At 36.4% G+C, this 115,343-nt stretch carries 97 protein-coding genes and 4 pseudogenes (1 of these 101 only partly in view); 50 read left to right on the plus strand and 51 right to left on the minus strand.

The genetic code is table 11. The annotated features are described in order from the left end of the window. The first annotated feature begins 944 nt into the window (after positions 1-944). On the plus strand, positions 945-1,841 hold the full coding sequence (locus IPK35_19105; GenBank protein MBK8055319.1) for a T9SS type A sorting domain-containing protein: 897 nt from the start codon (positions 945-947) through the stop codon (positions 1,839-1,841). A 180-nt stretch (positions 1,842-2,021) separates the two neighbouring features. Here IPK35_19105 and IPK35_19110 read toward each other — a convergent pair whose 3' ends face one another. The 4 genes from IPK35_19110 to IPK35_19125 form a co-directional block, all read right to left on the minus strand. Further along, entirely contained in the window at positions 2,022-2,282 is a 261-nt protein-coding gene (locus IPK35_19110) for a hypothetical protein (GenBank protein ID MBK8055320.1), read from the minus strand. Between the two features lie 118 nt (positions 2,283-2,400). Further along, the gene (locus IPK35_19115; GenBank protein ID MBK8055321.1) at positions 2,401-2,610 is read right to left on the minus strand and encodes a hypothetical protein; all 210 of its coding nucleotides are present in this window, start codon (positions 2,608-2,610) and stop codon (positions 2,401-2,403) included. A 224-nt stretch (positions 2,611-2,834) separates the two neighbouring features. Then, positions 2,835-3,332, minus strand: coding sequence for a hypothetical protein (locus IPK35_19120; protein ID MBK8055322.1), 498 nt, complete (start codon positions 3,330-3,332; stop codon positions 2,835-2,837). Positions 3,333-5,283: 1,951 nt separating this feature from the next. Further along, positions 5,284-5,883, minus strand: coding sequence for a peptidoglycan-binding protein (locus IPK35_19125; protein MBK8055323.1), 600 nt, complete (start codon positions 5,881-5,883; stop codon positions 5,284-5,286). 152 nt (positions 5,884-6,035) lie between these two features. Between IPK35_19125 and IPK35_19130 the strand changes: the two genes are divergently transcribed. From IPK35_19130 to IPK35_19145, 4 genes are all read left to right on the plus strand, one after another. Beyond that, positions 6,036-7,409 carry a DUF4403 family protein gene (locus IPK35_19130; GenBank protein ID MBK8055324.1) on the plus strand — a complete coding sequence of 458 codons (1,374 nt, stop codon included), beginning with the start codon at positions 6,036-6,038 and terminating at the stop codon, positions 7,407-7,409. Between the two features lie 344 nt (positions 7,410-7,753). Continuing rightward, a complete protein-coding gene (locus IPK35_19135; protein ID MBK8055325.1) occupies positions 7,754-8,629 on the plus strand; it encodes a tyrosine-type recombinase/integrase in 876 nt (291 codons plus the stop codon). Then, the gene (locus tag IPK35_19140) at positions 8,548-9,900 is read left to right on the plus strand and encodes a transposase (GenBank protein ID MBK8055326.1); all 1,353 of its coding nucleotides are present in this window, start codon (positions 8,548-8,550) and stop codon (positions 9,898-9,900) included. Before IPK35_19135 ends, IPK35_19140 begins: the two co-directional genes overlap by 82 nt. Positions 9,901-10,208: 308 nt before the next feature. Beyond that, positions 10,209-11,459, plus strand: coding sequence for a toll/interleukin-1 receptor domain-containing protein (locus IPK35_19145; protein MBK8055327.1), 1,251 nt, complete (start codon positions 10,209-10,211; stop codon positions 11,457-11,459). A 74-nt stretch (positions 11,460-11,533) separates the two neighbouring features. Here IPK35_19145 and IPK35_19150 read toward each other — a convergent pair whose 3' ends face one another. Both IPK35_19150 and IPK35_19155 read right to left on the minus strand, forming a co-directional pair. Beyond that, positions 11,534-11,917 carry a hypothetical protein gene (locus IPK35_19150; GenBank protein ID MBK8055328.1) on the minus strand — a complete coding sequence of 128 codons (384 nt, stop codon included), beginning with the start codon at positions 11,915-11,917 and terminating at the stop codon, positions 11,534-11,536. A gap of 107 nt (positions 11,918-12,024) precedes the next feature. Continuing rightward, the gene (locus IPK35_19155) at positions 12,025-13,137 is read right to left on the minus strand and encodes an IS110 family transposase (GenBank protein MBK8055329.1); all 1,113 of its coding nucleotides are present in this window, start codon (positions 13,135-13,137) and stop codon (positions 12,025-12,027) included. A gap of 292 nt (positions 13,138-13,429) precedes the next feature. On the opposite strand from IPK35_19155, the gene IPK35_19160 reads away from it, so the two are divergent. From IPK35_19160 to IPK35_19190, 7 genes are all read left to right on the plus strand, one after another. Continuing rightward, complete coding sequence (locus IPK35_19160) at positions 13,430-13,732, plus strand: type II toxin-antitoxin system RelE/ParE family toxin (protein ID MBK8055330.1); 303 nt, start codon at positions 13,430-13,432, stop codon at positions 13,730-13,732. Next, entirely contained in the window at positions 13,729-14,043 is a 315-nt protein-coding gene (locus IPK35_19165; protein MBK8055331.1) for a helix-turn-helix transcriptional regulator, read from the plus strand. The genes IPK35_19160 and IPK35_19165 overlap by 4 nt, the downstream gene beginning before the upstream one ends. Before the next feature lie 115 nt (positions 14,044-14,158). After that, positions 14,159-14,545 carry a hypothetical protein gene (locus tag IPK35_19170; GenBank protein ID MBK8055332.1) on the plus strand — a complete coding sequence of 129 codons (387 nt, stop codon included), beginning with the start codon at positions 14,159-14,161 and terminating at the stop codon, positions 14,543-14,545. Then, positions 14,542-15,264 carry a hypothetical protein gene (locus tag IPK35_19175; GenBank protein MBK8055333.1) on the plus strand — a complete coding sequence of 241 codons (723 nt, stop codon included), beginning with the start codon at positions 14,542-14,544 and terminating at the stop codon, positions 15,262-15,264. The genes IPK35_19170 and IPK35_19175 overlap by 4 nt, the downstream gene beginning before the upstream one ends. 664 nt (positions 15,265-15,928) lie before the next feature. Next, the gene (locus tag IPK35_19180) at positions 15,929-16,123 is read left to right on the plus strand and encodes a hypothetical protein (protein ID MBK8055334.1); all 195 of its coding nucleotides are present in this window, start codon (positions 15,929-15,931) and stop codon (positions 16,121-16,123) included. 265 nt (positions 16,124-16,388) lie between these two features. After that, entirely contained in the window at positions 16,389-18,170 is a 1,782-nt protein-coding gene (locus IPK35_19185; protein ID MBK8055335.1) for a restriction endonuclease, read from the plus strand. Positions 18,171-18,270: 100 nt separating this feature from the next. Then, positions 18,271-19,614: a hypothetical protein gene (locus tag IPK35_19190; protein ID MBK8055336.1), complete on the plus strand. Its 1,344-nt coding sequence runs from the start codon at positions 18,271-18,273 to the stop codon at positions 19,612-19,614. A gap of 57 nt (positions 19,615-19,671) precedes the next feature. Here the strand turns inward: IPK35_19190 and IPK35_19195 are convergent, their stop codons facing one another. Together IPK35_19195 and IPK35_19200 are read right to left on the minus strand one after the other, a co-directional pair. After that, on the minus strand, positions 19,672-20,127 hold the full coding sequence (locus tag IPK35_19195) for a hypothetical protein (GenBank protein MBK8055337.1): 456 nt from the start codon (positions 20,125-20,127) through the stop codon (positions 19,672-19,674). A 122-nt stretch (positions 20,128-20,249) separates the two neighbouring features. Continuing rightward, positions 20,250-21,292: pseudogene (locus tag IPK35_19200) on the minus strand (IS110 family transposase). 266 nt (positions 21,293-21,558) lie between these two features. Between IPK35_19200 and IPK35_19205 the strand changes: the two are divergent. The 21 genes and pseudogenes from IPK35_19205 to IPK35_19305 all read left to right on the plus strand — a co-directional run bounded on the left by IPK35_19205 (position 21,559) and on the right by IPK35_19305 (position 40,933). Beyond that, positions 21,559-22,434, plus strand: coding sequence for a tyrosine-type recombinase/integrase (locus IPK35_19205; GenBank protein MBK8055338.1), 876 nt, complete (start codon positions 21,559-21,561; stop codon positions 22,432-22,434). After that, positions 22,353-22,631, plus strand: coding sequence for a transposase zinc-binding domain-containing protein (locus IPK35_19210; GenBank protein ID MBK8055339.1), 279 nt, complete (start codon positions 22,353-22,355; stop codon positions 22,629-22,631). Before IPK35_19205 ends, IPK35_19210 begins: the two co-directional genes overlap by 82 nt. 77 nt (positions 22,632-22,708) lie before the next feature. Continuing rightward, positions 22,709-23,461, plus strand: a complete 753-nt coding sequence (locus IPK35_19215) for a transposase (GenBank protein MBK8055340.1) — start codon at positions 22,709-22,711, stop codon at positions 23,459-23,461. Between the two features lie 618 nt (positions 23,462-24,079). Beyond that, positions 24,080-25,528 (plus strand): caspase family protein, encoded by a 1,449-nt coding sequence (locus tag IPK35_19220; GenBank protein MBK8055341.1) that lies wholly within the window; start codon positions 24,080-24,082, stop codon positions 25,526-25,528. Positions 25,529-25,630: 102 nt separating this feature from the next. Then, positions 25,631-26,449, plus strand: a complete 819-nt coding sequence (locus IPK35_19225) for a hypothetical protein (GenBank protein MBK8055342.1) — start codon at positions 25,631-25,633, stop codon at positions 26,447-26,449. Positions 26,450-26,550: 101 nt separating this feature from the next. Continuing rightward, on the plus strand, positions 26,551-27,744 hold the full coding sequence (locus IPK35_19230; GenBank protein MBK8055343.1) for a DUF4062 domain-containing protein: 1,194 nt from the start codon (positions 26,551-26,553) through the stop codon (positions 27,742-27,744). After that, positions 27,728-28,666: an RES domain-containing protein gene (locus IPK35_19235; protein ID MBK8055344.1), complete on the plus strand. Its 939-nt coding sequence runs from the start codon at positions 27,728-27,730 to the stop codon at positions 28,664-28,666. Before IPK35_19230 ends, IPK35_19235 begins: the two co-directional genes overlap by 17 nt. 96 nt (positions 28,667-28,762) lie before the next feature. Continuing rightward, the gene (locus IPK35_19240) at positions 28,763-29,530 is read left to right on the plus strand and encodes a DUF1963 domain-containing protein (protein ID MBK8055345.1); all 768 of its coding nucleotides are present in this window, start codon (positions 28,763-28,765) and stop codon (positions 29,528-29,530) included. A 112-nt stretch (positions 29,531-29,642) separates the two neighbouring features. Continuing rightward, on the plus strand, positions 29,643-30,617 hold the full coding sequence (locus tag IPK35_19245; GenBank protein MBK8055346.1) for a hypothetical protein: 975 nt from the start codon (positions 29,643-29,645) through the stop codon (positions 30,615-30,617). A 106-nt stretch (positions 30,618-30,723) separates the two neighbouring features. Continuing rightward, a complete protein-coding gene (locus IPK35_19250; GenBank protein ID MBK8055347.1) occupies positions 30,724-32,079 on the plus strand; it encodes an AAA family ATPase in 1,356 nt (451 codons plus the stop codon). A gap of 54 nt (positions 32,080-32,133) precedes the next feature. Beyond that, positions 32,134-32,460: pseudogene (locus tag IPK35_19255) on the plus strand (transposase). A 43-nt stretch (positions 32,461-32,503) separates the two neighbouring features. After that, on the plus strand, positions 32,504-32,668 hold the full coding sequence (locus IPK35_19260; protein ID MBK8055348.1) for a hypothetical protein: 165 nt from the start codon (positions 32,504-32,506) through the stop codon (positions 32,666-32,668). Continuing rightward, positions 32,638-32,811 (plus strand): hypothetical protein, encoded by a 174-nt coding sequence (locus tag IPK35_19265; GenBank protein MBK8055349.1) that lies wholly within the window; start codon positions 32,638-32,640, stop codon positions 32,809-32,811. The genes IPK35_19260 and IPK35_19265 overlap by 31 nt, the downstream gene beginning before the upstream one ends. Before the next feature lie 23 nt (positions 32,812-32,834). After that, positions 32,835-33,365: a DDE-type integrase/transposase/recombinase gene (locus IPK35_19270; GenBank protein MBK8055350.1), complete on the plus strand. Its 531-nt coding sequence runs from the start codon at positions 32,835-32,837 to the stop codon at positions 33,363-33,365. Positions 33,366-33,687: 322 nt separating this feature from the next. Next, positions 33,688-33,870, plus strand: coding sequence for a hypothetical protein (locus tag IPK35_19275; protein ID MBK8055351.1), 183 nt, complete (start codon positions 33,688-33,690; stop codon positions 33,868-33,870). Beyond that, a complete protein-coding gene (locus tag IPK35_19280; protein MBK8055352.1) occupies positions 33,855-34,892 on the plus strand; it encodes an AAA family ATPase in 1,038 nt (345 codons plus the stop codon). Before IPK35_19275 ends, IPK35_19280 begins: the two co-directional genes overlap by 16 nt. Positions 34,893-35,195: 303 nt before the next feature. Then, the gene (locus IPK35_19285) at positions 35,196-35,351 is read left to right on the plus strand and encodes a hypothetical protein (GenBank protein ID MBK8055353.1); all 156 of its coding nucleotides are present in this window, start codon (positions 35,196-35,198) and stop codon (positions 35,349-35,351) included. Positions 35,352-35,614: 263 nt separating this feature from the next. After that, entirely contained in the window at positions 35,615-35,929 is a 315-nt protein-coding gene (locus tag IPK35_19290; protein ID MBK8055354.1) for a helix-turn-helix domain-containing protein, read from the plus strand. A 986-nt stretch (positions 35,930-36,915) separates the two neighbouring features. After that, positions 36,916-37,110, plus strand: coding sequence for a helix-turn-helix transcriptional regulator (locus tag IPK35_19295; GenBank protein ID MBK8055355.1), 195 nt, complete (start codon positions 36,916-36,918; stop codon positions 37,108-37,110). Positions 37,111-37,112: 2 nt separating this feature from the next. Continuing rightward, on the plus strand, positions 37,113-39,758 hold the full coding sequence (locus tag IPK35_19300) for a histidinol-phosphatase (protein MBK8055356.1): 2,646 nt from the start codon (positions 37,113-37,115) through the stop codon (positions 39,756-39,758). After that, positions 39,758-40,933 (plus strand): putative DNA binding domain-containing protein, encoded by a 1,176-nt coding sequence (locus tag IPK35_19305; GenBank protein MBK8055357.1) that lies wholly within the window; start codon positions 39,758-39,760, stop codon positions 40,931-40,933. The genes IPK35_19300 and IPK35_19305 overlap by 1 nt, the downstream gene beginning before the upstream one ends. A gap of 451 nt (positions 40,934-41,384) precedes the next feature. On the opposite strand, the gene IPK35_19310 is transcribed toward IPK35_19305, so the two are convergent. From IPK35_19310 to IPK35_19345, 8 genes are all read right to left on the minus strand, one after another. Beyond that, positions 41,385-42,425 carry a quinone-dependent dihydroorotate dehydrogenase gene (locus tag IPK35_19310; protein MBK8055358.1) on the minus strand — a complete coding sequence of 347 codons (1,041 nt, stop codon included), beginning with the start codon at positions 42,423-42,425 and terminating at the stop codon, positions 41,385-41,387. A gap of 41 nt (positions 42,426-42,466) precedes the next feature. Further along, positions 42,467-43,459, minus strand: coding sequence for a metallophosphoesterase (locus tag IPK35_19315; protein ID MBK8055359.1), 993 nt, complete (start codon positions 43,457-43,459; stop codon positions 42,467-42,469). Then, complete coding sequence (locus IPK35_19320) at positions 43,453-44,460, minus strand: glycoside hydrolase family 130 protein (GenBank protein ID MBK8055360.1); 1,008 nt, start codon at positions 44,458-44,460, stop codon at positions 43,453-43,455. Before IPK35_19320 ends, IPK35_19315 begins: the two co-directional genes overlap by 7 nt. 29 nt (positions 44,461-44,489) lie before the next feature. Continuing rightward, positions 44,490-45,038 carry a hypothetical protein gene (locus tag IPK35_19325; GenBank protein ID MBK8055361.1) on the minus strand — a complete coding sequence of 183 codons (549 nt, stop codon included), beginning with the start codon at positions 45,036-45,038 and terminating at the stop codon, positions 44,490-44,492. A 34-nt stretch (positions 45,039-45,072) separates the two neighbouring features. Then, positions 45,073-45,924, minus strand: coding sequence for an ion transporter (locus IPK35_19330; protein ID MBK8055362.1), 852 nt, complete (start codon positions 45,922-45,924; stop codon positions 45,073-45,075). A gap of 17 nt (positions 45,925-45,941) precedes the next feature. Then, complete coding sequence (locus IPK35_19335; GenBank protein MBK8055363.1) at positions 45,942-46,304, minus strand: hypothetical protein; 363 nt, start codon at positions 46,302-46,304, stop codon at positions 45,942-45,944. Between the two features lie 664 nt (positions 46,305-46,968). Then, positions 46,969-47,715 carry a hypothetical protein gene (locus tag IPK35_19340; protein ID MBK8055364.1) on the minus strand — a complete coding sequence of 249 codons (747 nt, stop codon included), beginning with the start codon at positions 47,713-47,715 and terminating at the stop codon, positions 46,969-46,971. 35 nt (positions 47,716-47,750) lie between these two features. Further along, on the minus strand, positions 47,751-48,104 hold the full coding sequence (locus IPK35_19345; protein MBK8055365.1) for a hypothetical protein: 354 nt from the start codon (positions 48,102-48,104) through the stop codon (positions 47,751-47,753). Positions 48,105-48,537: 433 nt separating this feature from the next. Here IPK35_19345 and IPK35_19350 point away from each other — a divergent pair, with 433 nt between their 5' ends. Further along, positions 48,538-51,072, plus strand: coding sequence for a DNA translocase FtsK (locus tag IPK35_19350; protein MBK8055366.1), 2,535 nt, complete (start codon positions 48,538-48,540; stop codon positions 51,070-51,072). Positions 51,073-51,158: 86 nt separating this feature from the next. Here IPK35_19350 and IPK35_19355 read toward each other — a convergent pair whose 3' ends face one another. The 11 genes from IPK35_19355 to IPK35_19405 all read right to left on the minus strand — a co-directional run bounded on the left by IPK35_19355 (position 51,159) and on the right by IPK35_19405 (position 70,966). Further along, the gene (locus tag IPK35_19355; protein MBK8055367.1) at positions 51,159-51,761 is read right to left on the minus strand and encodes a hypothetical protein; all 603 of its coding nucleotides are present in this window, start codon (positions 51,759-51,761) and stop codon (positions 51,159-51,161) included. A 14-nt stretch (positions 51,762-51,775) separates the two neighbouring features. Further along, entirely contained in the window at positions 51,776-53,533 is a 1,758-nt protein-coding gene (locus IPK35_19360; GenBank protein MBK8055368.1) for an amidohydrolase, read from the minus strand. Between the two features lie 35 nt (positions 53,534-53,568). After that, positions 53,569-54,336: a hypothetical protein gene (locus IPK35_19365; GenBank protein MBK8055369.1), complete on the minus strand. Its 768-nt coding sequence runs from the start codon at positions 54,334-54,336 to the stop codon at positions 53,569-53,571. 50 nt (positions 54,337-54,386) lie between these two features. Continuing rightward, positions 54,387-54,629 carry an MCE family protein gene (locus IPK35_19370; protein MBK8055370.1) on the minus strand — a complete coding sequence of 81 codons (243 nt, stop codon included), beginning with the start codon at positions 54,627-54,629 and terminating at the stop codon, positions 54,387-54,389. Positions 54,630-55,463: 834 nt separating this feature from the next. Then, positions 55,464-56,795 (minus strand): adenylosuccinate lyase, encoded by a 1,332-nt coding sequence (gene purB / locus IPK35_19375; protein MBK8055371.1) that lies wholly within the window; start codon positions 56,793-56,795, stop codon positions 55,464-55,466. A 5-nt stretch (positions 56,796-56,800) separates the two neighbouring features. Next, positions 56,801-58,888 (minus strand): polyphosphate kinase 1, encoded by a 2,088-nt coding sequence (gene ppk1, locus IPK35_19380; protein MBK8055372.1) that lies wholly within the window; start codon positions 58,886-58,888, stop codon positions 56,801-56,803. A 186-nt stretch (positions 58,889-59,074) separates the two neighbouring features. Beyond that, complete coding sequence (locus IPK35_19385; protein MBK8055373.1) at positions 59,075-59,782, minus strand: CoA transferase subunit A; 708 nt, start codon at positions 59,780-59,782, stop codon at positions 59,075-59,077. Positions 59,783-59,841: 59 nt separating this feature from the next. Continuing rightward, positions 59,842-60,879, minus strand: a complete 1,038-nt coding sequence (locus IPK35_19390) for an NADP(H)-dependent aldo-keto reductase (protein ID MBK8055374.1) — start codon at positions 60,877-60,879, stop codon at positions 59,842-59,844. A gap of 164 nt (positions 60,880-61,043) precedes the next feature. Continuing rightward, positions 61,044-66,230 (minus strand): T9SS type A sorting domain-containing protein, encoded by a 5,187-nt coding sequence (locus IPK35_19395; protein MBK8055375.1) that lies wholly within the window; start codon positions 66,228-66,230, stop codon positions 61,044-61,046. Positions 66,231-67,233: 1,003 nt separating this feature from the next. Beyond that, entirely contained in the window at positions 67,234-68,250 is a 1,017-nt protein-coding gene (locus IPK35_19400) for a superoxide dismutase (GenBank protein MBK8055376.1), read from the minus strand. A 253-nt stretch (positions 68,251-68,503) separates the two neighbouring features. After that, positions 68,504-70,966, minus strand: coding sequence for a BamA/TamA family outer membrane protein (locus IPK35_19405; protein MBK8055377.1), 2,463 nt, complete (start codon positions 70,964-70,966; stop codon positions 68,504-68,506). Between the two features lie 40 nt (positions 70,967-71,006). Here IPK35_19405 and IPK35_19410 point away from each other — a divergent pair, with 40 nt between their 5' ends. Then, positions 71,007-71,699: an RNA methyltransferase gene (locus IPK35_19410; GenBank protein ID MBK8055378.1), complete on the plus strand. Its 693-nt coding sequence runs from the start codon at positions 71,007-71,009 to the stop codon at positions 71,697-71,699. 197 nt (positions 71,700-71,896) lie between these two features. Here the strand turns inward: IPK35_19410 and IPK35_19415 are convergent, their stop codons facing one another. The 5 genes from IPK35_19415 to sucC form a co-directional block, all read right to left on the minus strand. Then, on the minus strand, positions 71,897-72,706 hold the full coding sequence (locus IPK35_19415; GenBank protein MBK8055379.1) for an ABC transporter permease: 810 nt from the start codon (positions 72,704-72,706) through the stop codon (positions 71,897-71,899). 277 nt (positions 72,707-72,983) lie between these two features. Further along, the gene (locus tag IPK35_19420; protein MBK8055380.1) at positions 72,984-73,910 is read right to left on the minus strand and encodes a TlpA family protein disulfide reductase; all 927 of its coding nucleotides are present in this window, start codon (positions 73,908-73,910) and stop codon (positions 72,984-72,986) included. Between the two features lie 454 nt (positions 73,911-74,364). After that, positions 74,365-74,559, minus strand: a complete 195-nt coding sequence (gene xseB, locus IPK35_19425; GenBank protein MBK8055381.1) for an exodeoxyribonuclease VII small subunit — start codon at positions 74,557-74,559, stop codon at positions 74,365-74,367. Continuing rightward, on the minus strand, positions 74,556-75,785 hold the full coding sequence (xseA, locus tag IPK35_19430) for an exodeoxyribonuclease VII large subunit (protein ID MBK8055382.1): 1,230 nt from the start codon (positions 75,783-75,785) through the stop codon (positions 74,556-74,558). The genes xseB and xseA overlap by 4 nt, the downstream gene beginning before the upstream one ends. Before the next feature lie 92 nt (positions 75,786-75,877). Further along, a complete protein-coding gene (sucC, locus tag IPK35_19435) occupies positions 75,878-77,080 on the minus strand; it encodes an ADP-forming succinate--CoA ligase subunit beta (GenBank protein MBK8055383.1) in 1,203 nt (400 codons plus the stop codon). 191 nt (positions 77,081-77,271) lie between these two features. Here sucC and IPK35_19440 point away from each other — a divergent pair, with 191 nt between their 5' ends. From IPK35_19440 to IPK35_19465, 6 genes are all read left to right on the plus strand, one after another. After that, positions 77,272-78,477: a WG repeat-containing protein gene (locus IPK35_19440; protein ID MBK8055384.1), complete on the plus strand. Its 1,206-nt coding sequence runs from the start codon at positions 77,272-77,274 to the stop codon at positions 78,475-78,477. Beyond that, the gene (locus IPK35_19445) at positions 78,440-79,228 is read left to right on the plus strand and encodes a hypothetical protein (GenBank protein ID MBK8055385.1); all 789 of its coding nucleotides are present in this window, start codon (positions 78,440-78,442) and stop codon (positions 79,226-79,228) included. The genes IPK35_19440 and IPK35_19445 overlap by 38 nt, the downstream gene beginning before the upstream one ends. Before the next feature lie 208 nt (positions 79,229-79,436). After that, entirely contained in the window at positions 79,437-80,081 is a 645-nt protein-coding gene (locus tag IPK35_19450) for a transposase (protein MBK8055386.1), read from the plus strand. A 38-nt stretch (positions 80,082-80,119) separates the two neighbouring features. Further along, positions 80,120-80,782, plus strand: a complete 663-nt coding sequence (locus tag IPK35_19455; protein MBK8055387.1) for a hypothetical protein — start codon at positions 80,120-80,122, stop codon at positions 80,780-80,782. A gap of 191 nt (positions 80,783-80,973) precedes the next feature. Further along, positions 80,974-81,258, plus strand: coding sequence for a type II toxin-antitoxin system RelE/ParE family toxin (locus tag IPK35_19460; protein MBK8055388.1), 285 nt, complete (start codon positions 80,974-80,976; stop codon positions 81,256-81,258). Next, the gene (locus IPK35_19465) at positions 81,251-81,556 is read left to right on the plus strand and encodes a HigA family addiction module antidote protein (protein MBK8055389.1); all 306 of its coding nucleotides are present in this window, start codon (positions 81,251-81,253) and stop codon (positions 81,554-81,556) included. Before IPK35_19460 ends, IPK35_19465 begins: the two co-directional genes overlap by 8 nt. 124 nt (positions 81,557-81,680) lie before the next feature. Here the strand turns inward: IPK35_19465 and IPK35_19470 are convergent, their stop codons facing one another. Further along, positions 81,681-82,409 carry an ABC transporter ATP-binding protein gene (locus IPK35_19470; GenBank protein MBK8055390.1) on the minus strand — a complete coding sequence of 243 codons (729 nt, stop codon included), beginning with the start codon at positions 82,407-82,409 and terminating at the stop codon, positions 81,681-81,683. A 229-nt stretch (positions 82,410-82,638) separates the two neighbouring features. Between IPK35_19470 and IPK35_19475 the strand changes: the two genes are divergently transcribed. From IPK35_19475 to IPK35_19495, 5 genes are all read left to right on the plus strand, one after another. Then, a complete protein-coding gene (locus tag IPK35_19475; GenBank protein MBK8055391.1) occupies positions 82,639-83,271 on the plus strand; it encodes a deoxynucleoside kinase in 633 nt (210 codons plus the stop codon). Between the two features lie 33 nt (positions 83,272-83,304). After that, positions 83,305-83,958, plus strand: a complete 654-nt coding sequence (locus tag IPK35_19480) for a YggS family pyridoxal phosphate-dependent enzyme (protein ID MBK8055392.1) — start codon at positions 83,305-83,307, stop codon at positions 83,956-83,958. Positions 83,959-84,370: 412 nt separating this feature from the next. After that, complete coding sequence (locus IPK35_19485) at positions 84,371-84,598, plus strand: hypothetical protein (GenBank protein ID MBK8055393.1); 228 nt, start codon at positions 84,371-84,373, stop codon at positions 84,596-84,598. After that, the gene (locus tag IPK35_19490; protein MBK8055394.1) at positions 84,544-85,350 is read left to right on the plus strand and encodes a transposase; all 807 of its coding nucleotides are present in this window, start codon (positions 84,544-84,546) and stop codon (positions 85,348-85,350) included. Before IPK35_19485 ends, IPK35_19490 begins: the two co-directional genes overlap by 55 nt. A 43-nt stretch (positions 85,351-85,393) precedes the next feature. Next, on the plus strand, positions 85,394-85,756 hold the full coding sequence (locus tag IPK35_19495; protein ID MBK8055395.1) for a hypothetical protein: 363 nt from the start codon (positions 85,394-85,396) through the stop codon (positions 85,754-85,756). Between the two features lie 192 nt (positions 85,757-85,948). On the opposite strand, the gene IPK35_19500 is transcribed toward IPK35_19495, so the two are convergent. Then, a complete protein-coding gene (locus tag IPK35_19500) occupies positions 85,949-86,749 on the minus strand; it encodes a patatin-like phospholipase family protein (protein ID MBK8055396.1) in 801 nt (266 codons plus the stop codon). Between the two features lie 233 nt (positions 86,750-86,982). Between IPK35_19500 and IPK35_19505 the strand changes: the two genes are divergently transcribed. After that, on the plus strand, positions 86,983-87,792 hold the full coding sequence (locus IPK35_19505; protein ID MBK8055397.1) for a DUF4349 domain-containing protein: 810 nt from the start codon (positions 86,983-86,985) through the stop codon (positions 87,790-87,792). Between the two features lie 62 nt (positions 87,793-87,854). On the opposite strand, the gene ppk2 is transcribed toward IPK35_19505, so the two are convergent. From ppk2 to IPK35_19590, 17 genes and pseudogenes are all read right to left on the minus strand, one after another. Then, positions 87,855-88,979, minus strand: coding sequence for a polyphosphate kinase 2 (gene ppk2 / locus IPK35_19510; protein MBK8055398.1), 1,125 nt, complete (start codon positions 88,977-88,979; stop codon positions 87,855-87,857). A gap of 423 nt (positions 88,980-89,402) precedes the next feature. After that, on the minus strand, positions 89,403-91,685 hold the full coding sequence (gene bglX, locus IPK35_19515) for a beta-glucosidase BglX (GenBank protein MBK8055399.1): 2,283 nt from the start codon (positions 91,683-91,685) through the stop codon (positions 89,403-89,405). A 59-nt stretch (positions 91,686-91,744) separates the two neighbouring features. Next, the gene (locus tag IPK35_19520; protein ID MBK8055400.1) at positions 91,745-93,112 is read right to left on the minus strand and encodes a beta-glucosidase; all 1,368 of its coding nucleotides are present in this window, start codon (positions 93,110-93,112) and stop codon (positions 91,745-91,747) included. A 19-nt stretch (positions 93,113-93,131) separates the two neighbouring features. Continuing rightward, complete coding sequence (locus IPK35_19525; GenBank protein ID MBK8055401.1) at positions 93,132-95,117, minus strand: Ig-like domain-containing protein; 1,986 nt, start codon at positions 95,115-95,117, stop codon at positions 93,132-93,134. A gap of 196 nt (positions 95,118-95,313) precedes the next feature. Continuing rightward, on the minus strand, positions 95,314-97,122 hold the full coding sequence (locus IPK35_19530) for a LamG domain-containing protein (protein ID MBK8055402.1): 1,809 nt from the start codon (positions 97,120-97,122) through the stop codon (positions 95,314-95,316). A 38-nt stretch (positions 97,123-97,160) separates the two neighbouring features. Continuing rightward, complete coding sequence (locus IPK35_19535) at positions 97,161-98,693, minus strand: RagB/SusD family nutrient uptake outer membrane protein (GenBank protein ID MBK8055403.1); 1,533 nt, start codon at positions 98,691-98,693, stop codon at positions 97,161-97,163. Between the two features lie 161 nt (positions 98,694-98,854). Beyond that, on the minus strand, positions 98,855-101,884 hold the full coding sequence (locus IPK35_19540; GenBank protein ID MBK8055404.1) for a TonB-dependent receptor: 3,030 nt from the start codon (positions 101,882-101,884) through the stop codon (positions 98,855-98,857). Positions 101,885-102,132: 248 nt separating this feature from the next. Beyond that, on the minus strand, positions 102,133-104,907 hold the full coding sequence (locus tag IPK35_19545) for a hypothetical protein (protein ID MBK8055405.1): 2,775 nt from the start codon (positions 104,905-104,907) through the stop codon (positions 102,133-102,135). 279 nt (positions 104,908-105,186) lie between these two features. Continuing rightward, positions 105,187-105,528 (minus strand): hypothetical protein, encoded by a 342-nt coding sequence (locus IPK35_19550; GenBank protein MBK8055406.1) that lies wholly within the window; start codon positions 105,526-105,528, stop codon positions 105,187-105,189. Positions 105,529-105,563: 35 nt separating this feature from the next. Beyond that, positions 105,564-106,490, minus strand: a pseudogene (locus IPK35_19555) (PD-(D/E)XK nuclease family transposase). A 55-nt stretch (positions 106,491-106,545) separates the two neighbouring features. Then, positions 106,546-106,776: pseudogene (locus IPK35_19560) on the minus strand (transposase). After that, positions 106,767-107,213 (minus strand): transposase, encoded by a 447-nt coding sequence (locus IPK35_19565; protein ID MBK8055407.1) that lies wholly within the window; start codon positions 107,211-107,213, stop codon positions 106,767-106,769. Before IPK35_19565 ends, IPK35_19560 begins: the two are co-directional and overlap by 10 nt. Further along, a complete protein-coding gene (locus IPK35_19570; GenBank protein ID MBK8055408.1) occupies positions 107,183-107,458 on the minus strand; it encodes a hypothetical protein in 276 nt (91 codons plus the stop codon). The genes IPK35_19565 and IPK35_19570 overlap by 31 nt, the downstream gene beginning before the upstream one ends. Next, positions 107,428-107,715 (minus strand): IS66 family transposase zinc-finger binding domain-containing protein, encoded by a 288-nt coding sequence (locus IPK35_19575; protein MBK8055409.1) that lies wholly within the window; start codon positions 107,713-107,715, stop codon positions 107,428-107,430. The genes IPK35_19570 and IPK35_19575 overlap by 31 nt, the downstream gene beginning before the upstream one ends. Beyond that, positions 107,634-107,858, minus strand: a complete 225-nt coding sequence (locus tag IPK35_19580; protein ID MBK8055410.1) for a hypothetical protein — start codon at positions 107,856-107,858, stop codon at positions 107,634-107,636. Before IPK35_19580 ends, IPK35_19575 begins: the two co-directional genes overlap by 82 nt. A 405-nt stretch (positions 107,859-108,263) precedes the next feature. Continuing rightward, positions 108,264-108,419 (minus strand): hypothetical protein, encoded by a 156-nt coding sequence (locus IPK35_19585; protein ID MBK8055411.1) that lies wholly within the window; start codon positions 108,417-108,419, stop codon positions 108,264-108,266. Positions 108,420-108,639: 220 nt separating this feature from the next. After that, positions 108,640-110,406 (minus strand): discoidin domain-containing protein, encoded by a 1,767-nt coding sequence (locus IPK35_19590; GenBank protein ID MBK8055412.1) that lies wholly within the window; start codon positions 110,404-110,406, stop codon positions 108,640-108,642. 470 nt (positions 110,407-110,876) lie between these two features. Between IPK35_19590 and IPK35_19595 the strand changes: the two genes are divergently transcribed. The 3 genes in view from IPK35_19595 to IPK35_19605 are tightly spaced (at most 48 nt apart) and all read left to right on the plus strand, a layout consistent with a single transcriptional unit that may run on beyond the window. Continuing rightward, complete coding sequence (locus IPK35_19595; protein ID MBK8055413.1) at positions 110,877-113,132, plus strand: DUF4838 domain-containing protein; 2,256 nt, start codon at positions 110,877-110,879, stop codon at positions 113,130-113,132. A gap of 48 nt (positions 113,133-113,180) precedes the next feature. Beyond that, a complete protein-coding gene (locus IPK35_19600) occupies positions 113,181-114,905 on the plus strand; it encodes a hypothetical protein (protein ID MBK8055414.1) in 1,725 nt (574 codons plus the stop codon). Between the two features lie 13 nt (positions 114,906-114,918). Further along, a protein-coding gene (locus tag IPK35_19605; protein ID MBK8055415.1) for a DUF1343 domain-containing protein crosses the window boundary here: on the plus strand, positions 114,919-115,343 show its 5' end (the start). The gene runs 691 nt beyond the window's last position; the window shows 425 of its 1,116 coding nt (coding positions 1-425); its start codon is at positions 114,919-114,921; the stop codon falls past the right edge of the window.

Below are 115,343 nucleotides of genomic sequence, written 5' to 3' on the forward strand. Positions count from 1 at the left end.
ACCCTAATTTACCAATACTTCTATCTTTAACTAAGAAAAAATATGAGTGTATCCCAAAATTGCACTTTAATATAAAATTTTTAAGTTTCCAATTTAGTGGATTATCCTAGTAATTAAGAGATAAAGGGTGGGATGTCTCAAGCGTAGCTTGACAGGCTCTTCAGAGCCTGCCAAGCTATGCTTGTGAATGAGGGTAGCGAGAAGGTAATTTGGCTTTTCTTACCCCTGCCACTTATAGGGGAATCCTGCGCTTTTATTAGTAGAATTTGGGTGGGTCAGGAATGAGGGTAGCGGGAAGGTAATTTGGCTTTTCTTACCCCTGCCCCTAAAGGGGAATCCTGCGCTTTTATTAGTAGAATTTGGGTGGGTCAGGAATGAGGGTAGCGGGCAGTTTTCTTACCCCTGCCCCTAAAGGCCCCTAAAGGGGAATCCTGCGCTTTTATTAGTAGAATTTGGGTGGGTCAGGAATGAGGGTAGCGGGCAGTTTAAACAATTTTAATGCAAAAAAGGGATACACCCAAAAATCTCAGGTTTCCGTTTAATTACATTTTGTTGAAAGTGTCATTGACTTAGATTTTTGAAGGTGACAAAGCAGAAATAAACCAAAAAAAATTAAATTTGGCAATATAACTGATAACTATCAATTCGTTTTGTGGTCACTTAGTTTGCAGAGTGTCGCAAGAATAATCATATGACAAATCGCCAACAAGAAAAATTAAAACACATACCGATCAAATATAATATATCTTTTTTGCCATTTTTCTTTCCTATTTGCGTAAAAATGTTTTACATTTGCAGAGTGTCAAACTGACATTTACCCCGAATCAATTTTTTCTTTTTTTTCCAATTCATACCATCTGTACGTGGTCTGAAATAGTAGGTGTTATCAACAATCGGAATTTTAGGAATATATTTTATTAAATCATTAAAATCAAATTTAAGTTATGAGAAAGTTATTTACATTTTTTTTATTTGTGCTTATAAACTCTAGTATATTTAGTGCAACTTTTAGAACTTATATCGGCTACACGGTTAGTGGAAACACTTATTTTTTGCATGTTGATAGTGATCCTGTTTCTGGAGAGTATGGATTAATTGGACAATTAAGATACACTCCATCAGGTGGCGGTGGTGACCAAACAACAGGTTGGTCACTTCAGGGAAGTCCGACGCCCAATAATACAACTCAACGATATATTATATCTGTCACAATACCGCCTGGTGCAACAAATCTTCATTATGAAATCGCAAATCGAAATCAATCTGGCAATGATTACGGATGGACAGGATTTCAAGTCCTAAGCGGGCCATTACCAATAATAATTTCAAACTTTTCAATAAATGGAAATAACAGCAAAGCAAATTTATTCTGGTCCACCGCCTCCGAAACCAACAACGACTATTTCGAAGTGCTGCATAGCTCTACAGGCAAAGACTGGCAGATGTTGGGCATGGTCAAAGGTGCCGGCAACAGCAATACTACGCAGGAATACAGTTTTGTGCACAATACTCCAGCCAAAGGAAAATCTTTCTACAGACTAAGACAGGTGGACTATGACGGTAAGTATGAGTACTCTCCTATCCGATCAGTTGTAAGCCAGAGCGTCAGAAAAGAAATCAGCTTGGCACCCAATCCTGCTTCAGATCTCGTCTCCATCATTCATGATGGCAGCAGCACAACCTTTGACATCAGTATCAGAGACATCACCGGAAGGACGATCACTGAATATAAAAACTATAGCGCTGAGACTTTGGACATTTCTCTGTTGTCATCTGGATTATATACTATCACTATCACATCTGACGGAGAGACAACCACACAAAGATTGATCAAGGAGTAAGTTTCCCTTGTCATTATAAAAATCGAGTAAGAGACAAAGGTAATTAAAAAAATAGATTACCTTTGTCGTCTTCTCACCACCTATGTACTTACGTGTACGGCGGTTTCTTTAGGTGGATTTGCAGATGGTTGTAGTTGGAGACTAAATCGTAGTATCCAATCTTTGTAAACCACTCGTTATTCATCCCGATATTGGTGCCTGGAGTGTTTGATAGACGCCACCAGCCTTTGCCCTTAGGGCTGTCAGCCAGCTCAATTTCTCACTTACGCCTTGGCTCCTTAGGAATCTGACAATACCAATCTTGCGTTTGCATTGTTTTATCCTAAAGCATCTTATTCGTCTTTTCAGCCAGCTGTTGATTCTTTCTATCTTCGATTTCATTTCTGATCTCTTGAAGTATTGTAACCAACCACGCAATAAGCTATTTACTTCCTTTATCAACTGATCCAGACTGTCCCACGTCGACGTGATGTCAATCTTTAGCTTCGACTTAAGTCGTAATTCGCTCGGCTTACTTAGATAAAGGCGACCACCACCACCTAGACTATGACCTAAAACGCTACTTCATGTACTTTCCGTACTCCGCTCTTTCTACATTTACTTTCAGACGCATTTTCTTAGTTATGTATTCGCTAATGCTAACATATACCCGTTCGGCACTTTGTTTACTTCTTACAAAGATCAAAACGTCATCTGCGTATCTTACATAACTCAGTCCACGCCTAGCCAGTTCTTGGTCCAGTTCATCTAATACGATGTTGGATAACAGGACTCAGCGGGCTTCCTTGTGGTGTCCCCTTTATCCGTTGATGCGATACGCCACCTAACAGTATGCCACTACGTAGTATCTTTCTGATTAGGTCTAGTAATCGTTTGTCACCCATCCGTAAACTCAGATGCCACATCAATCGGCTATGATTCACTTCATCAAAGAATTTCTAAGTCGATGTCGACTACCGTGTCTTCCCTGTTTTAACGGTGACTGGGCTAACTTTAGTGCGCTCTCTGTTCCACGGCCTGGCCTAAATCCATGGCTGCTTTCCGTAAATGTAACTTCATAATCCTTACCATCACTTGGCTGATTGCTTGCTGTACAACTCGGTCTTTTATCGTCGGTATGCCCAGTAGCCTTTTGCCCCCTTTGGGTTTCGGTATCTCTACTCCACGTACTAATGAAGGGCGATAGTCTCCGTTTAGGATTTCTGTCTTTAGTGCTCCATGGTGCGTTCTAAACCATTTTCCGAACTCCTTGACATCTATTCCATCTACTCCCGGACTACCTGCGTTCGTTTTCACGTGTCGGTAGGCTTTTACTAGATCCTTAGCGACGCTATCTCTTCCAGTACGTTCATGTCTGTCTCTCTCTTGCCAGCATCTGGAAGTCCACTTGGACATACCTTTCCACTCCGTCGTACCATACGGGTAGTTCATCATTGAATAGGCTGCTATTATTTCCTTCTCCCTGTCCAGCAGGTTGCATTGGTTTAGCATTTTCCTTGTCCTTAATCATTGGCCTTTACCATTACTTTCAAAAAAAATTAACATCCTAAAGATTCGATCCTTCGCTCCACATCCATTACAGATGATTCTTCACTACTATGATCTCTGCTGACTTCCTTTAAATAGTCCTTTACTTCCCTTGCGCTTTGTTCCGTCTCAGGTCGCTATTTATAGGATCTCCCAAGGTAAGTTCAATCTCTTTCCGTGTAACTGACATATTTTACTACCATTGTTTACGTCCGACTATTGGGCTTCGCAATCTATTGCTCACTTACCCACAATGTAAGCCTTATAATATGTTTCTGTTCGTTCAATCACACTTTTGCCGCCTGCTTCCTTCAGATTCTCAATTACTCAAGACACCCTTGCTATTGGCTAACGATTCCTATCGGCTGGCTCGTCGAGGACTTTCACCCCTTAGATATTAAACATGCTTGGCGCACAACAAAAGCGGTGTAACACTCAAAAAAGTTTTACACCGCTTTTTTAATTAATGTGGCTCGCTATATAATTTAACATGAATTCGAGGATAAGAGAATTGAAGCTAATGTGGTTTAAGAGTATGTTTAAAATTTTTTTTAGTTGTAAATCAAGAGATTATGGTTCTGGCGATAAAATAATTAACGAATTTAGTGAACTAAATGAGGCGATTATTTTGAAGCCAGGTTCATAATATATTGATTTTAAGGCAATAAAAATTTAAACATACTCTAAGCTCAAGTCGATAGGAGAAAAATTGGGGTATTGATTTAATATATTAGACCATTTTATTAAAAGAAGGAGCGTTAGCTCTGACATCTTAGTAAAATGACTTAAATAATGGACAATAAGGGGCGTAGCCCTGATATCTTAAATGATGCTGAAATTGTTTTGAGATTACAGGGCTAACGCCCTGATTATATGTTTTGAGCCACTGATTACAAAGATTACCGGGCTACGCCCCTATTATCAAAACGGTACTGTAACATACCTTTACCCGAATTCACGTTAAAATACTTTAGGCCGATGAAGAAGGCAAATAAGGAGCGTTAGCTCTGACATCTTAGTAAAATGACATAAATAATGGACAATAAGGGGCGTAGCCCTGATATCTTCAATGATGCTGAAATTGTTTTGAGATTACAGGGCTAACGCCCCTGATTATATGTTTTGAGCCACTGATTACAAAGATTACTGGGCTACGCCCCTATTATCAAAACGGTACTGTAACATACCTTTACCCGAATTCACGTTAAAATACTTGAGGCCGATGAAGAAGGCAAAGAAGGAGCGTTAGCTCTGACATCTTAGTAAAATGACTTAAATAATGGACAATAAGGGGCGTAGCCCTGATATCTTAAATGATGTTGAAATTGTTTTGAGATTACAGGGCTAACGCCCCTGATTATATGTTTTGAGCCACTGATTACAAAGATTACCGGGCTACGCCCCTATTATCAAAACGGTACTATAACATACCTTAACCCGAATTCACGTTAAAATACTTTAGGCCGATGAAAAAGGCAAAGAAGGAGCGTGAACTCCGACATCTTTGTAAAATGACTTAAATAATGGACAATAAGGGGCGTAGCCCTGATATCTTAAATGATGTTGAAATTGTTTTGAGATTACAGGGCTAACGCCCCTGATTATATGTTTTGAGCCACTGATTACAAAGATTACTGGGCTACGCCCCTATTATCAAAACGGTACTGTAACATACCTTTACCCGAATTCAAGTTAATTTATAATTTTTATCTATTTAAAATAGTATTCAACTGATAGCCAATTGAATTGGGTGTATTTCATTTTTTCGCTTCACATTAAAAATCACCATTTTATTATTTCGCGATTCAGGCAAGATGCCTGTCTATATTGCATCGTAGCCGGAAGCTACGACGACAAACGAAACTTGATAAGAAATCGAGCAAAGGGCGAAAAAATGAAATGCACCCATTGAATTTTATCTCACATCAAGCAGCGCCAAAACACCCAATGTCAAATCACCGTATGGAAGTCCTTTTGATTTTTGGTAGTCAGTGACTGAAAGTTGGGTAGCCTGATCATACTGCCCATTGGCTGAAAGCGGATATCCTTGTTTGATCAACGCTTGCTGAAGCAAAGTGATGAGTTTTGGTGTACGGTTACGAGGGCAAACTATCCCTTCAGTTACTGTTGATGCTTCTTTGACAGTTACATTGACTTTTTCTTTTCTTATATCATATTCCTGAGTATTGTCAGGGCTTGGTAAAGTATAGAGATTCATTGTGATGGGTGGAATTTCCTGGATGACCTGAGTCATACAATCTTCAGGATTAGGTTTATCACAATCTTTGATCTTTCTTTTTACCAGTTCTCTTCTTCCTTCAGAAACTACAATTTTGCTAATCTTTACATTCAGACCAGTAGTATCTGACCCTGTAAAAATATAATGAGTTTTCTCAACTGTCTGTATGACCGGGTCCATTTTCAAATCAGCAGTACATCTGGCACTTCTTGATGACTGCGCGTGACAAAATACTGTCATACAAATACTTACAAATACTAAAATTGGGTTTTTCATTTTGTTTACAGGTTAATTACACATATAAAAAACAAAAATACGATTTAATGTCATGTGTACAAGATTTATTCGCAATATTTTATAAAAAATGTATTTATGAAAATGGCACAATCATGCCATGAGCCTTTATCTTTGCCTGATAATTAGCGATCATGAAACACATCCAAATATTTCTGTTTGTTTTTCTTTTTATTTTGTCCATCTTGTCATGTGCCACAAAAAAAGAAGTGGTTTATGTGCCGGTAAAATCACCGGACATTGTCAAAAATTTTTATACCGATATCGTCATCAACTACAAATTAGATAAAACCGGCATTACTGATACTTTCAACAATGCCATTACTGACATTTTTAAAAGTAATTTTGATATACCGGAGTATGATGTAAAAATGACGCTAAGTAAACCAAAGTCTGCTGCTGTGGAGATAGAAGGAAAAAGTATTTTGGTGATGGTACCTGTGACAGTAAATGTGGAGAAAAAAACATTTCTCACCGATCTTAAAGCAAAAGGTAGTCTTGAGATGAGTTTTGTAACAGATCTTGATCTTGATAGTATGTGGAATATGAAAACAAAAACAAGTCTTTCATTTCACAGATGGATAGAAAAACCAAAACTTTCAGTGGCAGGCCTCAACATACCTATCGAAAATATCTCTGATATCATACTGAAGAAAAGTAAACAAAAAATCGAAGAAAGTATAGACCAATCTGTGAATGACAACTTTTCAGTGCGTCAAAAAATGAAAGAAAATATGGCCATGTTTGATCAGCCCATGCTGATGGATTCAGCTGCATGGCTCAATATCAAACCTGAAATGATACATCTCAATAAAGTACGCAATGGCAGAGTGACTTCATCCGGCAAGATTGGCATCAAAGGGTATTCTACTTTTTCAACCTATAAGCCAAAAGCCAATCTGGTAAGTCAAAATCTTCCAAAACTGTTTTGGTCAGAAGAAATCCCGGATAGCTCCGTCTTCAGGATTGTGAGCAACATCCGCATGGCAGATATCAACCCTGTCATAAAAGCCAATCTGGATGGAAAGACATTTACCACAGGAGATAAATCCATCACGCTCAGCAATATCATCACCAATTGCGACTATGAATTCCTTAGGGTGGTGACAGATATCTCAGGTTCTGCCAATGGTACACTCATCATCAAAGGCAAACCCAAATATGATGCTATTGCCAATAGCTTTTATATGGAGAATGTAGATATACAATTCAAAACCAAAAATGTCATCCATAAAGCGGCTGCCTGGATAGCAGAAGGCAAAATCCGCCACGAACTGGAAAGCAAAATGAAGTTTAATATCAATGATGCACTTAAAGATGTACAAAAAAACATAGATGACCAGTTGAAGGAGTTTAATAAAACATACGATATGGAAATGAAGATAGGTATTGGTGGTGCTGATGTAGAAAGTTTCCAGCTGAAGCCCGGAGAGATAGAAACATTGATGAAAACAAAATTCTACCTAGAAATCAGAATCAAGGATTTCAGGTCATTTGGGAAGTTTTGAATTTGAAATTTCTTTATGTAGGGTGCTCTGTCCAATCAATCGATGTGGTAGATAATAAGATTTACCCTAACACTTATCAGCAACATCATGGAACGACCTGCATGGGAATAAAAGAATTCAGGTAATTTTACCCACATAACTCATAAAATGAAAAAGGAAATTAAATCACCCCTTGTTAATTGAGATTTTTGACAAAAAATTGATTACATTTGTATCAGGGATATACGCCATTTGGCGTCAATCCTCTCGTTGAACAAACCTAAAAATAAATATATCTAAATATCAGTAAGACAAGTTATTAGGCATGGTATTTGGCCTACCAGGTATAATTAAATAATAATAAAATGATACCTGTACACAACCACCTGAAGGCTTATGAGGAGCGACTGATATTGCTCAATTCACCAGTTAAAAGCCGGATTTCTTACCTGACAATATTGAGGAAGTATCTCCAATATTGTAACGCTCAACACATTGAAGATGCATTTACAGATCCTGCTGTAAAACAATATCTTTTATATAGATACAGTCAAAAAATGGATTGGAAAACCATCAATATGGATTACTCATCCATTAAAAAATACTTTGTTGAAGTACTTCAAAAAGCGTGGAATACCCCGATGTTCCCACGACCCAAAGTAAATAAAGAACTGCCCAATGTCATATCAAAAGAAGAAGTACAAAAGCTCATTTCGCACGTACGCAATCTTAAATACAAAGCCTTATTCATCTTCCTATACGCTACGGGGATGCGCATAAGTGAGGCCTTGTCGGTCAAGGTAAAAGACATTGATTCTGATAGACTACAGATCAAGATAGATAAAGGCAAGGGTCACAAAGACAGATATGTAGATGTACCGATGGAATTGATAGAAATATTAAGACAATATTACAAAATCTACAGACCTACAGACAGACTTTTTTATGGGGAGACAACACAAGATGTACTGCCCGAACGCAACATACAGCATGCCATGAAACGAGCTAAAGAGAAAGCAGGCATCATCCATGATGTGAGCCCACATACATTGCGTCATTGCTACGCTACCCATCATATGGAACATGGAACGAATATTGTATATATACAGAAGATGTTAGGTCACACCAATCTAAAAACGACCTCGATATACCTTCATTTATGTGTAAACTTTCAGAGTCAAAGCATAATCCATCCGATTACAACGATCCAAATCAGTCTGATGGGCCATTCACAGACATAGGATCACTATTTAGAGCGTACAAAGAAGCATATATCCACCTATACAAACCGCAGAAGCACGAGATCAAATTTATCAAAGATGTAAGTAAATGTAAAACACCCGCGCTCGGAGGGATAGTGATAAGTTGTAGGAGTTGCAAAAAGAAGACCTACTTATATAAGTCATGTGGCAATAATCAGTGTCCAAAATGTCAAAGTATAAAACGTATACAATGGCAAGACAAGCTGGCGAGCAAGATGCTTAAATGTCCCTATCAGCACATCATCTTTACCATACCTCACGAGCTAAATTATATAGGAAAAGGCCATCCAAAACTATTGTATGGCGTGCTATTTAAGGCAGCTTGGCTCACCATAGCTCAACTGGCAAAAGACCCGGAACATGTAGGAGGTACACCCGGAATGACAGCCGTGCTGCATACATTTGGCTCAGATCTCAAACACCATATACACCTGCATACCCTGGTCACCTTCGGAGGTGTAAGCAAGGATGGCAAATGGGTATGGCCCAAACGAAAAAATAAAATCGCACCGTATCGCAAAATATGTAGCACCTTCAAAACCATCTTTATCAAAGAGCTGGAAAGTCAGCTGCAGAAAATCGATCCATCGTATTATCAAACAGTAAAAGGCATAATCAATAGTACCAAAGAAGTGAGGTGGTGTGTACACAACACGCCACCTACTGCTCATACCAAAATCATCGAAGAATACCTAGGTCGATACATATGCAGAATAGGAGTAAGTAATAAAAAAATACAGTATGATGAAAAACAACAGATCGTAAAAATGGAATACAATGACTACACAAATCAAAAACCCAATGAAGCAGCGCCTAAAGCGATCAAGCAACTCGACCCCATAGTAGCCATGCGACAAATCATGATACATGTCTTACCTCCCAACTTTCAAAAAGTAAGAACATATGGCATCATGACCAAATCAAAATCGGAAAAAATAAAAATAACAATCCCAGAACTCATCAAAGAAAATGGTCAAACGATAAGGACATTGTTCCAGATAGTAAAAGCCTTACTACAAATACCAGACGAAGAAGAAATAAAATGCGTTTCATGTCAATCCACAGATAGTGAGATAGAAATTATAAAACCCGATGCTGAATGGTATAATAAACACATCCGAGGAGAAGGTAGAAACAAATCGCCTGCACAAACACCCAAAATAGTACCAATAGACCCCAATGCTTCATCGAGGCCTGAGGTATCTATGGAGACAAAAGTCAAAATCAAGGTCGAACACGCAAAAATCTAATCAAATCTTAGGTTAGGAAGGTAAAACCAAAAGCTATTGCAAAAGATTAATGTCTAAAACTCAAAATTATAGCCCAAAGCCATTAAAAAATAACTACTACAATCAAAGCAAATCCCATATACGGCTCGTTTCAGGCCGTAGGATTAAAAGATTTCATTGTTTGTATAATAAATAAATTGGCTATAATCCAACGGTCTAAACTTAAATATCTACAAATTCGCTTTGAGATTTGTGCAATTAATTTATCTTTGTACAGGCGAATTCGTAGATATTCCTTTGAGTTGTAGGCAATTCTAAAGACACCCAATATGCAAATAGACCAAGAAGACTTATATAGATTACTTTATGAACAAAAATGGGATGAAATAATTCAAGTACTTTATGAAAATAAAGACCTTATAAAAAGTGATGCATTACTTGAAAGAGCAAGCAGTGTGTTTGAAGAGCAATTTACCAAAAACATAGACAATTTAGTTTTACCAAAAGATACTGTACTAGAAATTCTTGAGAAATTATTTCTTTTGCACAATGGAAAATTCTATGTGTTGGATAAAGACAATTATAAAACTATTGTACTTTCAATAATAAAAAGAAAATCATTAAGCGAAGCATTTAATTATGCCAATGAGTTTCCATATGAACCAATTTGCAGAGAGATAATTTCTAACTACAATATACAAAAAATAAAACAAGAAGGTTATAAACTTAATTCACCACACGACTATTCAGAGAATTGGGTAGAAATTTATAATAGACTGTTTGAATTAATAAATGACCCTGACCAAGCAATATATTTTTCAGGACCTAGATTTATAAAAGTAGTTCAAGAAACAATAAAATACTTCCCTGACTATGCACAATTTATTGAACAAAGAAATAATCAAGGGAAAAGTACTAGTAGAAAAGTATTTTTTTATGACATATTACTAGGAATTGAAACTGACGAAAGAAATAAAATACTGACTAGGTTATTAGAAATATTAAAGCCCTTCAAAGAAGACGAAGTAACAACTATTGAAAGTCTTATTCAAGGAAAGAAAATTACAAAAATTAAAAAAGAGAATTTTCTTATTGAAGATAAACCAAATATTTTTATCTCATATTCTTGGGATAGTGAAGAACATAAAGAATGGGTTTTAAAAGTAGCAAACGATTTATGTAACCAAGGAATAAATGTTATTTTGGACAGGTATTATCTTAATTCGGGTAAAAGCATTACTAAATTTGTAGAAAATCATATTGAAAGCGTTAATAAAGTTGTAATAATTTTCACAAAAAATTATAAGTCAAAAGCGGATAAACGACAAGGTGGAGTCGGACACGAATATTCAATTTTAAATCAAGAGTTGTATGATAATCAAGCAGACAGTGAACGAATCATACCAGTTTTAAGAGAAGGGAAACCAAAAGAAAGTATACCAGCGTATATGCGACAATTAATTCGATTAGACATAACAAACGATTCGAATTATGACAATTGGTTTGCAGATTTGGTAAGAGAAATATATGATGAACCAGTTATAAGAAAACCCGAAATAGGAAAAAGAACGATTAAATAAAAAAGAACTGCCTACAACAGGGGTTCCTATGTAAAGCCTCCCAGCCCGGGACAAAGATAATATGTTAATTTTATTTACGGCATAATTTTATTGTTTTTTGACTCTATACTCAGGCTCCTATATGTAGCTGTCATTTCTGACACTACCAGCATCGGTGTGATAATAGAGACGTAAAATATCAGCTTCCTGCTTGGCGATGTAGCAGTTGACTTTTCAGTCTCCTCTACCACGGCTGTTTTAAAGTCTGATATGCTCTTTAATATTTGAGTAATAAAGTGATTAATTGTATTTTTGCGACGACAGTATAAACGGACTGGAGCTCTGCAGAGGTGCAACTTTATAGGGATAATACTGTTGGGTGACGGAATACATTCGTCTGAGCTGATACTTTTTTGTATCAGCTCATTTAGACGAATATTCCAGCGCCCCTTATGCCTTAAAAAACCTATGTCGCTCATGACGTCCTTTTTGTTTGTTTTAAAAAGCCAGCTTCCTGCTTGGCGATGCAGCAGTTACTCTATTGAACAACCCTACCACCCATGTTATGAAGTCTGTCTCACTGTTTTTATATTTCATCTTCCATTACTTCTATATCTTCTGGTAATTTAATCTTATTATCTAAGGTAATGTTCTTATTAATTTGATATGGTTTGCCGCTTTTGATTACTGAAAGTATTCTTTTAGCCATTTTGTGAGCCACTTTGACGATGATACACTTTGGATTTTTGCCAAAATGTGATTTGTAATATGCCTGTATCTCAGGATCTTTTCTGATGGCAATCCATGCACTCTCTATGATGTAAGGCCTCAAGATAGTATTGGCCCGAGGTGTAACACCTAAATTGCTTTCGCTTCCGCCACTATTGAATATACCAGGCACTACTCCTATGTAACTACTGAATTGTTTTTCATTGTCAAATCGACGCAAATCACCACACTCAGAAAGGATAGCTGCAGCGAGAAATCCACCGATGCCAGGTATGCTTGTCAACAAGTAATAATCAGTGCTTATATGTTTACGACAATGTGCTCGCAATAGATTACCGCCATTGAGATATTCAGAGTGAAAGAAATTCAAGGTCCGTAGTTTACTCTCCATAGACTCTTTGCCGCATGTGGATGTCCACTTCAGTTCACTTAGCCATTTTTTAAATTCTATCGTCCAGTTGACATTATCAAATTCAGGTGGTATTTTGATGCCATGAAAGAGTAGCATACCTTTTATATGAGACTTCACCCTTCGAAGCTCCTTGGTAATGTTGGTTCTCTGGCGCAGCAAACTGCGAAACTGCTCTTGCTCCTCAGTAGGGATATGGATGGCCTTGAGATTGTTTTTCTGAAGTTGTTTACATAAATTCCGACTATCGATTTTGTCCGTCTTCTGATAGTTTTGTTTGTCCATCCGCGGCACATCAGCCGGATTGACCACTGTAACTGCCCAACCAAGATTCAAAAAATATCTTGCTGCACTGAAACCACAACACCCGGCTTCATAAGTCATCGCAACTTCGTGAGTCGGAAAATGAGCAGCCACATAATCGTACAATACGTCCGGATCTGGTGGCATGGAGAATGTTTTATGATCAAATGACTCCGTCCTGATAGAAACTGACCAACTTTTCTTGTGAATGTCGATCCCAATAAATAACTTTGTGTCAATAGCATTTTGTAAAGGCATAATCTTGTTTTTAAATCGTCAGAAAATTTTGAGCTAAGATATGCTTTTACATAGATGCTTGCCAAAATGGGGGCAGAAGTGGTAAATTGAACATTTGGAATTCTATTGAACTTTTGTACTAAATTTGAACATTGGTACTTTGAAATCCCCACTTCGGCAAGCCCCAAACCGTTACATCAGATTATCATAAAAATATTTGTTCCATATAAAGAAACTATTGTATATTTGTGAATGAAAAAGTTTTCAAAACCCATAAAAGTTAAATTGCTTGACGAAGCAACTAGTTACTTCGATGAGAGATGAGATTGAAGAAAAAATTAAATCAAAATTCTTCAAATCTTTCGAAAAAGTAGAATCAGGACATAAAGGAAATTGGTTCAAACATTTAGAAGATGAAATCTGGGAATTTAGAGAACGTGATTCATCCAAATTTTATAGAATTTTTGCATTTTGGGACCCAACTCTAGTCAAGCAAACACTAATTGTAGGAACACATGGTTTAGATAAGAAAACTAATAAAACTCCAAGGCATGAAATTGAAAAAGCCAAACGAAGCATGAACAAATATTTTGAACAAAAAAAAGATAAAATATGAAACTCACAAGTGTAGAAGAATTAAAAGAAAGGCATTTAGGCCAAATCGGAACACCTAAGCGTGATAAGTATGAACAAGAGCTTAAAATTGAGTTGCTCGCTGAAGAAATAAAAGCTTTGAGAATTTCGAATAATTTAACCCAAGATCAATTGGGTGAATTAGTTGGTGTGCAAAGAGCTCAAATCTCTAAGTTAGAAAATGGTAAATCAAATATAACTATAGGAACATTATTAAAAGTGATGAATGCTCTAAAAGCAAAAGTTAGTTTTAATGTAGAAAAATTAGGAGAAGTTCAAATGGTGCAAAATTAAAAACCTGATGTAACAACGGCTTTGATGATAGATTCGCTATCGCTTCATCCATCGCATAGCCTTGGACGACGTCATGGGCAATCATATCGAACGACACAAATTAAAATCTTATACCATGTTTAAAAAGACCATTTTACCCATTTTACTTGCGACAATTTGGATTAGCATTTCCGAATTTGTCCGCAATACATTTTTATTGCACAATTATTGGACAGAACACTACCAAAATTTGGGGTTAACATTTCCGGAACAACCAATCAATGGAGCAGTTTGGGGAGTATGGTCTTTGTGTTTTGCAATAGGTATCTACATTATTTCAAGAAAATTCTCACTCATGGAGACCACTTTTCTATCTTGGTTTGTAGGTTTTGTATTTATGTGGTTAGTAGTTGGAAATATGGGTGTACTGCCTTTTGGAATATTACTAATTGCCATTCCTTTGAGTTTATTGGAAGCGTTTTTGGCAACTTTTATCATTTTTAAACTTTCTGACAAGAAATGAATTTAAGCCAAACAGCCTTACGAGCCATCGAAGCTTATGGCGGTGCTGACCTATGGACAAGTCATAAATTTGTTGAAGCAAAAGTTTCGGCAAAGGGACTTGCATTCACCATAAAACAAAGACCATTTTTTGAACACGCTAAAATAAAAATGGAAATTGAAAGGCCTTTTTCAAGAATAACACCAATAGGAAAAGATAAAAGTATAACAGGTATTCTTGACGGCAACGATGTGAGATTGGAAAACGTAAATGGCGATACCATTTCAGAAAGAAAAAATGCAAAAGAAGGTTTCCCCTATGGTCGTAGACTGTTTTATTGGGACGACCTTGATATGGCTTACTTTGCCCATTATGCTTTTTGGAACTATTTTACCTTTCCATATTTATTAATGAATGACCGTATTAAATGGACTGAAAAAGAAGAAGGTGTTCTTTCTGCAATATTCCCAGACAATATTCCTACCCATAGTATGAAAGAACAAGAATATTATTTTGACAAACAAACAGGACAACTATATCAATATAATTATGCAGCCGAAGTAATAAGTGGTCTTGCAAAAGCGGCTAATGTTGTAACAGCGCATAAACAGTTTGAACAAGGAATTTTTCCATCTTCAAGAAAAGTAACACCTCAAAACGGCAAAGGAAAAGCACTAAAAAGACCGACTTTGATAGACATTACTATTCACGACTTTAAACTGACAAATAATGAATGGTAACAGTATGCCTGCCTATGACAACTAAGTTTTCATCGTATCCGGAGCACAAGCGATGACTCGAGTGTAGCAACTGATGAATGCCATTAATATAAAGTGGAATAATATGAATAAAACTCTGTTGAACCCTGCCCTCTCGCTTTCAGTTTGTATAACAAACTGCACAAATTCAATTTTCCTTCCTCGCTACCCTCATTCCCTTAAGAGCCTGTCAAGCTATGCTTGAGACGACCTGCCCAATTCAACCATGTTTTTACCGTTTATTTAAAAGAATTCTAAAAAAGTGCAATTCCATCTATCTCACCATAACACCTTGATTATCAATTATGAAAACCCCCGCTATTGGGGTGTATCTCAAAATTGCACTATATGATATAATTTTTAAGTTTCTAATTTAGTGTATTATCTTAGTAGTTAAGAGTTAAAGGGTGGGTCGTCGCTTTAGGGAATGAGGGTAGCGGGCAGTTTAAACAATTTTAGTGCAAAAATGGGAAACCCCAGCTATTGTAATATACTTTTTTCATAAAGGCTTCTTTCTTACCAAGGACAAGTTAGCATCAAATATCTTTATTAGAGAAAATAACTTCTATTTTGTTATACACACTCGCTTTCAGGTGCTCCTTCGCTAGAATATCAATTTTTTATGAATTTAAGTTAGTCCAGCTAAATGTTGAATCTGATAAATGATGAAAAAACTTGCAGAAGCAGAAACAAACTCAACAAAAATTTGGAAAACAGATTGATTCTCCTTACTTTTGGCAATAGTAAGGTGACGGACAGAAATACAGTGATGATAAAGCTAATCAAAAACGCAGATAAAGTAGGCAAAGCCGTGTACAAACGTATAATAAACGTTAAATAACGGTTTTAAAATTTACATATCATTAACAAACATTCGTATATTTATATATTTAATATGATCTGAAAATCAAGGAGTTATGAGTGGGTTTGGTCAAGGTGAGTTTCGCTTATTAAATAGGGGGGGGGGGGGGGGGGGGGGGGGGGGGGGGGGGGGGGGGGGGGGGGGGGGAAATAGGGAGGGGGGAAGGGGGGAAAGAGGGGGGGCAGGGGCGACGTTCTCAGCAATAAAAAAAAAGAAGAAGTATTAATAAATATAACTAATCACGATGAAGGAAGATTTAATTGACATCTATTACCATTCTGAGGATGTTGGAATAAGAACCTATAAAATTAAGTATACAGCTGAAGTAACGCACAAGGGGCTAAAAGATTACAAGGTATTTACTGCTTACGATGATGACATCCTGGAAAATAAGGTGCAATCTCATGTTGCGAAACTTGAAGAAAAGTGGGATAAAATAGTTTCAAAACAGAATGTTGTAAACCATCAAGTCGCAAGCCAAAAGGAAGCAGAAATCATAACCCAAGCGGCAATAAGGTCTTTGGAAGCGGTTGATAATTTACTCATTCATACTTTGAGTATTGATGATACAATTGATTGGGAAACATTGAAAGATAAGACGAAATTCAAAGAGCCCAACCCTGAAAACGAGTTGAGTAAACGAATTAATGCCATTTCAGAACCAAAGCCACCAGTTATAGAAGGCTACCCAACAAGTCCAAGAGAGTTTGATTATGAGCCAAAATTATCTTTTTTTGACAAACTCATAAAGTCAAATAAAGATAAAAAAATACAGAATTCGAAAGATGCTTTCGACCGAGCGGTTTTGAAATGGAATGATGACTGTTTACAAATTGATAAGCAGAATGAGGCAAGAAAAAAGAACAACGAACAGCAAAAGGCTGAATTTGAGGCAGCAAAAGACACCGTAAGAAAACAACTTACAAATGAAGTCATAGCATGGCAAAAACGGAAGACTGACTTTGAAAACAAACAGGAAAAGATAAATAAAAAAGTTGATGAGTTGCAAGTTAAGTATTTGAGTTGTGACCAAACTGCAGTTTTAGAATATTGTGAATTGGTTTTGAATAATTCGCAGTATCTTGATAGTTTTCCAAAGAGTTTTGAACTCGACTACAATCCTGAAAACAAGATTTTGGTGGTCGAATACTCTTTGCCTACGATTGAAGACTTGCCCACGTTGAACGAGGTAAAGTTCATTAAAAATGAATTGAAAGAATATCATATTTCTGATGCACAAATTCAGAAAATGTTTGATGCAACGATGTATAAAATAACCCTGCGGACTATCCATGAGCTTTTTGAGGCTGATAAAGCCAACACCATTGAATTTGTTAGTTTCAATGGTTGGGTAAATGCGATAAATCGGGCTACTGGAAAAAGAGAAAATAATTGCATATTATCAATTCAAGCAAAGAAAGCAGAATTTATAGAGGTTGATTTGGAACATGTTGACCCCAAGACTTGTTTCAAAAACTTCAAAGGCGTTGGAAGCAGTAAATTGAGTGGACTAACACCAATACAGCCGATTTTGCAGATAAATAGAACTGACAAACGATTTGTAAACCATTACGAAGTGGCGAGCGGAATGGATAGTAGTACAAATTTGGCCTCAATGGATTGGGAAGATTTTGAACACCTAATCCGTGAAGTCTTTGCCAATGAGTTTAACAGTAACGGAGGAGAGGTTAAAGTAACCCAAGCCAGCAAAGACGGCGGAGTTGACGCCATTGCATTTGACCCAGACCCAATAAGAGGAGGTAAAATCGTTATTCAAGCTAAAAGATATACAAATACCGTTGGCGTTGCCGCCGTCCGGGACTTGTACGGAACTGTTATGAATGAAGGAGCAACAAAAGGAATTTTAGTAACGACAGCAGATTACGGTCCCGATGCTTACGAATTTGCAAAAGGGAAACCTTTGACATTGATGAATGGAGCAAACTTGCTTTATTTATTGGATAAGCATGGACATAAAGCAAGAATAGATATAAAAGAAGCAAAAAGACTTCAAAAAGAAGGATGATACTGCTGAGAACAAAGGCTATGATGATAGATTTGCTATCGCTTCATCCATCACATAGCCCAAACCGTTAGGCGTCACTTTAGAGCAAAATGCGTACAAAATGGATGAAAATAGTTTACAGAATAGAGCATACGATTTTGTATCAAAAATAAAAATTTTTGAAGACCAAAAAAAATCTATCAATAAAGATAATTGGAAAGGTTCTTCGTCACATTTGGGTGTAATTGATTTATCGGATAAATTCATAGAAAGTGATGTTATTGTTCGGGAATATATGTCTGATTTGTCTGACTACAAAATTTATATCCTTAAAGAGTCAAAAAAATATGGCTTTTTAGAAAATGATTATATCGAACTTTATAAATTTGTATATGAAATTTCTGAATGGAACAATATTCAAAGAAATGTTTCAATTGAGTATTTAAAAGAGAAAATAATAGCTTGGATTGTTGATGTTTTCATCAATAATGTTTCAAAAATTAACTTATTTGTTTATTTAGAAGAAAAACTAAAAAAAGACATAAATAAATATAGATTTTGTTTTCCAATTTTAAATATTGACATTGAAAATGATTTTAATGTTGGAGATTCAAAAATAATGTTTTTCGCAAAAGAATATTTCGATGAATTTTATAAATTTCAATTAAGTAAAATACAATCATCAGAAGAATATTCTGAAGAAATTTTTAATAAATTATATAGAAAATATCAAGGTCAGGTTTTCGTTGCAATAGAAGTTTTTGCTGAATCAAAAAAAGCGGAGATTATTGCGTATGAAAATGCTTGTTATGTTGTTGATATTTTAAAAATATGTGGACCAACGATTCAATTCCCAACAGAGTTGTGTTATTTAGAGCTTGAAAGTAGAATGCCATTCAGTCACGATTATTTAAGATTTGAAAATGATGATCCATTTGATTTTTCAATAACAACTAAAATAAATCGAAAACAAATGCTTCCGTTTAATTCAAAATTAGTAAAAGATTACAAAGTTTTTTTTGATGATTTTGGAAAATTACTCAATCCAAAATATGATTCTGAAATGGAAAAACTAATTAAAAACTCAATTATCTTTTATTCAAAGTGTATATCTGAAACAGATTTACATTTAAGAATTTCACAATTAATAATGATTGTAGAAAGTATATTTTTACTTGATGATGATAAATACAAAATGGAGAATAAATCAAAAAGAAGATTTACTGACTTTATATTTGAATCAAATACAATAGAAAAAATTAACTTTATCGAAATTCTAACAGAAATGTATCAAGTAAGGCACAAAATGACTCATAAATCAATTCGAATCTTTATTGATTATAAAAAACTAAGAACTTTTCAAATAGAAATAATAAATTTGTTTTATCGTATATTAAAACAATGTAATAAATTTCACAACAAAGAACTGCTAATCAGTTATTTAGATAAAAAAGCGAACGCCTAACAGCCGTTCCTATGTAAAGCCTCCCAGCCCGGGACAAAGATAATATGTTAATTTTATTTACGGCATAATTTTATTGTTTTTTGACTCTATACTCAGGCTCCTATATGTAGCTGTCATTTCTGACACTACCAGCATCGGTGTGATAATAGAGACGTAAAATATCAGCTTCCTGCTTGGCGATGTAGCAGTTGACTTTTCAGTCTCCTCTACCACGGCTGTTTTAAAGTCTGATATGCTCTTTAATATTTGAGTAATAAAGTGATGAATAGTAATTTTGTGGCGACAGTATAAACGGACTGAAGCAATGCAGAGGTGCAACTTCATAGGGATAATACTGTCGGGTGACGGAATATTCGTCTGAGCCGGTACCCCCAACGTACCGGCTCTTTTAAGACGAATAATCTTGAGCCCTGTATGCCTAAGAAAACCTATGCCGCTTTTGATGTCTCGTTTTGTGTCCAAAATTACTTTTACTTTTTTAAATCTTCTGCTTTCTGCTTTGCGTTGCAGCAAAACTTTTGATTGTTTTCTGCTCCCCGTGTTCTAAAGTCAGAAGATAGAATTTTTTATATTTCTTCGTTGCTTATATCAATATCCGTTGGTATCTGAATGTTTTTATCCAATGCAAGTTTGTGATTAATCTGATATGATTTGCCGTTTTTGATCACCGATAGTATCCGTCTTACCATCTTATGGGCAACCTTAACAATGATTGTTTTGGGATTTTTTCCAAAATGAGATTTGTAGTATGCCTGAATCTCAGGGTCTCTGCGGATGGCTATCCAGGCACTCTCAATGATGTAAGGTCTTAGAATGGTATTGGCTCGGGGTGTTACTCCCATATTGCTTTCACTGCCACCACTGCTGAATATACCAGGTACTACACCGATAAAACTGCTGAACTGCTTTTCATTGTCAAACCGGCGCAAATCGCCACATTCAGACAAGATAGCTGCAGCCAGAAATCCACCGATACCCGGGATGCTGGTCAATAAATAATAGTCTTTATTGTGGTATTGACGACAATGAGCCCGAAGTAAATTGCCACCTTTGAGATATTCAGAATGAAAGAAATCCAGTGTCCGTAGTTTACTCTCCATAGACTCTTTGCCGCATGTGGATGTCCACTTCAGTTCACTTAGCCATTTTTTAAATTCTATCGTCCAGTTGACATTATCAAATTCCGGTGGTATTGCGATGCCATGAAAGAGTAACATACCTTTAATGTGTGACTTGACTCTTCGGAGTTCCTTAGTAATGTTGGTTCTCTGACGCAGCAAACTGCGAAACTGCTCTTGCTCCTCAGTAGGGATATGGATGGCCTTGAGATTGTTTTTCTGAAGTTGTTTACATAAATTCCGACTATCGATTTTGTCCGTCTTCTGATAGTTTTGTTTGTCCATCCGCGGCACATCAGCCGGATTGACCACTGTAACTGCCCAACCAAGATTCAAAAATATCTTGCTGCACTGAAACCACAACACCCGGCTTCATAAGTCATCGCAACTTCGTGAGTCGGAAAATGAGCAGCCACATAATCGTACAATACGTCCGGATCTGGTGGCATGGAGAATGTTTTATGATCAAATGACTCCGTCCTGATAGATACCGACCAACTTTTCTTGTGAATGTCGATCCCAATAAATAACTTTGTGTCAATAGCATTTTGTAAAGGCATAATCTTGTTTTTAAATCGTCAGAAAATTTTGAGCTAAGATATGCTTTTACATAGATGCTTGGCAAAAGCGGGGGTTTCGTGCTTCTATGACAGTGAAGTGCTAAATTCAAGTTTTGTGCATCTAATGAAGTTTAGTGCTATAAATCCCCGCCTTCGCAAAGCGGCAAAACGTTGAACAAACCTAAAAATAAATATATCTAAATATCAGTAAGACAAGTTATTAGGCATGATAATTGGCCTATCAGGTATAAATAAATAACAATAAAATGATACCTGTAAACACACATTTGAAGGCCTTTGAGTCACATTTGATCCTTCTTAATTCACCAGTAAAAACCCGGATTTCTTACCTGACAATATTAAAAAAGTATCTTGAATATTGCAACACCCAACTTTTGGATGATGCATTTACAGATACAGTGGTAAAACAATATTTATTGTATCGGTACAGTCAAAAAATGGATTGGAAAACCATCAATATGGATTACTCATCCATTAAAAAATACTTTGTTGAAGTACTTCAAAAAGCGTGGAATACCCCGATGTTCCCACGACCCAAAGTAAATAAAGAACTGCCCAATGTCATATCAAAAGAAGAAGTACAAAAGCTCATTTCGCACGTACGCAATCTCAAATACAAAGCCTTATTCATCTTCCTATATGCTACAGGGATGCGCATAAGTGAGGCCTTGTCGGTCAAGGTAAAAGACATTGATTCTGATAGACTACAGATCAAGATAGATAAAGGCAAGGGTCACAAAGACAGATATGTAGATGTACCGATGGAATTGATAGAAATATTAAGACAATATTACAAAATCTACAGACCTACAGACAGACTTTTTTATGGGGAGACAACACAAGATGCACTGCCTGAACGCAACATACAGCATGCCATGAAACGAGCTAAAGAGAAAGCAGGCATCATCCATGATGTGAGCCCACATACATTGCGTCATTGCTACGCTACCCATCATATGGAACATGGAACGAATATTGTATATATACAGAAGATGTTAGGTCACACCAATCTAAAAACGACCTCGATATACCTTCATTTATGTGTAAACTTTCAGAGTCAAAACATAATCCATCCGATTACAACGATCCAAATCAGTCTGATGGGCCATTCACAGACATAGGATCACTATTTAGAGCGTACAAAGAAGCATATATCCACCTATACAAACCGCAGAAGCACGAGATCAAATTTATCAAAGATGTAAGTAAATGTAAAACACCTGCGCTCGGAGGGATCGTAATAAGTTGTAGGAGTTGCAAAAAGAAGACCTATTTATATAAGTCATGTGGCAATAGCCAATGCCCTAAGTCTGACTGACCGATCTCGAAGAGTGAAGTACGACAGTGCTTCAAGGGAAGGAACCGCGGAAGCGGGTGGGTAGCCGCATAAAACGCATGCAATGGCAAGACAAACTGGCGAGCAAGATGCTTAAATGTCCCTATCAGCACATCATTTTTACCATACCTCACGAGCTAAATTATATAGCCAAAGGCCATCCAAAACTATTATATGGAGTACTTTTTAAAGCAGCTTGGCATACCATAGAGCGACTGGCAAGAGATCCCGAAAATGTAGGAGGTACTCCCGGAATGACAGCCGTACTGCATACATTTGGCTCCGATCTCAAGCACCATATACACCTGCATACCTTGGTCACCTTCGGAGGTGTAAGCAAGGATGGAAAATGGGTATGGCCCAAACGAAAAAATAAAATCGCACCGTATCGCAAAATATGTAGCACCTTCAAAACCATCTTTATCAAGGAGCTAGAAAGTCAGCTGCAGAAAATCGATCCTGTGTATTATCAAACAGTAAAAGGCATAATCAATAGTACCAAAGAAGTGAGGTGGTGTGTACACAACACGCCACCTACTGCTCATACCAAAGTCATAGAAGAATACCTAGGTCGATACATATGCAGAATAGGAGTAAGTAATAAAAAAATACAGTATGATGAAAAACAACAGATCGTAAAAATGGAATACAATGACTACAAAAATCAAAAACCCAATGAAGCAGCGCCTAAAGCGACCAAGCAACTCGATCCCATAGTAGCCATGCGACAAATCATGATACATGTCTTACCGCCCAACTTTCAAAAAGTAAGAACGTATGGCATCATGACCAAAACAAAATCAGAAAAATAAAAATAAATATTCCAGAACTCATCAAAGAAAATGGCCAAACCATAAGAACATTATTCCAGATAGTAAAAGCCTTACTACAAATAACGGAAGAAGAAGAAGAAATAAAATGCGTTTCATGTCAATCCACAGAAAGTGAAATAAACGAAATAAAGCCCGATGCAGAATGGTATAATAAACACATCCGAAGAGAAAGCAGAAACAAATCGCCGGCAGAGACACCTAAAATAGTACTAATAGACCCCAATGCTTCAAAGAGGCCAAGGATAACTATGGAGACAATAGTCAAAAACAAGATGGAACACACCCAAATCTAATCAAATCTTAAGTTAGGAAGAAAAAAACAAAGGGTCATGCCAGAAGAGTAATGACTCAATTTAAAACTTATAGCCCAAAGCCAATAAAAAATGACTACTACAATCATAGCAAATCCCATATACGGCTCGTTTCAGGCCGTAGGATTAAAAGATTTCATTGTTTGTATAATAAATAAATTGGCTATAATCCAACGGTCTAAACTTAAATATCTACAAATTCGCTTTGAGATTTGTGCAATTTCTTTATCTTTGTACATGCGAATTCGTAGATATTCCTATGAGTTAGCACTCATATTTAGACAACATGCAGAAAGAATTACATAAATGGCTTAATGACGTAGGAGAGCATGACTCTGCTCGACTAATTTCAGAATGCAGTGTTGATCTAATATATGTCGACACTCTTTTTGAAATTAGTGGTGATAGAATGACAGATTTAATGGATGCTCAAATTGGTGTCCCAGGAAAGTATTATTTAAAACTACATTCCGACTTTCAAAAAGAAATTAAAGTAATAGAATCCCAACTATTGGAAATCGCGACAGCGATGGGCATGCACATTCGCGGTATTTCATGGAATCCGAAAATCGACAACGACAATGAACTTCAAATGAAAATTTCAATAATTGTACGTCAAGCAATCTTTGACGAAATAACACTCAATAAAATTTCTTGGTCTGGCAGACTTGAAGAACCTGATTTTTTAAATAGAATATTCGACCTTTCAAAAATGCCGTCTTACGATTCAAGATATGATAACGCTTATGATGACATTCATAAACATCGTATAATGAATTATGACTGGGAAGATGATTGGGTGTTTACTGATAGACGATTTAATCTTCTGCATTGTGATGAAGAAGCACTATTGAAATTTTTATCATTAACTATAAATCCTGTTTCCAGAACAGATAATGAAGGTGTCAATCAATTAATTGAAATATATAATAGAAACCTCTCTGCGAGCGGAATCGAATTTTACGAAAAATCAAAAATTGCAGGAAAATCTATTTATGGTTATAGAGAAATTGAAATTGGCGAAACTACCATTGAAAACAAGGAAATCAAACAACGGAAAATTGCATTAGTTGTGGGCTGTAGCCAATATGAATTTGCTGGACATTTAGAAAATCCATTGAATGATGCAAAATCAGTTAAAGAAAATCTTGAGACACTAGGTTTTGATGTAATGTATGCAGAGAATCCAAATCTCAAGGAATTAAAAATTGGAATTGACGACTTTGGAACTGAACTTGAAAAGTATGATGTTGGCTTATTTTATTTTGCTGGACATGGAGTTCAAGTTAAAGGTTTAAATTATCTAATTCCCGTTGATGCAAATTTGAAAAATGAACGAACAGTTGAATATGACTGTGTCCAAGTTGACCGAATATTAAGCCATATGGAAAGTGCAAAAACTTCTGTGAACTTACTCATACTTGACGCATGCAGAAACAATCCATTTGAGCGAAATTGGGGTAGAGAATTGGGACAAAGGGGGTTTGCTGTGATGGATGCGCCAAAAGGTTCTTTAATCGCATATTCAACATCTCCGGGTAAGACGGCATCAGATGGTGAAGGCAAGAATGGACTTTATACTGGCGAACTTATTTCAGAAATCAAGTCAGTTAATGTTACAATTACTCAGTTATTTCAAAAAGTAAGGAAATCAGTTATGGAAAAATCGAAGGATGTACAAGTACCATGGGAGTCGACTTCATTGACAGCAGACTTTTACTTTAATCGAAAATAAAAAAAAACGAGTGCTAACAATGCACTGGACGTACAGACTCCCTATCGGTCGTCCGTCGCCAGTGCTTAGCGTTATCTCCAATAAGTAGAAAAAAAATAATTTATGGATAAGGAAATAATTCTAAAAAATAAGCAGGTAAAAATAACTGCAAAACATAAAGAAGTTATTAGCGAAAGTTTTATACTATTTGTAAATTGGCTAAGAAGACAAAATCTAAAGAATTTCAATTACAAGACTGCCATTAATTTTGATATCTTCCCAATTGATAATACCATGAAGGTAGATGAAACAAAATCTATACATTTTAATTTAGCATATTTACAAAAATGTTCAGTAGATTATTTTGTCACAATTATTCTGCATGAAGCTTATCATTATTACATTAATAATATTCCTAATAAACGAGATGCAACAAGAGTTAAAGATTTTTACTATGATGAAATGATGCAACATATAGACATTGAAGCTGACTTTTATGTTGCTAAATTCTTGAAAGAAGAATATAACTTGATTTTAGAAGATTACCTCAATTTGTATTATTCCGGATCAAATGCGTTTAGGGATGAAGAAATTAGACCACAAAAATTACAAAGATTCGTATGTTCAATGTTAACCATTGCACATCTTTATTTACACAACGAATTTGCAATTTACAGAGTAAATTTAGAAGCTATAAGATTGCTGGGAAAAAATCCAAGAATTATTCTACATAAAAAAGGATATTCAGAAACGAAAGTAATCAAGTTTTCACTAGCAAATCTGAACAAAATTCAAAAATTATATCAATTCCCGAGTATATTTACACCAGATCAATATGTAGAAACTCTATATGATGTTTTATTTAGTGCTGTGGATGGTAGTAAATCTCAAAATGTACAACCAAAACTAAATTATAGTAATTTAAGAAATAAGAAATCTTAAGTTCAAGTTTTATATTCGACCTTATAAGCTGATATTTAGATTATACAATTTATTTTATTGACGTTTTGGATGAGTTTTTTAGGTATTTAAAATCACATTGAATGGAACAAACAAATTTAATAAAAATATTTCTTGCTTCTCCTAGTGATGTTAAAGCTGAACGAGAATTAATTTTTGCCCTTAAAGATGATTTAGATCATTTAATAGGTAAACCACACAGTGTAAGATTTGAGTTTGTTAATTGGGAACGAAATGCTTATCCAGGAATCGGAGAAGATGCTCAAGATGTCATTAATCACAACATAAAGGATGATTATGATATTTTCATTGGAATATTTTGGCAACGATTTGGAACACCTACTAATAGAGCCGAATCAGGAACAAAAGAAGAGTATGATAGAGCGTATAAGAAGTTTAAATCAGATCCATACTCAAGTCATATTATGCTTTATTTTAAAACAGCTCCGCCTGACAATATTTATGATTTGAATTTTGATCAATTTGAGAAAGTGAAAATATTCAAAAGAGATTTACAAACACAAGGTGCACTATATTGGGAGTTTAGCAAAACTGACGAACTGAAAAATTTACTTTTTATACATTTATCGTCTTTAATAAGAGATAAATTTATTGATAAAACTAATATTCCAAAAGACTTAGGTAGTAATCTTAATAATGATAAGTTTGACAAGTATGAATTACTGGCAAAAGAAGTTGATGAAAGTGGCCAATTAGGTGTTGAAGGAATACTTGACTTGGTTGAGCAAACGTCAGATTCTTTACAACGTTTACCGAATATATCAGATAACATTATTACAATTATCGAATTTATTGGAAGTAAATTTAATGATAAAACTAAGCAAATTAATGCTGTAAATCTTATAAAAGATGAAAGATTAAGATTTAAAAAAGCAACTCAAATAATTAATAGTTTGTCATTAGATTTGGACAAATTTTCTGATGAACTTAACGAACTATTACCAGAATTTAGATATAATCTCAACATGGCTATTGAATCTTATACTAAATTATTATTGACAGCATCAGAATCAAGTATATTTGTAAATGAAGTTGAAGACCAAATGAAAACAGTAGTGCCAAACCTTTATAGTTCAATTGATGATGCGTTAGTGGGGATTGCTGGATTTTTGCAGGAATTTAGAAGCTTACCACCAATGACAACAAAATTCGGAAATTCAAAAAGAAGATCTGAAATCTCTACAAATGAATTATTCAAAGAATTCATAAGCGCAAAAAAAGTGATGAAACAATTAATAGATGAAAACTGGAGATAACAATGCACTGGACGGACAGACTCTCTATCGGTCGTCCGTCGCCAGTGCTGGGACGTTATGCATAAGAAAAATAAATATGACTAAAGAATTTGTTGAAAATATTAGTCTACAGTCTCGAGAAGATACAAGGATTTTTTTGACTCAATTTGTGAAAAGACTCGACTTCAGAAATGAAGAACACCGATTTTTATACGAACAAACAATGATAAGAATCTTTGGGAAAAACTTGTTAGGGTTTTCACACACTTTGGAAGATCAAGTTTTAGATTTTACAAGAGTTCGTAAATGTTGTTGCAAAGGCACTTTATTTAATAATATTTCTGAATTAATATATCCACCAGCAAGAAACACAAAAATTGGACGTGCTAATCTGGATGGTGAAACGGTATTTTATTGTTCAAATGATCCTGGAACTTCAATTTTTGAAGTCAGACCAAAATTAGGCGATTGGATTGCGACAACAACTTTTAGAAATGAAAAGAAATCTATGAAAAGTGTTGTACTGGGTGCAGATACACATAAACTGAAAGAATTTATCAACCTTCCTCCTTATTTGCAGGGTGTTCATGATTTTTTAAATAATTTATTTGTTGAAGAAATTAAAGAAGGACAAGAATACAATTATTTTAAAACTGCATCAATTTGTAAAAGCATGATTGGGAATACCAATTCAATTATTTATCCTAGTTTTGCTTCTAAACTTAAGGGTTGGAACTATGTGTTTTCAGTTAATGAATTTAATGAAAGTTTTAAATTTGTAGAATCTAGAATACAAGAAGTAACTGAATACAAATCACCTTTTGCATTTAAAGTAAAATGTTTATACCTAGCAATTTCAGTTGATAAATTCAAAGATTTAAAATGGGAAAAGTATACTCCAGAATGTAAAGGGCATAATATTGATGACATGATTTATGAATAAATTCCTATGCATAACAAGCGACAAGACGATCATGCCTCCTAACGTCGGCACGTCGCTTGTCGCCAAACCGTTGTGTGCAATAATAACTAAATAATAATGATACCAAAATTTCTAAATAAATTCGAAACAGAATTGAAAAAATACAAAAGGGAGTTTGTAAAAATTAACGCAAAATCTTTAAATATTTCTGCATTTGAAGATCAATTAGATATAAAAACGAGTAAGTTTTTAGGATTTCCATTTTATCCTAAATCAAAAATATATCCTATAGACAAAAATGGTAAACCAATGTTAATGGCTGCTCAAATAAATTTTGAAGAAATACCACAGATATTAAATTTTCCCGAAAACGGAATATTGCAATTATTTCTGTCGGGAGCTAATTGGTACGAAGAAGAGTCTAAAATTGTGTATCATACCAAATCTGAAACTGAAAGTAAATTTCTGGAAGACTTTTCATTTATAAATCAAGAAGATTATGAAGATATGCCGATTCTATTTGTTCATGAATTGAATTTTGAGAAATCTATTGAAAATGCTGGTTTAACAGATAACCAATTCAAATTTCAATTCGGCGATCAAGATTGGTATGAATTTATAGATCAATTAAGTGAAAATGAACAAAGTGAATTTTATGATTATTTTGATGCTAGTGGTCATAAATTGGGAGGTTACGCTGAGTTTACACAAGATGACCCAAGAGATTATGGAACCAGAAACGAAGATGATATTCAATTAATTCAAATTGATAGTGATGAAAATATTATTTTTGGAGATGTTGGAATTGGACATGTTTTTATTAGTATTGAAAGCTTAAAAACTAAAGATTTTGAAAGAGCATATTTTACATGGGATTGTCAATAAATCATGCCTAAAATAATAAAGCACACAACAACGGCTATGATGATAGATTCGCTATCGCTTCATCCATCACATAGCCTAGGCGTTATATGGCATAAAAAAAATGAACACTAAAATGAAACATTTATTATCATACATAGGCTTCACTTTACTACTTTGTGGTTGCTGGAATCCAACATATCAGGCATTTAGGGAACTTGAAAACACACAATTTGAAAATACACTTGAATTAATAACAGCAAAAAAAGCGATATCATTTATAGAAAGTTCTCAATTGGACAGTTTAAAGGAAATGTTTCCCTCTGAAATATTAAAATCCGCAAAAGATAGTGACTGGGAAGACATCATGGTTAATGGAAGAAAGGCAATTGAATCTAACAATATGCCTCCAGACAGTTTAGTAGAAATATCCAATACAATAAACATCAATAATGGAGTAAAGCAAATTTTTGCAAAACTTAGCTTTCCATTTATAATAAGTGATGTAGGTTCTCAAAAAATGTATATTAACCTGATAACTTCTCAAGGTAAATTATATGGTTTAAATGTCGGAGAACACCCATTTGGTATGAGATTTATTGAACCTAATCATAATGAATCTCATCTGGATCAACATTCTGTAAAATATGAATCAATTAATTGGTTCAGAATATGGTATGGAAGTGGATTTGAAAAGAATGATTACGGTGACAGATTTGGATATTATGCTGTTTCAGGAGATAAGCAAAAGATAGATAAACTCAAAATCGACAGAGAACTAACAGAATTTTTTTATCTTATAAATTCAACTAAACCTGATTCAATTGATTTTAAATATATAGAAGATAAATCGACTGGAAATCCTGAATACATTTATTTAAGATTCAAATTCAACAATTCACCTTATAATCGATTTGGAGAATTTAGTATCTATCACCATTTAAAAGATGAACCTGGTAAAACAGAACCAATGTCTAAATACATTACAATTAAACATTCAGACAAAACAAGGTATTTATATTCAGTAAAGAAAAATCCCAAAATGGTAGAATTGCTTAAAAAGATAACATATAACCGATACGATAAATATTTTGAACGAAGATGGATGTAAATGAAAAACGCCATGTAACAAGCCGTAACACATCATGCCGCTCTATCGAGACGGCACGACGGCTAAAGCTGGGACGTTAGGCGTAATTTTAACACAGACCACGAAAATGAATAACATTACCAAAATAAAGCTCTTAAACTTCAAAAGATTTGAAACATTTGAAGTTACCTTTAATGACAAAATAAATCTACTTATTGGCGACAATGAAGCAGGTAAGAGTTCCATTTTGACAGCAATAGACTTGGTAATTAGTGGAAGTAGAAATAAGGTTGAAACAATGGGCCTTGAATATCTATTTAATTCCAAGGTAATTGAAAACTTTCTCAACTCCGACAAAAATTATGTGAATTTGCCGAAGTTGGAGATAGAATTATTTTTAAGTGAGCATAACGAAGAAACTGATGGGAAAATAAATAGTGATAAAATAGACGCAAATGGTTTGAAATTAATTTGTAAACCAAACGATGAATTTAGTGCTGATATTGCTAAAATACTAAAGCAAGACAATTGCATTTTCCCTTATGAATACTATTCAATTGAATTTAAAACTTTTGCGGATCAAACTTACTCAGGTTTCAAAAAATACTTAAAACATATTCTTATTGACAACTCTCAAATCAGCAGCGAATATGCTATGAAAGAATTTGTAAAAGACATATACAATAGCTCAGTAAAAAGCTCATTAGAAAAATATAAGCATCAGCACGAATACCGTTCTCATAAAGAAGACTTTAAAAATAATTCTTTTAAAGAAATCAATCCAAGACTTGGAGAATATAAATTTGCGATTAAATCAAACTCTAAATCGAATTTAGAAACGGATTTAACAATCTTTGAAGGCAATATATCTATTGATAATAAAGGGAAAGGCAAACAATGTATTATAAAGACGGAATTGGCTTTAACCAGAAATGATAATGATTTGGAAGTTATCTTGCTTGAAGAACCTGAAAATCATTTGAGTCATTCAAATATGAAAAAACTAATTCATAAAATTAGTGCATCTGACAACAAACAAATTTTTGTAGCTACTCACAGCGACTTAATAAGCACAAGGCTTGACTTAAGAAAATCAATTTTATTGAGCAGTACAACAACAAAGCCGTTAAAGTTAGACGCTCTACCTGAAGATACAGCAAAGTTTTTCATCAAGGCGCCAGACAATAATATTCTTGAATTTATCCTTTCCAAAAAAGTGATTTTGGTTGAAGGTGATGCTGAATATATTTTAGCCGAAACCCTTTTTAAGAAAGCAACCGGTGAAGAAATAAGAAATTGTGAAGTTCATATTATTTCTGTTGACGGAACAAGTTTTAAAAGATACTTGGACATCGCCAAAATTTTAAAAATCAAAACAGCAGTTTTAAGAGATAACGATGGCAAGTATCAAGAAAACTGTGTAGATAGATATTCAGATTACAATATTGATAATATCAAAATGTGGTCTCATGAAATACGTTGACAGCAAAAATGTGGAAAACTTTTCACAAATTTGCAAATATGAGTACAAAAAGAACGAGAAAAGTATTCTCAGAGAGCTTTAAGAAGCAAAAAAGTAGACTTAATAGAAAGTGGCAAAATGACCACTGGATCAGTTGCTGCCCAATTTGATGTGAGTTATGCGGCTGTTTACCAATGGGTCAAAAAGTATGGAAAGGTCAGTCCACCGGATAAGATAGTCATTGAGACGGACAGCGATTATCTGAAAGTTTTGGAATTGCAGAAAGAGAAGTCTAATCTTGAGCGGATCTTAGGCAAGCAACAGATCAGAATTGATTATTATGAGACACTTATCGAAATGGCCAAAGAGCATTACAAAGAGGATATTGAGAAAAATTTTTAAAAAAGTAATCACCCGTCTTCATAGCAATAAAAAGTCGTACAGTATGCAATCAGTGTATAGAGAATTAGGGCTGAGCAGACAAGCCGTGCATCAGCAGTGGAGTCGGGATGATAGACAAACAATGCAATATGAGCAAATTATCCCCATAGTGAGGAATGGAGGATCAAACATCCACGTATGGGAAGCCGTGCATTGTATTATAGTATAAAAAATGTTGGTGGCATTGACCTTGGACTGGGAGTCAATAGGTTTGAACAACTCATGAGTACTTCAGGTTTGACCATCAAGCCTGGTAGAACAAGAATAGTAAAGACAAGTGACGGAAAGGTAAAGGCGATTATCCCAACCTGATCAATGGGCTCATATTGGATAATGTGAATCAACTCATTGCTGGTGATATTACGTATTATAATATTGATGGTCAGTGCAGTTACATATTCACGTTAAAGGATATTTATTCGCAAAGGGTACTAGGACTGATACCGTCTTTAACTATGGAAGCTTCCATCGCCATACAGTGCCTGGAACAAGTATTTATGTTGCGTAAAGATATAAATTTACAGGGATGTATCCATCATTCTGACAATGGCTCTCAATACAACTCAACAGCTTATAAAAAAATGTTGACAGATGCAGGGATGCTAATTAGCAGAGCTGAAAATTGTTTGGAAAATGGAAGTGCCGAAAATTTAAATTCCATTGTTAAAAATATGTACCTCAAACCTTGGAGTATACGCACCTTCAAAGAGCTAGAGCAAGCGTGCCAGGAATTGATTTATATCAATAATCACCAAAGAGCCATCGAACAATTAGGACAGCTAAGCCCTGTACAATTTGAACAATTAGTGGCAAAGTTGCATCCTGACGAAAGACCTAAAAAAGTATTATATGATTTTGACAGCTAAGCGGGACATGGGGTTTTTAAGGCATGATTCCCTAAATTGGAATGTAGGTTATAAAAAGTCAAGGAGCATTTTAAATGTGCTCCTCGACCGAACCTTACGTTCCACTTTGAGTAATTATGATATTCCTTCCAAGGTTGCTCCCCAGCAGAGCCTTAGTCCGCTTCACATAATCGTCAAAACAAAGGTACAGTATTATTATTTATTTCTTAACTTTACGTTTTCCACATGTTGTTATAAGTTACAACATTGTTGTCAACGAAAATCATGAGAGCTCAAAATATTTGCTGACACTGACAACTCAAGAACTACTTTTGAAGTATGTATGTATCAAGATAACAAAATAATTTGCGATGATTTATTTCAAAAAGGCAGAAAAACTTTGTCTGTCCAAGAATATATGATTGCAAACAAAGCAGAAGTAGCATATACTTTACTAGACAAAAAAAGTACCGAAATTACTCCCCCACAATATATTACTGATGCTTTAAAATGGATAAAAGAATAATTTTAGCAGTTGCAGGTTCGGGCAAAACTTATCATATAGTTGAAAAACTTGACGAAACGAAAAGAGTTTTATTAATTACCTATACAACAAACAATACAGAAAATTTAAGAAAAGCAATTATTGCTAAGTTTGGATATTTACCGAATAATATTAAGATAAAATCATACTTTACTTTTCTCTATTCATTTTGTTTCAAACCATTTCTTGCAAATGACTTGAACAGTAAAGGGATTTTTTGGAAATACCCACCAGACTTTACACGAAATTTAAAACGAAGCGATGATAAGTTTTATCTTTTAAAAGAAAAATGGCTATATCACAATAGAATTGCAAAGTTAATAATTGAAAAAAAAATTCTGTCAAATGTAAAAGAACGATTAGAAAAGTATTACGACTGTCTGTTTATTGATGAAATTCAGGATTTTGGTGGTCACGATTTTAATTTATTAATCGAAATTTCAAAAAGCAAATTGGACATTCTATTCGTTGGCGACTTTTATCAACACACATTTTCTACAAGTAATGATGGCAATACAAACATTAATTTATACAATAATTCGGATGACTATCTACAAAAGTTTAGAGTAATTAATTTTGCAGTAGACAATTCTACACTTTTGAAAAGCCGTAGATGTAGTAAAACAATTTGCGACTTTGTAAGAGAGCAAGTTGGTATTGAAATATTTTCACATCATAACAATATAACTAAATACCAACTAATAACAGACGAAATTGAAGCTGACAAAATATTTAATGACAATAAAATAGTAAAACTCTTTTTGTCGGAACATTTTAAATATAGCTGCAATTCAGACAATTGGGGAAGTTGTAAAGGTTTAGAGTTTGAAGATGTTTGCGTAGTAATTAATGACGAGACACTCAAACTATACAACAGCAACAAACTTTCAATCCTTAATCCAACGACAAAAAATAAATTTTATGTTGCTTGTTCAAGGACAAAAAACAATTTATACTTTGTACCAATGAAATTATACAAGAAATACAAAAAAACCTACGCCTAACAGCACCTACCCAAAAGGCGGGGCTTTGTCGATCAAAGACAGATTTGTGGTAACAGGAACTTTTGTACTTTTAATCAACATTTGTGGTGAATTGCCCGCCCTTCGGGTAGCTGCAAAACGTTATGATCGACCAAAAGTAAAAATTCCTTAAAAATAAATTTGTGTTTTGTATCTTAATTAAGAAACTATTATCTTTGTCAAAACGTTTAAAAATTGGAGCTCTTTAAGATTGATTTTTTACCTGAAGCTTTGGAGTAACTAGATGAAATTCCTGTCAAAGCAAAGGAAAAAATCCTTTTTAACATGGCAATGGCAAGATCTAAAAAAGACCCAAAATTGTTTAAACCTTTGAGAAATGGAATATGGTACTTCAGAACTTTATATTTTGGCAATCATTATAGAATTTTTGCATTTTGGGACAAAACAGACAGAACAAACACGCTAGTGCTACAGGAATGAAGTAAGTACATAATAAAACGAAGTAGATTATTTTCAAGATCAAGGCGAAAAACACAGACATAGCAATAGCTATGGCGAGGCTTTTCAACGCTGATATTGGGAATAAGATCAAGTTTTATAGGTATTTATTTTGTTCCTGTAGCCTGTAGCACTAGTAATAGCAACACATGGAATCATTAAAAAAAGTGATAAGCCAGAAAAATCTGAAATACTAAAAGCTAAAGCAATAAAAGACAAATATTTTGAATCAAAAAAATAACAGAATGAAGACGACAAGTTTTGATGAAGTTTTAGACATGCACATAGGTAAACGTGGAACTAAAAAGCGTGAAAAATTTGAGCAAGAATTGAGAATTGAACTTTTAGGAGATGCTATTAAAAAAGCAAGAAAGGCTAAACGTTTAACCCAAGAACAACTTGGTGAACTCGTTGGAGTGCAAAAGGCCCAAATTTCTAAAGTTGAGAATTCTGCAACTGACGCAAGATTTGCAACCATCCTTAAGGTATTCGATGCTTTAGAAGCAAAAGTGAAATTTAGTGTTGAAATCGACGAACAAAAATTGATGATTAGTGAATAAGAATGCAAAGCATTGCACGGTTCCCTCACTAAATCGTGATCTCGTATCACGATTTTACTTCGCAACGTTCAGTCTTAGTTCTGCTTAATTAGGGTCTGCTGAAAAAGTAGCATCACTCAATTTTTATAAAGCTATTGGTGTGGTTAATTGTTCAAAAAACAAGCGATAGTGAACGGAATATCAAAAGTGCGTCTATTGCCAATGATAAATATTTGATGTAAAGGACAGATAATCAAGGCAATAGAAAAAGCATTTTGACATGAGAGAGAACGTTGCTTCGCAATCGCCTTTTTTTGAACTAGCGTTTTTTGGTTACTTTTTTTGGCAATGCAAAAAAGTGACTGCCGTCCGCATAGGACAATGTTAAATCAAAGTGCAAAGGTTTTACTCATCATACATCAAAAAACCTTGCACTTGTATAAAAATATAATTGAATAAAGTATTGAAATTCAGCAACATATAATATATTCAGCAAACACTAATTACTCACTTTACTTATTATTTTTTTCTTATGGTGTTCGTGAATGTGAATGTATAGTATTTCAATGCATAGATCACTCTAAACCATCCGCCGCGGCGGACAGCTTGCTAATACTTCGGGACGTTACGACCGCGTATAAGAGACTTTCAACCCGTTGGATATTTATCCTACGGGCTTTCACTCTCCAGATAAACTGCTTTTTTAAGCAGTTTGTACAACTTAAATGAAAATTGTACATTTGCCATTCAAGGCACACACAATGCACTGAAAGAAAGGCAGCCCTATCGGGACTGCCCTCCGTCAATGCCAACCGTTATAGCTCAGTGTAGAAAACCAACCACACGGTCAAGCACATTTGGTTTTATTCGACACACAAAGCCAACCCTGAAAAACCAAAAGAGCTTACCATTCCCACCGCACCCAAATAGAATGATAATTTAAATGCTCATTGTGTGAGATATTAAATTTTTATCCATACTTTTGCACATTATAAACAAGTTCAAGAATGAACAGAATAAAAGACGTTTTAGAACAAAAAGGAATTAAACAGAAATGGTTGGCCGAACAATTAGGCAAGAGCTACAATATGGTAAACTCTTATGCCCAAAACAGACGACAACCAAGTTTAGAGGACTTATACAAGATTGCCGAAATCCTTGATATTGAAGTCAAAGAATTATTAATTGAAAGAAAAGGGTAATAATGGAAAACGAAACCAAAAATATTTTTGAAAATGGAGCGACATGGCTTCGAGGCGATTTCCATTTGCACACTAAAGCAGACAAAGAATTTTCGTACACTTGTACTGAAAATGATTTTTGCCGTCTTTATGTAGAGAAACTTAAAGAGCAGAACATTAATCTTGGAGTTATTACCAATCATAATAAGTTTGACAAATCCGAGTTTGTAGCCCTTAGAAAAAAGGCCTTAAAAGAAGGTATTGGCTTATTTGCTGGAGTTGAACTTTCAGTAAATGATGGAGCAAATGGGATTCATTGCTTACTTGTTTTCGATTTTGAAAAATGGTGTGTCAATGGTGAAGATTTCATTAATCAATTTCTTACTGCGGCATTTGAAGGTATAGCAAATAGAGAAAATGAAAATACAAGGTGCAGATATAACTTTGAAACCGTATTACAGAAATTAAGCGACCATGAAAACAATGGTAGAGATTCTTTTATCATTCTTGCGCATGTAGAGCAGAACAGTGGTTTTTTTAACGAATTAGACGGAGGACGAATTCAACAGCTCATATCAAATGACTTATTCAGACATTTTGTTTTAGGCTTCCAGAAAGTAAGAACTTATGATAAAGTTGCTACATGGAAAAACTGGTTTAACGATAAGTTACCTGCGTTTATTGAAGGTTCAGACTGTAAATCATTGGAAGATATAGGAATACCACATCAACAAAAAAGTGAGGAAAAGAGAACTTATATTAAAATTGGAGAATTCAATTTCGAAGCATTGAAATATGCCCTTACTGACTTTAATTATAGAATTTCACTGAATACCAAGCCTGAAATTAAAAACTCCTACATTAAATCAATTTTTTTTGAAGGAGGATTATTAGAAGGAACTAAAATTGATTTTTCTCCTGAATTAAATAACCTTATCGGAATTAGGGGAAGCGGAAAATCATCATTATTAGAAGTTTTACGCTATGTTCTTGGGATTTCTCTACCATTTAACGCTGCAGACCCAGAATATAAGAATTCATTAATAACACGCTCAATGGGTAGTGGAGGGAAAGCTATAGTTACCATAATCAACAAACAAAATGAAGAATACAGAATAGATAAACTATATGGTCAAAAGGAGGATATTTACAAGAACAACTTGCTACAACCAGGAATTACTTTAGACGCTACAGGATTTCACTCCCCTATTTATTTTGGGCAAAAAGACCTTTCAAACAAAGGAAAGGATTTTGAAGGAGATTTGATTCAACGCTTAATTGGAACAAGATTAAAAGCAGTTCAAGCTAAAATAGAGCAAAAGAAAAGAGAAGTTGAAAATATTATATCGGAATTAAAAAAGCTTCAAAATTTAAATGAGTTAAAAAGAGAGACAGAGGCCCAAATAAAAAACTCAAAACATCAGCTTAGTTTTTTTAAAGAAAAAGGCGTTGAAGACAAATTAAAACAACAAACACTTTTTGATTCTGATATATCAAAACTTATACAAATAGAATCTACAGTCAGAAGTTATTTAAATGAATTAGCATCCTTAGTTTCTAATCACGATTACTTCTTTCAACAAGAAATAACCAGTTCAGAAGTCAATAAAGAACTATTTGAAGAAGCAAAGACAATTATTCAGGAATTAAAAATCGAGTTTGAAAAACTTAAAATGATTCAAAAGAATTCTGTCCTGAGTCAACAAAAATTGAAAGATGTAATATCAAAAATTAATAGCAAGAAAGAAGGCTTAAAAGAAGAGTTTGCAAAGATTAAACGGGAAATAAATACAGACACCATTAACCCCGATAATTTTCTTAACCTGAACAGGCAAATCGAAACAGCTTTATTGAAATTAAAGGAAATCGAAAAATCTGAAAAACGAAGAAACGATTTGCAGACAAATTTATTGGAGCGACTTACTGAATTGGACAATCTATGGCTAGAAGAATTTAATGTTTTAAATAAGGAGGTAAAAAGGATTAATGAAGCTGAAAGTAAAATTTCAATTGAAGTTGATTTCAAAGGCAGGAGAGATAAACTAACTGATAAGATGAAACAGGTTTTCAGAGGGTCAGGTATTCGAGAAACAGCTTATCAGGAGATAGATGAAGCATACAAAGACTTCATCCAGATTTACAGGGATAGCAGTAAATTAGATGACATATTGAATCAAAATCATGTTGTTGATTTTAAGAGAAGATTTTTTGAAAATTTGGATGACTTGCTAACATTTAAAGTAGAAAATAAAATAGTCATTCAATACAATGGGAAATCATTAGACAAACACTCTTTAGGGCAAAGAGCATCAGCATTGATTCTTTTCTTGTTGGCTCAAAAGGAAAATGACGTATTGATAATAGACCAACCTGAAGATGATTTGGATAACCAAACTATCTATGATGAGGTCATAAAGGAGCTAAAGAAATTAAAAGGTAATATGCAATTCATCTTTGCCACGCATAATGCCAATATTCCAGTTCTTGGTGACAGTGAGAAAGTTGTTTCGTGCAGCTATGACGAGAAGAAAATTACAATACATTCAGGCACAATTGATAATCACCAAACACAACGATTTATTGTAGATATAATGGAAGGTGGAGACGAAGCGTTTAACCGAAGGAAAAATATTTACAGCATTTGGAACATTGAAAAATTGAAATCATAATGAACGCAATAGAATTATTAGATATTATTAGCACTGGGGAAACTAGTAAGGTACAGTTTAAAAGAGAAATTGATAGCAACGATTCAATTGCTGCAGAAATGATAGCATTTTCTAACACAAGAGGAGGTAAAATATTTTTTGGTGTAGAAGATAAAACCGGGAAAATTTCAGGGCTTAGTGTAAGACAAATTCATGATTACAATCAGTTGTTAGCAAACATTGCAAATGATTTTGTAAAACCGCAGGTTTTTATATATACAGAAGTTGTAGGAGTTGCTACTTCTGAAAATGATGAGAAAAAAGTCCTAATAGTAGAAGTCTCTGAAGGGACTGCAAAGCCATATAAAGACAATAGAGGTGCCATATGGATAAAACAAGGTTCAGACAAGAGGAGATTAACAGATAATAATGAACAATTACGATTGTTTCAGCAAAGTGGTATTATTTATATGGATGAAATGATTGTTCCACATACAAACTTAAATGATATTGAATATTCAAAAGTTGAAAAATATATTAATGCCCTACAAAAAAGAGATTCAAATGAAAACATAATTATTACTGAAACGCTTTTGAATAACCTAAATATTATTAAAGATAAACATCTTACACTAGGAGGCTTATTGTTTTTTACAAATGATCCACAAAAATACAGACCTGCGTTTTGCGTAAAAGCAATTTCATTTTTTGGAAACAGTATTGGTGGAACTGATTACCGAAGTAGTCAAGACATTAATGGAACAATTCCCGAAATGTTTGAGGAAACAATGAGATTTTTCACATCGAATTTACATCATGTTCAAGCTGGACAGAATTTTAATTCTGTTGGTAAATTAGAAGTTTCACAAATTGCTTTGGAAGAGTTTATGCAAAATGCTTTGGTTCATAGAGATTATTCAAAGAATTCACCAATAAGGATTATGATTTTTGATAACCGAATTGAGATTTTGAGTCCTGGTTCACTACCAAATAGTCTTACAATTGAAAATATAAAAATGGGTAATGCAGTTGTGCGTAATAATCTTTTAGTTTCTTATTGTTCAAAGTTAATGATTTATCGAGGATTTGGTTCAGGAATAAACAGAGCCTTGACAGCACAGCCTAATATTGAATTGGTAAATGACATCGAAGGCGAACAATTCAAAGTCATTATTCCAAGACCAGAAAAAAAATAGAGAATATCAATACCACCTAAGTCCTAAGTCTATGCTTCACAGCCACACAAATTGCAAATCCACACAAGCCAACGCTAAAACCCAAGCTTGGCAAAGAGTGTGTCTGCCGAACCTCACAACCAAAACGACCGACAAACAATCGGACGAAAAAGAACACCGAAGCGATAACATCACCTATACGCAAGCAGGGGTTTAGTGCTTCGTAGGACAGGAAAGTAGTAAATTTAAAGTTCAGTTCTTCGTAGGCAGCTTAGTGGTAAAAATTCTTGCCTGCGTATAGCTAAATCACGTTGGAATCTGGAAATTGAAACAATTGAAAAAATAAAGAAAACAAGAAAACAATAGAAGAAATATATGTTAAATAAAAATTCTGACGAGAACAATGCACTGAACGTTCAGACTTGCTAAGGTTTTATCGGTCGCCAAGCTGACCGCTGAAATAAAAATACCCTCATACTTTACCCTTTGAACTGCCCAAAATGGCATTATTGATTTCCTTGATTACTCCGGGGCCTTCATAAATCATACCTGTATACACCTGTACCAATGAGGCACCGGCATCAAGTTTTTCCAATGCATCTTCGGGTGTTGATATACCGCCTACTCCGATGATCGGAATCCTGCCTTCTGATTTTGTCACAATGTATCTGATGACTTCGGTAGATCGGCTCTTTAATGGAGCACCGCTCAATCCACCCATACCTATTTGTGATGTATCAGTTTTCAGATTGCTTCTGTCTAGTGTGGTATTGGAAGCTATGATGCCATGTATAGATGTATCATGTACGATCTGTATGATATCATCGAGCTGGGCATCAGTAAGGTCAGGTGCTATTTTTAGCAGCACTGGTTTGGGCTTTTCCTTTTTATTATTTTCTGCCATCAATGCAGAAAGAAGTTGGGTCAAGGGTTCTTTTTCCTGCAACTCCCTCAGTCCCGGAGTATTGGGAGAACTGACATTGACAACAAAATAATCCACCAGGTCAAATAATGCATTAAAGCAAAACAGATAATCATCTACTGCCTTTTCATTGGGTGTTGTTTTGTTTTTTCCGATATTACCACCTATGATGATGTTGTGTTTCCCGTGTTTTTTAAGCCTTTGCACCATGGCTTCCACTCCATCATTGTTAAATCCCATGCGGTTGATCAGGCCGTGGTCCTGAGGTAATCTGAATAATCTAGGTGGTTCATTTCCCGATTGTGGCTTGGGAGTGACCGTACCAATTTCAATAAAACCAAATCCTAAATTGGACATCACGTCGTAGTATTTTCCATCTTTGTCAAATCCCGCAGCGAGACCTACAGGATTGGGAAATTCAAGGCCCCAAAGGTTTACTTTGAGTTTGGGATCATCAATGGTATAATACTTTCTGAGCAAGTTACTCAATCCGGGAATACAAAGAACTACTTTTAAAATTTTTATGGTGAGCTGATGGGCTGTCTCCGGCTCAAGTAAAAAAAGAAGTGGTTTGAGCAATAATTTATACATTTTTTGATTGGATTGACTTATAGGATTAAAAAAAATTATACTTAAGCCGGAAAAATATCAATCTGCAAATAGGCTCCGCTTGCATTGGCATCAGTGACAAATTGTGGTATGCCATTTATGATGTCCAATGATTGTTGGTGCGTATGCCCGGCAAAAACACCTTTTACATTACTCGAAGAAAAAACGTCATTATAATAACCAAATGTGTCTTTGCTGTGTCCTTCCATCGGCCATCTTTCTCTTTTTTCAAGTTCAAAACTTTTATCAGTTTTCCCTGACCAGTCGGGATGACCGCAACCGAATCCTACTTTCCTGCCCTTTGCATACATAGGTATATGCTGCATGAGTAGTACCGGATCACCGGATTTGATTTCCTTTCGGAAAAAATTTCTTTGTACCTTATTTACCTGATAAGTTGAGTTATCCATTGTGATCACTTTTAGTCCGTTTATAGGGTAAACACCATACAAAAACTGAGACGAGGGATACAATGCTGCCAATCTTTTGTTTATCCATGTACTTCGCAAATCATCTATCGGTCCATCCATACCTTCATAGTGCCAGTCGTGATTGCCCGAAGTGTAGATATATGGAATATTGGTTTTTTTCAACTTTTCAATCGACCACTCTATGGCTGCCTCAGATGGAAAACTAAAAATATCACCGGTGAGCACGATCAGGTCAGCTTTTTTATCTACTGCGATGTTAAGTGTTTTTTCAAAACTCTCCATTGGATTGGTTTCGGCTCCTGATTGAAAATGTTTTGTTTTGTTATACGCTTTGGCCATACGCCGGCTATATGGTATATAGTCCTGCCCTCTTTCATCATCCATCCAGAGATGTGTATCAGATACCTGAATGATTCGGGTAAATTTTGAGACTTGGGGAATGTACATATTTATTACATTGTCTGTAATACTGAAATCAACATGATCTTTTCCTTTTGAATTAGTGGTTTCAGCTTTTTGCCATGTCTGTGGTAAGAATAGTCCACCTGCAAGTGTGCCTGCTTTTAGAAAATGCCTCCTTAGCATGATGTTGAAATATCCGTTTTGATAGTAAAATCTATAATATCATCAATATAACCAAATGAAAGACCAGTTACCGTATCCGCACATCCATAATAAATGGCTATTCTTCCCTGCTCGTCATGAAGTGATGCACATGGAAAAACCACATTGGGCACATCACCGATGCACTCATAAGGCTTTTGTGGAGAAATCAAATAAGGTCCTGAACGATATTTGACCTTCCAGGGTTCGTCTGTATCAAGTATGGCAGATCCAAAACTATAGACAAAACCATTGCAGGATTGGAGGACGCCATGGTATATCATCAACCATCCTTCTGATGTTTCTATCGGTATAGGGCCAGCTCCTATCTTGGTACATTGCCAGGCACTGACTTCAAATGGCGCCGGAGCCATGACATGCCTGTGTTTCCCCCAATACTTGAGATCCGGGGATTCGCTGTAGAAGATGTCTCCAAAAGGAGTATGACCATTGTCGCTCGGACGGCTTAACATCGCAAAATTTCCATTGATCTTCCTTGGAAACATCACTCCATTGCGGTTGAATGGCAAAAATGCATTTTCGAGCTGATAAAAATGCTCAAAATCTTTTGTCCATGCTACACCGATGGTAGGGCCATGATATCCATTGCACCACGTGACATAAAACCTGTCATCTATAAAACATACTCTGGGGTCATATCCATAGACCCATTGTCCGGTTTCAGGGTCGGAATTTTGGAATTTTATAGGTTCGTATTGGATATTCCACTGTATACCATCGTCACTAAAACCAACATGCAAACGCATCCTTCTGTTGGTATCATCACATCTGAATACACCTGCAAACCCATTCCAATAAGGTACAACAGCACTGTTAAAAATACTGTTGGATGCCGGAAGCAGATCTCTGGGTATGACCGGATTGGCCGAATATCTCCACACGACGTCTTTGCTTTCGGCTGGCCTTTCTTCCCATGGCAATTGAGATGAAGTGCACGATGGTGTAATGATACTGTAACTCATATTTATATTTTTTAAAGTAACTTTTTAAGTTAAAAATGAAAACCCAGTTTAAGTGACATTTCGGGGTTCAAAAAGGGTAAATTGTAGATTTTGTTCTGGACAACGATATCTTTATCGCCTGCAATTTTTAAACTCATTCCAGCCCAGGGTGAAAGATAAATGTTTTGACCTAAGCTTAAATTATACCCTATACTACCATTTAACAGAAAATTGCTGAAACTTGAAATCGTGGTGCTCCCGTCAGCCCTGATTTTACTATTCCAAAATACGGGTCCTGCGCCGATCCACCATTTTCGCCAATTCTGAGTCTGAAAAAGATCGACGACCAGAGCGAATGCTGCGATATCATGATGATTGAATCCCTTTTTGGTAGCCCAGTCAGGTTTATGAACATTGGCCCCCAATGCTCTAACCCTCCATTGGTTTTTACCCAACCAAAAAGCACCGAAAGATCCTCCTGTGACATATGGCAAGGCATCCAACTCAACTCCAAAAGTTACTCCTTTTTTTTCCTGACTAAAACTCATTTTACTGCATAGCATGATCATAGCTACAGTGGACATGATTAAATATTTCACGGTTTTTACATTTTGAAGTAAAATAAATACGGATTTAAAGAAGATAACCACATCTGTCGCAATATTTAGCTTCACTGCCATGGCCTTCTTTGGCACAGTTTGGACATGAAATAGTGTTCTGCCTTGATTTTATGTTTTGCATCAGAGATGAAGTGACTATCCCGGTAGGCACAGCAATGATGACATAACCCATCAACATGATGATAGTAGCTATAAACTGTCCAAGTGGTGTAGATGGTGAAATATCTCCATACCCTACAGTAGTGATGGTCACAATGGCCCAATACATACTTCGGGGAATACTGTCAAAATTTTCATTCACATCGCGCTCTACCAGATACATCACACAACCGAAAATACATACCATGATCAAGATAAAAATCGTAAATACCATGATTTTTTTTCTGCTTTCCATCAAGGCATTAATGATAAGATTGCCCTGATCAATAAAGCTATCCAACTTAAATATCCTGAAAACCCTCAAAAGTCTTAGCGCCCTGATGATCATCAACGAGTGCAGGCCCGGCACCAGAAGAGTCAGATAGCTTGGCAGGATCGAAAATAAATCCACCAATCCAAAAAAACTGCTAAAATAATATCTGGGACTATATACAGTATACAGTCTTAAAAAATATTCAATGGTAAAAAAAATGGTAAATGCCCACTCAAGTACAAAAAATATATCTTTAAACCTGGCGTAGTAAGAAGGTACTGTCTCGAGCATCAGAACGATGATGCTGCATACAATCATGAGCAGCAAAACGATATCAAAAATCCTTCCTTCTTTGGTTTCGGCTTCAAAAATAATTTCATGTAGCCTTGTTCTGAATGGAGAGAAACCTTCAGGCTTTCGTTTGAGATCTTCTTTTCTGAATACGTCTTTCATTACTGCAAAATTTCAGATCAATCTACATATTCTTTCCTGAATACCAAGGCAAACAGATTGCTTTCCAACTGCAGATAACCGTGCTCGTAACAAAATCTGTACACTTTTCCCGTCTTTGTTTTATACTCATTTGTAAAGTAAGCAAACTTAAATCCTTCGTCAAGCAGTGCCGTTTTTGTTACAGTTGTTTTTCCGGTAGGGTTAAGTGCTTCAAGGATCCTTCTGTTTTTGCGCAGAATATTGTTGATATTGCGCATAAACTTGTTTTGGTCCGTATTCTGCTTATTGAAGTGCGATGTACGGCATTGGTCGCAACAAAACTTTTTATCTTTTCTCCCATCAAAAGTATCACCGCATTCAAGGCATGTTCTTTTATTCATTGGCAGCGCATTTTTATAAAAAGTAAAGATACAATCAATTTTATCCTAACTACTTCATTTTTTCAAAAAATTATTTTTCACATTTTTTTATAAGCAGTTATTCTGATATGGATTTATGGCAGTTGTGTCATCATAATTGAAAATTTGTAACTGTTTAAGTGCTTAGTGTGTGTATAACAACTGCGCGAATTCAAATTTTCTTCCTCGCTACCATCATTCTGAACGGAAAACCTGCCCAATTCTCCCATTAAAAGCGCTGCATTCACCTTTAGGGGCAGGGGTAAGAAAAGCCAAATTACCTTCCCAATAACCCTCATTCCAAAGCATAGCTTGAGACGACCTACCCGTGTGTATAACAACTGCACGAATTCAAATTTTCTTCCTCGCTACCACCATTATGAACGGAAAACCTGCCCAATTCTCCCATTAGAAGCGCTGCATTCCCCTTAAGGGGCAGGGGTAAGAAAAGCCAAATTACCTTCTCATTAACCCTCATTCCCTGAAAAGCCTGTCAAGCTATGCTTGAGACGACACTCCCAATTCAACCACGTTTTTACCATTTATTAAAAAGAACACTGAAAAAGTGGCGAAAATTTAAAATAAGCGTACGTTTAAAACTCATTCCATTTTATGAGCCGCTCATTGATTCTCAAGCTTTAACCTATCAATACTCGCCGTAAAAAGCTGTAACAAATGGCCCTTTAAGAAAATCTGTCGTGGACAACTGACTCTGCAGTATGACTCCTTTCCACTGATGTGTCAATAACATATTCGCAACCTCACACAGTGCTGAAGCTGTTGTAGTTTGGATGGCACGTAATCTTTTATTGCCTACATATGATGGAAATATTTTATAAGATTTTTCCTTTCTCCTCAACCTGCCATGGATGTCTTTACCTTCAACAGATGCATAGATGACTACCACATCGTCTTCCACACTCGGTATATTTTCGAGCATGATGTATTCCAGAGCTTTGATGCGGTCATCACTGTTGGTAATTGTACTGAGGGAGTTTTTTACCCACTGATAGTGACCCGGGTACCTGATCGTTTTATAATCCAGGTTTTTTATTTTTGGTGCAAAAGCGTCCGGTAAATCTGCTGCCCCACCTGAAGTAAAGTTATCTTCATACTCATCACCATCTATGATGATTCTTTCGAGACCGGATAATGCAGGTACTTTTATCTTTTTATGGTTTCTGACTACTTCAGCATCTTTTAAATATTCAGTAGCTACTCCTATGGGACTCCATGTGAAGGCATAATAATGAGGTGATGGAGCATTTTTGCTTATAGCACCCACTTTCATATGCATGCTATTTACCACATCCACACCAAAGTCTTCCTGAAAAGCTTCGTAAAGCCGATGCGCCAAAACATTGATAAATCCCGGTGCAAGCCCTGTCTGCAATACAAATGCTTTGTCTGATCCTTCGGCAATACTGATTACATCCTTGGTCTCCTGTACATATTCTGTAAGATTGGCATAGTGACAATGATGTTTTTGGCCAGACTTGCCAATCTCGGAGCCTGACTACCCGGTAGACAATCCAGAATAATGTCACATTGGGATAGCACGTTATCCAGTCTTTCATGACTGTCTTCAATCGGCATAAGCACACCATACACATTTACATCATGTGTGCATCCTTCTTTTACAAAGCTGATCGCCTGATCTATAGCCGCCTGATTCACATCTCCGAAATAAATAGAGACTTCAAACACCTGAAATTCGAGTAAAATCAAGCCAACAGCCTGCCCGATTCCTCCACTTCCTGCAATAAAAATATTTGATTTCATATATATATGATTAAAATTAATAGGAAATTAGCTTCCATAAATGAATGACGCAAAGATACGAATTGACAAGCCGATTTAATGAAGATTTGAAAATAACTTTTTGTCAAATCAAAATAAAGTTTTACTGATTTCTTAATTAAAATAACTGATTGAAAATGAGCATTTTTGATATATTATATTTATTCATAAATTATAAATTATTAATTTATTGTAAAAAATATATAACAAAATTTTATAATATGAATAATTATTAATTATCTTTGTCCTGGATTATTTCTGTAACCTGTTTAGTTATCTGTCCCAATACTCATTATCAGCAAGTTGTCCTAAGTATGTATATTCGGTATTATACAGTAGGAGAAATACCTGGCGATGTGGTTTCAGAAATATCGATGAGCTAAGGAGTATTTAATTAAAAAACCGATTTTCCCATATGTCGTCTAAAAAGCAACCAAAAGAGAAGAAGCCTTCTTCCCCTAAATTCAATTGGCGGGATGAAAGATTTCCAAAAGTAGCAGGTGTCATCCTTATTATGGCAGCTATTTATCTTGCCATAGCATTTGTTTCTTACCTGTATACCTGGAAAATGGATCAGGATAAGGTTCTAAAATTTTCCTGGGGTATGTTACTACAGGGTGATCTCAATGTACAGAACTGGCTCGGAAGATTGGGTGCCATCATTTCCAATATGTTTTTTTACTGGGGTTTTGGCCTCCCGTCTATGATTGTGGTGGTCTTGTTGATCAAATTGGGTTTAGATCTGGTCCGACGCAGATCCCTGATACCATTTATGATATTTTCCAGAAATTCACTTGTCATTATGGCTTTTTTCTCACTTTTACTTGAATTTGCATTCAGGAGATCAGAGTTTACATGGGGAGGAGCTTTTGGCGAAAGTACATGTTTCTGGCTGACCAATTTTATAGGCCAGATTGGACTGTTTTTCCTCTTGCTATTCAGTATGGGTGCGTATATCATGTGGAGATTTAATCCAAATTTTGATAATCTCACATTTAGCAATCCATTGGCAAATGTGTCAATACCATCTGTATCTATGGATTTTTTTAAAGGGATGGAAGACAGCGAGATAAAACCTAAAAGAAAAAGTGTAGTAGAAAATATTACAGAAGATATAGAAGATTTATTTTTACAAACCCTCAGGCCCTCAGGCTATAATAAGCAGGAGAGTGCCATCCCACAGACTCCGACAGCTGAAAAACAGGTAGGATCAAATGACATGGAAATGGATTTTGATCTGCCTGCGACAGCGACACTTCAGACTATTTCAAAAGCACCGGCAGACCTGACACTCGATATTGACGAATCATCTAATCTAAGCATTGAAAATATCTCACGTGAAGATGATTTTACGGAAGTTGGACCAGGTATGGGCAGAGTTCCTGTTGCGCCTGAAACTCAGATCGAAGCCATCAAACTGGAAGATGATCTCGAACCATACGACCCCACTGCTGACCTGAAGCGATATAAAATGCCAACAACTGACCTGCTACTGGAATATGCTGATCAGAAAGTAGAAGTAGACAGGGCAGAACTGGAAGCCAATAAAGATCAGATCATAGCCACATTACTGAACTATAAGATAGAAATCACTAAAATCAGGGCAACAATAGGCCCGACAGTGACGCTTTATGAAATAGTGCCGGCTCCCGGTGTAAAAATTTCCAAAATAAAGAATCTGGAAGATGATATTGCTTTAAGCCTTTCTGCTTTGGGCATCCGAATCATAGCCCCTATTCCAGGCAAAGGAACGATAGGTATCGAGGTACCTAACAAAAACAAGCAGATCGTATCCTTAAAAGAAGTGCTTAATTCCGAAAAGTTTATAAATACCAAGATGGCTCTTCCTATTGCACTGGGAAAAACAATTTCCAATGAGGTATTTGTAGCCGACCTGGCAAAGATGCCGCACTTACTTGTTGCTGGTGCCACCGGACAGGGAAAATCTGTAGGTATCAACGCCATCCTGATGTCATTACTATACAAAAAGCATCCATCACAGGTCAAATTAGTTTTGATAGATCCTAAGAAAGTGGAATTATTCCCATACGGAAATCTCGATCAGCATTATCTTGCTTTTATCCCTGATCAGGACGAACCTATCATTACTGAAACCAGTAAAGTCATCAATACTTTAAATTCGCTTTGTATTGAGATGGACAACAGATATGATTTGCTGAAGAAAGCAAGAGTAAGAAATCTGAATGAATACAATGAAAAATTTACAGAAAGGAAATTGAGTCCTAAAGATGGACATAAGTTTTTACCATACATTGTTCTGGTTATCGACGAGTTTGCAGACCTGATCATGACCGCCGGCAAAGAAGTAGAGTTACCTATCGCCCGACTTGCACAGCTTGCCAGGGCCATTGGTATTCACCTTATCATAGCGACACAAAGACCATCAGTCAATATCATCACAGGTATCATCAAAGCCAATTTCCCTGCAAGACTTGCATTTAAGGTAACATCAAAAATAGACTCGAGAACCATCCTCGATGGAGGCGGAGCGGATCAGTTAATAGGTATGGGAGACATGCTTCTTTCTATAGGCAGCAATAACGTCAGGATACAATGTGCTTTTGTAGATACCCCTGAAGTGGAGAGTGTCATCAAACATATAGCTGATCAGCCAGGTTTCGCAGAACCTTTTTATCTGCCTGAGTACAAAAGTGATGATGAAAGTGGCGCTGGAAATTCTGATTTGAAAATGTCAGATCTTGACGAAAATTTTGACGAAGCAGCAAGATTGATCATAAGTGCACAACACGGCTCGACTTCACTCATTCAGCGCAAGATGCAGCTTGGATACAACCGCGCCGGAAGAATCATGGATCAGATGGAACAACTCGGTATTGTGGGTCCGGCTCAGGGAAGTAAGCCCAGAGAAGTATTATTTTATTCTATTGATGAGCTTAATAATTTCCTGACTGCAATGAGAAATCGTTGATAACTTTTAAGACTTAAAAAGCCAAATTTTGAAATCCAAATATAAAACCGGTATGGGTCAAATCTGTACCGGTTTTTTTATATCCATTATTTTTTCTTCTTTGATAGTTTATAGGATTTAAACCCACTCTGTTGAAATTTTTCAAACTGATCCTGTATTCTTAAGTATGCCAGCATATCATGATTGAGTATGGATTCATGGTCAGCAAGTCCACATTCTACAGCTTTTTTTATATTGGCATATCCATTTTCGGAGTCTTCCAGATTAGAATATGCACAAGCAAGGTGAAAATATATCTCCGCATCATCAGGATCAAGGTCTTTTGCATGATCAAGCAATAATATGGCTTCAGGAATATCATATTGCTTCAGTTTTGACAGTGCTTTTGATTTAAGTTCCTGACCCGGTGATTTGGGTTTTGATCCATATGGCAATTTCACATTTTCATAAATCAATGTCCCGTTTCGTGAAAGATCAACGCCTACACTCATCATATTATCCAGAATTTTGGTTGTCAACACATAATTGACCTTTTCACCATTTTCATGAATACTGAAGTGATGGTTGATGCCCGTTACAGAAGATTTTTTTGATACGATTTTACCGCCTATGATTACGGTTTCTTCTCCGAGCCAGTTGTTATGTAGTTCGATGATAGTACTTCCTGATTTAAGCTTTAGGTATTGCATGGTTTTTCGGATGTTTACTTCTTACGATATATCGTGTTTCCTGCAACAATTGTTTCCAGAACAAGTATTTTATCTAAAACCTCAGGATTGACACTCAATGGATTCTTATCAAGAATAACAAGATCAGCATATTTTCCGGGTTTGATCGTGCCAAGTTTGTTCTCCATGTGAAGTTGCCAAGCCGGATATATAGTGATACCTTTCAAAGCTTCCCAAACACTAATTTTTTCCTTATCATTATAGACATGACCCGCCTCTGTTTTACGATTGATAGCAGTACTTGCAAGCAAAAGCGGATTTGGGTAAAACTGAGGCATATCTGCATGCAGACTGAAAGGAAGTCCTGTTTTTGCTACTGATGCTATCGGAAAGATTTGATTTGCGCGTTCTTCACCAAGTATTTCTTTACTCAAAAAATCACCATAATACAAAACGTGGTTGATATGAAATCCGGGTGTTACACTCATGGATTTTAATTCATCAATTCTTTCGCCGGGCAGCAGCATACAGTGTTCGACCCTATGTCTGTACGGGTTTATTTGACTTTTGATGTGCAATTGTTTAAATACACTGACGACATCATCATGTGCTATGTCCCCTTGAGCATGGATAGCTACCTGGTATCCTTTCGTCTGTGTTTTTTCAATCCATGACATCAACTCATCCTGTCGAAGCAGTGGGTGACTCCTGTGATTGGGGTTTAGATTGATGCCATTGATGGTAAAATCTGATCTGATATATGGCTGCCGCAGGTACATAGACCCGGCATAAGGTGAACCGTCGTACCACATTTTGATACCGATAATTTTAAAAAAATCATCTTGTTGTTCATCCTTTATTGGCAAAAGGTCAAAATTCTCCTTTCGCAAGTATATAAATAATCGCTGGTGAGGGTATCTCTTAGGCAATTTACCTGTAAATGAAATCAGATTTTGCAACGGATCTGCTTTTTCAGCTGCTATGTGACTGTAAAGCGTTAATATAGATTTTTTATCTGCCGGAAGGCCCATATTTACTGCCGAAGTTACACCAAATGACGCATAATCCTTCATCACGAGTTGAGTGTTCTTAACGAAATCTTCTTTGATATCTGATTGGATCTGATGCCTGAATGGTTCCAATGCTTCTTGCTCAAAAATTGCTCCGGTCAGGTTGCCATTTGCATCTTTTTCATAATAACTTGCATCAGATGGATCTTTGGTACCTTTATTTATCCCCAAAGCTCCAAAAGCCTTTGAGTTGGCATAAAAGACATGTAAAGCTTTGGTTATGATGACCAAAGGATTATCCGGTGCAATAGAATCCAGATATTGCAGTGTAGGTCTCGAAATACCTTCGGTAAGTATAGGATCCATACCATAACAATAGACCCATTCACCCGGTTCCGCTTTATTGACAGCTTCAATGATACGGTGCCACACCTCGTCCGGTTTTCTGTATATTACACCACTTACATCAGTCATAGATCTGAATACTGCGGCAAAATCATAATGTCCATGAGGATCTATGAAACCCGGCAGCATAGTTTTACCTTCAAGGTTGATCACCTTTGTTTTGGCATTTTTCAGACGAATTATACTATCCATCGTACCAACGGCGATGATCTTCCCGTCTTTTACAAGAATGGCTTCTACTGTCGGTTGACGATCTTCGAGTGTGATGATATTTCCTCCATAAAAAATGAGGTCATTGGATTTGTTATAATCAGAAAACGCACCATAAAATAGTACAACTGCCACAACAATTATCAATGCACCCAGGCTTTTTTTCATATCACATGGTTTGTCATGCTATTATACGGCGCTTGTTACTGTTTTTCCACCTGAATTGCCGGGTCATTTTGTGGCAAGGTATATTCTTTCTGCTTTTTACCAAATACAGAAAAATGCGCATACCTCTTGGGGTTTAACCTCAGGTCCTGTAGCAGCAAGTCGAGATTTTTTGTTGTGGCCTCGATATTTTGATACAGTTTTTTATCATTCATCAACTTCGCTAAAGTGCCATCGCCGTTTTCCATCTTTTTCAGCATCGTGCTTAAGTCATGCATAGTGGTGCCGGCATTTTGCAGGGTGGATTTTAGCTCAGTTATGGCTACTTTTGAAGCATCCAGTGTTTCATTGGTCTTTGCAACGGTATTACTCAGATTTGACTTTGCCAGATCAGCTGTGATTTTGTCCAGATTGGCCAACATACCTTCTATTTTCTGATTGCTTTTGGCCAGTGAGGTTGTGATGACAGCGATGTTATCAGTAGTTTTTTTCAATCCCGCAGATGTATTATTTACCAGTGCATTTGCAGATGATGTCAGGGCATTGATGTTTTTTGTGATTTGCTCCAGTTGTCTGACAGATTCATTGAGTGAGCCGGGTTCGCCTTCTTTTCCGACATTGGCTATCACAGATCGCAATGACTTGGTCAGCTCAGAACTATATGTGGAAATATCGCTTTCCCCAAGCATAGCCTCCAGTAACCCTATTGAACCGCTTTCCAATTTATCGCCATTTTGAGCGCAATCTTGTCCTGTACAAGCTTTATCAAAATCGAGAAATATTCCTTTCCCATCCACTACGCCCAAAGATTTCAGATTGGCAACAGCTGTTTTTGGAATTTTATAATCGCTGTCAATCAGATAAAAACATCCATCAGCTTGACATTTTCGCTGTTCAATCCGATTTTTGTTACTGTGCCTATCTTAAATCCATTGACCAAAACAGGAGATGAAACATTCAATCCTTCAATATCAGCATAAGTTGAATGTAATTCATTGGCAGCTGTCAGTAGGTTTCTTCCTTTCAGAAAGGTGTATCCCCATATCATGGTGACTAATACAAGAAAAGTAAGGATTCCGATTTTTAATTCACGAGACATAAGTATTTCTCTGCTTTGATTTATTTGCGATGCAAAGTTACTCAAGATAACGGAGGATCACTGAAAAATGTTTTGATTGATGAAATTTTTATGGACGTACGGCTCTACACGATTCCAAAATTGAAAAAATATGTTAAAATTCTGTGATTTTATCCCACTATAGCCCACGGTTTAAAACTGCTGGCTTTAAGGTACTCATTTTTTTGGTTACGAAAATATTATTTTCCATGATATTAATGTTCTATGGACCGCGAGTATTTTTAACGCAGCTATTCGGTAAAAGAACCACATTTAATTAAGTTCTTTATCTTGACGGGGCATTAGTAGTTAAGGGTTAAAGGGTGGGTCGTCTCAAGCATTGCTTGACAGGCTCTTAAGGGATTGAGGGTAGCGGGAAGGTAATTTGGCTCTTCTTACCCCTGCTCCTAAAGGGGAATTCAGCGCTTTTATTAGGAGAATTTGGGTGGGACGTCTCAAGCGTAGCTTGACAGGCTCTTCAGAATGAGGGTAGCGGGCAGTTTAAACAATTTTAGTGTAAAAATGGGATATACCCAAAAAAAGTGGAGTAATATCACAAAACCAAAATCTAACCGCCAATGTGACGATCCAAACGAAAGAATACTGTTTACTGGAGCGACTGTTTCAAAATGTCATGGATATAGTAGTCAATAATCAACAATGAAGCAGACCGTAGACCTAATAGGTTTTGATACATCCGCTAAGAAAAGAACTCATTGTTAATCCTGAGCATCCATATTTTGTACAGATGAAGTTAAAATAATAGAGAACTTAAAGAAATTGAGCGAAAGATAATTGATTAAATTCCGCAAACTATCAATAATACCCCACATAATTCTGTGGCGTAATGGCTAATAACTCATCTTCAATATCTTTTGAAAGCTTAAGTCCTAAAATAAACTCATGCATACTTTCTTTGGTGATGCCTCCTTTCCCTCTGGTCAAAGACTTTAAGGCTTCATAAGGTTCAGGATACTGCTCACGTCTTAAAATATTCTGGATGGCCTCCGCAACGACCGCCCAGTTGTTTTCAAGGTCTTGATCCATGGCTGTATTGTTGACGAGAAGCTTTCCTATGCCTTTGATGATCGATTTATACGCTATGATACTATGACCAAAGGGCACACCCACATTTCTGAGTACAGTGGAATCAGTAAGGTCACGTTGCAATCTCGAAATAGGGAGCTTTTCAGCCAGATGCTGAAAAATTGCATTGGCAATGCCCAGGTTTCCCTCTGCATTTTCAAAATCTATAGGATTGACTTTGTGTGGCATGGCAGATGAACCGATTTCTCCTTCTTTGGTCTTTTGCTTAAAATATTCCATCGAGATGTAGGTCCATATGTCCCTGCAAAAGTCAATTAATATTGTATTGATCCTGCACCAGGATTGGAATATCGCAGCATGATCGTCATAATGGGCAATTTGTGTGGTGTATTGAGAACGCCTGAGTCCCAATTTTTGAGTAAATTCATTTCCAAACTTGATCCAGTCTATATCGGGGTAGCTGACTTTATGAGCATTAAAATTGCCTGAGGCTCCTCCAAATTTACATTTTATTCGGATGGCATTCATTATTTGAATTTCATCTTCAAGCCTTTCAATAAAAACCATCAATTCCTTTCCAAGTGTAGTGGGAGATGCCGGCTGTCCGTGGGTGCGTGCCAGCATGGGCAAACCTTGATATTTCATTGCTTTATCTTTTATTTGTTCCAATACTTCATACAAAGCAGGCTGCATGATATCTTCCATCCCCGACTTTATCATCATTGGAAACGCCGTATTATTGATATCCTGAGAAGTCAGACCAAAGTGCACAAATTCCTTAAGCTGACCAAAACCTGCCGATTCAAGCTTGTCTTTTATCAAATATTCCACAGCTTTAACATCATGATTGGTTGTTTTTTCAATATTTTTGATGTTTTCAGCATCGCTTACAGAAAATTTTGAAATGATTTCATCCAATGACGTAAAAAAAGTCTTACCCACATCTTTCAACTGAGGCAGAGGCAGATGTGCCAATGCCTTCAGATATTCGACCTCAATAATGACCCGATATTTGATCAATGCATATTCTGAAAAATATTCAGACAGTACAGCGGTAGCCTGATGGTATCTGCCATCAAGTGGCGAAACGGATTTGAGCATATCGTTTAATTTTCTTTTGTTTTATCAATCATGTTTGACATCGATTCTTCTCTGCGCTTAATGAAATAATAGCTTTCAGTCTGACTTCTTACGGCGATGTCATCTTTGTTTTTCCTGTATTTATTGGACAAGGAAGCATCAAGGATCCTGGATTTTGTATCATCGTTGAGTTGGATATTCATGATAGTGATGATTTCTTTTGCGATATCGTGATCGAAAACAGGAAAAAGTGTTTCCACCCTGAAATGTAAATTTCTTACCATCCAATCGGCTGAAGACAAATATACTTCCTGATCACCATTATTATGAAAAACAAAAACCCTGCTGTGTTCAAGATATCTGTCCACAATGGAATAAGCTTCGATATTTTCACTCAGATTTTTTTGTCCGGCCACCAGACAGCAAATCCCTCTTATCAGGAGCTTGATTTTTACACCTGCCTTACTGGCATCATAGAGCAAATTGATCATTTCTTCGTCCTGCAGACTATTCATTTTCAGGATCATTCTGGCTTTTTTACCTTTTTTGGCAAATTCTATTTCTCTTTTGATCAGGCTGATAAATTTTTCTTTCAGATTGAAAAGACCTACTCCAAGATACTGAAAATGTATATTATGTTTATGTTTTGTTTCCAGATATGTAAAAACTCTGGCCACTTCAGACGTTATCCTTTTATCATTTGTAAAAATTCCAAAGTCAGAGTAAATCTTTGCTGTATCTTCATGAAAGTTGCCTGTACCGAGGTAGGCATAAAGATTGGGCATACCATCTTCGAGTCTGCGTATTAGTGCCAGTTTTGAGTGCACCTTAAATCCAGGCATACTGTAATAAACAGTTACACCGGCATTTTCCAGTTCTTCACCCCATTTTAGGTTTGCCTCTTCATCAAATCTTGCTTTCACCTCAATAAAAGTGCTCACTTGTTTACCATTTTTGACAGCATCCTTGATAGCTCCCATAATTCTGGAAACCTTGGCCACCCGGTACTGGATGATTTTGATATGCGTGACATCCGGATCAATTGCAGCATTTTCAAAAAATTTAATAACAGAATCATAACTATGGTAAGGCAAATGAAGTAATTTGTCTTTTTCTCCTATTTTTTCAAATATTGATGCCGCATCTTCCAGTTCATCGATTGTGACAGGTGATAAAACCGGATCTTTCAGATGAGTCATCTCAAATGATGGAAATTTAAAAAAATCAGAATTGTTATGATACCTTCCTTCCGGTAAGAGATCCAGCTGATCGATTTCAAATACATCCATCAAATACTGCAAAAAATGTTTAGGCATGCCTCTGTCATAAATCATTCTGGAAGCTACACCGATGCTTCTTTTGGTCAGGCTCTTCTTTATTTTAGCCAGCAAGTCACCGGAATACTCATCATCTATGTACAATTCTGCATCTCTTGTCAGTTTAATACTGTAAGAGTCCAGTATATTATAGCCTGGAAATATCAACCTCACACTATGCCTGACAGCATCATCCAGCATGAGCACTTGTTTTGATCTGGTATGGCCTGTGGGTAACTCAACAAATCTGGATAGATGGTCAGATGGGATCTTAACAATGGCATATTCTGAAACAGGTTTGAGGGCGTCTTTGCTATGGAGGTGCAGGGCAAGGTACAATGCTCCATTATTCAGAAATGGTTTGATTTTTTTACCGGCAAGAATGACGGGCTGAACAAACGGAAGCAAATATTCATTAAAATAGGTATCTACAAATTCGATTTGCGGCTTGGTAAGCTTACGCCAGGAAACCAGTTGAATTCCATTTTTTTTTAATTCCGGTCTGATTTGTTTATCAAAAATAAGGCTAAACTCTTCTTGTTGTTTATTGGCTATTTTTAGGATTTCTCTCAAGACAACATCAGGAGCAAAATCAATATTTTTTAAAGTGGACTTATCTGCACGAGCCAGATTTCGGTGGTTTGCTACCCGAATTCTGAAGAACTCATCAAGATTGGATGAATAGATAGCCAAAAACTTCAGCCTTTCGAGCAGAGGTACGGATGGATCTTTTGCTTCCTGCAATACTCTGTAATTGAAAGACAACCAACTGATATCTCTATGTATATATTTTGTCATAAATGATCATTCCACGGGGCGAAAATGCAATTGTTTTCTGTAAAAGTGATGTAAGAATGGAAAAAGCTTATTTTTATACGCTAATTAACCCTAATTTCGCTAATTATTCATTTTTTAAATTCGCGCAATTCGTGAATATTCGCGTCTCTCTTTTTTTATTTTTGAGGCTAATTAACCCTAATTTCGCTAATTATTGGGACGCTGTCGTACGGTCCGCTGTTCAATTCTTTTTTCATATTTTTCACCCTGGAAGATACGCTGCACAAATATGCCCGGTATATGGATAAAATTTGGATCCAATGCACCAACAGGTAATAATTCTTCCACTTCGACAATGGTAGTTTTAGCGGCACCACACATACAAGGGTTGAAATTTCTGGCCGTTCCCTTAAAAATCAGATTACCGGCTTCATCACCTTTCCAGGCCTTAATTATGGCAAAATCTGCATCAAATGCTTTTTCCAGGATATACATTTTACCATCAAATTCTCTGGACTCTTTGCCTTCAGCTACTTCTGTACCATATCCTGCAGGTGTATAAAATGCAGGAAATCCCGATTGCGCTGCACGGCATCTTTCAGCCAGCGTACCTTGCGGTATAAGCTCCACCTCCAATTCCCCGCTGAGCATCTGTCTTTCAAATTCTTCATTTTCACCTACATAAGATGAGATCATCTTTTTTATTTGTTTGCCCTGAAGTAGTAGACCTAAACCAAAATCATCCACACCTGCATTGTTGGAGATACAAATAAGGTTTCTAACACCTTTTCTTACCAATTCAAATATCGAATTTTCCGGAATACCGCACAAACCAAAGCCGCCTAACATCAGGGTCATTCCATCTTCTATTCCCGACAATGCTTCAGTAACATTTTCAACTTTTTTATTGATCATCTTTTATTCTGCTTTATTTATTACAGCCCGAAAACAAAGATAATGAGTTTTGTAATACTTTAAGGTGCCGGATTGGAAATATCTTTATGTACCAAATCTATGGCATCGAGCACATCTTTGCTCAATGTCACATCAATACTGCTGATGTTTTCTTTTAATTGCAACATACTTGTTGCCCCGATTATATTGCTGGTCACAAACGGCCGGTCATTTACAAATGCCAATGCCATGACTGCCGGTGTGAGACCTGCTTCACGGGCTATTTTGATATACCTTTCAGTTGCTTCCCAACTTTGTGTACTGTTGTACCTTGAAAGGTTTTTGAATTGATTGATTCTGTCATTTGCCGTATCTGCCTTATCGTGAAACTTACCTGAAAGCAACCCAAATCCCATAGGTGAATAAGCCAAAAGACTAATGTGGTCGCGAATAGAAATTTCTGAAAGTCCGACCTCAAAACTACGGTTCAGCAGATTGTAGGGATTCTGAATACTGACCGGTCTGGGTAATTGGTGGCCATCTGAGACGTTAAAACTTCGCATCACTCCCCAGGGTGTCTCATTTGAAAGCCCCCAATGTCGGATTTTACCTTCTTTGACCAATTGATCCATGGTGGTGATAGACTCCATAAAATTGTCCTCCCATTGGTCATCATGCTGTGTATAGCCCAAAACACCAAAAAAATTGGTACGTCTTTCGGGCCAGTGCATCTGATATATGTCAATATAATCTGTCTGTAATCTTTTACAGCTGCCTTCAAAAGCTTCCAGGATTCTGGCTTTGCTAAATCCCAGATTTGGACTTATATATTTTAGGCCTGGTGAAGGGCCTGTCACTTTACTTGCAAGAACGATGTCTTTGCGTTTTCCTGTTTTAGCAAGCCATGTGCCAATGATTCTTTCTGTTGATCCTTGAGTCTCCGGTCTTCCCGGTACAGAATACATCTCGGCGGTATCAACAAAATTGATACCATTGGCCAAAGCATAATCTATTTGTTCGTGGCCCTCGGCTTCAGTATTTTGTTGCCCGAAAGTCATGGTACCCATACAAATCACACTCACTTCTATTTCAGTATTCCCAAGTTTTCTATATCTCATATGTTTATTGATGTGTTATTTTATTGAATTTGGTGATAACCATAAATGGTAGTATTAATCAATTAAAAAAGAATTTGTTTTTGATTAGTATATAAAAAAAAAGACCCCCTCCGACTTTTCGAAGAGGGGTCCCATCCCAAAAACAGTAAATTCTTTATAGAAAATTATTCTATGACAACCATCTTTTTGGTAGCTTTGAAGTCACCTGCTTCAAGCGTGTAATACATTACACCGACACTACCAAGTTCGTTTTTGTTGATTTCAAGGTTGTTGTAACCTTTGCTGAATTCATCCTTGTACTCTCTAAGCATTTTACCAGTCACATCATAGATAGTGATTGTAGCACTCATTGCTTTCGGAAGTTCAAATCCAATCACAGTATTTGCTTTGAATGGGTTTGGAGTATTTTGGTGAAGTACAACTCCATCAGCAACTCTGTTAACCACTTTGAAGTTTACGTTCATCACATCATGTGAACCAGTATAAGCTTCTGCTTTAGTGATATCAGAGTTGATATTCATAACTTCAGAAAGCGTTCCATTAGCTTTAGCTTTGAAAGTCAGTTTGATGATTCTGTCACCTTCCTGCATATCCATTGCCTTTTCTTTGTTATAACTTACTGAGAGTAGACCGTCAGCTAAGTTGGTAAATCCAAAGTTATTGTCTGTCATACCCACGATATCACCATCTATTCCTTCCAGACTCAACTTTTCAGCATCAAATCCTACAGTAAACTGGAACCCTGTGACACTATTTGCCTCAGCCACGATTACAGGTACTTCCACAATTTGACCTGCATTAAATGATGCATTTACAGTATTCAGAGCGAAGTTCTGTGCAGATCTGGATTCAGTCCTGTTGTCATTTGAGTTAGCTGTAACATTGCCATTGACGTCTCCCACTTTGATAGACATGAAATCTATTTTCATGTTTGACTTAGCATTGGTCAAGCTATATAACTCTGGGAAAATTTCAGCCTGAGCACTATTTACATCGGTAAATTTATGTGCTTTATCCACAAATCTCCACGAATTATTATTAGTAAATTTATCATTGATGCCCAAGATCAACTTTCTTAATTCTGTAAGATCGGCAGCCGAGATGTTTTTGTCTTTGTTAACATCGGCAGCGATCAACTTATAAGGCGAAGTGATTTTTTCGATTCCAAGTATATGTCGTTGGATCATCACAAGGTCTAGAGTGGAGATACCGTTCATATGATCGTCATTCTTAAATGGTTTGACCAAATAACTTCCGCCTGCTGTTACATCTGAAAAGTTATATGTACCATTGTTTCCAGTCATCATTGTCTTCTCACTACCTTCCAGAGAAACACTCACATCTTTTACAGGTATCTCATTTTCAGTCATTACAGATCCATTCACCACTATTCTGCCTGCAGATCCGCAAGCTCCTAAATTATTCTGAACATCAATAAATGTAGAGCAATAGTCCTGAACTACCTTGTTATTATCATCAAGAATGACTTTACCTTTGGTATCAACCGCTGCAATATAAATTCTTACGTTTCTTCTGACACCAGTTATAATAGAATCACAAGTGTATGTTCTTCTATTAACTACTTTAGGTGTTCCGTCAGCATTGGCAGTAATTACTGCAAAGGAAACTGCTACTTTATATCCAGGACATGGGTGACTACTTCCATTATCAAAATCAGTTGCCCATACATCCACCATTCCACCATCTACAGTCCCATTGTTATCAGAATCAACAGGCATTAATGTAGTTGCCAGGCCATTTAAACAGTAAGGTGTCGGTGCTTTACAATTTTTAATGGTAAACAGTTGTTCACATTTGGACAAGTTGCCACATTTGTCTTCAAATGTATACTCAATTTTATGAGTACCTATCGGGTATGTGCCACTTGCGTCTATTGAATTGCCTATTCCAGTTTTGTTATATTGAGAACCTGAATCGAAAGAGCCATCATTGTTTTTGTCAATTCTGTAATACCATCTCAGTTCCTGAGTACAGGCATCAGTAGCTGTAGTGCTCAATTCTATGAAACCACCTACACAACTTGGGTCATAAGTACATACTGTCTTAGCAGGAGGACAAACTATAGCGGGAGCAACTTTATCTGCCACTTTAATAGTCTGCAACCTTTCCCAAGTGTTCCAGTAATCCAATAAGAAAATATGAGCTAATTCAGGTAATCTTGTTACTGGAATAACACTTCCAATTCCTGGAAGAAGCCCTTCAAGGTTGATATTTGGCACCTGGTGTGCTCCAAATGTTGATTTGGGGTAATAATAAACATTCTCTGATCCCACGGTATTTACTTTCTCAATAGCTCCTATTGAATTAATTAGGATTAAGTAGTTGTTTACTGAAAGTTCAGTTCCTGTACCACCAATTGACCTTAAGAAATTTACTACAGACGCCGGCACTCTATCAATAACGAATGTGTTAGGATAAAACTTACACCAATCTATTACTGTATGGGTACGTAATATTTTAAAACAAGCATCTGGTGTTGAATTATTAATGTAAAATATATCATCATGGTGTTTGTAACCTACCAAGCTACACACATTATCTCCACTTAAATCAGGTTTACCTAATTCTGATGTTCTAAAGGCATCATCTTCAGGATTACCACATGACATTACTATGGTATCTTTTGGCCATGATCTCGGACCAGTATATCCGCTTCTGCCACCAACCCATATGATCTGAGTACATGTTCTGACTTCAGTTCCTCGTGTTGCAGTAAAGACTCTTCTAATGGTACCAATTCGGCATGATGTGAGATTGGTATAAAAAGTATCCGTAATTGTACCACTTGAACAGTTACCTTTCAGCTCAGCATAACCAAATGCAGTCCTAAGGTCTTCCTTAGTCAAACTAACAGGATAATCACATGTGATAATTTGATTTGGCGGACATGTCAATTCAAGAGGTAGTTTATCTTGTACAGTGGCATTGACCATACACTCATTCCAGTTACCTGATTTGTCAATTGCCCTTAAAACGACCACTTTAGGTGATGTACTCGTTACATCGTTACAACAAAACTCCACATACTCGCTAAATCCACATGGATCTTCTACTTCTACAATATAAAGATACTCATCAGCATCACAATTGTCTACATCAAAATTGACCCATCTTGCTGGTCTTGAAGATGTCCATGTACTGTATTTAGATCTAACATATATAGAGTCATTTCTATGATTAAGAGGAGTAATGATAGTGTCAACAGGATAGCCGGGTGCCCAATTTCTGTAGGTACCTGATTGACCGCTAAACCATGAAAATTCTCCCTTTCCTAAAGCATCTCTTAATCCTATGATATAGTCCTCAGCTATATTCCACTCTCTGTATTTGTCATCAACCCATTTGTTTTCAGCAGCATTGTTTAAGTGTACCAGATAACCACCAACTGCAGCTGCAGTTTTTGCAGCCACCCTTGGGTTGGCTCTGTGTTTGCTGACGTAGTAATGGTGAGGTGCAGTTTTACCCGGATTGATATGTTCACCTATGTAAGTAAATCCAGGGATGATAGGTGCTTTACATGGTTGACAAGGGGTAGGATCCATTCTTCTCACAAGTACTTTTGCAAGATCACATTCATCATAACTTCCATTATCAAATGATGAAGCAGGTACCCATGCTTTGCCACCATCTGTAAGACCAACAACGGTGTTTTGTTTGCATACAGCTACCGGAGGAGTATTGTCTTCTACTCTTACAACAATAGATACTTCAGTAGAATTGTGACAGCCATCAAAAGCCGTATAGAAGATAGAATCACATCCCAATGGTAACTTAACATATCTATCAGCATCCGATAGTCTCAATCCTGCAATAAATGAAACTGGTTTTCCTTCTTCATCTTTTATAGTAACGTTATATTTCAGATCGTCTGAACAGTTGTCTGTCAATCTAGGCTTCTGAAGTTTATAAAGACCTTCGCAAGAATGTCCATTGGTTGTAGCGATGTCATTTTTCAAATCATGGATACCTGGACCTTTGTTATCAATAATCTCGATCAACTGGTCGCGAGTGATTATTCTGGAATTGCAAGACCACTCCATAAAGGTCCATCTACGTAAGATCTTGGTCACACATTTGATGGTCGGAAATTTCTGGTCTGTGTAAGTTACAAAAAGATTACAAGCAGCTGAATTCTCAGGTAATAAAGGAATACCTGTCATCAATGTATCTAAGCCGAATGTAAGACTAGCACCCGAACCTACTAAATTGACACATATTGTCTGACCGGATAGTAAAGGAATGTTATTAAACGGAGCGGGTACTGTACCACTCATCGGCGTTATTACCCCTTTTCGTCCACCCTTCCAGTCACCATTTATAGTATAAAATGCTGAATCAGTTGCGGCAGGCAAATGGATAGAACCATATTTGAATCGCAGAGTGATGTTAGCAGGTGCCGTGAGACATACCTGTGCACTAGCCGGAGACCCAGGAGGGACTACACGTGTACTAAGTGACACTGAGTCTCTCAAACCATCTCCACTTCTGCCTATCCAGTATGTTGCATTTTTGGTAGTTGGCAGCCACGGATACAGTGATGGTACGCCTGATCCCTTTTTACCATCAATAGCTACAGGTGATGGGTGACCTGCGAAAGGTCCGGAAGGAATTTTGGCATAATCTTCTTCACAGAAAAGTTGAGAGTTTTTTGGCCAAATCAGATCGTCAATTGCAGTAACATATATGACAACCTTACAGATAGAGTCAGAAACATTTCCGGACTCATCTATTGCTCGGTATTCTCTGGTGATACACTTCAGCGTATCCGGACCAGCAAATATCAATGGTTTGGTACAATCATTTACGACGATACTCTCACTTACCTGATATACACGAGGTGTATGGCAATTGTCAATAGCTCGTGGTACAAAAGTGCCAAGACTTGGACATGTAACTATACATGTATCCGGTCTGTTGTTTGCCCAACTTGGTTTGATTTTGTCTTCTACATACACAGTAGTCCAGCAAGAATTCACCTTCCCGTCAATCGGTTGTGTAGTTACTTTTGCATAAATCGTCTTCCCGATGAGAAGACTGCCATCCACTTCAGCAACACCGATCGCAGGAGCTAAATCAGGAATAATATCTCCCTGTGCTGTCTTCATTAACGTTATCGTGGCTCCAGCGTCGCAAGAACCCGCAGTCGAAGCTAAAACGTCCCTTACAACCAATCGAAGTTGACAATCAGCATCGACTGATACTTGAATAGATCCCTTACAAGCACACGATGGCTGGGCCATCACCTGTGTAAGAGAAACTGTAAATAATACCATTACCAGCAGGGCCATCCTGGTCAAGGTATTCATAAGTGTTGAATTTGTTCCATTCATGAGATCCAAATTTTGAGTTTTAAGAAAAAAAGTTTTTACTGTTATGAGAATTAAGAATATACCTAAGCATAGACTCAAGCCCCGATAACTAATTGGTTATGAAATAAATGTTTACACAAAAGCAGCATAAGCCACTTTTACTCTTTTGGATCTAAAATCAAAATCAAGGTTGGAATAAAAAAGCAGAATAAATAATAATATAAATATTAATTTAATACATAAGTGTATTAAACAACATCACAAAGTTAAATTTCATATTACAACGAAATCTATGTGTAACAAACTTAGGTTAAGCTATTATTATATCAGGTAGGTTGTAAAACAATGTAGGTTCCGAATAGTTTCTCACGCTATTCTGGGTCAAAGATATAAAGGATTACATATATAAAAAAATATTATTGTAAAAAAATACATATATTTTTAATCATAACGTTTAATTTATTGATAATCAACGTTTATTTTATTAGACAAAAAATTAATAAAATAAGTCACATGGCCTATTTTAAGGAAAAATAATACCTTCTTTGCCAAATTCTACTTTTTCACCTTCAAAAATATCAGTCATTTACACTTTCATCAATATGTTATCAATCAGAAACCTGATATTTTTTTATAATTTAAGATATATGAATGGGTAAATTAGGGTCACATCTGTTGGGTTAACCCATCAGTTTCCAATCAATCGAAGAGTGTGTATAACCTGATAGAACTAATGTTTATAGCTAATGCACAGGAAAAAAATATTAAAAAAAAATCACTTTGAGTATGCCCAAAGTGATTTTCTCAATTTTAATACAATGTCGTTTAGATAAGAAATTTTTCTTTGTTTTTACCCTATCTAAATCTTTCCCTTGCAAAGGAAAGACTTCATAAAGATGCATTTACTAAACGACATTGAATTTTCATATGTGTCTTTTGTTAAATCAAAGATATATTATGTGCTTAAATAAGATAAACATAGTTCAAGAGCTATTTTTATCTCAAGGATATCAATGTATTTCAATCAATGATCATCACTGCACAAGCCCTGAATCACATGAAACGTATCATGCAATTTTGTTAAGTCAGCTATAATTTTATCGTCTTTTGCTTTCTTTTTGATGAGTTTATCCAGATTTGCAGCACCTGTAACAAGATCAGAGACGGCTTTCCTGATAGCAGCACTACTGAATGATGCAGGCGGATTGGATGATGCCAGCAATTGAGCTTTTGCCAACATTTCAGCGGATCTTTCCTTTATGGGTTTCAGGTTACCTTCTTCCATAGGATGAAATGTCTGACCCATGACCATGTGAAAATCCTTAAGCTCTTGCCATGTATCCTTTTCTATGACCTTAAGTAGTGGATCTTTGAGTGCTTTTTCATAATTGACACCAACAGCATTCCAATCCAGTACATTCCAAATGGCACCTAGATAGTCAGCTCTTTTGTTTTGGTATTTCAGGTAGTAAGCATGTTCCCATACATCTATACCCAAAATAGGAATTCCTCTTTCTTTGCCGGCAGCATCCATGATGGGATTGTCCTGATTAGCTGTCGAAGATACTGCTAGTGACTTATCAGGTTTTACGTATAACCACACCCATCCGGACCCAAATCTTGTCATAGCTCCACTATTCATCAGCTTTTTAAGGCTGTCTAATGAAGTGAAGGTTTTGTTGATCTCTACAGCCAACTGACCCTGAGGCACTTTGGATGGTTCGGGAGATAAAATTTCCCAAAATAAGCTATGATTGTAATGACCACCGCCATTGTTTCTTATAGTCGCACCTCTTCTTTCAGCTGCGATTAATAAATCTCCCAATGCCATTTTTTCTGCTTTGGTACCTGCCAATGCTTTTGTCAGATTATTAAGATAAGCCTGATGATGTTTTGAATAATGGATTTCCATAGTCTGAGCATCAATGTAAGGCTCAAGTGCAGTATACGAATATTTGAGAGACGGCATGGCATGTACCTGTGCCCAAACGGTTTGACCTGATAATAAGAAGGCCGCAATAAGTATAAAATATGTTTTCATAAAGTATAAATGTTTTATTTTAATTAACAACAGATTGGGCTTTAGGTTTTATTTTTAAAGAGGGAGTTTTCACTTGTTGTATAATAAATTGACCAAAAAAAATGTTCATGTTCATCATTACGCCTGTATGCCAATGTATTTATAGAGGTCAGAAAATATTTTGCGAAAAATTCGAATTATAATGTATTGTAAATTAAATAATTATGATTAATAATTTTTCACAATCAATTTTCTGCTTGACCAATCAAGATCATCAGAAAGGGTAGTTTACGCCCACCTGAACATTTCCCAGCCCTTGTTGTCTTATCTCTTTGAATGAATACCATTGAGACTTTTTATAATCATCTTCAAACGGACTGCGAAGCTTATATCCAAAATCAAACCTTAAAATAAAAAAGTCAAAATTTAATCTCATCCCATAACCGGCTCCTATTGCTATCTGCTTGTAGAATGAGGTGCTGATAGAAGCATTCGGTCTTGTAACATCATCTTTGAGCACCCACACATTACCGGCATCCACAAATAAAGCACCATCCATCACAAGAAAAATTTTAAATCTATACTCCGCATTCATTTCAAGCCTGATATCTCCCTGATTGACAAAAATACCAGGTGTATCTTTTACTTTTGTCTGCGGATCACGATAACCACCAGGCCCGGGTTCTTTTATATTCCATGCCCGAAGACTATTGGGTCCCCCTACCCCAAATTGTCTTATAAAAGGTGCCGCCAGATTGTCACCAAATGGGATGATAATACCGGCATTGAGTCTTGCCGCAAAGGATGAAGTTCTGCTATACTCTTTGTTGTAACGTCCATCAAACTCAAACCTCACATATTTGGCAAAAGAGATTTGATTTGCAAGTTCCCATATGTGTTTTGAACCTGAGATAGTATTGTAAAGTTTATTGGCAAGATATACCTCACTTCCCGAAAGTTCCAGATTATTGATGATCAAAAATGACCTTCCTTTTTTGTCTTTGGGTCGGTTGTAAACATATGAAAAGTCTCTGAATAAAAATCCGGTGCGCAAGATATCTTTGAAAGACAATAAAATCAAAGGGTTAAGTTCAAAACTGGCAGTATCCTTGATTTCATATTGGTCGAGATTGAAACCAAGTGGCCTGAAAACATATCTGTTATTACGTGCTGATGTGTAGTCAAATCCAAATGAAGCATTGAGAGATTGCAGAGAATACAGATTTATGATGTTGACATTACTGAATCCAAGATCAATATTGGTGACTGCATCTTCTCTGAAATCATTGTAAAATCTATCTTTGATCAAACCTAATCTATTGACTAGTTTTCCAAGCCCGACAAAATCCTGAAATGAAGGAATCACAAGATTATTCTGGAAGGAAAAATTGGTTGTTCTTCTGGTGATGCCGGTTTCCTTGGAAAATCCAAATTCCCATCCGGTTTCAGCTCGCATGGTATATCGTTCCGAACCACCAAGAAGATTTCTATTGACAAATTGGGAAGAAAGCCCAAAACCTATCAGTTCTGCAGGACCCAAAGTACTGTAGTAAGCATTGAATCCTCCATCAAATACCCATTTCTTTTGGTGAGGTGACAGTAGAATATCAAAGTTCATCATGGAGTCCTTTTCACTATCAGGATAGGCATTGAAAGTTACAAACCTGTATGTACCGATACCATTGAGTTTTCTGAAGGTCTTTTGCCTGTCAGTTCTGTTTAAATATTCGTTTTGTTTCAAGAATATCATATTGGAAAGGACTGATGGCTTTACAAGAAAATCATCAGACTGTCTGTAATAGGATTTATCTGTATAATTTTCATGATATATGCTATCTGTCTGATCCTGAATATAATCTGTAAATACTCTTACATTACCAGTGACATACCTTTTGTGTTCCTTGGCTGGTAAGGGTGTTCGAATCAAAAGTGTCAGGTCTATCGTTTTATTAATTTTGCTACTGTCTCCATTCAATTCGATATAATTTCCGGCAAATCCTGCATAACCGTTATTTTGAAGCTCAACAACAAGCCGCTTTTTTTCTTCCTCAATGACCAAAAAATCAATATAATCATTCTTCCTGATGAGTGATTCATCATTGACAGATTGTACAAAACGGAGCAATGCTTTATCTTCCGACTCATAAGTAATACTATTGATCCGGTATCTGTCCCCGGTAGAAACAATATAAGTAACTTCAGTATCAAATCGTGTTGCTGACCCTTTACCGGAAGTCCATCCTACTATTTTTTCTATTGTGATAAAATCTACTCTGGCTTCATAATATCCTTTCCTGAACCTAAGATAGTTTTCGATATTGACCGCAATGGTTTTGTGCTTTTCTTCATTATACAATACCGGAGGGGCGCCCAATTTGCTAAAAGCTTTATTATACCAGGTAGAATCCTTTCCGTTCCTGATGTTGGACAGGTACAACCACTCTTCAGGAATCAGAAAAAGTAATTTCCCATTAGGTTTGTAATCAATGAGTTGTAAAATCTCGTTGGTCAGGGAACTCTTGTCCATGACATTTTTTTCATTTTTATAAACTATCTTTGTACCTTTAAGCAAGCTTTCATCTGCATGGAGATATCTTGCCGTATTGCATGAAGAATAAAAAATGGATAAAAAAACGATTAACCCCAAAAAAGAAAAATCAATATTTTGCTTGACAAACATACTTTTTCGTAGTAAGGCTCTGTAAACTTTGTTATCCGTGATCAGTAAAGCCCGCATAAAGGATATTAAATCTTTAAACCAGCCTAAATTCAGGCAAATGTACAATATTTTCATCGCTGAAGGTGGCAAAGTGTGTACAGAATTATTGAAAACTCCCAAATATCGCATAGATTCCGTTTTTATCGTTCAGGATACATTACACAAATACGAAATATTATTGGGAGGACTGATGGACAAAACTGAAATCATTTCATCTCGGGAAATGGAACAAATCTCTGCCTTAAAAACTACATCAGATATACTTTTGTTACTGGAAATCAAGGAAGACGACGATAATGTTTTGTTAAAAAAAGGCACATCAGCTATCTTTCTTGATGGTGTACAAGATCCAGGCAATGTGGGTACCATCATTCGCATCGCAGATTGGTATGGTATCGATGCTGTAATTAGAAACAGTCAATGTGCTGATTTCTTTAATCCCAAAGTAGTACAAGCCACCATGGGCAGTATGGCCAATGTCAACCTTTTTACCACAGACTACAGCAAAATCCTAAGTTGCGGGAAGACCATTTATGGCACTTTTATGGGTGGAGCTGATATCAATTCAGTAAGCATAAAAAGCGATGCTGTGCTGATCATGGGAAGCGAAGGCAGAGGTATATCTGCAGAACTGGAAAAATCCATCCAAAACAAAATTTCCATCAAAGGCAGCCGCTCAAAAATAGCTGAATCACTCAATGTTTCAGTAGCGGCTGGTATCATTTGTGAGAAGTGGAAAGGTGGATTTTAGCTACGATTTATTAGTCTTTGGTCATTGGTGGTTGAGCGCAATAGAAGGGAGTCGAAACCACATTGGATTTTAATCAATGCACTGCTACCCCTGGCTCCTTGAACTCCTTGAAGGGGAATCCTCTGCTCTAATCTTCAAGTTTTGGTCTTTGGTAGTTAGTCGTTCAAATCATTCCTTGTCGAATCGCTCGTCGTTCGTCATATATCCCTCCTCATAAAACTCCTGTAAGCGACAAATACAAAGATACCGCTGTAGAGGATGGCCATACCAATGGCGTGCGTATATGGAAGAAGGATATTGAAGTCCCACTCTTTATTGACAAAATAATCAGGTACTTTAAACAACGGGAAAGGCATCAGATCTTCGATACTGTTGATAGGCCAGTAGTTGCGGCTGGAATTTTTAAAGTAATATACATGTACCAGCATAAATATGGGTTCCAGCATCATCACGTACAAAAAATAAAACAACAACGTCAAGGTACCCTTTCTGATCAGAAATCCCAGCATCATAGCGAAACTCATATATCCCATGCACAACAGGAAATATCTTATGATGGCAAAATTATTGTCCATGATGAGTTCCAGATCAAAACCATCTGTATGTATCATACCTATGATGATACTGGATATGGTATATAATACTGTAGCTATGAGAGCGAGCGACAAGATGGTCAAAAACTTGGAATAAAAGAACTCTTTTCGGGTCATACCGATGATGATGTTTTGTCGCATTGTTCTGTTACTGACTTCAGATGTTACAATATAAATAGCCAGGAAACCGAGACAAAATGGCACTAACCAATTGCCGATGTAGCCCTGATAATCCCAAACAGTAGGAAATTCATAAAACATTTTTGAACTGGGCATAGGTGGTGGCATGTCCTTAAATACATCTTTTCCGGCAAGTATCACCAATGGTGCAATCAATATATATATCAGAGCCAAAACCCGAAACACGGCATTGCCATTAAATTTTTTCCATTCGAGGATGAGAAGGTCTTTCATTTTTGAGCTATTGAATTGCAAAGCTAATCATTATTGAAAACCTCGTATCACGTTCGTTTCATAATTCGGACTAACTTCGAATAATAATCGGCAGAATAACTATCCTGAATTCTGGAAGTTAATATGTAAACTTTCATATATTGGTTATTGTGCAAAATGATATAATTAGGGTAATGAAGTCGCAGATTTTATAAATACTTGTGGAGATACCAATAATTGGTGTTCATATTTTTGTATCTGAATAAAATGGTTTTTTAAAAATAATATCGCGAGCAATTCAAAAATGCTGAGTATTTATATTTTTATAAATGATTATACCATTAGGGTCTAAAATAAAGTTATGAGGGAAATACTTTATGCCTAATTCTTTAGATCTTATACCATTTACATCTAAGTATTGTTGCCAAGGCAGCTGGTGTTTTATAATTGTTTCTTTCCAATGATTGATGAATTTAGCTGGATCTGTGGAGACAGAAATTATATCAAAATTTCTGCTTTGGTATTTTTGAAATAATTTTTTGATATATGGGAAATCCTGAATGCAGTACACACAACCATGATGCCAAAATTCTAAATATATGTATTTATCTTTTGTGATTGACTTCAGGTCAGATTTATTATTTAATGTATCAATCAAGTTTATAGCAGGAAAAATATTACCATTTTCAACAGACTTATGCAATTTAATTTTTTTGGACACAGCATGGCCTAAATAACTTTCTTTTAAAGCATCATTGAAATTATTAAACGTTTTTTCATACAAATCTTTGTAACCATATATAGATAAATACAATTCCATTAATGCCATTTTTGAATCAGGATTCAATACTGAATAATAATATAATAAGGAATCATTATTTCGACCGGGATTCTTTACTTTCAAAGAGTTATTAAAGTTTGTATATTTTTGGAAATTTTCATTAAAACTTGCGCCATCTGATATTACATCAATTATATCACCTGTGATTTTGATGCTGACATTTTGGAGCCCTGAATCAATATAAAAGGGATTTGAAATTAACAAATTATTGTCCATTTCAACAAAAAGCCTTACTAAACAGGGATTCTTTATTTTACCTTTAAATGAAAATACATCAGTTTCAATCTGAGACGTATTGTTCTCGAAATCGACAAATGTATCTATGTCTGATGAATGGATTGATATTATGGTAAAAGGGAAATTTTTTACTATTCCTTTGATCATGAATGAATCAGTAAACCCAAAACATTGAATTGTAAAAATAAGTGCAAAAAACGTGAATAACTTCAGAATTATTTTCTTTATGTATGATTTAGATAATGTAAGGCTGATTATAAAATCCTTGATCAACTAGTTTGGTTTCCACCAGTGTTAAAATATAATTTGATACAAATATATATTCTTTTTCTGATACAAATCAGATTTTGTTTTCAGTAATCTCTAGGTTGAGAACAATCTGAACTGCTCCAAAACCCTTCACCTGACATTACATAACATAGATTAAATGGACTTAAAATGCCTCACTATAGGCTTTTTGTAGTTTGTTGAAATAAAAAACCCCTGCGATCAATAGATATCACAGAGGCTGACATGTTTTCGGAATGAGATATTAAATATATTTCAAATATGATGCCAATTGTACAACACCATCAAACTATTTTATAAAATATTGCCATTTTTATTGTTCTGAAGGGTTGACCTTCTCGATATCCTCTTCAATAGTCCGCAGTTTTGCCTTACAAAATTCTGTTAGCTCAGCAGCTCTTTTCAGCATATCACTCAATTGATCAAGTCCTGTATCTTCTGATTGCAAGTCATTAAGGATTTTGCTCAATTCTGCAAAAGCAGCATCATATGTCAATTTTTTACTCATTTTTTTGATATTTTAATAGTGGCATCTGCAAATTGTATTTCTACTGCATCTTTTACTTCAAACTGATTGGCCCTTGTTAGAATTTTATTGTTTTGCTTGATGATGGCGTATCCGCGACGTAGCACCACTGCAGGATCAGACATACTGATTTGCTGGCCTGCTAGTTGGAGCTGCTGAAGATGAAATTTTACTTTATTTTTGGCTGCCAGCATGATTTGTTGGTAAGTGACATCGATATTGGAGTGATGTTTTCTGAGTATATCTGCCGGAAGAAACTTTACCAATTGCACCATTGATGCCAGGGTTACTTCCTGATTTTTTATCATTTGTCTGGCTATCTGAATGATCCACCTGCTGGCTTCGATGACAGATGACTCAAAGTCAAGGTTATGTTCGATGAGGTAGTCTGCCACCGCTGTAGGAGTCTTTAATGATTGATATGCAGCGGCATCTGCGACTGTACTGTCTATATCATGGCCAATACCCGTAATCACAGGTACTCTTGCTCTTGCGATCGCAGTCCCGATATTGTAATTGTCAAACCACGCGAGATCAGGCTTGGAACCACCACCTCTTATGATCAGAATACAATCGTACGGAGTGACTTTCTCACGAATCGACTTCATCGCCTGGCATACATCTCTTTCAGTATTGAGACCTTGCAGTGCCGTTTCGAATAAATGAATTTCATACTTATAACCATAACTATTACCCTGTAAATGATTGATAAAGTCGATATATCCTGCAGCATTGGGCGATGAGATGACAGCAATTGTCTGAATCACCCGGGGTAAATCCGTAAGTTTGTTAAGATGCAATAATCCTTCATCGCTGAGTTGCTGGAGGATCTTCTGCCTTTTCATCTCCATCTGACCGATGGTATATGCCGGATCTATATCTTCAATGATCAGCTTCATACCATACTTTTCGCTGAACTCCACCTGCACTTTTAATGAGACATTGGTCCCTTGTGCGAGTAAGGATGGCAACAAGGTGCCAAGCTTATTTTTCAGAAATAGGTAGGATTTATACCAGATATTGGCAGAAATCTGAGCTTTTATTTCATCTGATCCTTCGTCATGATGTACGAGATCGAGATATACATTACCTCTTACTTCCTTTATTTGAGCTATTTCGCAGTGTACCCAGATGGGTTCAGGAAAATTAAGTGCAATCACCCTCCTGATATATTCGTTGAGTTCGTATAACGAGTATGATGAAGGCATAGGTTGGGTTGTATAAATTATTCAAATTACTCCAATGTAAATCAAGTCATCTTCGGATGACAGAAATAGCGTCAAACTGTTGATTCCGGTTTTCAGGCGATCATCTTTCTGACCAGATCAGCCGCTTCCTGCAGTTGAATGGCTGAATGTACTTCCAATCCACTATTGTCAATCAACTCTTTTGCGATATCAGCATTAGTTCCCTGGAGTCTGACTATGATCGGAACAGTGATATTGCCCATATTTTTATATGCATCAACTACGCCTTGAGCTACGCGATCACACCTGACTATACCACCAAAAATATTGATCAGGATGGCCTTGACACTAGGGTCTTTAAGTATAAGTCTGAAAGCTTGCTCCACTCTTGCGGCATCTGCAGTGCCTCCAACGTCGAGGAAATTGGCAGGTGATCCACCTGATAGCTTGATGATATCCATTGTAGCCATGGCAAGACCGGCACCATTGACCATACAACCTACATTACCATCGAGGTTTACATAATTAAGTCCGTAGCTTTTAGCTTCTACTTCAGTTGGGTCCTCTTCCCCAATATCTCTCATGGCTTCCAGTTCCGGATGACGGAAAAGTCCGTTATCGTCAAGTGTCACCTTACAATCTACGGCAATAATCCTGTCATCTCCTGTTTTCAGACAAGGATTGATTTCGAAAAGTGAAGCATCAGAACCGATAAAAGCTTTGTACAAATTTCCTATAAACTTTAGAAAATCTTTATATGCATTGCCGGAAAGTCCGAGATTAAAGGCAATGTTTCTTTTTTGGAAGTCTCTGAGACCCACCAACGGATCTATATATTCCTTATGTACAAGATGAGGTGTGTTTTCCGCCACTTCTTCTATATTCATCCCTCCTTCAGTGGAGTAAACGATCACATTTCTTTTTTTCTCCCTGTCCATAAGGATTGAAACATAATATTCTTTGCATGCTTCGAAGTCAGGGGCATAACAATCTTCAGCTATGAGTACTTTACGTACCAGTTTGCCTTCGCCTTCCATACCACCGGGTGTCTGTGGGGTTTTCAACATCATACCAAGGATATTGCTTGCATGCTGTTTAAGATCATCCATGTTTTTGGCGAGTTTTACACCGCCTCCTTTGCCCCTACCACCAGCATGAATTTGTGCTTTTACCACACAATACTCTGTACCTGTTTCGTTTTGAAGTCTTTCGTATCCTGCTACAGCCTCTTCAACTGTTTGAGCAACTATTCCTCTTTGGATAGCAACACCATAAGATGCCAGCATTTCTTTTCCCTGATATTCGTGTAAGTTCATACTATAATTTGGTTTGCCGCAAAAATAAAGTTTAATTATCTATTACCCAACAGAGCATCGATAAATATGGTAAAAAGAAAGATGATTGTGCAATTATTCTGGTATTACTTAAAATTTATCCAATAATTAAAACTAGGGTAAATCAAATAAATTAAAATAATATACTTTTGCTGTACAATTAAATTGGTAAGGTGAAAAAGGAAAGGATAACCATTTTCGTTTATTTGTTAATCTGTTTTATTGGTTTTAATAAAATAATTTCACAATCATCTGAAGTGTTTTTATATGAGACAGAAAATAACGGATATACTTATGTTGATAAAAATTTTCGACCTTTGATTAAAAGAACTTTTAAATTTGCAGGTAGATTCTTTGAGGATTTAGCAGTGGCTTCTCAGAATGGATATGTCGGCTATATAAATAAAAAAGGTCAATTTGTAATAAAACCTGAATTTGAATATGCCAATCCCTTTCATCATGGAGTTGCTCAAGTTTGGAAAAATGGAAAGCCATACCTTATAAATAAGAAAGGTAAAATTTTATTTGAACATAATTATCTTTTTTTTCATCATGCCAACATTGAATCTTTTGAGCCCATTTTTGTGGTTTCAACGCAATCATATAAATATGGAGTGATAGATAAGAATGGAAAAATCATTATTGACACTATATGTGATAAAATCAGGAAATTTAGAGATGGACTTACTGTTGTCAATGATAATGTTGTAATGAATCATAAAGGAAAAACAATTATACAATCCAGCAAATATTCGTGTATAGGAGATTTTCATTGCGGTAGAGCTTTTGTGAAACAGGAGGAATGGGGTGATTCATTGGTGGGGTACATTGACAAAAGAGGAACTATCCTTTTTAAAAAAGAAGTTAAATATCAATTTTATACTAATTGTTATTATAATAATTATTCTGATGATTTATTAGTATTAGAAACTAAAGATGGTTTTTATACTCTTTTTGATAAAAATGGAAAAGAAATCTATAAGAGTACTGAAGAAATTGTTTTGTTAAGAAGTGGTTACGCTGCCATTAAGGATTCAATTTATATGAGGATTATTGATGATTATGATTATAAAGGTATTTATAATATAATTAATAAAACAGGAGATTTAGTTTGCTATGATGCGGAAGATGTACTTGTTCAGGACAATAAATTACTTTTCGTGGAGGGTAATAAACTTAAAGACAAGCATGGAGTTATCAATAAAATGAAAAACTTACACACCAGTACTTCGTCAAAAGACTATTTTAGATGTAGGGAATATTTTATTCATAAGAATATTTTTTACATTGGTAAAAGAGAATCGGGAGATTATATAAAATGGTATTCACAAAATTCTAAATTTGATCAAGACTCACTACCTGATCTATACTATAATTGACCCACTAGGGTTTAAAAATGGATTATTATTTGTTGTTTTTGATATTGAAACCGAATCAGGGATGTGCTGGGGTTATTTAGATGAGCAAGGAAAAGTTGTATATAGAAACAGAAATGCTGGCTATTATCAGAAAGGAGTTAAAGAAAATATAAATTATCAGCAAACAACATATAATTATGAATTAAAAAAATTTGATTTAAAAAAGGACGTTAACAAAGGAAAAATTTCTTTGCTTATTGATACTACTCTTTACTTTATTCCTTATAACAACAATGGTAATGTATATAATCGAATTTGCCACAAAGTAAATATAATAAATGAAAATCTTGATACATTATATTTAGATCAGCATTATGATAAGCAAATAATAATACAAGCTAAGGATAGAATTGGAATTTGGAGGGAAATTTTTGATTATCCTCATGATCTTTATCCCGAATTACGTCCAATGAAGGTTAATAAATTGCCCCATCGGCAGTTTTGGGAATTTACAATTCCTAGCTACTCAGGAGGATTTAAAACAAAATTAAGAATTGTTTTCCGATACCAGAATGTTTACGATTTTGAGCATTGGTTTTGGAATGATGAAAGATCGCCTATTTTTTCAGGTGATGTGATTGAAGTATATAGCAATGAGATTGATTGTGAAATCAATGCATCACAATTTGTTCAGAAATATCAACAATTATTTGGCCAGGATTTTTATTTTAATAAGCGTTGGAGATTTGGCGATACTATAATAATTGAATAAAATACTATTAATTAAAGTTTAATTCTACTTTGTTAAATTTAATAATCAGATAATCAGTATATTGTAAATATTTTGTATATTTGTATTGTTGTTTTTTACCTGTCAAATATTCCTTACCTTTAGGAACGGCAGTAACAAAAACGACTTTTTTAAGAACACAAAAAACACCCTTTATGAAATTTTTCAGGTCGTCAAGGATGGCGATCTATTGTCGCATGTCATTGATTATCAATCTGTTTTCAAATTAAAGACCATTGACCTTTGCGAAAATTCCGTCAAATATCTTGAAGGTTTGTTCTGTGCAGAACGTTCCAAACGCAATATCGAACGAATGGTGGAGAAGTCAAAAGCGCACTATCAATCTCAACAACACTTTATCACAGACTCACCCTGGAGTGCTTCGCAACTCATGATGGACGTTGCTAAAAAAGTAAATTCAGATTTAGGAGATACAAAGCTTCAAGCTTTAAACATTGATGAAAATAGTAATAAAAAATCAGGTAAACACTCTGTTGGAGTTTCCAGACAATACAATGGAAATGAGGGTAAGATCGAAAATTCACAAACGGGAGTATTTGCTTCTTTAGGTAGTGGAGAAAAAGTAAGTTTGGTTAATGCTCGTTTATATCTTCCAAAGGAGTGGACAGATGATGAGAAAAGATGCATTAAGGCAGGTGTGCCAAAGAAAGACATTAAATATGCTACTAAGGTGCAACTTGCCATAGATCTGATTGAAGAATTGGACAACAATGGGATAGAATACGGATGGATAGGCGCAGATTCGCTGTATGGTCAGGGGTATGAATTTGCAAATACACTTGACAAAAAGGAAAGAAGTTTGTACTTGACGTAAAAACGAATCAACATATTTACCTTACAGAACCGGAAGTGTTGGTTGAAAAGCGAGTGACAAAAAAGGGTAAACAGATCGTTAAATTAACCAATGAACAAAAGTCAGTAAAAGTAGAAGATTACTATAAAACATTGATTAAGAATGATTTCACCCAAGTAGAATGGCGCAAAGGTACGAAAGGTTGGCTCAAAGCCTTGTTCCATATCCAAACAGTATGGGTCTGGGATACTAAATCGGAAAAACCTCAGAAAAGGACACTGATCATAAGAAAGGATAGTAACAAAATAAAATTCTCGTTGAGTAACTTTACAATAGAGGAAAAAAGCATTGAAGAATTAGCTTACATGCAAGGTCAGAGATATTGGATTGAGCGATCGTTTCAAGATAATATAGGAGAGTTAGGAATGGCCGACTATCAGGTGAGAAAATACAATTCATGGTATCACCACATGGCATTAGTGATGATGGCCATGCATTTTATTCTCAAAAAGCGGCAGGGAAAAAAGGAAGGAATACCACTACTATCAGCAAGAGATGTCAGGCTGCAGACTATTGCTTTACTCCTGTCTCAAGGTGTAAGCATGGAAGATGAAATAATACAGATGCTCCACAGGCACATACAGCGAGAAAAGGATATTCAACGGCACTTTAAAAATAATCAAACTGATAACCTGTATGAAGATTTTCCTGATAATTCCTAAGTTGACAAAGTAGAATTAATAGGTTTAAAATAAGATAATGCACAATAGAAATTTTCTTAGTTATTTAGCACTGGATTTGTCGGAATGGCGCCAATCAGTTAGTTCTATCACATTATAAAAGAGAATACCACAAAAACATTTGGCAGTATCGCAACTAATTACTAACTTAATGCGTTAATAATAAAAAAAGTTTGATAAATAGTTTTGCAGACAAGGAAACGGAAAAGATTTGGGAAGGCGAAAAGTCAAAAGTATTGCCAACCGAAATCCAACAAGTAGCTCGTAGAAAGCTTAGGATGATCAATAACGCAGAAAACTTCAATGATCTAAGAATTCCACCAGCAAACCGCTTAAAAAAACTCAAAGGTGAACTATCAGACTTTTATAGCATTCGAATCAATGATCAGTGGAGAATCATATTTAATTGGGAAAGTAATAACGCTAAAAACGTTCAAATAACAGATTATCATGAGTAAGTTAAACAATATACATCCAGGTGAAATTCTTGAAGAAGAATTCCTTAAACCAATGGGCATTACAGCTTATAAACTATCTCAAGCCATCGGTGTACCACAAACAAGAACAAGCCAAATCCTAAAAGGTCGAAGAAGGATAACAGCCGACACTGCCTTAAGACTTTCAAAGTTCTTTGGAACTTCATCCAAATTTTGGCTTGGACTTCAAAACGACTTCGATATTGAAGAAGAAATGCAAATAATCAACAAGGAATTGGAACAAATCGAAACAAAAAACGTGATAGAACAAGGGCTATGATGATAGATTCGCTATCGCTTCATCCATCCCATAGCCTTGGACGTTTAATATTTTTTTTTATTTGATTGATCAAACAGAAAAATCAAAATTGTTGTTTTGATACTATATAAAAAGAAAATTCCAATCAAATCCCTTTGACCTTATAGTGATGGTTTGGATCATCGACACTGATGATATTGGTATTTAAATAGTCTGTCTCTACCAGTCCATCCCTCAATCGGACGATTCGATGGGCATGATCAGCGATATCAGGCTCGTGAGTCACTATGATGACCGTATTTCCAGCCTGATGGATACGTTCAAATATTCCCATGATCTCTACGGAAGTTTTTGTATCCAGGTTACCTGTCGGTTCGTCAGCGAGTATGATAGCCGGGTCATTGACCAAAGCCCGGGCGATGGCGACTCTTTGTCTCTGACCGCCTGAAAGTTCATTGGGCTTATGCATCATCCTGTCACTGAGGCCAACTTTACCTAATGCTTCTTCGGCTTTTTCTATTCTTTTTTCTTTACTAAAACCTGCATAAACCAGAGGCAATGCTACGTTATCAAGAGCAGAAAGTCTAGGGAGTAAGTTGAATGTCTGAAATACAAAACCTATCTGCTTGTTTCTCACCTCTGCGAGATCGCTGTCTGACATGAGACTGACATCTATATCATTGAGGATATATTTTCCGGAAGTTGGACTGTCGAGACAACCTAATATGTTCATCAGCGTGGATTTTCCTGAACCGGATGGCCCCATAAGTGCTACGTACTCATTTTTACTGATAGTGAGTGATATACTTTTTAAAGCATTTATGATTTCATCACCCATTTTGTAGGATTTTGAAATTTTTTCGAGCGTGATCATTTTTTCAACCATGGCACCGTCAGTATATGATTAATTATTTTAAAAATTCAGACCGCTAAGATAAGTCCAATAATGTTATCAGCTACTTTTTTTTAGACAACATAGAGTTTTCACTCGTCAAAATGCCAAAATTTGAATCTAATCACTACTTTTGGAGGTTTTTACTGATAATCGGGTTATTCTCGAAATCAAGCAAAATAAATCGTATAAATCTGAGAATTTTAAGTTCATGAGCAATCTCAAACACATAGCCGTAGCAGGCAATATCGGAGCGGGTAAGACTACGTTGACTGAAATGCTTGCAAAACATTATGGATGGGAAGTTCAATTTGAAGATACCACTACCAATCCTTATCTCAGTGATTTTTATGAAGACATGAACCGATGGTCATTTAATCTCCAGATATATTTTTTAAATAGCAGATATCAGCAGGTGCTAGATATACGGAACGGCTTAAAAACGGTGGTGCAGGATAGAACTATATATGAAGACGCAAATATTTTTGCTCCAAACCTCCACGATATGCAGCTCATGTCATCACGTGATTTTGCCAACTATATTGAGCTTTTCAGGTTGATGTCATCACAGGTGGAACCACCTGATTTGCTTATTTATCTTAGATCAGGCATTCCTAAATTGGTACACCATATACATACCCGGGGTCGCGATTATGAGGGTAATATGAGCCTTGATTATCTCAAAAAGCTCAATGAACGATATGAAAAATGGATAGGAGGCTATACCTTGGGCAATCTACTGGTCATCAATAATGATAATCTGGATTTTAAAAATAATCCTGAAGACTTTGGATTAATCATAGAGAAGGTGGAAGCCGAAATTCATGGTCTGTTTACAAAATAAATCTGGTGCCATCTGAAAAGTTAGAAAAAACAAATGTATCAGGAGATTGTCAATCTTACCAACAAACATCATGTAACACTTGTAGCTGTTTCAAAAACCAAACCTATTGAAGAGATTGTAAAGTTATATGATCAGGGACAAAGGATATTTGGAGAAAACAAAGTGCAGGAGCTTGTACCCAAATATGAGGTGCTGCCCAAAGATATTAAATGGCATCTCATAGGACATCTGCAATCCAATAAGGTAAAGTATATTGCTCCTTTTGTGGCCATGATAGAATCAGTGGATAGCTTTGACCTCCTCAAAATAATTGATAAAGAGGCCCTTAAAAATAAAAGGATGATTCAGGTTTTGCTCCAGTTTCACATTGCCACAGAAGAGACAAAATTTGGCCTGGATATATCAGAAGCAAAAGACATGCTTGAGATACTAAAAACCAATCCTTTGTCAGGTGTGGAAATAAGGGGTGTGATGGGTATGGCATCATTTACTGACGAGATCGATCAGGTGAGAAGAGAATTCAAAAGCTTAAAGGATATATTCACTTTGTTGAAAAAGGAATATTTTCCAACCAACAGTGCATTTTGTGAGATATCTATGGGCATGTCCGGCGACTATAAAGAAGCTATTGCTGAAGGTTCTACAATGGTAAGAATAGGTAGTGCTATTTTTGGTACAAGAAGTTGAAAATAGCGTTGTGCGGATGTTTATGGGTGTATCCCTAAATTGCACTATATTATATAATTTTTAAGTTTCCAATTTAGTGGATTATCCTATTAGTTAAGAGTTAAAGGGTGGGACGTCTCAAGCGTAGCTTGACAGGCTCTTAAGGGAATGAGGGTTATTGGGAAGGTAATTTGGCTTTTCTTACCCCTGCCCCCTTATATGTTTGCATTTTAAAAATTAATGGTTTCAAGATAAACAAATAATTTATAACTTGGCGGTTGAAGGGGAACACCCCTTGATACTTAGATATCGTCCTTTAGTGTCCCTTTCGCCAAGCTTAATCATGAGGTATAACTTGATACATTGATATCGTATAACATAAGGGAATGTAAGGCTTGACACTTTTTTTAACACATTTTAAAGTAATTTATGTATGAAAGTTGGATTTGGAGGACTGGACGCAAGTAAAGGTTATTGTGATTTCAGTTTAATTTCCAAGGGTAATGAATTTACCAATCGCAGGATGAATTTTATTGATAATCAATCCGGTCTTGATGAACTCAAAAAGTCTTATCACAGGCACTTTTGTCTATTGATAAAATTTATTTGGCTATTGAAAGTACCGGTGGGTATGAAAACAATTGGTATAATCAATTGGTAAGTTTTGATAAGCGAATCATCATGTTCAGGATTAATCCGTTGCGGACACATCATGAGTCAAAAAAGAATATGCATCGCAATATTAATGACGCCATCAGTAGTGAAATTATAGCTAGGCATGTATCTGAAAATTATGAGGAACTAGAGAAAGCCAAGCCTAGATCCTTACATTTTTATACTGCGAAACAGATGCACAAAACTATACAAGGATTTATTAAACAAAAGACGAGAAATATCAACCAACTTGAGAAAGTAGTGTATAGTTGTATTCCTGGTCTTTTAACTTTTAGTAAAAATGGCATGCCAAAATACATGTATAAAGTACTTCAAAAGTATCCATCAAAGGCAAAGATATTAAATGCGAAAACAGCTTCATTGGCTAAAATCAAAGGGTTAACCATGGAGAAGGCTGAGGCCATCCAAAAAGCGGTGAAGCTAGATTCAGGGTCGGGTAATACGATACTTACTGAGCTGAATATTAAAACATTGGCCCAAACTATTAACTTATACTCCACCCAGATCAAAGAACTTCAATCAGAACTTGCTAAACACGGAGCCAACGACTTAGCGGATTTATTAGTCACAATTCCTGGTTGCGGCATCGAGTCAGCAGTGTCATTAAGCATAGAAATAGAAGATATAAATCGATTTAACAGTGCCGCATCACTTTGTTGCTATTTTGGAGTACACCCAGAAAACCATACAAGTGGTGATATATCAAAGAAACCTAAAATGAGCAAAAAAAGGAAGTAGTTCATATAGGGGTACAATATACATGGTAGCTAAAAATGCGATTATGTATGACCCTTATTTTAAAGAGGTATATTCAAATCAAAGAGCGAAAGGTAAGACCTATAACGATGCTTTAGGTGTAATAATGAACAAGTTAACAAGAGTGATCTATGGTATGCTTACAAACAAAGAGGCATACGATTCATCAAAACCTAAAACACAAAAAAACAAACCAGTAGACGCAGATCAGCAAATAGAGAAGTTGGAAAAAGAAACCGCAGATTATAAGGCAGAGCTAGAAAAGATGCAAAACGCACCAGTTTCTCGAAGAGCAGAAAATAAAATAAAAAAGGCAATGGAAGAGTCTCAAAACTCAATTGAAGAGTTGCGCACGAGATCAAAACCATTACCAAGTGCAAACATATAAATTTGTTTGAACTTGGTAATAAAAAACACCGCCAAATATTATAAAATCAACGGTATAACTAAAGGGGAATGCAGCGCTTTTATTAGGAGAATTTGGGTGGGACGTCTCAAGCTTAGCTTGACAGGCTCTTTAGGGATTGAGGGTAGCGGGCAGCTTAGACAATTTTAGTGCAAAAATGGGATACACCAATGTTTATGATGTATATTCCAAAGCTGATTCCTGGCTTTTCATTTTTTCCAGCATTTTCAACCCTTCCTGATATCCTAATTGATATATATGATCGATATTCCTACGGTCAAAAAGATTGAATTTGGATAATTCTCTTGGTTCAATAATGAGGTCACAGTGCTGAAATTTTAGATATGGTGTTGATGTAGTGCTTATACTAAAAGCTCGTTGCAATACTTTCAACGAAGTATTAAGATCACCAGCAGGTATTTCATTCAATGGGTTTACGTATACTCCGATTATTTTTTTACACTTTCCTATCAATGGTTCTACAGGAAAATTATTGATAATACCACCATCGCTATAGTAGGTATCATCAAGCCAAACCGGTGAAAAAATAAATGGAAAAGCACAGGATGCTAATACGGCTTTATTGAGTGGGCCACTTGAAAATGTAACTAATTTGCCTCTGAGCATATCAGTAGCGGAAATATATAAAGGCATTTCCAGTTCTTCGTAGGTTTGTTGCTTTATATATTCATTGATATAAACTATCATTTTGTCAGAATCAAGAAGTCCCGGTTTTTTATAGGAATAGTGCGCCAATGAAAAAAGTCTTGGTCTTTTGAACAGGTTTAACATATCTTCACAACTGAGACCGGATGCATAACATGCTGCAACCAGTGCTCCGGCACTCACTCCTGAAACAATATCTGGTCTAATACCGCTTTCTTCCATGGCTTTCAGTACACCGATGTGGGCTACTCCTCGGAATCCTCCGCCGGAAAGAACCAAACCTATATTATATTCTTCTTTTCTAGTCATTTTTTGGATTTTAATAAGTTAGTAATGAACATGTAGCTTTAGTTATAAAATTGTATAAATCCTCCTTCTAAAATAGTAAACGTTTTTTTGACTTAAAATGTCTGTTGAAGTCTGATCAAAATTGTTAATAGTCCTTCAATAATGCTTACAAATTGTTAAGAGTCGATCTTAGTGCACCAAAAGACTCTGCCTTCTCATCTTTCCTTTCATAATTCACTGATAAATAGAACACCATGAAACATTTCCTGTTGCTTACTTTTATGACTATGTTGATAGGAGTCACGGCCTGTAAAAATCAAAGTGCTGAGTCACCGAAGGTAGATTTAAATGACCTTGTTTTAGAAGAAGAAGTGAACGGTACTCGAACTGCAGAACCTGCTAAATCTGAAGAAGTTTTTCAAAATACAAGAAAGCTGATCAAAACAGGTACTCTGACATTTGAATCCGATGATCTACCTGCTTCTGCAAAACTCATCAAAAAGCTGGTTGCTGAAGTCAACGGGTATGTCTCCTCCGATCAAACCACTGCATATCACCATCGTACAGATCAAACCATGACCCTGAGAATACCTTCTGACAAGTTTGATACACTCATAGATCAAATCACACTACATGCCAAAAAAACTGAATCAAAAAACATGTCTGTTCAGGATGTAAGCGAAGAATTTGTGGATGTAGCAGCCCGACTCACTGCCAAAAAAGAAATCGAAAAAAGATACATTCAAATCCTGTCAAAAGCAGCAAAAGTGGATGACATCTTAAAAATAGAGTCAGAATTGGGAAGTATTCGTACTGAAATAGAATCCATCGAAGGACGATTAAAATATCTACAGAATCAAACTTCGATGAGTACTATCCATGTTACATTTTATCAGACCAAACAGTTTGTATCTGAAACGCCATTCTTCAGTAAACTTAAAAATGCAATCTCAGATGGATGGAATATGGTTGTATCCTTTACCTTAGGCTTGATTCAATTTTGGCCGTTTATTATTATCCTATCCCTGATCTTATTTTATTTCAGAAGGCGTTACAAGAGTTGAGTCTTCAAAATCCATGACTTTCACCATTTCTTTTGTACGAAAGCAAACTTGCTAAGAATTGCCTAATACAGCCTCCCCATTTCGTATATCATATTGGATCTGCCCACAATCAAAGGGTCGATTTTGCCGATGGTGGCAGTATCTTTATTATCGTAGGGGATCTTGTGAAGAAAAAACCTCATAGCATTGAGCCTGGCCCTTTTTTTACAATCGGATTTTACCACGGTCCAGGGAGCATCAGAAGTGTCCGTATGATAAAACATTTTTTCTTTGGCTTCAGTATATTCATCCCACTTGTTGAGTGACGCTTTATCTATAGGTGATAGTTTCCATTGTTTCAAAGGGTGGGTTTCACGGTCTTTAAATCTTCTCTTTTGTTCATCACGACTTACTGAAAACCAAAATTTAATCAGGGTGATACCACTTCGCACCAGATTTCTTTCAAATTCAGGGGCTTGTCTCATAAATTCAAGATACTCTTCATTGGTACAAAAACCCATTACTCTTTCTACTCCTGCTCTGTTGTACCAGGAACGGTCGAAGAGTACAATCTCACCTTTAGTAGGAAGATGTTTGATATATCTTTGGAAATACCATTGTCCTCTTTCTTCTTCGGTAGGTTTTTCAAGTGCTACCACCCTTGCGCCCCTTGGATTGAGGTGTTCCATGATTCGTTTGATCGTACCTCCTTTACCCGCAGCATCACGTCCTTCATAGAGTATAATGACCCTTGCTCCGGTATTTTTCACCCAGGCCTGAAGTTTGAGCAATTCGACCTGAAGCTGGTACTTGTACATTTCATAGTTTTTGCGGGACATGAGATATTTGTAAGGATAGCCTCCATCCTGCCACTTTTCTGTAAGAATCAAATCTTTGTTAAGTATTTTTGAAGTAGATTTGTATTCTTCCATTAAAGTCTCGAGAATAAATTTTCGTTCACTTTCTGAATAGTTTTTCAAAAAAATTCTGGCTGTTTCTAATTTTTGATCATCAGGAACAGTACCCAATTTATCATTAAGTACAACGGCATTCTGAATCAGTTTTTTCCTTATTTTTCTATTGACAGTATCTGCCGTCTGGGCTGTTTGATCGTCAGAAATCAATGATATATCACCTTGATTGACAAGTCTGACCTTTTTATTGGCGAGTGCCTTGGTTTCGCTGATTTGATTACTTTTTTTTGACATAATGTAGTATCGAATATGGTTTGAAGAGTAAAACTAAAAATTAAAATTATTTCTACCTACAATACTAAAATAAATCGGGCAATGATTTTAGTCATACCCATAGCTTAAAAGTAAGTATGTCTAAAAAATGGTATAGTACCCTACCAAATATACAGACGAGAATTAATTTTTCTAATAATTCTGTCGCCATTATACTCAAAATTAGAGTATGTTTAAATTTTCATGTTTGAGCGAAAGTGAGCAAATTTAATTTTATGTAAGGCATATTTTGCAGTCGTAGCTGGTTGCTACAACAAAAAATATAACGCAACAGAAAATAAAATTTGCCGCTTGGAGCCAAATGATGAAACTTTAAACATACTCTTAATACAATAGTAGATGAGTTTTTCGCAAACCACTTTATTTTGAGTATAATTTTGACGTTTATTCCAAAATAAAGCTTACTGATTGAACATCGCGCGAATTGGTTCCCACCATAGCTTGAAACTCTCCTTTTTCGGTTTTATATTCCAGCAATTCATTATAAAACTTCAATAGATCTTCATCAATAGTAAACATTACCTTCTTGCTTTCGCCAGGCTGTAGAAAGATCTTCTGAAATCCTTTCAGCTCCTTAACGGGTCTGCTGATACTTCCCACAACATCCCGAATGTACATCTGCACAACTTCATGTCCTGCGACTTTTCCGGTATTTTTTACGGTGACTGTGACAGTAAGGGTTTTGCCTTTAGTCATTTTTGTTGCGCTGATGTCAGGTTTTCCATATTCAAATGTTGTATACGACAATCCGTAACCGAATGGTATAAGTGGCTCATTGGGTGCATCCAGATAATTGGTTCTGAATTTGGGTTGATGCGGTAAATTAGGCCTGCCTGTATTGAGCACACTGTGATACACTGGTATTTGGCCTACATTGACAGGAAAAGATGTGGTCAGTTTTCCACCGGGATTGACATCACCAAAGATAACATCTGCCACTGCATTGCCACCTTCTGTTCCACCACACCATACTTCAAGCACTGCATTCATATCTCTCATCTCATCAGCGATCACCATGGGTCGACCGTTGTACAAAACCATGACTACCGGCTTGCCTGTGGCTTTCAAAGCTGCCAACAATTTTTTTTGTGAAGGTTGTAAACTGATATCTGTCATGCTGGAAGCCTCACCTGACATATCAGCCGCTTCACCCATGACCGCTACGATGACATCTGACTTTTGAGCGACTTCGATAGCTTCTCTGATCATTTCGTCAGCGGGTCGGGCATCTATCACTATCTCTTCGCCAAAAGCATTGACGCGTTTTGCGAAATCTCTATCATCGGAGATGTTGGCACCTTTGGCATACATTATATTTGTTGGATTTGTTGATAGGTTTTTGATGCCTTCTATGACTGTGACTGCCTTTTCGTGATCGCCTGAGACGCTCCACGTACCCAGCATATTCCTTCGGCTATCTGCCAATGGTCCCACCAATGCAATTTTTACACCTTTTTTTAGTGGAAGTATATTGTTTTCATTTTTTAGCAAAACAAAGGATGCGGCAGCTGCTTTTCTTGCAAATGCCCTGTTTTCAGCAGACATGATTTCTGTCGCAGCCCTTTTTTCATCAAAATACTTATATGGATCATCCAAAAGTCCCAATCTTTCTTTGGCCATCAAAATACGGATACAAGCCTGATCAATATCCTTGTTTGTTACCTTGCCTTCATTCAGCGATTTTTTGAGTGTAGTGAGAAATCCCTCGCCTACCATTTCCATATCCACATTGGCCTGTAATGACTGACGGGACACTTCCTGAAAATCACCGGTACCGTGTTCTATCATCTCCAGTACAGATGTATAGTCAGTCACCACAAAACCATCAAATTTCCATTTTTTGCGTAAAACATCAGTGAATAAAAATTTACTTCCCGATGCAGGTACATAGTCCACAACATTGAATGAAGTCATGACTGAACCGACACCTGCTTTGACCGCTGCATGGTATGGTGGCAAATACTCGTTAAACATACGCAACTTACTCATATCCACTGTATTGTAATCGCGCCCACCCTCAGCGGCTCCATAAAGGGCAAAGTGCTTCACACAAGCCATCATAGTAGTAGGATCAGTCAGATCTTTCCCCTGATACCCTCTGACCATAGCCGATGCAATTGTTGAACCCAAGAAAGGATCTTCCCCTGCACTTTCAGCGATCCTACCCCATCTGGGATCCCGTGCGATGTCCACCATAGGACTGAATGCCCACATGATCCCATCAGCTGTGGCCTCTCTGGCAGCAATACGAGCTGACTGTTCAATCATTTCTATATCCCAGGTGCAAGATAATCCCAATGGTATCGGAAATATAGTCTGATGACCATGGATGACATCCATGCCTATCAGAATCGGAATACCCAATCGACTGTTTTTTACTGCCATTTCCTGCGCTTCACGGGCTTTTGCGGCACCTCTGATACCAAAGATTCCTCCTATCTGACCATTTTTCATCTTGGATTCTACATCTTTACTGACTATCTCACCTGTGACAGTACCTCCCGGAGTAATAAGATTGAGCTGACCTATTTTTTCATCTATTGTCATTTTGGTCATCAAATTGGCTACTTTGGCTGATGCTCCCAGAGACTGATAATATGTAAGACCGGTTCCTTTTTTTGATATATTCTTTTGAGCTGAAGAAGAAATAAACATTATTGGGACCATTATTAGGGTCAATAAATATTGAAATGATTTATTTGTCATTGTTCTAAAAATTTATTTGATTATTTGTTATACTTAAACCCTAATCGTTTGAGTCCTGTTTTTACATCATTATTGCGCATAAATAATTTCCAAAGCAATCCTGATCTATAGTTTTCGATCATGACAGGGATTGGGCCTTGATCTATAGCAAGATATCTAGGCAAGTACCAGTTATGTTGTTCTGAGAAAGCATCATAAGGTCCATATTCTCCAATGTATTCCTTTTTATCGATATACAAATGCCTAATAAAGGCCATACTTTCCATGGGTGTATAAGGTATTGATGAAATAGCAGCAGTTGGCGAAATTACACATAAATCCTCATTGGGCTGATGACCCGCGTATCCCTTCATCGAGTAACTAGATGTAAGACCCCAATTTAATGCGCTGTATCCCTTGCATTTATTAGGGTTTTTGATAGCATGCTGATGATGTATAAGTGCATGATTTCTATTGAGTAATCCATAATCTGCAAATTGGTCTATCAATCCGTTTGGATCCAAACCTAGATAAGAGTAATGTGCCCAGAAAAGTGGCCCTACCGGATCATTTGAATGTTCGTAATGATTTAATACAGTTTTTATTCCATACAAGGTAGTATCCTTTTTAATATTCCCATGTAGTGCCCAGCCTTGCTCATATACTTCTTTGCTGATAGGAAAGGTAGGTGATGCAGCAGCCAAAATGTACATAATAAGGCATTCATTGTATCCACCAACCGGAAAGTTCATTTCCCAACCGTAGTTTGGTGACCAATGCCAGTACAATGTATTTTTACCTTGTGTGTACCAATTCCATTCTATGCCTCTCCACAATGTATCTATCTTAGAAACAAGTAATTTTTCTTTTGGATTAGTGCCATTGAAGTATTCCGCTACGGCAAGCAAACCTTGAACCATAAAAGCAGTCTCGACAAGATCCCCTCCATCATCTTTTTTGCTGAATGGTTGGACTTTTCCTGTTCTACCATCCAACCAGTGGGGCCAGGCACCATGAAAACGATCCGCTTTTTCTAAAAAAGCAATATTTTTTAAAAATCTGTCTAATGCCTCTTCTTTTTTGATAAAGCCTCTTTCTATACCTGCTAAAATAGCCATAAAACCAAAACCACTACCACCTGTGGTGATGATATGCTGATCATTTTGAGGATAGATACCATCCAAATGCACACGCTCACAAGCCATGCCTGAGTTAGGTTCTGCACCTTCCCAAAAATATTTTATAGTCTGTTTTTGTACAAGATCCAACAATTGGTTATCAGAGAGATTAGAATAGTTACCTTGGTGCTCACCTACATTCTTATGAACGCTATCTGCAGAAGTTTGTACTTTTTTATTGCAAGAAAAGCAACTCAAAACTAAAAACAATACTGTACTATAAAACCGCATATTTATTTACTTTTTCACATTAATTACTAAATTCCAATTTTTTCAAACCTTGCAGTATGTCTTTATCTTTCATAAAATGGTGCCACAAGAGTCCACTTTTATAATTTTCCATCATGATAATGATTGGTCCCTGATCAATAGCAAGATGCGAAGAAGCAAACCAGGTTTCAGATAGATTAAAAGCATCGACAAAACCATATTCCTTCCATATTTTATCACCCAAGGTATAGTAGAAAAACTCCATAGCTTTGATAGATGCATCAGGTGTATATGGCATGGAAGAAAGTGCTGCTGTAGGAGAGATTACACCTAAATCATTGCCTGGTGAATGAGCTGAATAACCTTTGTGATTGTCACTGGCAGTGAGCCCCCAACAAGATGCCGAATAGCCTGAATATTTTTTGGGGTTGGCTTTGCAATATTCCCAATTTATCAAACTGTGGTTGGTGTTTTGCTCCCAATAATTAGCATATTTATCAGAAAGTTTTCTGGGGTCTAAGCCCAAAAAAGAGTAATGAGCGAAAAATAAAGGTCCTCCAAAATCATAGCCCAAAGGTAATTTAATACCAAAGAATGATTTGTTATTGATCATTTGACCCTTTCGAGCCCAAGCATTATCATAAAGTGTCTTTGTAATAGGGAAAGTTGGTGAAGAAGCGGCCAATACATATACTATCAGACTTTCATTCCATCCGGCTATGGGCAGGTTGATCAAAAAACCCTTATCCGGTGACCAATGCCATAATAACTTTTCATTATTGCCTTGTATAAACCAGGTCCATTCTACCTCTTCCCAAAGCTTTGTAATTCTGTTTATCAGTATCGTATTCTGAGGTGCTTTGTCTGAAAGATATTGCCTGAAAGTGAGTAAACCCTGCATCATCAAAGCAGTTTCCACTAAATCCGCTCCATTGTCATTTGTACTAAAAGGAATGGTTTTACCTGTAACTCCATTGATCCAATGCGGCCAAACACCATGAAATCGGTCAGCTTTCTCAAGAAAATTTACTATTTTGTCTACTCTTCCTATTCCTTCAGTCCTGGTGATAAAGTTTTTTTCGATACCAACTATAATTGCCATAACCCCAAAACCACTTCCACCCGTTGTTACCAGGTTATCAGAATTAATCCGCTCGCGTATCATCCCTGACTGAGGGTGTGCATAATCCCAAAAATATTTAAAAGTTTCTTTCTGGACTTTAGTGATTAATTCGTCAGTAGAAATTACAGGAAACTTTCGGGCTGTGTCTATGACAGTAATAAAATCTTGAGATACGCCATTAAAATTTTCATTATTTTTACCTTTCAACGATGTATTGATACTTAAGGTATATTTTTTTAAATGATCAAAGTTTTGTTTTGGTTTGATGATTAATTTTTGCTCATTGCTACTAAGCGTTAGAATTAAATCCTGAAAGCTCAATGGTGAAAATGTAAGGGCAGCATTAAGCGAAATTCTATTTATTGGCGCTGAAAACTCTACAAATATACTATCTTGTATATTGAGGTCAAATATCTGTCCAAAACTACCAATTTCTTTATTGCCATAAATAATTCTTTGTACTTTTATCTCTCCGTTAACCGTAGAAAATGAAAAGCTATATCCTTGAAAAGAATTTTTATTGTTGTCTTTCAATTGATTTTTGATGGTCAAAACGTAGGTAGACCTTGCATCCCAAAAAGTATTTGGAGCTATGGATATGGTTTGATTTTGATCAGAAAAACTAAGATTCAAAGGTACATTTTGACCGTTTTTTGTAATCACAACATTTCCGGATACAGTTGTGATGTCCAGCGGTGATGAAAATGTACAAACTATCGATTGATCTAGCTGTACATCTGCTAAAGTATTTAAAGATAAAATGGATTGGACTCCGATAAAAATGTTTTTTATAGAAAAGGATTCAAAATTTTCTTTTTTTGAACATTTTTGAAAAAAAATGAAGTTAAAAAGTGCAAAAAGCAATAAATATTTACCCAAGCTTTTTTGATTTTTGACCTTCATTTATATAAAACTTAAATATACTAAATAGGTGAAAAAGAGAGTAGTAATGTTAGGAAATTACTACCAATGTCGTTTAAATAAGGAATTTTTCTTTGTTTTTACCCTATCTATATCTTTCCCTTACAAGGGAAAGACTTTATAAAGATGTCTTAACTAAGCGACATTGAAATTACTACTCTCTATTTATTAGAAGATATTATTTATTTCCGTCTTGAAATATTTTCCTTACTTCAGCTCTTGACAATTCTTTGTTAAAAACTCTGAACTCATCGAGTTTACTTAAATCAGACATGTGACCCCACTCTGTAAATCTTGGGACTCCAGACATGATCGACAGAATATCACACCCATCCCAATTGACCGGTCCTGCTTTGACTTTGGTTGCTACATTACCATTTATAAAAACAGCAGAAGAATCAGGACTGATTGTAAATGCTAAATGAACCCAAGTATTTTGAGCAGGATCAACATCGGCTGCGGCACCTCCGTCAACCCAGCTGTCAGCTGTTCCATTGCCCACATTCAGCTTAAAACGTTGCTTGCCTCCTGCATTTTCTCTAAAAAATCTAAAACCATTTTTTCTATTATTTGGAGCTGTAGGATTAGCAGTATCCGGTGGCCCCATTACTAAGATCCCGGCTCGATCAGGAGTAGCATTGACCCTCATCCACATCGAAGCACTAAAAGAAGCTGATTTGAGATCATTTGTTGCGAAGGATAAGTAGCCTCCTGTGGCACCTTGGTATGACTTTTCTCCTTTGAACGCATCTGTGGCTGTTAATGTAGGACTACCAACTTTGGTAGCTTCAGTATTGGAAAGTAGATCTTTGAAGCTTTCATCAAAGCTCATATACATTTTTTCGCCATCATACTTTGGTACATAACCTACGACAGTGCCGGATTCTGTTTTTATCACATTAGCAATATCATTTGCTGATAATGATCTATTATAAATTCTCAATTCATCCATGATACTCTCATCTGATGCGTGCCCCCATTCAGTAAATCTTGGTAATCCAGACATGATGGATAAGACATCACAACCATCCCAGTTTACTCCACCGGTTAAAGCACTTGTTCGGACAACTTTACCATTGATATAAACACTTGCTTCTGTCCTTGATATAGTAATAGCAAAATGATTCCAGACATTTACAGTAGGGTCTACATCAGCCGCAGTACCACCATCTACCCAAGTATCTGCAGTACCATTACCTACATTCAGCTTAAATCGTTGCTTGCCTCCCGCGTTTTCTCTAAAAAATCTAAAACCACTTTTTCTGTTATTTTGAAAAGCTGTGCTATTCGGATCCGGAGGCCCCATCACTAATATGCCTGCTCTGTCGGGACTCGCATTGACTTTCATCCAAAAAGTAGCTGAAAATTCAGGAGTCTTTAGTGTCGTAGTTGGAAATGTTACATAAGCATCCTTAGCACCTTTATAGGCATTGACTCCTGACCCTTTGATGATACTTTCATTGGCAAATGTCGGAGATCCGATTTTTGTACCTGATCTCAAATTGATCAAATCTATATAATCATTGTCAAAAGGTACATACATTGTCTCACCAGCAAATAATGGAGTATATGGCGCTTCTTTTTCGAAGTTTACGACTTGGGTAGTTGTCTTACCTGAATTGTCAGTAGCACTAATAGTAAGCTTATGAAGACCTGTTGTAATGCCATCTATTTTTATTTCCCCAACAAATCTTCTATAGTCTTTAAACTGACTTATTGTGGTAACATCTTTATTGTCTAAATTTACTTTTACTTCTTTGATCTCAATATCATCGGAAACCTCAAATATCGAATTGATGGAAATCACAGGCTCAAGAACCTTAATTTTTGTCCCTTCCACTGGATAAGTCATTTTTATTACGTGAACAGTGGCATCAGCTCCAGGTGTAAGTGAAGTAATATCATCATAATCATCTTTACACCCTATGACTATTATAAAGAGACCAATGATTATGGATAAGATTTTAATTGATTTTATATTTTTCATTTTATCAAAATTTAAATTGTATTATAAAAATTTAATGATTATGGATTGTTCAAAATAGGTAATAAATCTACTTGTGCAGTAGGATATGGAAGAAAAGTCTTTTCAGTAGTGAATGTACGACCTTCGTGTGTTAACTCATTTGATTTTCCTAATCTTACCATGTCATAATATCTGGTGCCCCATTCTGTGGCTAACTCAGCATACTTTTCATTGATTACTTGATCTAAGGTAACATTGGTCAGCGGTGTGAGTCCAGCTCGTGATCTGACCAAATTTACAGCTTGATCTGCTGATATCCCAGTACTATTGGCACCTTGTTTGATAGCTTCGGCATGCATCAATAAAATCTCTGCATATCTGATACATGTAAGGTTTTTGTTGCTGCCATAATCGGTTCTTCCGGGTATCAACTGCTTGGAAGGTAAATAAAACTTACCACTTGCAAACTTAGCTCTGGGATAATTATTGAATCTATCGCCATCTCTCGTTGTATTAGTGACAAAAGCCGGAAGACTTGCGTATTTTGGATCTTTCTTTAGTTCGTCAATACCTGCCGGGGTAAAGATTACAGAAGTCTCCAGCCTTACAGTTTCTCCTCGATCCAGCATAAATTTGATGTACTTTAATGTAGGTTCATAAAATCCCCATCCACCATTAGCGGTAGCCACTGCAGGTGTCCAGCTTTGTGGTCCAAAGAATGCCCAAAGATAATTTCTTGAGGCACCTACTCCGGTTTTGAAGTCAGAAAACTGAAACTCGAGCAAATTTTCATTACTCAGTTTACCAGGCACCTTAAATAATTGATAAAAATCAGTATGAAGAGCATATTTGCCTGATGCGATAATTTTGCTGGTAGCATCGGCTACTTTTTGATATTGTTTTAATTCCTGACTCGACAGTGCTTTCATAGCTAAAGCAGTATACTTGGTAATACCTCCGGGTACATCTGTTCTCTTATTGGGATGTAAGTCCGGAAGTATGGATTCTACTTCGTCCATCTCTTTTGCTATGAATCCCATAACATCATCCTTTGTAGGAACGGAAGTTGCTGTTAACAATTCTTCAGGCTTTGAGCCAATAGGAATAAAGACTTTACCCCAAACCCTTGACAATTGAAATAAAAGAAAAGAACGCATGACCTTACACTCAGCTATATATTGCGCTGCAAGAACCGGATTACCTCCGGCATCTCTGTACTTTCCAATCTCTTCAATAGCTGTATTTATTCTAAAAATGTCTGAATAATAGGTTTGCCAAAGTGAATTGTACATCCAATAGCCCTTGTCGTAGTTATAAAAATCTGTATCGGCAAAAGGTTGTTGGTCACCTAAACCTCCATGATTGACATCATCACCTCTTACAGCAATAAGTGGAAACTGTTCCCAACCTCTGCTTTGAAATGATGCATAGGCCCCAATTAATGGCTGGATCATAGCTTTAGAATCGGTATAATCAATGGACTCTGTAAAATTTTGATTTTCCAAAGGATTATTTACAAGGTCGGAGCAAGATGTAAACATCAAAATCGCTCCAAATGTAAGGATAAGATATTTTTTTATTATATTTTTCATCTTTTTATTTTTATTTGTTTTTTAATGGTCAGATCGAATTCGCCGTGGCTAATAAAAAATAATCATTGTGGTTTGTACCCGCCTGAACACTTTAGTCGTGCAGGTAAAATAAACCATGATTATTTTTTATGTCGATTTCATGACTTTATTTTTTAAATTTATTAAAATTTGATATTGAGTCCCATGGTATAAATTGCCGGTATTGGATGGGTGCTGTTGTCTATACCGTTTTGTACTTCCGGACTAAAACCATTGTAGTCAAAAAGTGTAAGCGGTCTTTCAGCAGTAGCATTTATTCTTATCTCAGGCAAACCATTAAATAATTTACCTTTTTTAATGGTATAAGATAATGTCACATTCTGAATCCTAAAAAAGTCGCCATCCTCCACGAAAAAAGTACTCATTTTTTGATTCCAACCTTTACGTCTTCCTTTAGCTGAAGTGTATGAATCAGATGTGCCTTCACCATGCCATCTGTTATCTACTAAGTCAGCATCTATATTCTGGTCATTCGTAAAAATAACCTGACCCCTATTTCTATTTAATATCTGATTTCCACCTTGTCCATAAAAATTGACAGAAAGATCAATCGCTTTATAACCTACTGAAATGTCACCACCATAAGTGAAGCTAGGCAGAAATGATCCGATGATACCTCGATCTAAATCATCAATTACTTTGTCTCCATTGCGATCTACATATTTAAAATCTCCAGGCTCCAGTTTATTGGCTTTAGCAATCGGATCTGCTTCGATTTCTGCTTGATTTTGATATACCCCTGCTACTTCCCAGCCATAGAATGCCAAAAGTGATTGACCTACGATAGATCTTTGTCTAAACTCCGCAGTACCACCATCTATATACTCTTGACCTGATAGACTTATTACCTTATTTTTTAGAGTTGAAAAGTTACCTCCGATAGCATACCTAAAATTTTCAGTTAAACTTTCACTCCATCTCAAACCTAATTCCACACCAGAATTTTGGATGACACCGGCACTCCTTCTAAAAGTTGCCCCTGTAAGCGGTGCAGTAATTCTGATTTGAGCATCATTGGTTTTTCTTACATAATAGTCGGCTTCAATGGAGAGCTTTTGATCAAATGCAAAGGCAGATAGTCCTACATTTGTTTCTGCAACCCGCTCCCATCTTAAGAAGTCGAACGTATTAGATGAAACTGTACCTGTCACCAATTGGTCATTGATGCTTGTTGTAACTAAACTTGTAGTATTGCTTCCGTCACTAAATGGTACTTTATCATTCCCTAAAACACCCCAACTTCCACGCAATTTTAGATAATCAACCACATTGTTCTTAAAGAAACCTTCTTGTGATACAACCCATCCTAAGCCCACAGATGGAAAATACCCAAACTTCTCCTGATATTTGTTTGTGCCATCAGCTCTGTAGGTACCATACAGGATATATTTATTTTTAAAATTGTAGGACAATCGTCCAAAGTATGACATTCCATAAAACCTGGAGCCGCCATCACCCACATCTCCATCTTTGATATCTGTCACCGGCGTACTATTTTCCAGATACCAGGTGCTTTTATCTTGATAAGGGAAGTCGTTGCCTTTTAGCGATAAAGTTTCAAACGCTTCATCCCTAAATGAAGTACCGCCAAGAATTGTAAAATTATGATTATTTACTTTTTTGTTGTAAGTTAGAGTATTGTCCCAAATTTGATTAAATCCAGTACCCACTCTTTTGATTAGATTTGATTGATTACGCTGTAAGCCAGTAGAAACAAAGTACGGAAGCCGAGCTTGTCTCGTATTTGTACCTGAGTATGCATAATTATATGCTGATTTGAATTCTAAGTCATCCATCAAGTCGATTTGTACAAACATATTGCCTAAGACTTGCCTGATCTTATCCCTCAAATCACTAAAATTCAAGGCTGGCATTGGATTTTGGCCATCTCTATATCCTATAGACTGAGCACTTGCAAAATTGATAGGAGTCGCTTTAGTGTTGGCTTCGTCGTATACCGGTAGTATTGGCACTGCAAAATACGCTTGTCCCCATGCACCATTTTCAGGATTTTGTTGTGTAGCATTGCTGAATACAACATTTGACCCTATAGTCATCCAATCCGTTGCTTTAAAATTTATTTTTCCTCTTAAATTGATTCGTTGATAATAATTTTCCATATTTAAGATACCATTTTGGTCCATATAGTTAAGACCCAAAGAATAGTTTGATTTATTAGATCCTCCGGATACATCCAAACTATGATTTTGCATTCTGGCTGGACGAGTCACTTCTTTATACCAATTGGTATTTACGTCAGGCAAATTGAAATTAGTTCTACTTCTACCAAATCTTTGCATGGCATTATCCACATATTGAATATCGGCCACTGATCCGGACTCTTTTGCAAAGGTGACAAATTGCTCAGCATTTGCCATCCTCAATACATTTTGAGCGACCTGTACTCCAGTATATCCGTCATAGCTTATTTGAGCTTTTTGCTCAAAGGATCCCGATTTAGTCTCAATTAATATAACACCGTTGGCAGCTCTCACGCCATATATAGCTGCAGCTGATGCATCTTTAAGTACTGATATAGTAGCAATATCAGACGGGCTTAAGAAGTCAATGTTGTCAAAAAACATACCGTCTACCACATATAGTGGTGAAGTGTTGTTTTCGTTATTGCCCAAGGCATTGTTCGGAAAAGAACCGATACCTCTTACTCTTACTGTAGCTCCTCTACCAGGTTGTCCCGAGCTTACTATTTGCAATCCTGCCACTTTACCTTGCAATGATTGCATTGCATTGGATGAAGGAGTCTTGAGTATCTCTTCAGTTCTTATTGTAGTTATGGAGCCTGTCAAATCTTTCGATTTTTGTGTACCATATCCTACGACAATCACTTCTTCCAAAACATTGTTTGACGTCTGTATTCCAAAGGAGAGACTAGGCTCGTCTGCGTAGGTGAAACTTAAGGTACTATAACCCAAGTAGGAAACTTCTAAATTATCACCCTTAGTCATTTCAAGTGAAAAACTGCCATCAATATCGGTTACAGTTCCCGAGCCTGTCTTTAAATTGACAATTGTTGCCCCGATGATAGCCTCATTTGTTTTTTGATCAAAAACATTTCCGGAAACCTTAGTTTGAGAAAACAGGACATGGCTCCCCAATAGCCAAATAGAAAATAAAATTTTAAATTTTAACATACTTTAATGATTTTGAAAATAAAGAAAAAAATCAATTAATCGTTCTTGCATCAAAACTATCGGCTTTTAAAAATGTTGACTGGCAAAAATGTTTTGAGTTAACATGAACTTGATGCAAATCTAAGATTATATACAAGTAAAGTAATGAATTTAACTACGCCATGACTACGCCAACTAAATTTTTATGGCTGAAAAAGTCTAATAAAATCAATGGTTCAGCTCATTTTTAATAATCTCCCGTATTGATTTCAAATATAATTCACAAAAAAATCATTTACATCTGTTTCTGTTGGCAAATGCATCTTTTTCCTCAGCCTGTATCGTTTGTTTTCAAGACCCCGAATGGAAATATTAAATAATGGAGCAATGTCCTTTGAAGCAAGATTCATGCGCAAGTAAGTCGCTAATTTTAAGTCATCAGCGCTCAGGTCAGGGTACTCTTTTTTAAGTTTGGACAAAAACACTTCGTGAACATCATTAAAGCTCACATCAAATAGTTTTTTATCGCTTTTTGTAGTTAAGTTTTCATTGATTTGTTTCATGAACATCTGGAAGTCTTTTCCGGTAAGTATGTGGTCTCCCGTTTTTCTGATTTCAATAAGTTCGTCTTTGATTTCCTGCAAAATCTCATTTTTTTGCACTAATTGCAATGTGGCATTGGCCAATTCTTTATTTTTAATCTGATTTTCACTGAGAAGTCGTTGATTTTCCAGTTGTATTTGGTGTTCACGTACCAGTCTGTCGTTTTCAAGTTGAAATCTCATTTTTTGACCTCTGAGTTTTCTGTCATAGTATTTATTAAGCAAGTAAAATAAAACTAATCCCAAAGCCAGATAAATGAGTTTTGCCAGAGTACTAAGATACCAAGGAGGCAATATCTCAAATGATACGGTTTTTTGAACATCATCATTCCTTTTAAGTTGCAGGATGTACTTGCCTGAACTTAAATTGGCAAAAGGGATAGAGCTGTGTTTTTCTATTTCTTTCCACTCATTTTGGTTGGGCAATAATTTGTATTCATACTTCTTACCTGCTCTAAAATCAAAATCAAAAAAATGAAAACTTAGATTTTTGGCTGTGTTTGGAATTTTGATGGTTGTATTGGATGTAGCAGTACATGTTTGTCCATTGTAGACGATGTTACAGTGGATGATGGTGTCATTTTTATGAAGATTATACTTTGAAGGATGTACTTTGTCCAATAAAAACCCATCATCCATACAATAAAGCAACTCTCCGTTTTGCAGATTGGCTATATTATGATAATCCTGATTGAAAGCATAAGGAAAATTTCTTAATGCTTTATCGTGATACATTCTGATAGCATAATCATTATAGATTTTAAGCCAGGTGGTATCTGTAATAGACCTTATATTAAACCCTTTGTTTTCACCTTCCATCACCGAAAAAGGAAGTAACTTATCATTAACTTCATCAAGATAATAATGTGCTTCATCATCTGAAACGATCATTTTTTTTCTAAAAATACTGACATCGAGATTATCATGATTAGTATCATCATTGAGGAAGGAGTATTTTTTTAAAAAACTGACTTTTTGAAATTCGGAATCAATGGATAATTTTGCCAACCCATTGTTAGGACCAGTGACCCATAAATTATTCCCTTTGATGTAAAATTTTTTAACAGGTCTGTTATACCCTTCTATTTTATGACTGAAACTGATATTTCCATTGTCCAAGCTGAAAAGTGATAAGCCCGTATAATTGCCCTGCAGTATAAAACTTTGATTGCCTCTTTTGATCACTTCATTATACCATCCTCCGGTTATATTGGACAATTTTGTGGCTTTATCGCCCCTGATCAGAAAACTTCCATCGTTGTGCCCGCAAAATATGCCATTTCGAACCGGGAAAAGATGCCATGTCTGCCCCTGGGTACCTTTAACGAGTTGAAAATCAGGAGGAGAAATCTGATTCCTTCTGGTTTTAAGATTGGAAAAATAAACTCCCTGGTTGGTTCCAAGGTAAAGTATGGAGTCATAAATAGTAGCGGTGTAAACAGAACCTATTAATCCTTTGACATCTCTGTATTGCAGGATATCATCGTTCAGATGGATCAAAGAAATACCTTTATCAAGACCAACCCACAAATTCTGGTCGGCATCTTCTTTTAGCGCCAGTATGGTATTGTTCTGAAGTCCGTTGGCAGTACTAATCCGAAATTTCATATTGCCTTCATCATCGAAAATCAATAAACCATCTCTTATGGTGCCAATCACAATATCTCCATTGGTCATTTTAAGGGCTTTATTGATCTGCACCTCTGAAAAATAGGGGTTATTTCTGGCTTTCCACGGCGTTAATTGTCCATTTTCATATTTAAATACACCATCGCTATTCGTAGTGATGAGCAATGAATGTGCACTTTTTCCGGGTAGTATGGCTGTGACTATTTTGTCTGCAAAATACTCAGAACCATTCAGCTGGACCGGCTGAAGATCGTCATTGATATAAAAAATTCCTTTGTCAAGAACCTGAATATATTTTTTCTTTTCAGCAACATGGAGGAACATGACGCTTCCGGGTAGTTCTATTTTCCTGAATCTGACTCCATCATAAGCCAATAATACTGAAAATGACTGAAAAAATACCACATCACCATACGAAGTGATATGCCATATCTCTTCATTTTCAATCAAACCCTTGGGCAATAATCCCGTCAGATTATGGTATGTTAGCTTTTTACAGTCTTCGTTAGTCCAATATCCCACTTCTCCATAAGCACCGGTATAAATCCTGTCTTTGTGATATAAAACAGATCTTACAATCTTTTTGGAATTCAATTTGTAGTTTTCCCATGAGTTTCCATTGAATGTCAGAAGGCCGTTTGTATTGCCAATATACATCATTTTGTCGCTTCCCTGCGCAATTGCCCAATTTTGATGATGTGCCTTGTAATACTGAGCGTCATAATTGGTGATGACAGGGACATGTTGGGCAAAAAAAGGTACACTGAAAAATATCAGAAGCCAAAAACCAATATATTTTATCAGACAAGTCATACCTTCCATTAAATTCGGTTGTAAATTTATTTGAAAATTTTGAATTGTTTTACATAATAAGAATTGATAAAATATATAAATTAGATATAATGACCTTTTTTTGTACACTCTCAGGCAAGATGCCTGCTAATACTGCATCGTAGATAAGAAACTGAGACGAACAAGGTCCCTGCCTCGTTTGGGCAGGCAGGCTAAATCCTACCCTTAGATGGAAAGGGCTTCATAATATGGCTTTAACTAAACGACATTGAAATATTTTCCCTTGTATGCGTGTGGGTATCAACTACTTTTTAGACTTTCGATATATTCTAAGGGCAAATTCAATTTTTCGGAGACATGTATAGATGACATGCCAGAAGCAAGTAACAATACTATTGCATCCTTTTGCTTTTCTAAAGCGGCTTCCTTTTGGCGTCTTTCCTCTTCCTTTTGGTGTCTTTCCTCTTCCTTTTGACGTCTTTCCTCTTCTAATTTGATCACGTATGCATTTTCTGCTTCTTTGTACCCATCTTCATAGGCAGTATCAGTCACTGCTTTTAAGTCTCTATATACTTTTAAACTCTCTTCATATGCCATCATATCTGTGGGTTTTAGTTTTGACAATTCTGCTTCTCCAAACAATTTTTCAAATATTTTCCCTTGTATGCGTGTGGGTATCAACTACTTTTTAGACTTTCTATATATTCTAAGGGCAAATTCAATTTTTCGGAGATATGTGTAGGTGTCATCCCAGAAGCAAGTAACAATAATATGGCATCTTCCTTTTGGCGTCTTTCCTCTTCCTTTTGCTGTCTTTCTTCTTCCTTTTGGCGTCTTTCCTCTGCTAATTTGATCACGTATGCATTTTCTGCTTCTTTGTACCCATCTTCATAGGCAGTATCAGTCACTGCTTTTAAGTCTCTATATACTTTTAAACTCTCTTCATATGCTATCATATCTGTGGGTTTTAGTTTTGACAGTTCTGCTTCTCCAAACAATTTTTCAAATATTTTCCCTTGTATGCGTGTGGGTATTTTGTCCAATTTATGCAGATTTTTAAAGACATACATCCATTTGTCAAAATCAGTTTCTAACTCTGCCTCTGTTTTGACAAACTTGGGCATCTCAAGGTAGATAAAGGTAAGCTTATCATAAAACACTTGGTTTTATTGATTCTTTAGTTGGACAAAGTGCATCACTTCTCCGTTATCTCTTTCCTCGTCAAATACAAAGTCTAATATGCCAACCGTATAGACAGCCGCAAGTTGATAATCCCACTCCCCTTTTTGAGCTTGTTTTTGTATCGGAAAAGTGGAGTAGTACACACTGCGATCTTTAAAATAATTTTGCTTAGCTTTTTGTATTTCTACGATAAATCGCTCTCCTTTTGCATTGGTACAATAGATGTCAAAGATGGCTTTTCGCTCATAATCCGTCAAGGGCAATTGTTCCTTGTCTGCATAGGTCAATTCAGCAATTTTATGATGAGGCGGTAACAGCTGATTTAAAAAATCTATCAATAGGTCCTTATTGGGCTCCGAACCAAATAGCCGCTTAAAACCGAAATCTGTAAACGGATTGATATATTTATCTGTTAATGACATCTGACACATCTTTGGTACAAAGATAATGCAATTTTGTAACTACTCAGGTACAAAGTTAAGCATTAGCTAATACTTGGAGAACGTTTAGATTTCTTTTTATAGCAGTATCAATAACTGATCTTAGGACTGCATAATATGAAGCACCTTGGTCTGACCTAAACTGACCGCTAACCTTGAGTTTTACCTTTACGTTTCTGATGGCTTGTTCGCTAAAGTTGTTGTCTGGTGGTACTTCCATTACTTTTAGAAAAGTAAGTAGATATTGTTGGTGTTTGTTTAGTCTTTTTTTTGTAAAGTATGTAGTTTTTTATCTTTGGAATGTATCTCTTTATTCAGTATGTGGTTTAGTGTTTTTTCAATTTGGTTGATTTGTGTTTCATAGTTGGCTTCAGCATTTGTAAGCATTATTTTTTTTAGAGCCAAGGCTTTCCATATTAATTTAGTCAACTCGTAAGCCCATTTATTTCTCTTTTCAATAAAGTATTGTAATTCTCTAAGTATATGGCTTAGGCATATCTGACGTCCTTTTGCCCCTATGATGAAGTGTGCCTTCCAGCAATCATGGACCAATATAGTATTAACAAATCCTTCGCCAAAGTACTTCTCAATAGTTTCAAAGCCTCTATTTGATGAAACTACTATAAAGGTGACTAATCTTGTTTGCCATGCCCACAACCATCGCAACTTACCGTTTACCTTGCCTCCTGTTTCATCTGTTCCCACACAGCTACTTTGTTGTACCTCTTTTGTATTTCTTCATACTGTGGCATACATCTTTGTGCCAAAGACTTTATTTTATTGACAATTGTTCCTTCGCTGATGTTTAGATTGAATACGTCTGCAAACATCTCTCGTATTCTGGATACGCTCACATACTGTCTGGCTGAAAAGTATCCACATAATGTCTCAATGTTTCGACCATAACTTATCGGACTCTTTACATGGTCAGGAAAGAACTGACACAACAAGCTCCACAACTACAACGTCTTTCGTACACCCTATGCTCATATGTTTGTATGGCAATGGGCGGTATGTCTAAGACTTGTCGCCTTTCTTTCAATGTTGGAACATCGATATAAATTGTTCCGCATACTGGACACGTCTGGTCAATGTGATCAATTACCTCAGGTTCAGAGTGAAATTCTAATGTAGTTCCTTCGTGACCAGTTTGGCCTCCTGTTTTCTTGCCACTTTTTTGTCTGAGACTTTTTGTTGTTCTTTGTATATCCGTTGAGGAGGAAGTGAACTGTTTGAGCTATTCTTTTTATGACTCAATTCTATTATCCTTGCCTTTAATTTTTCGTTATCTTCTTTGGTAAGACGTAATTCTTCTTTGGTAAGACGTAATTCTTCTTTTACCTCGACCAATTCTTGGCGAAGCTGCTCAACTAAAACTAATATGGAAGATAAATTTTCGATATTTTCTTGATTTTAAATCAAGTTCTATATCAATACTTTAAGGTTGGTCGTACAAAGTTATAACTCTTTTTGTATTTTTACAACTTTATTTTTATGCTTTTATACCTGAGTAGTTACGCAATTTTTAATTTTGTACACCTATTTGTGGCAAAGGCAGATAGTCGCAATTTGTAAATGCAATCCTATTTTTTATGAATTTATGATAATTTAGTATCCTAAATCAACCAGAACCCAAGCCCACAAAAATACTTTTATCTCCTAAATAAAGATAAGGGTATATATCATACAAAAGCCACACAATTTTTAGGGTGTGTGGGTTTTCACATTTATTCACTCATTTATTTCTTGCTCATTTCAATGTTTGATGAAGTTCGTTTTGTAAATGATTTTACCTGCACTGCCATAGATGGCAAATAAATAGTGGGATGCAGGTATACTACCGATGTCTATGATAACCTGTGGCCCGGAAACAAAAGACTGCTGAAACAACTGTCCTGATAGTGATGTCAATCTTTTAAGAAGTAAATATTGTTTTTCATTTTTAGGTATTTACAAACTAGATATATTGACCTTTTTTTGTACACTCCCAGGCAAAATGCCTGCCAATACCGCATCGTAGCAAGGAACTTCAATCATAGCTTGACGCGGTACGACAAACAAGGGGAAATTAGCGTTTTTTGATTGAAATTGGTCATACCTAAACAGTACTTTTTTTAGAAAACAAAACACTTTATTCACAAAAAATTACCTCAGATCGCTCTGAGACACCGTTGTTATTGAAGGCTTCTATTTGGAAGTAATAGCTATCGGGTGCATCCATTCCGGTCCAATAGTACTCGTTTTTGCCATAAACCATAATACTGCCATATAGTTTATCTTTTTCTTTGCCAAAGTAGATCACATAGCCATCAGCATCCTGATTTTGAGACCACTTCATCCAGCTTGACATACGGTTGCCATAGTTATCCTTAGAAGCACGGAGAGGAACGAATCCTTTCACTTTTTGAGGTGCTTTACCGCCACCTTTGCCGAAGACTCTGAATCCGCTTATAGCAAACTTGCCGGATGGAATGGCGATATTTTCAAGTTTGACATATCTGGCTTGGATTGGTTTTGGTAATTCTATATAGTCATGGGGGACATCAGTTAAGTTTTGGCTTTTATCAATTATTTTTTGCCATATTTTGCCGTCAATCGATGTATGTAGGATGTATCGGTGGTATTTGCCTTTAGTTTTACCCAAAAATTCTGCGTCCTGGTCGGCGTAATTGATTTGTATAGCATTGACAGTTGATATTTCGCCAAGGTCTGATTGTATCCATTCGCCTTTTGCTCCGGATTTTGCGCTCCAATAAGTCTTGATATCTTCATCCACCATGTAATTGGCATGAAAGCCCCCGAGCGTAGAAGAAACTTGTACAGGTTTTTGATAATTTAGTAACATCCATCCTGCGAAAATACCTTTTGTAAAGTCATTATCCTTAACAGCATGGGGTAAGTATGATGGATAATCTCCGTATGCTGTATGGCAAAAGAGGACATCGTCTTTGTCAAAACCGGCAGGCCAAATGCCCAAGCGTCTTTCGAAATTATTTTTTGTGGATACGAATATTGTTGAAACATGCCACCAATTATTATAGTTGTCCTGATATGTGGCTCCATGTCCTGCCCCACGTGCAAAACCTCCGGGTTTGTAAGAAAAAGGGTTGTGTTTTTGGTAACTATAGCCATCCAAAGCTTGATCACTTACATAGACCCCATCTGCATAACCACTAAATTCTGTACCCGGTGCTCCGTACTGAAGGTAATACTTATTCTTGTATTTAGTGACCCAGGCCCCTTCCATAAAAGGTTGTAAAAAAACATTATCATTGTACTCTCCAAATCGTTCCCAACCGTGAATTTCAGGCTGTAGTGCTAATAATGGTTTGACATAACCTTCTGATTGAAGTGTAGTCGTATTGATTTGTGTACCCATAAGCGGATAAACATTACTGCTACCCCAATATAAGTATAGTTTATCAACATCTTCATCGTATAAAAAAGCAGGATCCCAAGCGCCGACACGAAGAGAATCCACTGCAATAGACCATTCGTCTTTAGTAGGATTGCCGCTTTTCCATATAGGAAAAGTATTGCCATGAGTTGATCCAACTACATACATTGTATCTTTCATTACGAAGACTGCCGGAGCACATAATTCATCATATAAATGGTCGTGCCTCTTAGGTATCAGAAACTTCCTTTCGATAAAGTTCCATTGTAACATATCATTACTCCACCAATATCCCCATTGATTGGTAGAAAACAAAAAGTATTTGTTTTTGAAATTGATGATTACAGGATCAGCAGTTGCCCGATGTTTGCCTTGAGTTGCAAAATTGGGAATAGGAGTATAACCATAGTCAATGTTGATAGGATTGCAGTATGTGCTTTGTTGAGACATTATCAGAAATGCTTGATATAAAAGTGCTGTTACTAGAATTACTTTTTTCATATTTTAGAATTGGAGCTAATTTTTAAATTTTAAGCTAAAAATAAATGTAAAATTTGTAAAATAAAGGAAAATAAGAGTATGTTTAAAATTTTTCTTAGTTGTAAATCAATAGATTATGGTTCTGACTTCAAAATATATTGATTTTAAGGCAATAAAAATTTAAACATACTCTAAGTTTGGCTGAGAAAAATTATTATTTTTTTGAAAATGCATATTTATGTACCCACAAAACTTCCTTGCAACCCTAGCCTCCGTAGGTAGGCAGGCAGGCTCATTCATACGCCAAGGCTCGTCAGGCTCTGAAGATGTTGTCACGCCAAAGGTGCAAGACGACCCACCCAATTCAACCACGTTTTTACCGTTTATTAAGAAGAACACTGAAAAAGTGCAATTTGTTATACATACTTGCATACACTATTTTGAATACATCAGATAATTATGATTAACTTTGTTTTTCCAACTAAATCACCATGAAAACAGTTTTAAAAGTTTGTTTTGCCTTCCTTCTTTTTTCAGACTCATCTATGTATAGTCAGATGTCATTAGTAACCAATGGAAAGACAGATTTTACTATCATCATCCCGTCTGAAAACAATAGTCAGGAACGCGATGCGGCAACGCTCATGCAAAAGGTTATCGACTCTATGACAGGTGTCACTTTACCTATACAAGAGAAATCATCTATAAAGTCTGACAAAAGTATCATCATCAGCACAAAGCCCTTTTCTCCGAAAACCCGAAAGCTTGCTATACCACATCCTGATGGCTTTTATATCATTGCTGACAAAAAAAATCTGATCATCTACGGAGGAAATAAACGAGGTGCTGTCCATGGGGTAGTCCATTTCCTGGGAAAATATCTGGGTTGCAGGCTGTATGCACCTCACTACAGCGTTTTTCCCAAAAAAAATCAAATTTCTATCCCTAAAATCAATGAATATTTAGTACCTGACAACCACATCAGAATCATCAATGGTGACTATGTCCATCAATCAAAAGAGTACAGAGACTGGCTCATGACCAATGAAATATCTGAAGAATTTCCCAAAGGATATTTTGTGCATACTTTTCATAGTTTAGTACCTGCTGATGAATATTTTGACACTCACCCGGAATACTTTTCTATGGTCAGCGGAAAACGCACCAGAGATCAATTGTGTATGTCGCATCCTGAAGTATTAAGGCTTACCATCAGAAAACTAAGGCTGGAAATGAGCAAACAGCCTGAAAAAAATCTATGGTCAGTAAGTCAGAATGACAATCCATTTTATTGCTCGTGTGATCAATGCAGTGCTGTCATCAAAGAAGAAAATGCACCATCCGGACCACTCATCAGATTTATAAATGCAATTGCAGATACCTTTCCGAATAAAGTGATTTCAACGCTGGCATATCAGTTTTCACGAAAAGCACCAACTGTCACCAAACCAAGGAAAAATGTCCAGGTCATGCTCTGTACCATCGAGCTCAACAGAAGCAAGGCCATTGCTGAAGATCCGGGATCAGCTTCATTTGTCAGGGATATAAAAGACTGGTCTGCCATCACGGATCATATTTTTCTGTGGGATTACACAGTAGATTTTGCGCATCAAATCACACCATTTCCCAATTTTCATGTACTGAAGCCAAATATCAGGTTTTTTTATGACAATGATGCAAAAATCCAGTTTCAGCAATCCAATGTAGGCAAAGGGCATGCTTTTTCAGAGTTGAAGGCATACTTGATTTCGAAATTGCTGTGGGATACTAAGGTCAACAAAGATTCTGTGATCAATGATTTTCTGCATGGATATTATGGGAAAGCAGCGCCATTTATCAGAAAGTATATTGATAAAACAGAAAGTGAACTGATCAAATCCGGAGAATTTCTGGACATCTACGGTCACCCGACAGCACATCAAAACTCCTTCCTTTCAGCAGAAAATGTACGATTATATAATGCATGGTTTGATGAAGCTGAAAAAAGCGTTTCAAACCATGCTGAACATCTAAACCATGTAAAAATTGCAAGACTACCATTGATGTATGCTATGATGGAAATAGGAAAATCAGATATGTTTGGTCCAAGAGGATTTTATAGTATCAAAGGTGAAAATCTGATATTGAAACCTGAAATGTCACAGATAGTGGATGACTTTTCAAACATATGCACCTATAACGGTGTAAAAAATGTCAATGAAAGTGGTCTTACTCCTGCAGCATATATTCAATCCGGCAGGCGGACTTTACAGATTAAAAAAGAAGGCAATTTGGCATTCGGCAAAAATGTTACACTTAAACCTATGCCGGCGACAAAATACAGTGGCGGAAGTCCTGCCCTCCTGACCAATGGTGTACATGGCAGCAATGACTATAGAGTACATTGGCTGGGCTGGGAAGGCTTAGACTTTGAAATCAACATGGATCTCGGAGAAAGTAAGGATATTGATTCTGTCCAAATATCAACTTTGTATCTTCCAAATAGCTGGGTTTTGCACCCGAAAGAAGTCACATGCACCACTTATGATATGAATGGCAACCCAAATTCAACTTCAGCCATTGGCATACATGGAGATCAAAAAAATGAAGAAGTCAATAAAACTTTTAATTTTGTGACATCAGGTAAAAAGGTCAGAAAAATAAAGATCAATGTTACATCATCAGCAACACTTCCGCATTGGCATCCCGCATATGGCGGTACTGCATGGACTTTTGTGGATGAGTTGGTGGTTTTTGCAAAAAAATAATGTTTACATTCTATTACAAATACTCTTAATCAAAAACAAAACAATATTATGAGATCATTCCTTTATTTCCTGGTAATTTTGATTTTCCTGGGTGCATGTACCAATTCAGGCACTAAAAAAAACAAATTCACATTTTCTATCACCATTCCTGACTCCTTGAGTGCCGGTATAGCTGATGGCAGGATCATATTAATGCTTTCCGACAATCCGGATAAAGAACCAAGATTCGAAATTTCCGATGGACCAAAAACAAAAATAGCATTTGGAAAAAACATCGAAAACTGGACAAAAGGACAAACTATAGAGTTTACCGGGGAAGAATTTGGTTATCCTTATACAGCAATGAGTGAAGTACCCGAAGGTGAGTATTATGTCCAGGCGCTCTTACACAAATATGAAACATTTAAACTGGCCACAGGACAAACTGTCAAATTGCCGATGGATCGCGGCGAGGGCCAGCAGTGGAATCAGGCGCCTGGCAACCTGTACAGTACACCAGTTAAAATTACGCTAATATCCGGAAGCAAAATTTCAATCAATCTGAATAAAATCATCCCAAAAATCAAAGAACCTGAGGATACTGAATGGGTAAAACATATCAAGTTTAAAAGTAAACTTTTGTCTGAATTTTGGGGCAGAGATATCTACCTGGGAGCGCATGTTTTATTGCCGAAAGACTGGGATGCCAACAAAAATGTCAAGTACCCGCTCGCTATATATCACGGACATTTTCCTGACGATTTTTCCGGATGGAGGACTACACCACCTGACACAACGATACCTTGTCAATATAGTGACAGATTTAAACTCGACTGCTATAACCGGATAGAACAGCAGGAAGCATACGATTTCTATAAGATCTGGTCCGGACCGGATTTTCCACGAGTTATCGCTATAGAAATCCAACATCCTACCCCATATTATGATGATTCTTATGCTGTCAATTCTGCATGTCAGGGACCGTACGGAGATGCTATCACTTATGAATTGATCCCTTATATAGAGCAACAATTCCGTGGCATCGGGCAAGGATGGGCGAGATTTATGTATGGAGGCTCTACGGGTGGCTGGGAAGCACTTGCGGCTCAGGTATTTTATCCTGATGAGTACAATGGTTGTTTTGCAGCGTGTCCTGATCCTATAGACTTCAGAGCATTTACTGTAGTAGATATATATAAAGATAAAAATGCCTATTTTCTGGACAGTCAACATAAAAAAACTCCAAGACCCGGACACAGAGATTATCTGGGACATGTCAACAGCACACTTCAGGAGATGAACTACAGAGAACTTGTACTGGGTGATAAATCAAGATCCGGTCAGCAGTGGGATATCTGGGAGGCGACGTATTCACCCATGGACAAAGAAGGGTATCCTGCAAGAGTCTGGGACAAAGTGACGGGTGACATTGATTCTACTGTTGCCAAGCATTGGAAAGAAAATTTTGACCTTACATACATCATGAAACGCGACTGGCCAAAAATAGGACAAAAACTCAAAGGAAAAGTCAGGATTTACTGCGGTGATATGGACAATTATTATCTCAACAATGCAGTATATCTCACAGAGGAATTTCTAAAATCCACCAATGACCCTTATTATGACGGAGAAGTGGATTATGGCGACCGCGCCGAACATTGCTGGAATGGTGATCACAGTCAACCCAACGCCATATCAAGACTTCGGTACCACCGCATGTTCATACCAAAATGGACCAAAGAAATGGTAAAAACCGCCCCAAAAGGTGTCGATCTGAAAAGCTGGAGATACTGATCATCATTGGTTTATGTCATTTTCAGCTTTATTTGATCATAAAATATACCAAAAGTCATCCAAAATCTGTCTGCTTTGCAATCAGACATCTTATGATTTTGGTAAAAAAAGATATTTGTTTGATCTGATAGCTGACGAAGGAAAATTGCATTGTCTCCTGCTCCCCGAGCATGGGTTGTTTTCAGAAATGCAGGATCAGGAAAATGTGGACAATGTTAAGTACAGAAGTGTTCAATGCTACTCTTTGTACAATAAAAGAATGCATGTCACTGGTGCTGAAAAATACATGGCAGAAAATTGTGATCTGGTAGTTATAGATATTTTTGATGTCGGAGTGCGGTATTATACCTACAGTACTCATATGATGAGTTTGCTCAGGATGTTGGACACTTATTATGCAGGAATGCCTGTCTTGATCATAGACAGACCCAATCCTGC

The sequence above is a fragment of the Saprospiraceae bacterium genome (assembly GCA_016713025.1).
Lineage (GTDB): Bacteria > Bacteroidota > Bacteroidia > Chitinophagales > Saprospiraceae > OLB9.

Bases quoted from the DNA above. Each gene is read 5' to 3' on its own strand.
- IPK35_19465 (MBK8055389.1), top strand. From the start codon at position 81,251: ATGAGTAAGTTAAACAATATACATCCAGGTGAAATTCTTGAAGAAGAA.
- IPK35_19400 (MBK8055376.1), bottom strand. From the start codon at position 68,250: ATGAAAACATATTTTATACTTATTGCGGCCTTCTTATTATCAGGTCAA.
- IPK35_19295 (MBK8055355.1), top strand. From the start codon at position 36,916: ATGAACAGAATAAAAGACGTTTTAGAACAAAAAGGAATTAAACAGAAA.
- IPK35_19475 (MBK8055391.1), top strand. From the start codon at position 82,639: ATGAGCAATCTCAAACACATAGCCGTAGCAGGCAATATCGGAGCGGGT.
- IPK35_19335 (MBK8055363.1), bottom strand. From the start codon at position 46,304: ATGAATAAAAGAACATGCCTTGAATGCGGTGATACTTTTGATGGGAGA.
- IPK35_19120 (MBK8055322.1), bottom strand. From the start codon at position 3,332: ATGCTAAACCAATGCAACCTGCTGGACAGGGAGAAGGAAATAATAGCA.
- IPK35_19155 (MBK8055329.1), bottom strand. From the start codon at position 13,137: ATGCCTTTACAAAATGCTATTGACACAAAGTTATTTATTGGGATCGAC.
- IPK35_19385 (MBK8055373.1), bottom strand. From the start codon at position 59,782: ATGATCAATAAAAAAGTTGAAAATGTTACTGAAGCATTGTCGGGAATA.
- IPK35_19210 (MBK8055339.1), top strand. From the start codon at position 22,353: ATGTGTAAACTTTCAGAGTCAAAACATAATCCATCCGATTACAACGAT.
- xseB (MBK8055381.1), bottom strand. From the start codon at position 74,559: ATGAGTAAAAAATTGACATATGATGCTGCTTTTGCAGAATTGAGCAAA.
- IPK35_19250 (MBK8055347.1), top strand. From the start codon at position 30,724: ATGAATAACATTACCAAAATAAAGCTCTTAAACTTCAAAAGATTTGAA.
- IPK35_19135 (MBK8055325.1), top strand. From the start codon at position 7,754: ATGATACCTGTACACAACCACCTGAAGGCTTATGAGGAGCGACTGATA.
- IPK35_19525 (MBK8055401.1), bottom strand. From the start codon at position 95,117: ATGAAGGTCAAAAATCAAAAAAGCTTGGGTAAATATTTATTGCTTTTT.
- IPK35_19140 (MBK8055326.1), top strand. From the start codon at position 8,548: ATGTGTAAACTTTCAGAGTCAAAGCATAATCCATCCGATTACAACGAT.
- IPK35_19405 (MBK8055377.1), bottom strand. From the start codon at position 70,966: ATGCGGGCTTTACTGATCACGGATAACAAAGTTTACAGAGCCTTACTA.
- IPK35_19395 (MBK8055375.1), bottom strand. From the start codon at position 66,230: ATGAATGGAACAAATTCAACACTTATGAATACCTTGACCAGGATGGCC.
- IPK35_19170 (MBK8055332.1), top strand. From the start codon at position 14,159: ATGTTTAAAAAGACCATTTTACCCATTTTACTTGCGACAATTTGGATT.
- IPK35_19320 (MBK8055360.1), bottom strand. From the start codon at position 44,460: ATGAGTTACAGTATCATTACACCATCGTGCACTTCATCTCAATTGCCA.
- IPK35_19265 (MBK8055349.1), top strand. From the start codon at position 32,638: ATGGGAAGCCGTGCATTGTATTATAGTATAAAAAATGTTGGTGGCATT.
- IPK35_19505 (MBK8055397.1), top strand. From the start codon at position 86,983: ATGAAACATTTCCTGTTGCTTACTTTTATGACTATGTTGATAGGAGTC.
- IPK35_19600 (MBK8055414.1), top strand. From the start codon at position 113,181: ATGAGATCATTCCTTTATTTCCTGGTAATTTTGATTTTCCTGGGTGCA.
- IPK35_19410 (MBK8055378.1), top strand. From the start codon at position 71,007: ATGTACAATATTTTCATCGCTGAAGGTGGCAAAGTGTGTACAGAATTA.
- IPK35_19150 (MBK8055328.1), bottom strand. From the start codon at position 11,917: ATGAGCGACATAGGTTTTTTAAGGCATAAGGGGCGCTGGAATATTCGT.
- IPK35_19470 (MBK8055390.1), bottom strand. From the start codon at position 82,409: ATGATCACGCTCGAAAAAATTTCAAAATCCTACAAAATGGGTGATGAA.
- IPK35_19495 (MBK8055395.1), top strand. From the start codon at position 85,394: ATGTATGACCCTTATTTTAAAGAGGTATATTCAAATCAAAGAGCGAAA.
- ppk1 (MBK8055372.1), bottom strand. From the start codon at position 58,888: ATGACAAAATATATACATAGAGATATCAGTTGGTTGTCTTTCAATTAC.
- IPK35_19540 (MBK8055404.1), bottom strand. From the start codon at position 101,884: ATGTTAAAATTTAAAATTTTATTTTCTATTTGGCTATTGGGGAGCCAT.
- IPK35_19280 (MBK8055352.1), top strand. From the start codon at position 33,855: ATGGATAAAAGAATAATTTTAGCAGTTGCAGGTTCGGGCAAAACTTAT.
- IPK35_19480 (MBK8055392.1), top strand. From the start codon at position 83,305: ATGTATCAGGAGATTGTCAATCTTACCAACAAACATCATGTAACACTT.
- IPK35_19185 (MBK8055335.1), top strand. From the start codon at position 16,389: ATGAAGGAAGATTTAATTGACATCTATTACCATTCTGAGGATGTTGGA.
- IPK35_19205 (MBK8055338.1), top strand. From the start codon at position 21,559: ATGATACCTGTAAACACACATTTGAAGGCCTTTGAGTCACATTTGATC.
- IPK35_19390 (MBK8055374.1), bottom strand. From the start codon at position 60,879: ATGAGATATAGAAAACTTGGGAATACTGAAATAGAAGTGAGTGTGATT.
- IPK35_19330 (MBK8055362.1), bottom strand. From the start codon at position 45,924: ATGAAAGACGTATTCAGAAAAGAAGATCTCAAACGAAAGCCTGAAGGT.
- bglX (MBK8055399.1), bottom strand. From the start codon at position 91,685: ATGGTCCCAATAATGTTTATTTCTTCTTCAGCTCAAAAGAATATATCA.
- IPK35_19275 (MBK8055351.1), top strand. From the start codon at position 33,688: ATGTATCAAGATAACAAAATAATTTGCGATGATTTATTTCAAAAAGGC.
- IPK35_19360 (MBK8055368.1), bottom strand. From the start codon at position 53,533: ATGAAAAAAAGCCTGGGTGCATTGATAATTGTTGTGGCAGTTGTACTA.
- IPK35_19500 (MBK8055396.1), bottom strand. From the start codon at position 86,749: ATGACTAGAAAAGAAGAATATAATATAGGTTTGGTTCTTTCCGGCGGA.
- IPK35_19350 (MBK8055366.1), top strand. From the start codon at position 48,538: ATGTCGTCTAAAAAGCAACCAAAAGAGAAGAAGCCTTCTTCCCCTAAA.
- IPK35_19355 (MBK8055367.1), bottom strand. From the start codon at position 51,761: ATGCAATACCTAAAGCTTAAATCAGGAAGTACTATCATCGAACTACAT.
- IPK35_19370 (MBK8055370.1), bottom strand. From the start codon at position 54,629: ATGTCTCGTGAATTAAAAATCGGAATCCTTACTTTTCTTGTATTAGTC.
- IPK35_19545 (MBK8055405.1), bottom strand. From the start codon at position 104,907: ATGACTTGTCTGATAAAATATATTGGTTTTTGGCTTCTGATATTTTTC.
- IPK35_19530 (MBK8055402.1), bottom strand. From the start codon at position 97,122: ATGAAAAATATAAAATCAATTAAAATCTTATCCATAATCATTGGTCTC.
- IPK35_19310 (MBK8055358.1), bottom strand. From the start codon at position 42,425: ATGTATAAATTATTGCTCAAACCACTTCTTTTTTTACTTGAGCCGGAG.
- IPK35_19215 (MBK8055340.1), top strand. From the start codon at position 22,709: ATGCAATGGCAAGACAAACTGGCGAGCAAGATGCTTAAATGTCCCTAT.
- IPK35_19300 (MBK8055356.1), top strand. From the start codon at position 37,113: ATGGAAAACGAAACCAAAAATATTTTTGAAAATGGAGCGACATGGCTT.
- IPK35_19535 (MBK8055403.1), bottom strand. From the start codon at position 98,693: ATGAAAAATATAATAAAAAAATATCTTATCCTTACATTTGGAGCGATT.
- IPK35_19230 (MBK8055343.1), top strand. From the start codon at position 26,551: ATGGAACAAACAAATTTAATAAAAATATTTCTTGCTTCTCCTAGTGAT.
- IPK35_19160 (MBK8055330.1), top strand. From the start codon at position 13,430: ATGAGAGATGAGATTGAAGAAAAAATTAAATCAAAATTCTTCAAATCT.
- xseA (MBK8055382.1), bottom strand. From the start codon at position 75,785: ATGCCTTCATCATACTCGTTATACGAACTCAACGAATATATCAGGAGG.
- IPK35_19290 (MBK8055354.1), top strand. From the start codon at position 35,615: ATGAAGACGACAAGTTTTGATGAAGTTTTAGACATGCACATAGGTAAA.
- IPK35_19235 (MBK8055344.1), top strand. From the start codon at position 27,728: ATGAAAACTGGAGATAACAATGCACTGGACGGACAGACTCTCTATCGG.
- IPK35_19145 (MBK8055327.1), top strand. From the start codon at position 10,209: ATGCAAATAGACCAAGAAGACTTATATAGATTACTTTATGAACAAAAA.
- sucC (MBK8055383.1), bottom strand. From the start codon at position 77,080: ATGAACTTACACGAATATCAGGGAAAAGAAATGCTGGCATCTTATGGT.
- IPK35_19125 (MBK8055323.1), bottom strand. From the start codon at position 5,883: ATGAAAAACCCAATTTTAGTATTTGTAAGTATTTGTATGACAGTATTT.
- IPK35_19260 (MBK8055348.1), top strand. From the start codon at position 32,504: ATGCAATCAGTGTATAGAGAATTAGGGCTGAGCAGACAAGCCGTGCAT.
- IPK35_19175 (MBK8055333.1), top strand. From the start codon at position 14,542: ATGAATTTAAGCCAAACAGCCTTACGAGCCATCGAAGCTTATGGCGGT.
- IPK35_19220 (MBK8055341.1), top strand. From the start codon at position 24,080: ATGCAGAAAGAATTACATAAATGGCTTAATGACGTAGGAGAGCATGAC.
- IPK35_19245 (MBK8055346.1), top strand. From the start codon at position 29,643: ATGAAACATTTATTATCATACATAGGCTTCACTTTACTACTTTGTGGT.
- IPK35_19240 (MBK8055345.1), top strand. From the start codon at position 28,763: ATGATACCAAAATTTCTAAATAAATTCGAAACAGAATTGAAAAAATAC.
- IPK35_19130 (MBK8055324.1), top strand. From the start codon at position 6,036: ATGAAACACATCCAAATATTTCTGTTTGTTTTTCTTTTTATTTTGTCC.
- IPK35_19345 (MBK8055365.1), bottom strand. From the start codon at position 48,104: ATGAAATCAAATATTTTTATTGCAGGAAGTGGAGGAATCGGGCAGGCT.
- IPK35_19225 (MBK8055342.1), top strand. From the start codon at position 25,631: ATGGATAAGGAAATAATTCTAAAAAATAAGCAGGTAAAAATAACTGCA.
- IPK35_19305 (MBK8055357.1), top strand. From the start codon at position 39,758: ATGAACGCAATAGAATTATTAGATATTATTAGCACTGGGGAAACTAGT.
- IPK35_19165 (MBK8055331.1), top strand. From the start codon at position 13,729: ATGAAACTCACAAGTGTAGAAGAATTAAAAGAAAGGCATTTAGGCCAA.
- IPK35_19590 (MBK8055412.1), bottom strand. From the start codon at position 110,406: ATGAAAAAAGTAATTCTAGTAACAGCACTTTTATATCAAGCATTTCTG.
- IPK35_19315 (MBK8055359.1), bottom strand. From the start codon at position 43,459: ATGCTAAGGAGGCATTTTCTAAAAGCAGGCACACTTGCAGGTGGACTA.
- IPK35_19420 (MBK8055380.1), bottom strand. From the start codon at position 73,910: ATGATCAAAGGAATAGTAAAAAATTTCCCTTTTACCATAATATCAATC.
- IPK35_19285 (MBK8055353.1), top strand. From the start codon at position 35,196: ATGGCAATGGCAAGATCTAAAAAAGACCCAAAATTGTTTAAACCTTTG.
- IPK35_19180 (MBK8055334.1), top strand. From the start codon at position 15,929: ATGTTGAATCTGATAAATGATGAAAAAACTTGCAGAAGCAGAAACAAA.
- IPK35_19415 (MBK8055379.1), bottom strand. From the start codon at position 72,706: ATGAAAGACCTTCTCATCCTCGAATGGAAAAAATTTAATGGCAATGCC.
- IPK35_19485 (MBK8055393.1), top strand. From the start codon at position 84,371: ATGAAAGTTGGATTTGGAGGACTGGACGCAAGTAAAGGTTATTGTGAT.
- IPK35_19595 (MBK8055413.1), top strand. From the start codon at position 110,877: ATGAAAACAGTTTTAAAAGTTTGTTTTGCCTTCCTTCTTTTTTCAGAC.
- purB (MBK8055371.1), bottom strand. From the start codon at position 56,795: ATGCTCAAATCCGTTTCGCCACTTGATGGCAGATACCATCAGGCTACC.
- ppk2 (MBK8055398.1), bottom strand. From the start codon at position 88,979: ATGTCAAAAAAAAGTAATCAAATCAGCGAAACCAAGGCACTCGCCAAT.
- IPK35_19105 (MBK8055319.1), top strand. From the start codon at position 945: ATGAGAAAGTTATTTACATTTTTTTTATTTGTGCTTATAAACTCTAGT.
- IPK35_19190 (MBK8055336.1), top strand. From the start codon at position 18,271: ATGGATGAAAATAGTTTACAGAATAGAGCATACGATTTTGTATCAAAA.
- IPK35_19520 (MBK8055400.1), bottom strand. From the start codon at position 93,112: ATGCGGTTTTATAGTACAGTATTGTTTTTAGTTTTGAGTTGCTTTTCT.